This window comes from Paraburkholderia bryophila (assembly GCF_013409255.1).
Classification (GTDB): Bacteria; Pseudomonadota; Gammaproteobacteria; order Burkholderiales; family Burkholderiaceae; genus Paraburkholderia.
Map to the genome: position 1 here is coordinate 2,184,293 of NZ_JACCAS010000001.1, position 115,343 is coordinate 2,299,635.

Genomic DNA, 115,343 nt, shown 5'->3' on the forward strand with positions numbered 1-115,343 from the left:
GTAGTGAGTGCACCTGGCGCCGCGATATGGAAGACGGCTTTCGAGCGCGGCGCAAAATCGGCCTGAAAATGCTGCGTCGATTTCACGATCACCAGCTTCTTCGCGGCGAAGTCGATACCGAGGCCGGTGAACGCGTCTACACCCAAAACCTGGGTGCGAACCGATATCAGCACGATGTCGAGCCCGTTGTCCGCTTCGACCCATACTGCCCGGCCAAGCGGTTGCTCGAGACCCATGATGCTTTGCGTGTGCCGCTCGACCACACTGCGTACCGTGACGCGCAAATCCACGGGGTCCCCTGAGTACACACCGCATTTGCCGCCGATACGCAAATCCAGCGTCGCCCCCACGCCAGCGTCCTTGCAAATTTGAACGGCGCCGAGATCCCAAAAGCATCCGATCGCGACATTGGCAATCTGTCGCTCGACCACGCGACGCAAAATGAACGTGCTGTCACATGGCGCACCGCCGCCAGGATTGTCCGCGATGTCCGCCAGTACGACCGGGCCACCGTCAACCGCGAGCGCGCGGTTCAGGCCGGTATCGATATCGAGCCATGCCGGGCGGGTGAGTTCGCGCAGTTCCCAAAACTCGCGCGCCAGTTGTGCCGCCAGGGCCTCAGCCTTGGGGAGATCGTTGTCCGTCACCACCCAGACTTTCGCACCGGCCTCGGGCACGTCGCCCCACGGGAATCCGTGGCCGAGCGACACCGACAGCACGCCGTTGCTTCCTTCGAGCGAGTGCATGCGCCGGACAAATCCCGCCATTGGCTCGCTCGTGGTATGCCATGCGCCGACCATCCGGCAGTCGAACACGCCGATTGCCGGACGGATGCGCCCGGCAGCCATATCGAGCGCCAATTGATAAGCCTCGCGCGCCCGATCTACTGCGTCGATATGCGGGTATTCCTTGTACGCGATCAGGATGTCGGCCGACGCCTTCATCAATTGTGTGAAATGACAGTGCGGGTCGAGCGTGACCGAGATGGGCACGTTGGGTCCGACAATCGCGCGAATGCCGGCGAGCAGATCGCCTTCACAATCGTCGTAGCCCTCTGCCACCATCGCCCCGTGCAGCAGCAGAATCACGGCATCCAACGGCAAGGCGGCTCGTACCCCGTCGAGAATTTCGTTGCGCAGAGACTCGTAGACCGCGCGAATCGTGCGCCCGGAGGGCTGCGCTTCGGCACACAGCCCCTCTACGATTTCGTGACCGTCCTGCTCGGCGAAGCGCCGGACTTCCGCCAGGACATGACCCATTCCGTCGGGCTCGCGCAAACTCGCGTCGCCGTGAAAGATGGTGCTCTCTTCGAAGCCACCCCAGCCGGTCGGACAAGGAGCGAACGTGTTTGTTTCGGTCGAAAGCTGAGCCGTATATATTTTCATGGGAAGGTCTGCCAGGCGTGATTGAAGGGCGTGAAACGACTATAAGCACGCGCTATTTCCGCTTTATGAGCACTGTGTATCAAGCATGAAATAGAGCTTTGCCTACGATCCGGCCGATCGCCCGTTCTATCGACGCGGCAGCGTGACCTGCGCCACCAGTCCGCCTTCCGCGCCGTTGCGCAGCACCAGCTCGCCGCCGTGACGCTTCACGACGTCGTTCGCGATGGCGAGGCCCAGTCCCGTTCCCCCTGTGTTCTTGTTGCGAGAACTCTCCACGCGGTAGAACGGCTCCAGCGCCCGCTCGAGTTGCGACTCCGGTATGCCGGGGCCGTGATCGACAATCTCGATACGCACATTCGAAGGTGCATCCGTCAAGCGGATGTGCGCGTCTTCGCCATATCGAATCGCGTTGGCAACCAGATTCGTCAAGCAACGCTTGAGGCCGAGCGGCTGAGCCGGGAGCGGCGCCACTTCGCCGCCGATCGTCACCCGCTGGCCGTGTTCCGCCGCGTCTTCCGCGATCGCGTCCACCAGCGCATTGATATCGACCGGACTGAACGCCTCGACGACTTCTTCATTGCGTAGAAACGATAGCGTTGCTTCCAGGAGTTTCGTCATTTCGTCGATGTCGTCTCTGAGCCGCTCACTCAATTCGACATCCTGCGCGGAGCGAAGGCGTAATTTCATACGCGTCAGAGGGGTGCGCAAATCGTGCGACACAGCGGCGAGAAAACGGTTGCGCTCACTCATTTGCCGCCGCAGTGAGGCCTGCATCGTGTTGAACACTCTGGCGGCCTGACGCGCTTCGATAGGGCCGGTTTCCTTGATAGGCGGCGCATCGATATTCCTCGACAACTCAGAGGCCCCCAACGCTAGCGACCGGAAGGGGGCCGCCAGCATGCGGGCCCCAATCCAGGAGGAGATCAGCGCCGGCATGACCTGGATCATCACAGCGGCGCCCCACTGCAGCGGCGCGCTCATTCCGGGAGGCGGTTTGAACGGCGCCGTGCTGTAGAGCTTGAAGAGCACCAGGCCAGCACAGACCTGCGTCACGAGGACGATCGAGATCATCATGAAGAGCAGGCGATAAAAAGCCGAATCGAAGCGGGGTTTGTGCATGGTCATGACCGACAGCAAGCGATGGCTTCAATTATCGCCCGCGAATGTAGGGTCTTTGTGTGTCCTTTATTGCAAACCCGAAACAAATTTCGGTGCCGGCCATCCGTTCACCGCGTGTCCGGCTGCCTTCGATTCCCGCCGACGGTTTGTATCAACCGCGATACAAAGGCCTCATGAAACAGAAATAACCGGCACTTACCGTTCACCTTGAGTTGCGCTACACGGCATCACTTTCGGTAGATTGCAAAGTCAAGAGGAGACAAAGGTGAAGATGAAAAATAGAACGAAGCACGCGGCGGTTTCGGCGGCGCTATCGCGGCGGCACGGCGGGCGTTACGCAACGCTATTCGTCGGACCGGTGTTCGGGTTGGCATCGCTGGGTGTGCATGCGCAGGCGCCGACGCCAATGCAGACTCAGCAGATCGCCGCGCCAGAAGCTGCGTCTGCCGCAACGCCGGCCGCCGCGCCGAATGCACCGGTTGCCGAGACGTCGAAAGCGCAAGGAAAAAATAGCGCGACGCTCAATACCGTTGTAGTTACCGCGACCCGCCGACGTGAGCCGGCGCGCGAAGTGCCGATGCAGGTCAATGTACTCTCGGCCGACGAGCTGCAGAAGAGCGGGGCAAAGACCATGTCCGATTACCTGTCTTCGGAGCCGGGTGTCGACCTGAACGCGAGTGGCGGCAGCGGGTCCGGTCAGGTCAGTATCCGTGGCGTGACAACAGGGGTTCAGACAGGGCCGACGGTCGGCATGTATATCGACGACGTCGCGTTCGGCGGCAGCACCTTGTTCTCCCAAAGTGCAACGTTCGCGCTCGACATGAGCCTGCTCGACCTCAACCACGTCGAAATCCTGCGTGGTCCTCAGGGCACCTTGTATGGTGCCGGCGCGATGGGCGGCCTGCTGAAATACGTCACCAACGAACCCGACTCGGAACAGTTTTCCGGGCAAGTCGGCACAGGTGTGTCGGGAACGGAGCATGGCGGCGTGAGCGGTACGGCCAATGCCGCGTTGAATATCCCGCTGAAAACCGACGTTGCCGCGCTACGCGTCTCGGTGTTCGGGCAGCACGATGGCGGCTACGTCGACGCAGTCGGTCCCCAGGCGGATTCGCACATCGATCGTGGCGACACCTACGGCGCCCGCGCGTCGTTGCTGCTGACTCCCACCCGAGACTTGACGGTGCGGTTGACCGCGGTCTCGCAGAACATCAATCGTAACGATCCGAACTACGTTGAATATGGCGCCAACGGGCAACCGGTCTGGGGTGACCTGACAACGCAACAGTTCGCCCCGCAACCGTTTCATCAGAACATCCAGCTCTATTCGGCCGGGATCGAATACGAACTCGGCTGGGCGCGCCTGAACTCGATCACGTCGTATCAAAGAGTCAACTCGAGCGCGCCGCAAGACTTAACCGGCGTATATGGGCCGCTATTTGCAGCGCAGGGGCTGGACCTGGGTTCGGTGGTGGCCAAGGATGTCGCCACGACGAACAAATTCACGCAGGAATTTCGCCTGACCTCGCCGGGCAATCAGCGGCTGGAGTGGCTGGCCGGACTCTTCTATACGCATGAGCGCAGCACGTTGAGCGAGGGGTTCTTAACGACTTTGCCCGATGGCACCGCCGGGCCGAACCTGTCGGAGATCGAAGCGCCCAGCACGTACGACGAGTACGCGGCCTACGGCGACCTCACCTATCACCTCACGCCGCGTCTTTCGCTGACCGGCGGCGTCCGGATCGCCCACAACAGCCAGACCTACGAGCAGACGACGTCCGGCATGCTCGCCGGGCCAACACAGACCGTCTCGGCACCGTCATCGGACACCAGCAAAACCTACATGTTCACCGCGCGCTATGCGCTGACGCCCAATAGCAATGCGTATGTCCGCGTCGCCAGCGGATACCGGCCGGGCGGCCCGAATGCACTGCTGATCGACCCGCTCACCGGCATGCGTGCGCCGGGTAGCCCGACGTTCGCGCCCGACACACTGTGGAGTTATGAGGCCGGTTACAAGGCCGACCTGCTCGACAAGCGGCTATCGCTGGAAGCGTCCGTCTACGACATCGAATGGAAGAACATCCAGCAACTCGGTACGGTCGACGGTGTGAATCAGGTCGTCAACGCTGGCGACGCACGGATCAAGGGTCTGGAGTTCTCGGGCACGTTCCGTCCCGACCGGCACTGGAATTTCAGTGCGAACCTGTCGCTCATCGACGCGCGTTTGACGACGGGCAATGCCAGCGCCGGCACGACAGCCGGCGAACCATTGCCAAACTCGGCCAAGGTCGCCGCCACGCTTTCGGGCACCTATCTGTTCACCACACAAGGGTATCCGTCGTATGCGGGTGTCACTCAACGATTTGTCGGCCCACGTCATAGCGGATTCGACACCAGTTCCGGCCGCCCCGACTATCCGCTGCCTGGTTATGCGATCACCGATCTGCAAGCAGGCGTGGACTTCAGGAAATTCAGCCTGGCTTTCTATATCCGCAACCTGTTCGACCGCCGCGCCCTGATCGCGGCGGGTACTTCGCTCATGCCGCTGGGAGGCCCGGCCCTCGTCAGTGTGATTCAGCCTCGCACGATCGGTGCGACGCTGAACGTTCCGTTCTAATCATAAGGATAAGTGCTAATGACGCAAGACTCGCAAGACAACGTCGAACGGCTGGATGCCCTGTTCGAGCGTTTCAACAAGGGCGACCAGCCCGGCCTGGTCGTGGCCGTGGCGCATCGGGGCGCAATCCTCTACCGGCGCGGCTTCGGCCTGGCAAGCCTGGAACATGGCGTAATCAACACCGCAGCCACACGTCTGCGCATCGGCTCGACGAGCAAGCATTTCACCTGCCTCGCCGCGCTGCTGCTGGCCGAAGAAGGCAAGCTCGATATCGACGCCGGGATTCGCACGTATATGCCCGAACTGCCGCTGCTGGCCGGCGACCCGACCTTGCGCCAATTGATGACGCATACGGGCGGATACCGCTGCTACCTCGATCTCACCCTGCTCGCGCAAGGCGTGGCGACCCTGCCGCGCGGCGGCGCATTGGCCGCGCAAGTGCGACAGCGCGCCGTCAATTTCCCGCCGGGGGAGAGGATGATCTACTGCAACGGTGGGTATCACCTGCTGTCGCTCGTGATCGGGCGTGTCAGCGGGATGTCCTTCGAGACCTTCCTGAAAGAACGCATCTTCAACGTGATGGGCATGGTCGACACGGAGTCGGTCGCCGACGACATGCAAATCCGCCCGCGCATGGCAACCCAGCACGTACCGGACGGAAAAGGCGGATTCATGCGTGGTCTCTTCCCCGCGTGGGAGGTGCTCGGCGAAGGCGGCATCGTCTCGACAGTCGACGACATGCTGCTCTGGCTCGCGCATCTGCGCGGCTCCAAGCGGCTCGGCAGCGAAGCGAGCTGGCGTGAGATGCTGACAAAACCGCGCTATTCAAGCGGAGCAGAAGGTGTCTATGCCTTGGGGCTGATGCGCACACCGCATCGCAACGTGGAGTTTCTGCACCATGCCGGCGGAGTGTTCGGTGGCGCCTGCCAGATGTTGACCGTGGTGGAACACGCGCTGGATGTGATCATTCTCACCAACGGTGCCGCGGCCAATCCGGTCGAATTGGCCACGCAGGTGGTCGATATCGTTCTCGGTGATTCGATACTGGGTGCAAAACCTGCTGCGCCAACACAGACCGCCGGGTACGAGAGCTTGCTCGGCAAGTACCACTCGCGCGAATCCGGAACGTATTGCGTGATCGCCGATCACGATGGCCAGGTGAATGCAATCTTCCACAACGTCAAACACATGCCGTTGCCGCTGATCGAGACGGCAGACGGGTTGCGGGTCGACGACGGCGCGGGCGGCACGCTTCTGATCAAACCACGCACGTCGGCGGCAGAAGGACGTGTCACCGCGGTCGAGTTGGTGGACTGCGGTCACGCGGAGATACTGGAGCGCTTGCCCGACACGGCACAGTCTCTCTCCGACGCGTCGGCGGGTCTGGAGGGCACGTACCACAGTAGCGATGCCGCAGCGCGTGCGACGATCGCGATGGCCAATGACGAACTCACCCTAACGATGGAAGGCGTAGCAGGCAGCGCCAACTACCGGCTCAACCCGGTCGGCAACGGTGTTTTCACATTCGACCCTGCCGGTCAGTCGACCGTCATCTGTGGCGTGTTGACGGTGCAGCGCTCGGGCAAGCAGGTCGCGCACTTTCGCATCGACACCACGCGCACGCGCAATCTGAAGTTCACACGTGAAGCATAGCGAGCTATCTGAATGAAAGCCGAACCCGTCGATCCGTCGCACAGTGGCACCGCGCGGCGATCAGATACCGATACCGACCAGCAGGAAACCGCCGAATGGCTCGACGCGCTAGAAGGTGTCGCGCGCGTCGCGGGCGTCGATCGCGCCACCTTCCTGTTGCAACGGCTCGCCGAACACGCAAATCATCTGGGCATATCGCCCTCTTCACCTCCCTACTCGCTTTATCAGAACACGATTGCTGTCGAGGACCAGCCGGCGTATCCCGGCAACCTCGTGATGGAGGAACGCATCACGTCGATCATCCGCTGGAACGCGCTTGCCATGGTCGCCAAAGCCAATAAGGCCTACGGCGAGCTCGGCGGCCACATTGCAAGTTATGCGTCGGCGGCTGAAATCTTCGAGGTGGGTTTCAATCACTTCTTCAAGGCCGATAACGCGGAATCGAAAGGCGATCTGGTCTATTTTCAGCCGCATTCGGCGCCAGGCGTCTATGCCCGTGCGTTTCTCGAAGGACGTCTCGACGAAGCGCACCTCGAGCGCTACCGACAGGAAGTGGACGGCGGCGGCCTGTGCTCCTATCCACACCCGTGGCTGATGCCCGAGTTCTGGCAATTCCCCACGGGGTCGATGGGCATCGGGCCGATCAGCTCGATCTACCAGGCGCGCTTTCTGCGCTACCTCGACCATCGCGGCCTCGCAGACACGAACCAGCGTCGCGTATGGGGCATATTCGGCGATGGCGAGATGGACGAGCCGGAATCGATCGCGGCGCTTTCGCTTGCCGCACGCGAGAAGCTCGACAATCTCACGTTCGTCATCAATTGCAATCTGCAACGGCTGGACGGTCCGGTGCGCGGCAACGGCCAGATCATCCAGGAGCTGGAGTCGCTTTTTGGCGGTGCAGGCTGGAACGTCGTCAAGGTCGTGTGGGGCTCGGACTGGGATGCCCTTTTTTCGCGTGACCGCAACCACGCTTTGCTGCGCCGCTTTGCTGCCACGGTAGACGGTCAGTATCAGACGCTCGGCGCAAACGACGGCGTTTACAACCGTATGCATTTCTTCGATCAAGACCCCGAGTTGCAAGCGTTGGTCGCGCATATGTCACCGGCGGAAATCGACAGCTTGCGGCGCGGCGGCCATGACTTCAGAAAGTTGTACGCAGCATTCGACGCTGCAGCAAAGCATTGCGGACGGCCGACGGTGATTCTCGCCAAGACGAAAAAGGGCTTCGGAATGGGCCATGCCGGCGAGTCGCGCAACACGTCGCATCAACAAAAGAAGCTCGACGTCGACACACTCAAGGCATTTCGCGATCGCTTCGCGCTGCCGCTCGACGACTGCGCGGTCGAAGCAATGGATTTCTACAAGCCCGCCGACAACAGCCCCGAGCAACGCTATCTGCACGCACGCCGCGACGCATTGGGCGGCTATCTGCCAAAACGCACGACGCATGCGCCCGCCGTAGCGGTGCCGCCGTTAGAAAGCTACGCAAAATTCGCGCTCGAGCCGGACGATCGCGAGATTTCCACGACGACCGCGCTGGTCCGCCTCTTCACCAACCTTCTGAAAGACAAGGTGTTGGGCCCGCGCATCGTGCCCATCGTCGCGGATGAAGCACGCACGTTTGGTATGGCGAATCTGTTCCGCCAGGTCGGCATCTATGCGCCGCTCGGGCAGTTGTACGAGCCGGAAGACGCGGGATCAATGCTGTACTACAAGGAATCGAAAGACGGCCAGCTACTCGAGGAAGGTATCACCGAAGCGGGTGCGATCTCGTCCTGGGTCGCGGCGGCCACCTCGTATAGCGTGAACGGCGTCGCGATGTTGCCGTTCTATATCTATTACTCCATGTTCGGCTTCCAGCGCGTAGGCGACCTGATCTGGGCAGCCGCCGATCAGCGCGCACGCGGTTTCCTGATCGGCGCCACAGCCGGGCGCACCACGCTCGCCGGCGAGGGCCTGCAACACCAGGACGGCACCAGTCACGTGATCGCTTCGACCGTGCCGAATTGTCGCGCGTACGACCCCGCATTTTCCGGCGAAGCTGCCGTCATCGTCGATCACGGCTGCCGTAGCATGCTCGAAGAGCAGAAAGACGAGTTCTATTACCTGACGGTAACCAATGAGAACTATAAGCACAGGCCTGTCGATGCCTCTGCCCACGGCGATGTCATCAGGGGAATGCGCCTCTACGGGGCACGCGGCGCAAAAGGCGCAGTGCCGGCCGTTCGCCTGCTCGGCTCGGGCGCAATCTTCCGCGAAGTGATTGCCGCCGCGGAGCTGCTGGCTGACGACTGGGACGTCGCATCCGAACTCTGGAGCGTGACGAGCTTCTCAGAGCTTGCACGCAACGCACGCGAGGTTGAACGCAATGCCATGTTTGGCGTGGTGCATGAGGCGAAGAGCCACGTCGCGCACTGCCTTCAAGGCAACGCGCCGGTTGTGGCCGCCAGCGACTATGTGCGCGCCTATGCGCAACTGATTGCGTCGTATGTCGACGCACCCTACATCGCGCTCGGCACTGACGGCTTTGGCCGCAGCGATACCCGTCCCGCATTGCGACGCTTCTTCGAAATCGACCGGTATCACATTGTGCTCGCCGCGCTCTCGAACATTGATCGCGTCAAGCATGGGCAGGCGCTGCAACGCTACGACATCGAAACCAGCCTCAGCGCGCCGTGGACCCGTTAGCCACGCAATCCTGGTCACTCAAGACCCGGCGCTCCTGAACCGTTTGGAACCGGGTATCGCAGTCGTTCAGGATTCGATGTTTCGAAGGTCCGGTCCGATCAGGTTGTTTAGCCAGATCGACGACCGGACCTTCGTGTCCTCAGGCAACAGGCCATCGCCCCTTACTTGCCTGCGAGCCTCGCGCGATATTGTTCGCGCACCGGGCGGGAGCTTTCGTAGTTGCGCTCCTTGACTACGCCAAAGCCACGAATCGACGACGGCAGACGTAACAGCTCAACCGCCGTTTCGATCGTCCGGGCGTTGAGTCCTTGAAGGGCGAGCTCGACGTCTTCCTCGAATTCATCGATCAATGCACGCTCGATGATCCGATCTTTCTGACGGCCAAACGGATCGAAGGCGGTTCCGCGCAACGCCTTGCCGTGCTTCATCACACGCAACAGCGGCTCAAGCCATGCGGCGCGAAGCGCAATCTTGTCCCTGCGCCCGGTGCGAGGGTCGCGACGCGTCAGCAGCGGAGGCGCCATGTAGAACATCTTTTTACCGCCGCCATCGAACGCGCTGGACAGATACGAAGAGAAACTGCCGTTGGTATGAAGTCGCGCGACTTCATACTCGTCCTTGTATGCGAGCACCTTGAAATAGTTACGCGCCACGGCTTCCGTGAGATCACCGGCAGCATGGGCGATGCGCTGCTCGGCTTGCCGGACGCGATCGACAAGCGCCATGTAGCGACGGCCATAGGCGGCGTTCTGGTAAAGCTCGAGATCGCGCACGCGGTCGACGACGAAATGCTCAAGGTCGAAGTCACCGGACGCTGCCGCAGCCGTGCCGGTGACCTGCTCGATCACATTCGCGTCATGAGCCAGCAGTCGCCCCCAGAAGAAAGCGCGCTCGTTCATCTTCACGGCCGTACCGTTCAGTTCGATAGCTCGCCCAATGGCCGCTTCCGAGAGCGGAATCAGTCCCCGTTGATACGCGAAGCCCACCATCATCATGTTCGATGCAATCGCATCGCCGAACAGGATCTCTGCTGCGCCGGAACCATCCCAGAACACGGCTGAGCCCGTACCGATCGCCCCTTCGATCGCGCGCTGATGAATCGCTTTGCTGACCGGCAGGTCGCCATCGCGCACAAAGTCCGACGTCGGCGTGATCCGTTCATTCACGACTGCCCGCGTGACGCCCGAAGCGACCCGCGAAAGCGCGCCCGTTGACGCCGCGACCACCGCGTCGCAGCCGAGCAGAACATTCGCGGCGTGCGCGCCGATGCGTGACGTCACGATTTGTGAGCGGCTGCCCGCAATCTGTACATGGCTGATGACGGCGCCATTCTTCTGCGCAAGACCCGTGAAATCCAGCGTCGACGCACCCTTGCCCTCCAGATGACCGGCCATCGCGAGAATCGCACCGATCGTGACGACGCCCGTGCCGCCGATACCGGTGACGACGATGTTGGCGTGTGCCTCCACATCCGCCGGCACAGCCGCGGGTGCGGGAAGTTTCGCGCGCCAGTCGGCTTCGATGGCGCCAATGCGCTTCTGATCCGGCTGTTTAGGCTGCAGTCCTTCCACCGTGACGAAGCTGGGGCAGAACCCTTTGAGACACGACGTGTCCTTATTGCAACTCGATTGATTGACCGCGCGCTTACGGCCCAGCTCAGTCTCGAGCGGTTCGATCGCAATGCAATTCGATTGCACCGAGCAATCGCCGCAACCTTCGCACACCGCCGGGTTGATCACCACGCGCCGCGGCGGGTCGATCAACTTGCCGCGCTTGCGGCGACGACGCTTCTCGGCCGCACAGGTCTGGTCGTACACGATGACCGAAACACCTTGGGCCTCACGCAGCGTGCGCTGGAGTGCGTCGAGATCGTCCCGATGTTGAATCTCGACATTCGCCGGCAGGCTCAACGGGCCGGCATGCTTTTCAGGTTCGTCGGAGACGACCACCACTTTGGCCACACCCTCGGCGATCACCTGGGACACGACGCGCTGGACCGTAAGACCGCCTTCGGTGGGCTGGCCGCCGGTCATCGCAACCGCGTCGTTAAAGAGAATCTTGTAGGTGACGTTGGATTTCGCCGCAACGGACTGACGAATCGCGAGGCTGCCCGAGTGCTGATACGTGCCGTCGCCCAGGTTGACGAACATGTGCGGTATGTCCATGAACGTGGACATACCGATCCATTGCACGCCTTCCCCGCCCATCTGACAGAACGTCGCCGTATCACCCGCTTCGCTCAGAGCCATGATGTGACAGCCAATGCCGGCGGCAGCGTAAGAGCCGTCGGGCAATCTGGTCGAGGTATTGTGCGGACAACCCGCACAGAAAAACGGCTTGCGATTCAGCGGTTGCGCATCCTTGCTGGCTGCGAGCGGAATGACACGCGACCCGCCGCGGTGGACCGGCGCCACGAGCGCAGCGGGTGTCGTGAGTTCAACTCCGGTATGGGCAAAGAAAAGTTTCAGTGCGCCCGCAACCTGTTCCGGCGCTAATTCCATCGCTGCGGGCAGCAGCGGTCCTGTTTCGCCCAGATCCTTGCCGAACACGGCGGGACGTTCGTCCGCCCGCAGATTGAACAGTGCCTCCTTGATCTGACGCTCGACGAAAGAGCGCTTCTCTTCGACCACGACAAGCGCCTGCATGCCGCGTGCAAATGCGCGCACACCCTCGGCCTCGAGCGGCCAGATCATCCCGATCTTGTAGACGCCAATGCCCAGCCGCTCAAGCTCCTTCGGCGACAGCCCCAGCGCCTCGAACGCCGCCAGTACGTCACCATGCGCTTTGCCCACGGTGACGATACCGACTCGCGCGCCATGCGGCCGAACCAACGTGCGATCGACCGGGTTGGCACGCATAAAAGCGAGTGCGGCGGGCAGACGCTCATCGAGGACGCGCCGTTCCAGTTCGCTGCGTTCGGCGGGCCAGCGAAGATTCGGGTCGTAATTGAAACCGCGCACGTCCGGCACGTGGATGTCGACGGGCAGGCGGAAGCGGGGCGCCCAGTTGGCGCTCTGCGCCTGCACCGTCATCGAACGTCCGCTTTCGACGGTTTCAGTGATCGCCTTGAATGCGACCCACAGGCCCGAAAAGCGCGACATCGCGTAACCCGCCAGGCCGAAATCGATGTATTCCTCAACCGACGCCGGAAAGAGGATCGGCATCATCGCGCCTTCGAAAACGTGGTCGGTCTGGTGCGGGAACATCGATGATTGTGCCGCGTGGTCATCACCCGCGACGGCGAGCACACCACCCTGCCTCGACGTGCCCGCCATGTTCGCGTTACGGAAAACATCTCCGGTTCGATCGACGCCGGGGCCCTTGCCGTACCACATCGAAAAAACGCCTTCGACACGTTTGCCTGGAAATGCATCGACCTGTTGCGCGCCCCACAGCATGGTGGCGCCCAGGTCTTCATTCAGGCCGGGCTCGAAGCGAATCGCGTGCTCCGCAAGCAGTTTCTTCTGACGCCACAGTTCCTGATCGAAGCCACCCAGCGGCGAGCCGCGATAGCCCGACACCAGTCCGCCTGTATGGATACCGGCAGCGCGATCGCTACGGGCCTGTTCAATCAGAATTCGCACAAGCGCCTGGGTGCCCGTCAGGAAAACTGTGCCGTTCTCTCTGACGTAGCGGTCCTCGAGACCGTACTCCATATCGATCTGGCGCCCCGGCTCCACTGCTCGCATATTCATTGTTTGTCTCCTCTGCCTGTAGGGGTGGCATGCGAGCCATTTTAGGTAGCCGATAGAGGAAATCCGTGCCAAACTGAGCCGCAAAAAATCTCACATTTGGCAATCAGCGCCAGTTTTCAACCCATTTCAGGGGAAATTAGCCAATGAAGCTTGACCGTAGCGATGTGGCCATCCTGCGCGCACTGCAACGCGATGCCCATACGAAAGCAGCCGACCTCGCGGAGTCGCTGGGTCTTTCACTGTCGCCGTTTTACCGGCGCATCCGGATGCTCGAAGAGTCCGGCGTCATCACTCAATACGTGACCCTGCTGGATCAGGAAAAGGCGGGCTTTCCCGTCAATGCCTACGTGTCCGTGGCGATCGAGAAGAAGAATGAGACACGGCTCGCCGCATTCGAGCGCGCCATCGCCAACTTCGAGGAGGTGATGGAGTGTTACCTGATGACCGGCGCCTTCGACTATATGCTGCGGGTGGTCGCGGCCGACATCGCCGGAATCGAGCGCTTCGTCATGACCAAACTCACGAAGGTGGATGGCGTACGGGACATTCACACGTCGGTCGCGCTGCGTCGCGTCGAATACAAAACCGCGTTACCGCTCCGCACTCGCGACGAGTGATGGCTCGCGCTCCGATTCTGTTCGCAGGGACTTCATCAAGCAGCCCCAGTGAATCTCACCCAGCCGTTTTATCGGATTCTCAAATTTGAATTTGGCCGTAGTCATCCTCCAAAACCAAGTAAACCATTGCCGTCCTCGGCATTGCGCGCTATTTAAACATTGCAAACTGTCGCGTATAAACGACGTATGAGATGTCCAGTGACTTGCGAGCTATGCCGCTCCCCCCAGAACGGCTTGCGACTCTCGATGTATTCCTCCCACACAACACCAAACGTAGCATCTTGCCGCCGGGCTTCGGCACGACGCGCCTCATGGGCGGCCTGTTGCTCCGCGCGGACCTCGCGCGGATCTTTGCCGTCGTCGATCAGCGTTTTCAGACGGGCAGCCTCGGTACGTGCCCGCCCAAGATCCCATGCCCGGACATCCCCAATTGTGATCGTCTTACCGAAAAGGCGGGACTCGAAGACGTACGCCCTCGCCCCCGCAGCCGTAACGCGCAGCCCGAATCCCGGCGTCTTTGCATCCCGGTAGATCGTCTGCAGCTTGCCCGGCTCACGTTCGAAGCCATCGACCCGAGCCGCCGTGAAGTTCTGTTTACTCACCCATCCCCGTGTAGGCACCATGTAGGCAAATGCTGAGGAAACCAGTCCACGTTAGTCAACACAGATATCTGTAAAATGGGCCACAACCCCTTACCCAGCAGAGCTAGCTGGCATTTGGATGGAAATCAATCCACATTAAAGAATGTGGTGTTTCTCGGACTTCTAATCCGTTGGTCACAGGTTCGAATCCCGTACGGTCTACCAAAAGATTCAAGGGCTTGCACGCGTCAGCGTGCAAGCCCTTTTCTTTTTAGCGCGCCGTTTCGCCGCCCTCCCGATTCATTCCCCCGAATAGTTCGACACCTCACAGACCGCGCGTGTCTTCCCCACGCATGATCGACTCACGACGCCAATAGAGCGCTCGAAAAAAGACCACAAGACAGGGGCGGTCGGGCACAAGACCCGCGGCCCAACCGCCCAGGGGGGCGCCCATGAAAACTGCAAAAGTAATCTGGGTAGTAGGTTTGACGATCTCGATCGGAACGGCGCACGCTCAGGAAGTCTTCCTGGAAGGCGGCACGCTCGGCGTGGGTATCGGCGCAGCGCTGAACGTGACGTCATGGTTCGGCATGCACGCGAACTTCAACGCGATCAACTTCTCACACATCTTTACGGTGGGCGGCAATCGCTATGAGGACGGTGTGCGGCTTCGCCAGGGCGGCCTCTACGGCGATCTGTTTCCGTGGACGAGTAGCGGTTTTCGCATCACCGCCGGTCTTCGCTTCACGGACGACGAGGTCAGCGGCAATTCCGTTCCTACCAATGGTACCTACACGTTCAAAGGCAAGACCTCGCAGGCCTTTCCAGGCGAATATGCGACGGCCACCGTGAAGTATCCGACCGTCATGCCGTACCTGGGCGTGGGCTATGGCTTGCGTCCAGCAGCCAAGGGGTTCGGTCTGGTGGTCGACGCGGGCGTCGCCTATGGCTTGCCGCGTTCTTCGTACACGCTGTCGCCGGCACTCGCCCAGGCCGCGGGGCCGACGATGAGCCAGGAAATCGCCGCAACCGGCTTGCAGCAACTACGGGACAAGGCATCGTCCTACCGGTGGTATCCGACGCTGCAGATCGGTGTCTCGTACCACTTTTGACTAAACACCGGAACGGGAGCCCGGCACTTTCCCACACACAACGTCAACGCTACTGACAGAACAAACCCAAGGCCGAACCTGATTATTTATTGAGACGTAAAGACGTGCAATGATCGCCGCCGGTCCAGCAAAACACGCTGAGAAACCAGATAGCAAACACTTCGGCAATGCCGCAAACCCTGCGCCTTCATTCCGTCGACATGTCCAATTTTCTGTTCGGTATCCTCTCGAACCTCGCGCTGCTGACGATCGTACTGATCGCTTGCCACGCGTATAACCGCCTCACGCCAGGCGCTACACTCAATGGCGCCCGCGTCTTCGTCGCGTTAGAGTTAGCCGCGCTGCTGCTCGACACCACGTTGACCTTTCTGGTGTTCGCCGACGCACGGAACCGGTACGACCCGTACTGCACGCCCACGGCGTTCTTCAAGCGCGTCGGCGCATATGGGCTTGCCGTGCTTGCCGCATTCGCGTGGCACTACGTAGCGTGCTGCACACGCCCCAGGAGAACTCGGGCCGGCAAGGCACTAGTGATCCGCACCTCGCCGTATTCAGAATCGCATCTGCCGATGTAATCCGGCGCAGCGCCGGCACCATCGCGTCGACGCACGGCCTGGGCGCCGCCTGCCGCCTGCCACGTCCTCACACGCAACCGCCAGGACCTCCGTGGTTCCCTGCCAACCACCAGGCATAGACGCCGCGGACACACCTGGAACGGTCCTTGCGCATGCGCGCGCCGTCACCTATAACTTCCGAAGACCGCGTTACCGTTCGCGCCCGTCGCCAGGCATTTGCCGCTGTATTGCACCACCGCCGTTCAATCAGTAGAAGGCAACTTACCCAACGAGGAAGATCTTGGATCTCGAAACCGTACGCGTGTTCATCATGACCCGAGGCATCGACCTCGGCACCAAGGTTCTCGGCGCGATCGTCTTGTGGGTCGTCGGACGCTGGGTCATCGGCCTGATCACCGGCTTGTTGCGCAAAGTACTGGCGCGCAACGGCAAGGTCGATCCCACGCTCGCCAATTACCTCGCCTCGATTCTCGGCGCACTGCTGAACCTGCTGCTGATCCTCGCGATCCTGCAGGTGTTCGGCGTGCAGACCACGTCGTTCGCCGCCCTGCTCGCCGGCCTCGGCCTCGCGATCGGCACCGCATGGGGCGGCTTGCTCGCGCACTTCGCGGCAGGCATCTTCATGCAGGTGCTGCGGCCGTTCAAGGTCGGCGATTTCGTCACCGCGGGCGGCGTGACCGGTACGGTGTCGGAGTTGGGCCTGTTCGGCACCACCATCGTGACGCCGGACAACGTGACGACCATCGTCGGCAATAACAAGATCTTTTCCGACACAATCTCGAACTACAGCGTGCTGCCGGTGCGGCGCGTCGAGTTGACCGCAAAGATCGCCAATGGCGTCGATCCGACCGATGCGATGAATCGCCTGAAGGCCGCCATTGTGCAGATTCCGAACGTTGCCGAGAGCCCAGCGCCGGACATCGAAGTGCTGAACTTCACGCCAGAAGGACCGTTGCTGTGCGTGCGGCCTTATACGAACAATGCCAATTACTGGCAGGTCTATTTCGACACCAATCGCGCGATCATCCAGACGTTCAAGGAAGCCGGCTATCCGACGCCTGAAACGCCGCTCGCACCGCGCGTGGTGAGCTGATCGGCCACATCCGGACGAAAGCGCCCACCAGACCGAAGCGTTCTTCGCGTTGCCCGGCAAGCAGAGCAACGCATCCGCTCGATTCAAAAGCACCAACAAAAACGGCGTCGCGAAGCAATTCGCGACGCCGTTTCTTCATGCGTCTACACCAACGTGCGACCGGATCTCAGCGGCTGCCCGCCTTAGCCCCGTTCCTGCGAAACATTTTCCACAGCGCACCCAGCACGACCGGCACCACGGCCGCACCGATACCCACCAGCACGATCACATTCAGATACTGGCGTACGAAACCGATGTTGCCAAAGAAGTAGCCGAGCAACACCAGCAACAGCACCCAGAACAACGCACCGGCCACGTTGAAGAACTGAAACCGGCTCGCCGACATTTCCGATGCGCCCGCAACGAACGGCGCGAAAGTCCGTACGACCGGAATGAAACGCGCCAACACGATCGTCTTGCCGCCGTGCTTCTCATAGAAGTTGTGAGTTTTCTGCAGCGCGCTGCGATCGAGAAAACGCTCGAGCAGAGGAATGTGCGAATTGAACACGCGTGGCCCGATGGCCCGCCCGATCATATAGTTGACGGTATTGCCACCCACCGCCGCGATCAGCAGCAGCACGATCAGCAAACCGAGATTCATCTCGCCGGTCGCGCAGAACGCGCCACCGATAAACAACAACGAATCGCCCGGCAGAAACGGCAGAACGACCAGGCCCGTTTCACAGAACACGATCAGGAACAGCACGGCGTAGACCCACGCGCCGTACATGTGAATGAACTGTCCCAGGAATTTGTCGATGTGCAGAACCAGATCGACGAAATGTAGCAGCGTATCCAAGAAGCGTCCTTTACTAAGCGTATGAAGCGTGTTGAGCGAATCAGGCGAATATGAGCGTGAGCGTGAGCGCGACGTGAGGCCGTGCGGGCAACCCCGCAGACGATGCTGGCCGGCACAAGCCTACCGCCGGAAATTGACCGCGTCATGATACCGAAAGTGCCCGGCAGCGATTAAAAAACTCCGGGACTTCAGCGCGCCTGGGGCTCGCCGCGTCGAATCGCTATAATTTCGCCATGTCCGAAATCTCCGAAACGCCTGACGGCGCCGCCGCTGCGGCCACCACGGCAGCCATTGCCGCCGCCGCGCCCGCCCCGCGCCCGTTGCGCGCGATCCTGCCCCTTCCCGATCAGTTGATCAGCCAGATCGCCGCCGGCGAAGTGGTCGAGCGGCCGGCCTCGGTGGTCAAGGAGTTGCTTGAAAATGCCCTCGACGCGGGCGCGCAATCGCTGCGCATTCTACTGGACGAAGGCGGCGTCAAACGCATCTCGATCACCGACGACGGCTGCGGCATTCCCGAGAATGAACTCGCGCTTGCGCTGATGCGCCACGCGACCAGCAAGATCCGCTCGCTCGCCGAACTCGAAGCGGTCGGCACGCTCGGGTTCCGCGGCGAGGCGCTGGCTTCGATCGCATCGGTCGCGCAAATGTCGATCACGAGCCGCACCGCCGACGCGCCGCATGCCGTGCGCGTCGACGCGCAAACCGGCGTGCTGAGCCCTGCTGCCGGCACTCAGGGCACCACGATCGAAGTCCGCGAGCTGTACTTCAACACCCCCGCGCGCCGCAAATTCCTGAAAAGCGAACAGACCGAGCTCGGCCACTGCCTGGAGCAGATTCGCCGCGCGGCATTGGCGCGGCCGGACGTCGCGATTTCGGTGCTGCATAACGGCAAGGCGGTCGAACACTGGAATGCCACCGAACCGCCGGCGCGGGTCGCGAAGATTCTCGGCGAGACGTTTGCGACCGCTCATCTGCCGCTCGACGAATCCGCCGGACCGCTGGCCGTCTACGGTTGTGCGGGACTGCCGACCGCGAGCCGCGGGCGCGCGGATCAGCAGTATTTCTTCGTGAATGGCCGCTTCGTGCGCGACAAGCTGCTCACGCACGCCGTGCGCGCCGCTTATGAAGATGTGCTGCATGGCGACCGCTATCCGTCGTATGTGCTGTTTCTCGATTTGCCGCCTGAGGCCGTCGATGTGAACGTGCATCCGTCGAAGATCGAAGTGCGGTTTCGCGATTCGCGCTCGATCCACCAGTTCGTGTTTCATGCGGTGCAGCGTTCGCTGGCGCGGCACGCGGGGGCGTCGCCGGAAACCACGGCGGGTGGGCATGCGGCGCACCTGGAGCCGGCGGTGGGCGGGCCGGCTTCGTTCGGCGCGACACCGCTTGGCGGTGCAGGGTTTGGGAACGGCGGTGGCGGTTTTGCTGGCGGGGGTTTCGGCGCAAACGCAGGTACGGGCACTGTCGCAGGCAGCAGCGGCTTCGGTTCATCACAATCCGGCAACACATGGATGCGCCAGGCGCGCATGACGCAAGGCACATTGCCGGTCGCGCAACCGCTCGCGTTCTACGACGCCCTGTTCGGCCGCAAAGACCCCAACGCCGGCACGACCGAAGGCGCCACGCTCTTCGAAGCGCGCGACTCAGCCACTGACGCACCGTCGCCCTACAACACCTCGGCGTACACCTCGCCCGGTTTCAACGCGGCCGACGAACAACCGCTCGGCTTCGCGCTCGGCCAGATTCACGGCATCTACGTGCTGGCGCAGAACGCGCACGGGCTGATCATCGTCGACATGCACGCCGCGCACGAACGCATTCTGTACGAGCAGTTCAAGAACGCGCTGGCCGACCGCTCGATCTCCGTGCAACCACTGCTGATTCCGCAGAGGATGCAGGCCGATCCGATCGAAATCGGCACCGTCGAAGAAGAGCGCGACACGCTCGACGCCTTGGGCTTCGACCTCGCCGTGCTGTCGCCGACCACGCTGGCCATCCGCGCCGTCCCCGCGCTGCTGAAAGACGCCGACCTGCCGGCGCTGGCGCGTGCGGTGCTGTCCGATCTACACGCGTTCGGCGGCTCGCGCGTATTGACCGAGCGTCAGCACGAACTGCTCGGCACGCTGGCGTGCCATCACGCGGTCCGCGCGAACCGGCGTCTCACGCTCGACGAAATGAACGCGCTGCTGCGTCAGATGGAAGCGACCGAGCGCGCCGATCAGTGCAATCACGGGCGTCCTACGTGGTATCAGTTGACGCTGTCCGATCTCGATCGGCTGTTCATGCGCGGGCAATGACCGTGCGCTTGATGACGTCGCTCCAACGCGGGCGGGTGCGCCCATGACTTCGAGCACCGCAACGCCGATCCCCTGTCTGCTAGGCCCGACCGCGTCCGGCAAAACTGCCGCCGCGCTTGCACTGGCCGCGCGGCGCCCGGTGGAAATCATCAGTGTCGATTCGGCGCTGGTGTATCGCGAGATGGATATCGGCACCGCCAAGCCGACCGCCGACGAGCTCGCGGTGGCGCCGCATCATCTGATCGACATCGTCGATCCCACCGACGCCTATTCGGCCGCGCAATTTCGCGCGGACACGTTGCGGCTGACCGGCGAGATTCACGCACGCGGACGGCTGCCGCTGCTGGTCGGCGGCACCATGCTGTACTACAAGGCGCTCACGCAAGGCCTGAACGACTTGCCCGCCGCCGACGCCGACGTGCGCGCCACGCTCGACGCCGACGCCGCCCGCGAAGGCTGGCCGGCCATGCACGCGCGGCTCGCGGCAATCGACTCGGTAACTGCGGCGCGCCTCGCGCCGAACGACTCGCAGCGGATTCAACGCGCGCTGGAGGTGTTCATACTGACGGGCCAGCCGATGTCGGTGCTGCTAGCCGCCCCCACCCGAGTGGATGCCGCCGCCGCGCAATGGCGCTTCATGCCGATCGCGCTCGAACCATCGGACCGCAGTTGGCTGCATGCGCGCATCGAGACGCGCTTCGACGCGATGCTGACGGGCGGCTTTATCGACGAAGTGGTAAAGCTGCGCGAACGCGGCGATCTATCGCCCGAGATGCCGTCCATGCGCTGCGTGGGCTACCGGCAAGTCTGGGAATATCTCGACGGCGCGGTCGATTACCCGACGATGCGCGACAAGGGCGTCTTTGCGACCCGACAGTTGTGCAAGCGGCAGCTCACGTGGCTACGCGGCATGACAGAGCGGGTGGTGGTGGATTGCTGCGATCCGCACGCGACGGCGCGGGTGCTTGACGCGATTGAAGTGTTGCTTTGAAACGTTGGAGTTTGAAGCCTTGCTGAAGCCTTGTGTTCCGGGCTTTGAAACGTTGAAGCGTTGAAACTTCAAACCCGCGCGGCGCATGCTAATCACACGCCACGCAGGCTACCTGCCTTTAAACCACAACCGTCTGCGCTTCACCTGCCGCGCTTTCGCGGATCACGCCGATCTTCCAGACCTGCTCGCCCGCTGCCGACAGCAAGCCAATCGCCGCATCGGCATCAGCCGCCGACAACACGACCGCCATGCCGATCCCGCAGTTGAACACGCGATGCATTTCCGCATCCGCCACGCCGCCGTGCTTTTGCAGCCACGAGAACAGCGGCGGCATCGGCCAGCCGCGATGATCCAGCTCAGCCGTCAGGCCTTCACGCAGCACGCGCGGAATATTCTCGACCAGCCCGCCGCCGGTGATGTGCGCCATGCCCTTCACCGTGATCTGCTGCATCAACGCCAGCAGCGGCTTCACATAGATATGCGTGGGCGCCATCAGCGCGTCGGCCAACGAACGGCCGTCGAAGTCCGCGTTCAGATCCGGCTGCGCGCGCTCGATGATCTTGCGCACCAGCGAAAAACCGTTCGAATGAATGCCGCTCGATGCCAGACCCAGCACCACGTCGCCCGGGGCGATCGTGCTGCCGTCGATAATCTTGCTCTTTTCGACCGCGCCGACTGCGAAACCGGCCAGATCGTACTCGCCGTCCGGATACATGCCCGGCATTTCCGCCGTTTCACCGCCGATCAACGCGCAACCCGACAGTTCGCAACCCTGCGCGATGCCCTTCACGACCGTGGTCGCCGTATCGACGTCCAGCTTGCCGCACGCGAAATAGTCGAGGAAGAACAGCGGCTCGGCGCCTTGCACGAGAATGTCGTTCACGCTCATCGCCACCAGATCCTGGCCGACGGTGTCGTGTTTGTTCAGTTGAAACGCGAGACGCAGCTTGGTGCCGACGCCGTCGGTGCCGGACACGAGCACCGGCTCCTTGTATTTCTTCGGCACTTCGAACAGCGCGCCGAATCCGCCGATGCCACCCAGCACGCCGTCGCGCATCGTCTTTTTGGCAAAGGGCTTGATCGCGTCGACCAGGGCGTCGCCCGCGACCATGTCTACGCCGGCGTCGCGATACGACAAACCTTGGGCCGAATCAGTTGAATTCGGGGCGGATTTCGGTTGATTCATGGGGAAGAGCTCGAAGGTCGGTAAAATGCGATTTTACCCGATGCCGGCCGGCTGGCTGGAATTTGATTAATCCGGTCCGACGACACCTGAGAAGCAAACTTTGCAACAGAACTCCTCGATTCTGACGCCCGTTCAGCGCCGCGCCTTCGTCTGGCTCGCCATTGCGCTGGGCGTCGGCATTCTACTGTGGCTACTGAGTCCGGTCCTCACGCCATTTCTGCTCGGCGCGATTCTCGCGTACATTCTGCAACCGGGCGTGGCGTGGATGGTGCGCCGGCGCGTGCCGCGTGGCCTTGCCGCCTTGCTGATGATGCTGGTCTTCTCGCTGCTGATGACCCTGCTCGTGCTGCTGGTGCTCGCCGTGATCCAGAAGGAAGGGCCGCAATTGCGCCAGCAGGTGCCGGTGCTGTTCGCGCATGTGAGCGCATGGCTGCAACCCAAGCTGGCGCTGCTGGGACTCGCCGATTCGCTCGACTTCGCCAGCATCCGCGATCTCGTGATGGGCCAGCTCGAAGGCAGCGCGCAAACCGTCGCACTGTACGCGTGGACCTCGATCCGCACCAGCGGCAATCTGATGATGACGGTGGTCGGCAATCTGGTGATGGTGCCGCTCGTGCTGTTCTATCTGCTGTACGACTGGAACCGCATGCTGGTACGCCTGCAGGGCGTGGTGCCGCGCCGCTGGCTCGACAAGACGCTGCAACTCGCGCGCGACATGGACCAGATGCTGTCGCAATACCTGCGCGGCCAGTTGCTCGTGATGGCGGTGCTGGCCGTGTACTACGCGATCGCGCTGACGATCGCCGGGTTCGAGATTGCGCTGCCGGTCGGCATTTTCACCGGGATCGCGGTGTTCATCCCGTATATCGGATTTGCGACCGGTCTGGCGTTGGCGCTGCTTGCGGCGCTGCTACAGTTCGGCACCTGGTACGGTTTCGGCGCGGTCGCGCTGATTTACGGCTTCGGCCAGATCGTCGAGAGTTTTTATCTGACGCCGCGTCTGGTCGGCGAACGGATCGGCCTGCACCCGCTCGCGGTCATTTTCGCGTTGCTGGCATTCGGTCAGCTGTTCGGCTTTTTCGGCGTGTTGCTCGCGTTGCCGGTGAGCGCGATCCTGTCGGTGGCCGTGCGCGAGTTGCGGCAAAGCTATCTGGCGAGCACGCTTTACAACAATTGACGGCTGATTGACCTTTTTTTGGCCCGGAGGTCCGGGCCATCCGCGGTTTAGCACCTTTTTCGGCCGCGTTTTCCGGCTTCGTTTTTCGGCCTTGTTTCCGGCCTCATTTTCGGCATTGACCTACTGTGCTTCGTCAACTGACGCTCGATCTCGGCACCCCGCCGCCATCGACATTCGACAATTTTTTCGCCGGCGCCAACGCCGAGCTGGTCACGCGTCTGCGTGAGCTCGACAACGCGCTCGCCGCCGGGCCGGTCGCCGATCGCACCTTCTACGTGTGGGGCGAGTCCGGCAGTGGCCGCACGCATCTGTTGCAGGCGCTCGTGCACGAAGCGCCGCCGGGTCACGCGCGTTTTGCCGGCCCGCAGAGCAGCCTCGCGGCGTTCAGCTTCGACCCGCGCGTCGCGCTGTACGCGATCGACGACTGCGACGCGCTGTCCGCCGCCCAGCAGATCGCCGTCTTCAACCTGTTCAACGAAGTGCGTGCGCATCCCACCAGCGCGCTGGTCGCCGCAGGCAACGCGCCGCCGATCGGCATGACGGTGCGCGAAGATTTGCGCACCCGCCTCGGCTGGGGCCTCGTGTTCCATCTCGCGCCGCTGCCGGACGAAGGCAAGGCCGCGGTGCTGAAACACGCGGCGCGTGAGCGCGGCATCATGCTCGCCGACGACGTGCCGGCTTACCTGCTCACGCACTTCCGGCGCGACATGCCGAGCCTGATGGCGCTGCTCGACGCGCTCGACCGCTTCTCGCTCGAACAGAAGCGCGCGGTCACGCTGCCGCTGTTGCGCACCATGCTCGCTTCACCGGACGCGGAAGAACGGCGCGGCACGCCGGCCACCGGCCCGGAGACCGGTTCCCACGCCGCGTCATCCGCTTCAAGTAAAATAGGCCCCCATGGCTAATCTCGCACTCTTCGATCTCGACCACACGCTCATTCCCACCGACAGCGACCACGAATGGGGCCGCTTCATGGTGAAACAAGGCATGGTCGACGCCGAAAACTTCGCCCGTGAAAACGACCGCTTTTTCGCCGACTACAAAGCCGGCAGGCTCGACATTCACGCCTATCTGATCGCCATGCTCACGCCGCTCGCGAAATACACGCGCGCGCAGCTCGCCGAACTTCACGCGCAGTACATGCATGAAGTGATCACGCCGGCCATTTTCCCGGTCGCGCTGGAACTGGTGAGGCAGCACCGTGAAGCCGGCGACCTGTGTTGCGTGGTCACGGCCACCAACGAATTCATCACCCGCCCGATCGCCCAGGCGTTCGGTGTCGACGCGTTGATCGCCTGCGAAGCGGAAACCGTCGACGGCCAGCCGCATTCGCCGTACACCGGCCGCCCCACCGGCACGCCGAGCTACAAGGAAGGCAAGATTGTCCGCACCGAAGCGTGGCTCGCCTCGCTCGGCAAGACCTGGCGCGATTTCGAGCACAGCTATTTCTATAGCGACTCGCACAACGACATCCCGCTGCTCGAGAAGGTCACCGATCCCATCGCGACCAATCCCGACGACACATTGCGCGCCCATGCGCAGGCCAAAGGCTGGCGCATCCTCGAACTCTTTCAAGCCACGTGATTAAAAAACTTATCCGCAAGCTATTCGGCCAGGACTCGGCGCCCGCTGACGACACCGCGCCCGCCGACACCGAAGCAGACGAATCCGGCAGCGCACCGGCACGCAACCGAGCCGACGCCGCCACCAAGGCGCGCCGCAAACCCGCGCGCGCCGGGTCGGCCGCCAAGGTGGTACGCGATCCCGACGTGCCGGTCATCATTCCGCACGACGTGCATGGCATCGACCAGTCTCTGATCTCGAGAAACGCGATTCGCGTGACCGAAGGCCTGCAACAGGCCGGGCACCGCGCGTTTATCGTCGGCGGTGCGGTACGCGATCTGCTGCTCGGCATCAAGCCGAAAGACTTCGACGTCGCGACCGACGCCACGCCCGAACAGGTGCAGAAGCTGTTCCGCCGCGCGCGCATTATCGGCCGCCGGTTTCAGATCGTGCATGTGCAGTTCGGTCAGGAAATCATCGAAACCTCCACGTTTCGCGCGCTGGTCGATCCGCCCGCGGCCGACGCGCCGCCCGAGCGACGCCTCAAGCGCGACGAGCTCGACCGCCGCACTCACGCGGTGGACGCCAGCGGCCGCGTGCTGCGCGACAACGTGTGGGGCGAGCAGCACGAAGACGCCACCCGCCGCGACTTCACGATCAACGCGATGTACTACGATCCGGCCACGCAAACCGTGCTGGATTACCACAACGGCATGGCCGACATGCGCGCGCGTCTGCTGCGCATGATCGGCGACCCGGCCACGCGTTATCGCGAAGATCCGGTGCGGATGCTGCGCGTCGTGCGTTTCGCCGCGAAGCTCGACTTCGAGATCGAAACCCACACCCGCGCGCCGATCGCCGAGATGGCCGATCTGATCAACAACGTGCCCGCGGCGCGTCTGTTCGACGAGATGCTCAAGCTGATGCTGTCGGGCCATGCGCTCGCCTGCCTGAAACGTCTGCGCCAGGAGGGCCTGCATCACGGCCTGCTGCCGTTGCTGGACGTGGTGCTGGAACAGCCCATCGGCGAGAAATTCATTACGCTGGCGTTGAACAACACGGACGCCCGCGTGCGCGCCGGCAAACCGGTGTCGCCGGGCTTCCTGTTCGCCACCTTGCTGTGGCACGACGTGCAGCAGCGCTGGCAGAAATTTGAGGCGAACGGCGAGTATCCGGTCCCCGCATTGCATCGCGCGATGGACGACGTGCTCGACATGCAAACCGAGAAGCTCGCGATCCACAAGCGCTTCTCGGCAGATATGCGCGAGATCTGGGGCCTGCAGTTGCGCCTCGAAAAACGCTCGGGCCGAAGCGCGCTGAAGCTGCTGGAACACCAAAGATTTAGAGCGGGGTATGATTTCCTCCTGTTGCGCTGCCAATCCGGCGAACTCGACGAGTCGGTCGGTGCGTGGTGGACGGAGTTCATTGAAGGAGACATTGCCGCGCGTGAAGCGTTGCTCACGCAAGGCGGGAAGGACCGGAGCCCTCGAAAACGACGGCGGCGCAGCAGTGGCGCCAGAAGCCGCGCGCCGGGCGACGGAATGGAGGGCGGCACGCCAGCCGAACGCACAGATAACGGCGCGGACCATGACGGCCCGCACGAAGACTGACAGAGCGTTCGCTGAAGCCGTCGAACGATAGTTGCAGGAAGTTATGCCATGACGGTTGCTTATCTCGGCCTCGGCGCGAATCTCGGGGACGCGCGCCAGACCCTGAAAGACGCGGTGGTGTGCCTCGCACAACAGCACACCATCTCCGTGCTCGACAAGTCGAGCCTGTATCGCACTGCCCCGATCGACGCGGGCGGTGACGACTATTTCAACTGCGTTGTGAAGGTCGACACGACGCTCCCCGTGCGCCATCTACTGGCGCTGTGCCACAAGATCGAGCATCAGTTCGGCCGCGAGCGGCCGTTTCGCAATGCACCGCGCACGCTCGATCTCGATATTCTGCTATTCGGCGATCAATCGATCGACGAAGCCGATCTGATCGTGCCGCATCCGCGTTTGATCGAACGCGCTTTCGTGCTGGTGCCGCTGGTCGAGATCGATCCGACACTGATCATCCCGCAACACGGCCGCGCCGACGCGCTGCTGCCCGGTGTGAGCGATCAACGCATCGAAAAGGTAAAGGGGCCCTGTCAGTGCCCTATGCTCAATGCATTGACCGCCGCTGAGAGTGCGCCCAGCAAAGGCCGCTGCGAATGAACTCACCGCCGCTCACCGTCACCGCGCCGCAACTGCGGCCGCCGTTCGGCTATCTCGCGATCGAAGGGCCGATCGGCGTCGGTAAAACGTCATTGGCGCGGCGCCTCGCGCAACGCTGGTCGATGCAGGAATTGTTCGAGCGTCCGCAGGACAATCCTTTCCTTGAACGCTTTTACCGCGACACCGCACGTTACGCGTTGCCCGCGCAATTGCACTTCGCGCTGCAACGCGCGCAACAGGCGCAGGAAGTCGCCGCGGCGCAAGTGTCCAGCACCCCGCTGATCGCCGATTTCATGACGCAGAAGAACGATATCTTCGCGCGTCTGACGCTGCAGGAAGACGAGTGGCAACTGTATCGCGCGCTCGCCGCCAAGCTTGAGGTCAACGCGCCCGCACCGGATTTCGTGGTTTATTTGCAGGCCAGTCCCGAAGTGCTGTTCGCCCGCATCCAGAAACGTGCGGTGCCGATGGAACTGCAAATTTCCGACGCCTATCTGCACGCGCTGTGCGACGCGTACAACGAGTTTTTCTATCACTACGACCGCGCCCCCGTGCTGACGGTCAACGCCGAACATCTGAATCCGCACGACTCCGACGCGGACCTTGCGCTACTCGCCGAACGCATCGAAACCATGCGCGGCCGCAAGGAATTCTTTGTCAAAGGCACGTCGCTTTAAGCGACGCTGCCACCTCTTTTCCAACGGATTGACCCATGACCTATTTGCAGGAAGCGAGCCGCAACGCCATCACCGTGCCGAAGCTGCAGGCAATGCGCGACGCCGGTGAAAAAATCGCGATGCTCACCTGCTACGACGCGAGTTTCTCCGCGCTGCTGGACCGCGCGGGCGTCGACGTGCTGTTGATCGGCGACTCGCTCGGCAACGTGTTGCAAGGACAGACCACAACGCTGCCGGTCACGCTCGCCGACATCGCGTATCACACGGCTTGCGTGGCGCGTGTGCGCCCGTCGGCGCTGGTGGTGGCCGACTTGCCGTTCGGCACGTACGGCACGCCGGAAGAGGCGTTCAAGAACTCGGTGGAATTGATGCGCGCCGGCGCGCAGATGGTGAAGCTCGAGGGTGGTGAGTGGCTTGCCGACACGGTGCGCTTTCTGGTTGAACGGTCGATTCCCGTGTGCGCGCACGTCGGGCTGACGCCGCAATCCGTGCACGCGTTCGGCGGCTTCAAGGTGCAGGGCAAGACCGAGGCCGGCGCGAGCCAGTTGCTGCGCGATTCACTCGCGGTCGAAGCAGCCGGCGCGCAATTGATCGTAATCGAAGCCGTGCCGTCGGTGCTAGGCACTGAAGTCACGAAGCAGGTGCGAATTCCGACGATCGGTATCGGCGCCGGTGTGGACTGCTCGGGTCAGGTGCTGGTGCTGCACGACATGTTGGGGATTTTCCCCGGCAAGCGGCCGCGCTTCGTGAAGGACTTTATGCAAGGGCAGCCGAACATTCAGGCCGCGGTGGAGGCGTATGTGCGCGCGGTGAAGGATGGGACGTTTCCTGGGGCAGAGCACACGTTTTGATGCGAGCTAGTGTTAGCTCTGGCTTTAACTCTAGCTCGCCGACGTAGATCCGCTGGGTTGGCGAGCGCGAACACCTTTGTTCGCGCGTTAACTATCGGATGATCCGCGCCGGCACCGCGCCGCGCAATGCGTTGCAGATCAGCAGTGCTTCAGCGTTCATCAAGTCCGCCTGCGTCAGCACTTTCTCAGCCGCTTGCAGGTCCGCGCCTTCTTCAAGCAGAACACTGCGCATCACGCCCGGCAGCACGCCCGACGCGAGCGGCGGCGTCCACCACCGCCCCGCCAGCTTCACAAAGACATTCGACCGGCCGCCTTCGGTCAACTCGCCTCGCTCGTTGAAGAACAGCGTGTCGAATGCGCCCTTCGTCTCGGCTTCGCGCCAGCCGCGATCATATTCGGCACGACGGGTGGTTTTGTGATGCAGCAGCGGGTCGTGCGCTTCGGTCGCGGGGAAATGGTGGTCGGGCGCGAGCAGTACGCCGACTGCCTGGTTCGGTAGCGGCGTCAGCACCGCAACCGTAATGTGCGTCGCGCCGTTCTTACTAAGCGCGAGCCGCATGCGATACGGTGTGCGCGCCGGCAGCGATTCACACGTCGCCGTGATTTGGGCGCGAATATTATTTTCGTCGCCGAGATTGAAACCCAACGTTGCCGCGCTGCGCGACAGCCGTTCGAAATGACGCGACAGATGCCGCGCGCCCTCCTCGCGCGTCGCGTACATCGTTTCGAACAGATCGAAGCCCGGTTCGGCGCCGGTCAGAAAGCTGGCCTTCAATTGACACTCCGCGAATTCGTCGGCTGCCACGCTGTCGAGGACGATGCCCGCGCCGACGCCCATCGTGCCCCGCAGCTCACCGGTTTGCGCGGCATGGCTCAGCGTCAACGTGCGAATGGCGACAGACAGGCAGAAGTCGCCGCACACGGTTGGGTTGGCCGCCGTTGCGGCTACCGAAGGCGCGTCGAGCCAGCCGATTGCGCCGGTATAAAGCCCGCGCGGCGTGCTTTCAAGTTCGTCGATCAACTGCATCGTCCGATGCTTCGGCGCGCCGGTGATCGATCCGCACGGAAACAACGCGCGCAAAACGCCGGCAAACGATGTTTCGGGCCGCAAGCTGGCCTGCACCGTCGACGTCATCTGCCAAACCGACGCATACGGCTCGACCGAAAACAACGCAGGCACCTTGACCGAGCCCGTTTGCGCGACTCGCGACAGATCGTTGCGCAGCAGATCCACGATCATCACGTTCTCGGCGCGGTTCTTCGGGTCGCTGCGGAGAAACTCGGCTGCGCCCTGGTCCGCCTGCGGATCGTCCGAGCGCGGCGCCGTGCCTTTCATCGGCCGCGCACGCAACATCGCACCGTCCTTTTCGATAAAAAGCTCCGGCGAACACGACAGCACCCACTGGCTTCCCGGCAACGCGATCAACGCACCGAACGGGACCGGTTGCCGGGCTCTCAAGCGTCGATAGAGCGCGATAGGCGAACCGAACACGTCGAAGCCGAGCCGGTACGTGTAGTTGACCTGGTAGGAGTCGCCCGCGCGTAACGCGTTGTGAATCGCGGCGATTGCCGCGTCGAACTGCGCGCGCTCGACGCTCGCGCGCACGTTCGCCGTGCCCGCCACCGACGGCTCAATCGCCCCGCCATCGCGCTCCGTCAACCACGCGTCGACTTCTTCGCGCGAGCGCTTCTCGCAGCGCTCGAACAATAAAAAACGCAGGGTGGCATCGCCACGCTGCGTTTTCGGAAGCGAGCGCGAATCTCCGTCGAGAAGATTGCGCCCAAACTCATAATCGCCGAGCACGACGGCATGCAAACCCCGCAAGGTATCCGCCACCACAGACTCGCATACGGCTTCGAGTTGCGCGGCGTCCGCGCACACCCGTTCCCGCACAAAGCCTGTGTACAGACGACTCGAACGGCGCGCCGCCGTCGCGTCGCAATCGTCGAGCAACGCGAAGACCGCGTCGCGCTCATCTGCCGTCATACCTACCGCCAACTTCAACCTGCCATTAATCGAAGAAGCTCTTCACCCGGTCGAACCAGCTCTTGCTTTGCGGGCTATGTCGCGAGCCGCCTTCCACCAACGCTTTCTCGAATTGCTGAAGCAATTCGCGCTGCGGGTCGGTGAGCTTGACCGGCGTTTCGACTTGCACGTGCACGTACAGATCGCCGGCAATGCTCGAACGCAGCCCCTTGATGCCCTTGCCGCGCAAACGGAACGTCTTGCCCGACTGCGTGCCTTCCGGAACGGTGAAGCTGGCGCGGCCCGCGAGGGTCGGCACTTCGATTTCGCCGCCGAGCGCCGCGGTGGTGAACGGAATCGGCATCTGGCAATGCAGATCGTCGCCGTCGCGCTCGAACACCGAGTGCTGTTTGATATGAATCTCGACGTACAGATCGCCCGACGGACCGCCGTTGATACCCGGCTCGCCGTTGCCAGCCGAGCGGATACGCATGCCGTCGTCGATGCCTGCGGGGATCTTCACTTCCAGCGTCTTGGTTTCCTTCACCTTGCCCGCGCCGTGGCAATGGCCGCACGGTTCTGGGATATAGGTGCCGGTGCCATGGCACTTCGGGCAGGTCTGCTGGATGCTGAAAAAGCCTTGCGACATCCGCACCGAACCGGAACCGCTACAGGTCGGGCAGGTTTCCGGCTTGGTGCCGGGCTTGGCGCCCGAACCGTGACAGATTTCGCACGACACCCAGCTCGGCACGCGAATCTGCGTGTCGTAGCCGTGTGCGGCCTGTTCCAGCGTGATTTCCATGCTGTAGCGCAGATCGGCGCCGCGATACACCTGCGGGCCGGGGCGGCCGCCAGCGCCGCGTGCGGCGCCGCCGGCCGCCTGGCCGAAGATGTCGCCGAAAATATCGCCGAATGCATCGGCAAAACCGCCGAAGCCTTGTGCGCCGGCTCCGCCCATGTTCGGATCTACGCCCGCGTGGCCGTACTGGTCGTACGCGGCACGCTTTTGCGAGTCCGACAGCATTTCATAGGCTTCCTTCACCTCTTTGAAATGCTCTTCCGCATCCTTGTTGCCCGGATTCCGGTCGGGGTGGTGCTTCATCGCAAGCTTGCGATAAGCCTTCTTGATTTCGTCGTCGCTCGCGTTCTTTGCGACGCCCAGAACCTCGTAGTAATCCCGTTTCGCCATATCGGTTCAACGCCACTCGCGCAATGCGACGCGGTGGCTCCTCTTGAATGCTGGAGTCTTGCGACTCGTCCGGCCGCTGTTTTTTGCCGCTCGAAACCGGCTCGAAACAACGCCCTCCATAAAACAAACGTGCCCGGAGAGCCCCAAAAGGCTCGCCAGGCGAGATAACCGCTCTTGCACGTTGCTGCGGCCCGAATGGGTGCAGGGGATTGTGCAGCCGGGCCGCACACGGTGCCGTGTGCGGCTTTACGGTCGAAATGCGACCTGGCTTTAGTCTTTCTTGACTTCCTTGAATTCGGCGTCGACCACGTCGTCCTGCTGCTGGCTCGCGCCACCTGCCGATGCACCCGCGCCCGCCGCGCCTGCTGCCGCTGCTTCGGCACCTTGCGCTGCCTGCATGTCCGCGTACATCTTCTCGCCCATCTTCTGCGAGGCAGTTGCCACGACTTCGATCTTGGCTTCGATCGCGGCCTTGTCGCTCGAACCGCTCTTCAGCGTTTCTTCGAGGTCCTTCAGCGCGGCTTCGATCGTGTCCTTCTCGCCGGCGTCCAGCTTGTCGCCGTACTCGGTGAGCGCCTTCTTCGTGCTGTGGACCAGCGCGTCGCCCTGGTTGCGGGCATCGGCCAGCTCACGCAGCTTGTGATCTTCTTCGGCGTTGGCTTCCGCGTCCTTCACCATCTTTTCGATTTCGGCTTCGGACAGACCCGAGTTGGCCTTGATCGTGATGCGGTTTTCCTTGCCGGTCGCCTTGTCTTTCGCGCCGACGTGCAGAATGCCGTTCGCGTCGATGTCGAAGCTCACTTCGATCTGCGGCGTGCCGCGCGGTGCCGGCGGAATGCCTTCGAGGTTGAACTCGCCCAGCAGCTTGTTGCCGGCTGCCATTTCGCGTTCGCCCTGGAACACCTTGATCGTCACGGCGCCCTGGTTGTCGTCAGCCGTCGAGTAGACCTGTGCGTGCTTGGTCGGGATCGTGGTGTTCTTGTTGATCATCTTCGTCATCACGCCGCCGAGCGTTTCGATGCCGAGCGACAGCGGGGTCACGTCGAGCAGCAGCACGTCCTTGCGGTCACCCGACAGAACCTGACCTTGAATCGCGGCGCCAACGGCCACGGCTTCGTCCGGGTTCACGTCACGACGCGGTTCCTTGCCGAAGAATTCCTTAACCTTGTCCTGCACCTTCGGCATACGCGTCATACCGCCGACGAGGATCACGTCGTCGATCTCGCCGACCTTCACGCCTGCATCCTTGATCGCCGTGCGGCACGGTTCGATGGTGCGTTCGATCAGTTCTTCAACCAGCGCTTCCAGCTTGGCGCGCGTGATTTTCAGGTTCAAGTGCTTCGGACCCGACGCGTCGGCCGTGATGTACGGCAGGTTGATTTCGGTCTGCTGGCTCGACGACAGTTCGATCTTCGCCTTTTCAGCCGATTCCTTCAGGCGTTGCAGCGCGAGCACGTCTTTCGACAGATCGACGCCTTGTTCCTTCTTGAACTCGCCGATGATGTAATCGATGATGCGCTGGTCGAAGTCTTCACCGCCCAGGAACGTATCGCCGTTCGTGGACAGCACTTCGAACTGCATTTCGCCGTCAACGTCGGCGATTTCGATGATCGACACGTCGAACGTACCGCCACCCAGGTCATACACCGCGATCTTGCGGTCGCCCTTTTCGGCCTTGTCCAGACCGAAGGCCAGAGCGGCTGCGGTCGGTTCGTTGATGATGCGCTTGACTTCCAGACCGGCGATGCGGCCGGCGTCTTTGGTCGCCTGACGCTGGCTGTCGTTGAAGTACGCGGGAACCGTGATCACCGCTTCGGTGACCGGCTCGCCGAGGTAGTCTTCAGCGGTCTTCTTCATCTTGCGCAGCGTTTCCGCGGAGATTTGCGGCGGCGCCAGCTTCTGGTCGCGCACTTCGATCCATGCGTCGCCGTTGTCGGCCTTCATGATCTTGTACGGCATCAGCGCGATGTCTTTCTGCACTTCTTTTTCTTCGAAGCGGCGGCCGATCAGGCGCTTGACCGCATACAGCGTATTACGCGGGTTCGTGACCGACTGACGCTTCGCAGGCGCGCCGACGAGAATCTCGCCGTCTTCCATGTAAGCGATGATCGACGGCGTGGTGCGCGCACCTTCCGAGTTCTCGATCACCTTAACCGTATTGCCTTCCATGATCGCCACGCACGAGTTGGTCGTGCCGAGGTCGATGCCGATGATTTTGCCCATTTTTACTATTCTCCTGACTTTGATCGCTGCGGAAAGCGCCTTGCTTGCCATCTGGCGGGAAGGCGATCCGCTCTCAATTCCTACCTGCACTCAACATAAGTGCGTCCGCATCGTTTTCAAGACCTCTTTTACGATGCGGTCTTTAATTTTTTTCAATCGGTCGAACTTTTTCCGCTTGTTTTACTGCTTTCTGCGACGCCAAGCAGTGAAGCAGGAAGCGCCCGCCCGGATCGCGGTGTTCGTAGACGTTGCTGCGAAACCATCTGGGACCGGGGGCGCGGATCGCGGCCGACCGCGGCCGGCCCCGCGTCGAACGAGTCGGCGCTGCGCTCCCGCATGTCGAAGACGGCGAACGCGGTAGCCGACGGGACGGTTGGCCATGGCGGTGCCAGCCCAGCTTGGCGGCGGTAAATCGACCGGAAAACGGCAGAAAGCGGCTGCGGCGTTTACTTCGGCGCCGCGACGGTCACGAGCGCCGGACGCAGCACGCGGTCGGCGATCACGAAACCCTTTTGCAGCACTGCCACGACAGTGTTCGGTTCCTGATCGGCCGGCACCATCGAAATGGCCTGGTGGCGATGCGGATCGAACTTCTCGCCGACCGGATTCAAGGCGACGACACGGCCCTTTTCCAGCGCACCGTTCAACTGACGCAGCGTCAGTTCCACGCCTTCACGGACCTTTTGCAGATCGTCGGACGAGTGGGCGACTGCCGCTTCGAGGCTGTCCACCACCGGCAGCAGATGCTCGGCGAAGCTCTCGATCGCAAACTTATGCGCCTTGGTCACGTCTTCCTGCGCGCGGCGACGCACGTTTTCGGTCTCAGCTTTCGCCCGCAGGAAGCTTTCCTGCAGGTCGGCGATCTTGGCGTGCGCTTCAGCCAGCGCGGCCTGCTCGAGGCCTGCCGGCGCCTCGGTCGCGGCGCCTGCGGCCGCTTCCTGCTGAGCTGCTGCGGCCTCGGCGGCCTGGCGCTCGGCTTCGTCCGCGGGCGTGGGATTCTGGCTCGTCGGGTTCTCTTGCGTGTTTTCCATGTCGCTGAAAGTCGTAAAAAAGTAAAAACCAACGGTGGCGGCAGCGCGCAAAAGCGGGTGCAATTTGTGCGTTGCAAAATAGCGACAGACTAGCTGGCGCACCATCGCATAACGAAACCGCAGATGGGGCCGGAAAGACCCGTTTCAAGCGGGTCTTGCGGAACTTTTCGCACCACGGACGTGCGGCGGAAATGCCCGGTTACAACCATTATTGCGACGCAATCAGATTGAGATTGAGTGCGGCCAACAAGTGGCCTATGCTCCACTAAAGCGTCGGAAAAGACACGTTAACCCTAATCCGACGTAAGCCTTACCGACATTTTGCAATTTCCCACCTGATCCGCCTGTTTCCGTCCTGAATCCTTCCCAAGGGGAGTACCGTGAAACTGACCTTCGCAATCTCGGTGGTCGCATTGGTACTGATTTTGGGCACCACGACCATCTGCATGTCCGGGGCTGTCAACGATCACACTACCGAATACGGCGGTGTGCACGCGACCATGGAACAACTGTTCAATCCCCACCTGAAAGTTTGTCGATAGTGCGCCTGTCGCGTTTAGTCGGCCGGCCGTGCAATGCGGCCGCCGGCTCTCGATACGTTTTGCGCCGTTCCTGCTCGACCTGCCGCTTCACCCTGCTTTCCTCGGTTTCCGCATAAAGCGTCTGCGCGACGCTTGCCGGGCCGCGCACGTCGCATAGGCCCAGCACTTCCACCTGCCAGACGATCCGCTCGATTTCGATCTCGACCAGATCGCCGACGCGCACGTCTTTCGCCGGTTTCACATTGGCAGCGCCAATGCGCACATGGCCTTTCTCGACGGCATCCGCGGCGAGCGAGCGCGTCTTGAAGAAGCGCGCCGCCCAAAGCCATTTGTCGATGCGTAACTTCGCGCCCGTGTTGGTCGAAATCTGGTAATTCATCGCCTGTTCAAGCCCCCGTCGAATGCGGCACCGGCAGCGCCTGAACCGGCCAGCCTTGCAGATTCTGCGCGACGATTTCGCCGAGCGCGGCAATCCACGCCGGCGACGCGTTCACACAGGCAATCCGATGAAACTCTTTGCCGCCGGCGTGCAGGAACTCGTCGCGCACTTCCATGCCGATTTCCTCAATCGTTTCAAGGCAGTCGGCGGTAAAGCCCGGGCAGAACACGTCGGCGCGGCGTACGCCCGCCGCGCCCAGTTCCTTCAGCGTGGGCGCCGTGTACGGCTGCAACCATTCGGCTTTGCCGAAGCGCGACTGGAACGTGATGCGGCATTCCACCGGCGTCAGTTCCAACGCCTGCATGAGCAGCGCGCCGGTCTGCTGGCATTGCTCGTGGTAGGGGTCGCCGAGATCCATGGTGCGCTTGGGCACGCCGTGAAAACTCAGCACCAGCTTGTCGCCCGCCGCGAAGTCGGGCCGGCCGTGCTGATGCCAGTACTGATGCACCTGCGCGGCCAGCGCTGAAATGTACGCGGGATGGTCGGCGTACTGACGCACCGTGCGGATTTCCGGCTGATTGCGCATGCGCTTGAGCGCTGAAAACGCGTCGTCGAAAGCGGTCGCCGTGGTCGACGACGAGTATTGCGGATACATGGGCACCAGCAGCACACGCTCGGCACCCGCCAGCTTCAACTGGTTGAGTATGGCCGGAATGCCCGGCGTGCCATAACGCATCGCGTAGTCGACCAGCACCGTGTAGTCGTTCAGTTGCAGCAGGTGGCGCAAGCCTTCCACCTGCTTCTCTGTATAGACGCGCAGCGGCGAGCCTTCCGGCATCCAGACCGCGGCGTACTTTTTCGCCGACGCCGGACTGCGGAACGGCAGGATCAGCAAGCGCAGGATGATCTGCCACAACAGCGACGGAATTTCGACCACGCGAGGATCGGACAGAAACTGCGCGAGATAGCGACGGACTGCGCGCGGCGTCGGCGCGTCGGGCGTACCGAGATTGATCAGCAGTACGGCGACACGGTGTGACGTGGCGTTCTGTGAGGGCCGCTCGAGGTCGAAGCGCATAGGCAGCAGAGGTAACCGCTTGAGGCGGAGAGTCGATTCAGGTGGGTTTCATTATAGCGGCGCGGCCTGGCGACCGGTCCGCCGTACACCCCTGGCCATTCGGCCAATTGGCAAGCCGCGCGCCGTCGCGCATGATGAACGGACTTGAAATGAGCGCGTGAGTTGCCGCCGCCGGGCAGCCAGCTATTGCTGGCTGAGAGTCAGGGAAAGCAGGCGCGCGGTGATATCCACGATCGGAATCACGCGGTTGTACGCCATGCGGGTCGGGCCGATCACGCCGAGCGTGCCGACGATCTTACCGTTCACTTCGTACGGCGCGGTGACCACGCTCATTTCCTCGATCGGCACGAGATTCGATTCGCCGCCAATGAAAATCTGCACGCCCGCCGCGTGACTCGACACGTCGAGTAACTGAAGGAGACTGGTCTTTTGGTCGAACACATCGAACAGCTTGCGCAGGCGCGCCATATCGGACGAAAGGTCGGCGACTTCCAGCAGATTGCGCTCGCCGGAAATCAGTACGTTCTCGCCAGTGTCGGACTCTTCGGTGCTGGCCGTGACGGCGGCGTGCATCAGCGTCGTCATGTCGCCGCGCAGTTCGTCGATTTCCTCACGCAGGCGGCGGCGCACGTCGTCGAACGAGAGGCCGGCGAAATGCGCGTTGATGTAATTCGACGCTTCCACCAGTTGCGACGGCGAAAAGTCGCGCTGCGTCGCCATGATGCGGTTTTGCACGTCGCCTTCCGGCGTCACGATGATCAGCAGAATGCGCTTGTCGGACAAACGCATGAACTCGATCTGCTTGAACACGTGGCTGCGCCGCGGCGTGAGCACCACGCCGGCGAACTGCGACAGGTTGGACAGCACGCTGGCCGCTGCGGCGACGATCTTCTGCGGCTCACCCGCCTGCAGCGTAGTCTTGACGGCGCGCATCACGGCTTCTTCGTCTGCGGCGGATTCGACGGTCAGCATCGTATCCACGAAGAGCCGATAGCCGCGCGGCGTAGGGATACGGCCGGCCGACGTATGCGGACTGATCACGAGCCCCAGGTCCTCGAGATCGGACATGACGTTGCGGATCGTCGCGGGGCTCAGTTCGAGGCCAGAGTAACGAGACAACGTGCGTGAGCCGACCGGCTGACCTTCGGCGATGTAGCGCTCAATCAGCGTTTTGAGGAGGGTTTGTGCGCGAGGATCTAGCATGACGGAAAATTTTAGCTTAATGACACGACTACCGCGAGCGCTAACGGCGCTCACCGTTGACGAATGCGCCACGGTTCGCCCGGGCGCCGCTTTGTCTTCGATCCGCTGCGTGAGCCGGCAGGTGGCCCGACGTTCGGCCCGCCACCTCGACAACGGCGCGCCGTGGCACTCTAACCGGCACGCATGTCATCAACGCTTCACCATTCTAACGATAATCGCGAAATACGCCGGCAGCCCATCCGCGCCAGCCCGCTACCGGGTCTGTCAGCGGTTCTTTTCAGGCCCTACCTATGGTGTAATGCCGGCATGCAAGTGACCAGCCAGTTCAAGACCGTCGCGCTCGTCGGGCGCAACAATACGCCGGGCATCGTCGAGCCCTTGACCGCGCTCGCCTCGTGCATCGCGAAACGCGGCTTCGAGGTCGTATTCGAAGCCGATACCGCCGCCGAGATCGGCGTCACCGACTATCCGGCGCTGCGTCCCGCCGAGATCGGCGCGCGCGCCGACGTGGCGGTCGTGCTGGGCGGCGACGGCACGATGCTCGGCATCGGTCGCCAGCTCGCGCCTTACCGCACGCCGCTGATCGGCATCAATCACGGCCGGCTCGGCTTCATTACCGACATTCCGATCTCCGACATGCGCGAGATCGTGCCGCAAATGCTGGCGGGCAATTTCGAACGCGAGGAGCGCGTGCTGCTCGAGGCGCGCATCATGCGCAACGGCAGCCCGATCTATCACGCGCTGGCCTTCAACGACGTGGTGGTCAATCGCAGCGGCTTTTCGGGCATGGCGGAACTGCATGTCTCGGTCGACGGGCGCTTCATGTACAACCAGCGCTCGGACGGCCTGATCGTCGCCACGCCGACCGGCTCGACCGCTTACGCGCTCTCCTCGCAAGGGCCGATCCTGCATCCGCAATTGGGCGGCATCGTGCTGGTGCCGATCGCGCCGCACGCGCTGTCGAACCGGCCGATCGTGCTGCCGGACGACTCGAAGGTGAGCATCCAGATCGTGTCCGGCCGCGAGGTCAACGTGAACTTCGACATGCAGTCGTTCACCTCGCTCGAATTGAGCGACACGATCGAAGTGCGCCGCTCGCGCCATACGGTGCCCATGCTGCATCCGGTCGGCTACAGCTACTTCGCGACGCTGCGCAAAAAGCTGCACTGGAACGAATACCCGTCGCACGAAGAAGACACCAAGCCCTGAGCCGCGAGCAGCCCCTGGAATGCAACGCCGCCGCTGCCGAACCCTGAATTTCAAGCTCACCAGACCACCTCCATGCTGCGCCACCTCTCGATACGCGACTTCGTGATCGTCGCCGCGCTCGATCTCGAATTCGACAGCGGCTTTACTGTTTTCTCCGGCGAAACCGGCGCCGGCAAGTCGATCCTGATCGACGCGCTGGCGCTCGCGCTCGGCGCCCGCGCCGATGCGAACGTCGTGCGCACCGGCGAAAGCCGCGCCGACATCACCGCGGAGTTCGAGATTCATGCGCAGGTCGAACAGTGGCTCGACCAGCAGGCGTTCGGCGCGGCCGACGACGACGGTCAGCACGGCGGCACCGTGATGCTGCGGCGCGTGGTGGACCGCAACGGCCGCACGCGCGCGTTCATCAACGGCACCGCGGCCACGCTCACGCAGTTGCGCGAGCTCGGCGAGATGCTGGTGGACATTCACGGCCAGCACGCACACCAGTTGCTGATGCGCCCGGACGCGCAGCGCGAATTGTTCGACACGCACGCCGGCCTGACCGACACCGCGGCAACCGTCACGCGCGCCTGGCGCACGTGGCGCGAGAAGGTGCAGGCCGTCGAGCATGCGCAAACGCGCGACCGCGAATTGCAACTGGAGCGCGAGCGTCTCGCGTGGCAGCTCACTGAACTGGACAAGCTCGGGCCGCAGCCGGGCGAATGGGAAGAGGTCAACAGCGAGCACCGCCGGCTGTCGCACTCGGCGAATCTGATCGACGGCGTGCAAGGTGCGCTCGGCGCGCTGTCCGAATCGGACGAGGCGATGATCACGCATCTGGCGTCGATCGTCTCCAAGGTACGCGACCTGGCCGAGATCGATCCGGCGTTGAACGACGTGCTCGCCGCGCTCGAGCCCGCCGAAATCCAGTTGCAGGAAGCCGCGTATTCGCTGAGCCACTACGCGCAAAAGCTCGAACTCGATCCGGACCGGCTGGCGCAGGTCGAAAAGCGCCTCGACGCGTTGCATTCGGCCGCTCGCAAATTCCGCCTGAAACCGGAAACGCTGCCCGAAGAACACGAGGCGCGGCGCGCGCAACTGGCCGCGCTCGACGCCGCCGCCGACCTCGACAGCCTGCACGCCGCCGAAGCCAACGCCAAAGAAACGTTCCTCGCCGAAGCGAAAAAACTGTCGAAGGCGCGCACCAAAGCCGGCAAGGCCCTGGGCGCCGCGGTCACCACCGGCATGCAGGAACTGTCGATGAAAGGCGGCACCTTCGAAGTCGGCCTGGTGCCGCTGCCCGAAGGCGGCGCCAATGGACTTGAACAGGTCGAATTCCGCGTGGCCGGTCATGCGGGCGTGCCGCTGCGGCCGCTCGCCAAAGTGGCCTCAGGCGGCGAACTGGCGCGGATCAGCCTGGCGCTGGCCGTGATCGCCAGCGCGGCCAGCCCGACACCCACGCTGATTTTCGACGAAGTGGATACGGGCATCGGCGGCGGTGTCGCCGAAGTGGTTGGACGGCTGCTGCATCAGCTCGGGCAAGCGCGTCAGGTGCTCTGCGTGACGCACCTGCCGCAAGTCGCAGCGCGCGGCGACCATCACTTCCAGGTCGCGAAAGCGGGCGACGGCAAGGGTGGCACGGTGAGCAGCGTCACGTCGCTCGACAAGGCAAGCCGCGTGGAGGAAGTCGCGCGCATGCTCGGCGGTCTGGAGATCACGCCGACCACCCGCAAGCACGCGAAGGAAATGCTGGCGGCTTAGTAACGAGTACGGGGCTCGGTCAAGGCAGCCGCCCTCGCCGTCCGCGCCGCGCGAACGTGGCACCGGCGGCCACGGCGAAACATCGAGCCATCAGACGCAGTGTGGCGCGTCGCGCCCCGTCCACACGCGCCGGATGGCGACCGCGGGCGCGAACGCCCCGTCCGCCTCACCCAAACACCCGCTCCCACAACCCCAGCACCGCCTCCCGCTCCGTCTCCACCAACGCCGGCACGACCCGCGCCTTCTCCATCCCGTCCAGCCGCAGCTTGTGCTGCAACTTGCGGTAAGTGCGATACGCCGCGCCGACCGTCTCCGCTTCCGCCTCGCTCATCAACCCGAAACGCGACACTTCGCGCAGCAATGCGATGTTGCCGGTATTGCGGATCAGCTCGGGATCGCTCGCCGCGTGCAGCAGCACCCAGTACTGCACGGTGAACTCGATGTCGACCATGCCGCCGCGATCGTGCTTCAGGTCGAACAGCGCCGTATGGTTCGGATGCCCCGCCTCGACGCGCTCGCGCATCTCGACGATCTCCTTGGCGAGCAGCGCGGCTTCGCGCGGCGTGGTCAGCACCTGTTCGCGGATCGCCTCGAATTTCGCGCCGATCTCGGCGTCGCCCGCGCAGTAGCGCGCGCGGCTCAGCGCCTGGTGTTCCCAGACCCATGCGGTATTGGCCGCATCGCCCTCGCGTAGCTGGTAGCGGCGGAACGCGTCGAGATCCGTGACCAGCAGCCCCGATTCGCCGTTCGGCCGCAAGCGCAGATCGACGTCGAACAGCGTGCCAGCGCCGGTCGCGGTCGTCAGCCAGGTGATCAGGCGGCGGGTGTAGGTGGAGTAAATCTCGGCGGCGGCATCGTCGGCGTCGTCGTAGAGGAAGATCACGTCGAGGTCGGACGCGTAGCCCAGTTCCTTGCCGCCCAGCTTGCCATACGCGATCACCGCGAAGCGCGGCACCTCGCGGTGACGCTTCGGCAGTTGCTTCCATACCGCTTCGAGCGTGACGTCGAGCACCGCGTCGGCGAGTTCGGACAACCGGTCGCTCACATGTTCGACACTCAGCTTGCCGGCCAGATCGATCAGCAGGATGCGGAACACTTCGGCCTGGTGCGCGTGGCGCAGCAGGTCCATCTGCTGCTCCACGCCGTCCGAGGCGGCGAGCCGCAAGCGCAGCGTGCGCTTGAACTCGGGCCAGTCGAACGGGCTATTGATCGCTTCGTCGTCGAGCAATTCGTCGAGCAGTTGCGGATGGCGAATCAGATAGCCGGCCGCCCAGCGCGACCCGCCCAGCACCGACAGCACCCGATGCAGCGCCTGCGGATATTCGGTCAGCAGCGCCAGATACGCGCCGCGCCGGCTGACCGCTTCGAGCAGATCGAAGAAGCGCGCCACCGTATCGCCGCGCCGCTCGGGCGGCTCGAGCGTGCGCGCGGCTTCCAGCGCCCGCTGCGCGACGATGTCGAAACGTTGCCGGCTGCGCTCGGCGAGCCCCGCGTAGCGCGACGACTGCCACACGCCGCGCAGCCGCGCGAGCAGTTCGCCCGGCTCGGCCACGCCGAGTTCGATCAGCCTTGCATGCAATGCGTCGTCGGCGCTGTCGTCGGCGAGCGCGCTGCTCCAGACCCACGCGGCGGCGCCGTCTTCGGGCACGCCGCAACCGTCGCGGCCGCTCACCTTGTCGGCGAAAATCTGGTCGAACTGCTGTTCGACGAATTCGCGATGCGCGTCGAGCCGGGTCATCAACGCCGCGTAGTCGTCACAGCCCATCGCGCGGGCGAGCGCCGCGCGCTCTTCGGGATCGACCGGCATGGCATGGGTTTGCGCGTCGTTGCGATACTGCAGCCGGTGTTCGAGTTCACGCAGAAAACGATAAGCCTGCGAAAGCTTCACGCAAACCGTCGTATCGATCAGTCCGTGCGTCGCCGCGTGCCGCAATACGGCCAACGTCGGACGTACGCGGAAACCGGCATCCTGGCCGCCGCGGATCAACTGGAACACCTGCGCGCTGAATTCGATTTCGCGGATGCCGCCACGGCCGAGCTTGATGTCGTCGGCCTTGTCGGGCCGCATCGACGCGCGGCGCTGCGCCTCCTGACGAATCTGCAGATGCAGCGCACGGATCGCGCTGATCACGCCGAAGTCGAGATAGCGGCGATAGACGAACGGCGTCACGATCGCGTTGAGCTGCTTCTGCAGTCGCTGCGCCGCGTCGCTCGCGCCTTCGGACACGAGCCGGCCCTTGATCCACGCGTAGCGCTCCCACTCGCGGCCCTGCACGTAGAAATACTCTTCGAGCATGCCGAGGCTGCACACCAGCGGCCCGGAATCGCCGTTCGGCCGCAGCCGCATATCGACCCGGAACACGTAGCCGTCGGCGGTGACTTCGGCGAGCGCGCCGATCAGCCGCTTGCCGAGGCGCGTAAAAAAGTCCTGCGTCGCGATCGGCGAACGTTGGCCGCCCGCGGTCTCGCCGTCCTCTTCATAAATAAAGATCAGGTCGATATCCGACGACACGTTCAGCTCGCGGCCGCCCAGCTTGCCCATGCCGACCACGCCGAGCGCGAGCCGCTCGCCTTCCGGTCCGCGCGGCTCGCCATAGAGCGTTTCGAGATCCGCGGACAACACGGCCAAAGCACGCTGGATCGTCGTTTCGGCCAGGTCGGTCATCGCCCCGGTGACTTCGGCGACGTCCGCCTCGCCGGCCAGATCGCGCTCCATCACGGCGCAAAACACCTCGGTTCGCAACTGACGCAAGGCCCGTTTGAGTGCATCCTCGCTCAACGGCGCGCCATTTACCCAGTTGGCGCCGGCGCCAGCCGCTTCCGCGCATAACGCGTCGAAGCGTGCGTCGATGCGCTCACGCGTGAGCGGCGCGGCGGCCAGCGCCGACACGTGCGCCACGATTTGCGGACGGGCCGCGGCAGCCCGCGCCGCGTAATGTGAATAGGTGGAACTCAGGAGAGTTGCGTCAGTCATCAAGGGTCTGGCTCGCTCGTTGCTTGATCAGCTTGTTCATTTCGCTGTGACACACAGGTCAGATGACCTCGCGCAAGTCGCGAGGCGGCATGCAGACAGGGTTTGCAGGAGGTCCGCCTACGCTTTCCCGTGTGTTACATTTCGTCGTTAATTCGCAAAACTACCATACGCCCACCCGCCGCAGCATGTCCGAGCGAAACGAATCCGCCGACCCGCACGAAACCGGGCAGGTCCGGCCAGTGAGCGGAAGCGACCACATCGTGCTGCGTCGGACCCTTCACGTGGTCCTCGCGGTTGCGCTCGTCCTCTACTTCATCGCGGCCGGCCTGTTTCTCGGCTTGCGTTACGTGCTGCTGCCGCGCGTCGACGCGTTCCGTCCGCGTATCGAAGCCACTGTGTCGGACAAACTGCACACGCAGTTCACCATCGGCAAGCTGGCGCCCCATTGGAGCGGTTTTCAGCCGGGTCTCGACGTCACCGATCTGGTGATTCGCGATCAGGAAGGCAAACCCGCGCTGACCATTCCGCACGCCACCGCCACGCTGTCGTGGAAGTCGCTGTGGCAATTCCATCCGGCGTTGTCCAGCCTGATCGTCGATCAGCCCGACGTGCTGGTGTCTCGCAGCAGCGACGGCGTGATGTCGGTCGCGGGCGTGCCGATCCCCACGCGCCATAGCGGCAACGACACGCTTTCCACCTGGCTACTGCGCCAGCAGGCGATCGTGGTGCGCGGCGGCGTGCTGCGCTGGCGCGACGCCACGCACGACGCGCCCGAACTCGCACTGCGCGACATCCGCATTGCGATTCTCAACGACGGCTACGAACACCGCATGGCGCTGCAGGCGCCCGCCGACGGCCAGGTGCTGCACGGCCCGCTCGATTTCCGCACGCATTTCCGGCACACGCCGCTCTCCGCGATCGGCAAGCCGATCAACTGGACCGGGCAGGTGTACATGTCGACCGGGCCGGTGGATCTGCCGGCGCTGGCGCGCTACATCAATCTGCCGATTGAGATGTTCGCCGGCCGTATCGACAACGCCATCTGGGCCGACTTCGCCGACGGCCGCATGACCCAGGCGCGCGGTCAGCTCTCCGGCACGGACGTGGCGATGCGCGTGCGTCCCACCCAGCCGAAGCTGCTGGTGCCGGTCGCCAATTTCTCGTGGCAGGTCGAAGTCGAACCGGGCGACTACAAGCTGCAACTGAATCACCTGCACGCCGAACTCGGCCAGCCGCCGCTCGACGACGGCACGCCGCTCACCCGCACGCTTGCGCTCACCACGTTGAACGGCCGCTTCCGGCAGGCTTCGCAGCAGCAAGGACAACTCGTCAGCGTGAGCGGCGACCGCGTCGATCTGGGCATCCTCGCGGAATTCAGCCGCGCGCTGCCGCTGCCGCGGCGTCTGCTGAACAGCCTTGTGCGCTTCAATCCGCGCGGGATGGTGGCGAACTACGTGATCGAAGTGGAGCGCGGCAAACCGGAGTCGGGCGAAGCGGGCAGCGACCATCAGTCGAGCGGCGCCGAGCCGATCGAGCGCTATCGTTTCAAGGGCGACTTGCAAGGCATCAGCGTCGCCGCGCAGGAGCCGCCGCCGGGGCTCACGCCGCTGAATCACCCGCGCGCCGGCATTCCCGGCATCGAGAATCTGTGGGGTAGCGTCGACGCCGACGAAAACCACGGCACCGCGCTGCTCGACACCTCCAACGTGGCGATCACCCTGCCGGGCGTGTTCGACGACCCGCGTCTGAAGCTCGACCGGCTGCATGGCCGCGCCGACTGGACCATCACGCCGAAGGCGCCCGGCGAAAATCATCCGGGCTTTGCCGTCAAGCTGGCCGACTTCGCCGTCTCGAACGCCGATACGGCGGCCACCGCGACCGCCAGTTACAGCAACCCGGGCCACGGGCGCGGCTCGCTCGATCTGAAGGCCAACTTCGAACGCGCGCAGGTGACGCGCATCGTCCGCTATCTGCCCACCAGCATCAGCGAGAAGCTGCGCATCTATCTCGGTCATGGGCTGCAGGCGGGCATGTCGCGCGGCGCGACGATCGAAATTCATGGCGATCTGACCAAGTTCCCGTACTCGCGCGACCCGAGCGCGGGCATCTTTCAGATCGTCGCGCCGTTCAAGGGCGGCAAGTTCGACCCGTCGCCGTTCCCGCCGCGCAAGATGCGCAACGGCACGCCGAACGTGTGGCCGGCGCTGGACGGCATCGACGGTGTGTTCGCGCTGAAGCAGAACGTGTTGCGCTTTGACATCGACCGCGCGCATTACCAGCGGGTGGCGCTGACGCGCGTCAGCGGCAAGATCGACGACCTCGGCACCAAGGCGTCGAGCCTCGTGATCGACGGCGACGCGCGCGGGCCGCTCGCCGACATGCTCGACTACGTGAACCAGAGCTCGCTCGGCATCATGGCCAAGCACCAGACCGACAAGCTGCATGCGGAAGGCCCCGCGTCGCTCGCACTCAAGCTGACGGTGCCGCGTACGCCGATGCCGCACATCGCCGTGGAAGGCGCGGTCGGTTTCCAGAACAACCGCCTGAGCGTGGACAACGTGCCGCCGCTGTCGCAACTGAAGGGCAAGGTGCGCTTCACCGAACATACGGCGCAGGTCGACCGGCTGTCCGGCCAGTTCCTCGGCGGCGACGTGCACGCGAACGGCGGCCTGAAACAGAACGGCACCTATGCGCTCGACCTGAACGGCCATATCGCCGTCGATGCCGCGCGCGGCCTCAATCTGCACGGTCCCGCCGCGCAGGTCCTGACGCGCATGAGCGGCAGCGCGCCCTACGCGCTGAATCTGCGCGGCGCCAAAGGGCATCTGCCGGAAGTGACGGCGAACTCCGATCTGACCGGCCTCGCGCTCGACTTTCCGGCGCCGTTCGGCAAACCGGTCGGCACGCCGATGCCGCTGCACTTCGCGGTCAATCCATCCGCCGCGCCGGGTGAAGCCGGTCTGGAACGCGCCGATCTCACCTTCGGACCGGTCGCCGCCACCTATCTGCTGCAATACGAACCCAAGTCGCCGCCGACCGTGGTGCGTGGCGCGATCGGCGTCAACAAGCCGGCTGATCTGCCGACCGACGGCGTGATCGCCGCCGTCGACCTCGACGCCTTCGACGCCGACGCATGGCGCGCGCTCATCACGCAACTGCGCAGCAAGGACGCGCCCGCCGCCGTCGCTGCCACGCCTGCCCCGCCGAACCCGACCGTCGCGCAATTCCTGCCGAGCCGCTTCGCGCTGCACATCGGCATGCTGACGTTGCTCAAGCGTCACTGGGACAGCGTGATCGTCGGCGCCTCGCATGCGGACGGCAAATGGCAGGCGAACATCGCGTCGAACCAGGTGTCCGGCCATGTGTCGTGGCTGCCGGGCGCCAGCAAGGAGTCGCCGGGCACGCTGCAGGCGCGCTTCGCCCGCGTGGTGATTCCGTCGGCCGCCGACAAGGACCTGCTCGGCCAGGCGATGTCGGCGCCGGCGCAGAACATGCCGTCGATCGATCTGGTGGTCAACGAGCTGATCGTGCGAGATCGCAACATTGGCCGCCTCGAAGTCGACGCTCACAATTTCACCGAAGACGGCGTGCCGGTCTGGCAACTCGACAAGCTCGACATCACCAACCCCGCGGCCACGCTGACGGCCACCGCGAACTGGCGCACCTCGACCGGTCTCGGCAACGCCGCCGACGAAACGACCCCGCGCCGCACCGTATTCGATTTCAAGCTCGACATTAAAGATGCCGGCGCATTGCTCGAACGTTTCGGCCAGCCGCGCACGCTGAAGGCGGGCGCCGGCTCGCTGTCGGGCAAGGTGGTATGGCGCGGCGGCCCGACCGCGATCGACTATCCGACGCTCAACGGCAACCTCGCCGTCGACCTGCGCCACGGCCAGATTCTCAAGGTCGATCCCGGTGTCGCCAAGCTGCTCGGCGTGCTCAGTCTGCAAAGTCTCGCGCGCGTTGCCACGCTGAACTTCCGCGACGTGATCGGCGAAGGGCTGCCGTTCGAACATGTGACCGGCACCGCGCAGATCCACGACGGGATCGGGCGCACCGAGAACTTCGAAATGGTCACCGCGCCGGCCCGCGCCGAGATGAAAGGCACGCTCGATCTCGCTCAGGAAACCCAGGATCTGCACGTGCAGATCGTGCCGACGGTCAGCGCCGGCGCCGCGGTGGTCGCGGCGGCGGTGATCAATCCACTGCTCGGCGTGGGCGCGCTGGTGGCCGATCTGGCGTTCAGCAAATCCGTCTCGCACGCGTTCGCACGCGAATATGCGATCACCGGTTCGTGGTCGAAACCGCACGTTGAGCGGGTCAAGGGCGATCGCGGTAAGATGGACGTTCCGGCTTCGACCGTGGAAGCGCACTGAGCTCTATTCGACCCTTTGCCCGGTCAGAAACGCGCGGTGCCGCACCGGCGGCCCAGCCAGCCTTGAACGACGTAGGCGGCGCCAGCGGGTCGCGCCGCCGCCCTGCCGGGAGTTTTTCGAAACGCTCATGAGCGAACCACACGTCTCTTCAACCGTATCCAGCGGCTCTCTGGACAGCGCCTTTCGCGTCGCCGCGTTGCAGATGGTCAGCACGCCGGATCGCGAACGCAATCTCGCCGAAGCGCAACGCCTGATCGCCGAAGCCGCCGCCGACGGCGCGCAGTTGGTCCTGCTGCCCGAATACTTCTGCTTCATGGGCTTCAAGGACACCGACAAGCTGGCGGTGCGAGAGCCCTACCAGGACGGCCCGATCCAGCGTTTTCTCGCCGACGCCGCGCGCCGTCACAAGATCTGGGTGATCGGCGGCACGCTGCCGCTCACGGCGCCAGAGGCGTCTCGCGTGCTGAACACCACGCTGGTGTTCGACCCGCAGGGCAACGAGGCCGCCCGCTACGACAAGATCCACCTGTTCAACTTCGAAAAGGGTGAGGAATCGTTCGACGAGGCGCGCACCATTCGCCCCGGCCACGAAGTCCGCACGTTCGAAGCGCCGTTCGGCCGCGTCGGCCTGTCGGTCTGCTACGATCTGCGCTTTCCGGAGCTGTACCGGCGCATGGGCGACTGCGCGCTGATCGTGGTGCCGTCGGCGTTCACTTACACCACCGGCCGCGCGCATTGGGAAATGCTGCTGCGAGCCCGGGCGGTCGAAAACCAGTGTTACGTGCTGGCCGCCGCGCAAGGTGGGAAACACGAAAACGGCCGCCGGACCTGGGGCCACAGCATGCTGATCGACCCGTGGGGCGAAATCGTCGCGGTGCGCGACGAGGGCGCCGGCGTGGTCACAGGCAATCTCGAGCGTGCGCGCATCGACGAGGTGCGGCAGAGCCTGCCCGCCTGGCGTCATCGCGTGCTGAGCTGACTGAAATGAACCCCGCGCGACATTGAAAGTGCGGCGCCTGCCACTCATATAGAGGGCGTGGCGCTAACCGAATCCTTCGTATCGAGCAGAACATACTTCGCATGAACATCATCGAACCCGGTATCCGTAATCTCGCCACCGCCAAGGACATCCTCCTGACGCCCTACGGTCTCGACGAATCCCTGCTCACCCGCACGCTCGCCGAAATCTTCACGCACAAGATCGATTACGCCGACCTGTACTTCCAGTACACGCGTAGCGAGGCGTGGAGTCTCGAAGAAGGCATCGTGAAGTCGGGCAGTTTCAGCATCGACCAGGGCGTCGGCGTGCGCGCCGTATCGGGCGACCGCACGGCGTTCGCTTATTCGGACGACCTGTCGCCCGAAGCGATTCGCCAGGCCGCCATCGCCACGCGGGCGATCGCCAAAGTCGGCGGCGGCAAGCAGAAGATCAAGGCGGCTTCGTCGCTGGTCGGTATTGCCGGGCGCGATCTGTATCTGCCGTCCGATCCGCTACATTCGCTCGACGCCACCGCCAAGGTCAAGCTGCTCGAGCGCGTCGAACAGATGGCGCGCGGCCGCGATCCGCGCATCCAGCAAGTCATGGCCGGCCTCGCCGGTGAATACGACGTGGTGCTCGTGGCGCGCAGCGACGGCGGCTTCGCGGCCGACATCCGGCCGCTGGTGCGCGTGTCGGTCACGGTGATCGCCGAACAGAACGGCCGCCGTGAAATCGGCAGCGGCGGCGGCGGCGGACGCTTCGACTACGGCTATTTCACCGACGAAGTGCTGTCGGGCTACGTCGACGATGCCGTTCATGCAGCGCTGGTCAATCTGGACGCACGGCCGGCGCCGGCCGGCGCGATGACCGTCGTGCTCGGACCGGGCTGGCCCGGCGTGCTGCTGCACGAAGCGATCGGTCACGGACTTGAAGGCGACTTCAACCGCAAGGGTTCGTCGGCATTCGCGGGACGCATCGGCGAACGGGTCGCCGCCAAGGGCGTCACCGTGGTCGACGACGGCACGCTGCCGAACCGCCGCGGCTCGCTGAATATCGACGACGAAGGCAATCCGACCCAGTGCACCACGCTGATCGAAGACGGCATCCTGAAGGGTTACATTCAGGACACGCTGAACGCGCGTCTGATGAAGATGCCGGTCACGGGCAATGCACGCCGTGAGTCGTACGCCGCGCTACCGATGCCGCGCATGACCAACACGTACATGCTGAACGGCGACAAGGACCCGAAGGAAATCATCGAGTCGGTCAAGAACGGCTTGTATGCGGTGAACTTCGGCGGCGGTCAGGTGGACATCACCAACGGCAAGTTCGTGTTCTCGGCTTCCGAGGCGTACATGATCGAGAACGGCAAGGTCACGTACCCGGTGAAGGGCGCGACGCTGATCGGCAGCGGCCCGGAATCGCTCAAGTTCGTCAGCATGATCGGCAACGACATGAAGCTCGATTCGGGCGTGGGCGTGTGCGGCAAGGAAGGCCAGAGCGTGCCAGTGGGCGTCGGCCAGCCGACGCTGCGGATCGACCGGATGACAGTAGGCGGCACGGCCTGATTTTTGAAGAAAATGCATACTTCGTGAGCGTTTAGCACGAAGTATGCGGATTTTCCGCATTTTTACCCCCCACGGCTTGCACCGCACGGTCTGCCCGGGTTATAAAGTCACTCACCCTTTTGATCAGCGACCCCATTTCGCCATGTCCGCCAAGTTTTACTTTTACTTTTTTGGCATCTCAGACCGCTGGCGGATCGAGAGGGGTGTTAGTGCACGCAAGACACCAAGAATTCCCGAAAAACCGCCAGCCTAGTCTGGCGGTTTTTTTTCGCCTCACGCCTTTGACACCGAACACGCTACGAACCGATTCAGGAGAACCACCATGCCCCCGCACAACACCGACGATGTCCGTATCCGCGAATTGAAAGAACTCACGCCGCCCGCTCACCTGATCCGTGAATTCGCCTGCGACGAAACGGTGTCCGACGTGATCTACCACTCGCGTAACGCAATGCATCGCATTCTGCACGGCATGGAAGACCGCCTGATCGTCATCATCGGGCCGTGCTCGATTCACGACACCAAGGCGGCCATGGAATACGCCGGCCGCCTCGTCGAGCAACGCAAGCGTTTCGCAGGCGAGCTCGAAATCGTGATGCGCGTGTACTTCGAAAAGCCGCGCACCACGGTGGGCTGGAAGGGTCTCATCAATGACCCGCACATGGATAACAGCTTCAAGATCAACGACGGCCTGCGCACCGCGCGCGAACTGCTGTTGCGCATCAACGAACTCGGCTTGCCGGCCGGCACCGAATACCTCGACATGATCAGCCCGCAGTACATCGCGGATCTGATCTCGTGGGGCGCGATCGGCGCACGCACGACCGAATCGCAGGTGCATCGCGAGTTGGCCTCGGGGCTGTCGTGCCCGGTCGGTTTCAAGAACGGCACGGACGGCAACGTCAAGATCGCCGTCGACGCGATCAAGGCCGCTTCGCAGCCGCACCATTTCCTGTCGGTGACCAAGGGCGGCCACTCGGCGATCGTGTCGACTGCGGGCAATGAGGATTGCCACATCATCCTGCGCGGCGGCAAGACGCCGAACTACGACGCGGACAGCGTGAACGCCGCGTGCGCGGACATCGGCAAGGCGGGTCTGGCCGCGCGTCTGATGATCGACGCGAGCCACGCGAACAGCTCGAAGAAGCACGAGAATCAGATTCCGGTGTGCGCCGATATCGGCCGCCAGATTGCTTCGGGCGACGAACGAATCGTCGGCGTGATGGTGGAATCGCATCTCGTGGCAGGACGCCAGGATTTGCAGGAAGGCTGCGCGCTCACTTATGGCCAGAGCATTACCGACGCCTGCATCAGTTGGGACGAAAGCATCGGCGTGCTGGAAGGTCTCGCCGACGCGGTCAAGCAACGGCGCGTGGCACGCGGCAGCGGCAACTGAAACGCGCTGCAATCGCGGTAAGGCTTCATCGAAAAAGCCCGGCTCAATCGAGCCGGGCTTTTTTTATTGGCCAAACGGACGAATGGTGCTCAGCGAGCCACCTCTGTACCGTAACGATTCGTCGCACGGTCGAAGAGGACTTGACCAGGTGGAGGATTGCGTATAATATTTTGTACACGAAAGGTGGTTATGATTTGTGAAAAAGAACTCCGCTGGATCGGCTCCAGCTATCGCGATTTACTCGCCTTTCCCGAAGAAGCACGCCGGCAAGCCGGGTTTCAGCTTGGTAAAATTCAGGCAGGCCTCGACCCCGACGACTGGAAGTCGTTTGATTCGATCGGACCCGGCACGCGTGAAATTCGCATCAAAGAGGCTAACGGTATTTTTCGCGTCATGTACGTGACCAAGTTTGTGAATGCACTGTACGTGCTTCACTGTTTGCAGAAGAAAACGCAAAGGCTCACGCCGCATGACAGAAAGATTGCCGAAACGCGTTATCGTGCCATTATTAATGATAGGAAAACTTAACAAATGACGATCGACACCCAAATTCGTCACGTGTCCAAGCCTGGCGCCAATCTGTTCCTCGAACTCGGCTTTTCCGTCGACGAGGCAAAGCGCCTGCATGCCGCGTCGCAAAAGCAGATCAACGACACGCGGCTGCTCAAGGAGCAGCTCATGACAGAACTGTCCAGTTGGATCGAACAGCATCATTTGAAACAGGCGGAGGCGGCCGAGGTTCTGATGGTGTCGCGCCCGCGTGTGTCCGACGTGGTCAACAAGAAGACCACCAAGTTCACCATTGATACCTTGGTGGAAATGTTGAGCCGGATCGGTAAGCCGGTCAGGCTGGCGGTTGGCTAACGCTCGTGTTGCCACAGTACATCGGCACCGCCGTCCGCACGATTGAGCACCCGCGCGAGCACGAACAGTAGATCGGACAAACGGTTCACATACTGGCGCGGCGCGGCGTTGATTTCCTCCTGCTCACCCAGCGCCACGATCGCCCGTTCAGCACGGCGGCACACGGTGCGGCACACGTGAGCGAGCGCCGCCGCGCGCGAGCCGCCGGGCAGAATGAACTCCTTCAGCGGCGGCAAGCTCGCGTTGTAATCGGCGAGCCAATCGTCGAGTTGGGCGAGGTGCCGGTCGGCAATCATCGTGTGGCCGGGAATGCAGAGTTCGCCGCCCAGATCGAACAGATCATGCTGAATCGCGATCAGCGCCGCGCGCACGTTGTCGGGCAGCGTTTCACATAGCAGCACGCCGAGATTCGAGTTGAGTTCGTCCACGTCGCCGATCGCGGCGATACGTGCGCTGTCCTTGCCTACGCGGCGGCCGTCGCCGAGTCCCGTGGTGCCGTCGTCGCCGGTACGGGTGGCGATCTTGCTCAAGCGGTTGCCCATGCTGTCTCCCATGCAATTCAGTGGCGATGCGTGCACGCCCGGCGGTCCGGCCGGATCCAGAACCCCCACCGGCCACCGCGTTTATCCATATTGCGCGCATCGTGAAGTCGCCGCCATTATAGGAGCGCGAGCCGGTCCGAACGCCGGCCCGTGGGCGATCGGCGTAAAATGAAGTAGATGCTGTAAAGGCGCTCTGCCCACACTTTGCGCCTCGCTTTGCCCCATAGATCAGGAGACATGCGTGAACCATCCCGTGCCGCCGGCCCCGCTGCGCCGGCCGTTTCCCGGCGAATTGCTGAGCGCGCTCACGGCCGCTTTCGGCGAGCGCGTCTCGGTGGCCGAAGCCGTGCGCGCTCATCATGGCCGCGACGAGTCGCCGTTCGACCCCCAACTGCCTGACGCGGTCGTTTTCGCCCGCACTGCCGAAGACGTGCAAACCGTCGTCACACTCTGCGGCCAGTACAACGTGCCGATCATTCCGTACGGCAACGGTTCGTCGCTCGAAGGACATTTGCTGGCGGTGCAAGGCGGCGTGTCGATCGATCTGTCGGAAATGAACCGGGTCCTGTCGATCAACGCTGAAGACCTCACCGTCACCGTCGAACCGGGCATCTCGCGCAAGCAACTGAACGAGGCACTGCGCGACACCGGTCTGTTCTTCCCGATCGACCCGGGTGCGGACGCGAGCATCGGCGGCATGTCGGCTACGCGCGCGTCGGGCACCAACGCCGTGCGTTACGGCACGATGCGCGAGAACGTGCTCGGCCTGACCGTGGTGCTGGCCGACGGCCGCGTGATCAAGACCGGCACGCGAGCCCGCAAATCGTCTGCCGGGTACGACCTCACGCGCCTGTTCGTCGGCTCGGAAGGCACACTCGGCGTGATCACGGAAATCACCGTGCGCCTGTATCCGCAACCGGAAGCCGTGTCGGCCGCGGTCTGCACGTTTCCGTCCATGGGCGACGCGGTGCGCACCGTCATCGAAACGATCCAGATGGGCGTGCCGATCGCGCGCGTCGAGTTCGTCGACGCGCTCGCCATCCGCTCGATCAACCGTCATTCGAATCTGACGCTGCGTGAAGCGCCCACGCTGTTCTTCGAATTTCACGGTACGGAAGCCGGCGTGAAAGAACAGGCGGAGCTGGTGCAGGAAATCGCCGCGCAGAATTCGGGCGAAGGCTTCGAATGGGCCACCCGGCCGGGAGACCGTAGCCGTCTGTGGAACGCCCGTCACAACGCCTACTTCGCAATGCTGCAACTGAAGCCCGGTTGCCGCGCCGTGACCACCGACGTCTGCGTGCCGATCTCGCGCCTCGCCGAATGCGTGGAGGAAACGGAGCGGGATCTGAAAGCGTCGCCGTTGCCCTGCCCGATCGTCGGCCATGTTGGCGACGGTAATTTCCATGTGGTGATCCTGATCGATCCGGACAAACCGGAAGAGCTCGCCGAAGCGGAGCGCCTCAACCTTCGGATCGTCCAACGCGCGCTGCGCATGGACGGCACCTGTACGGGCGAGCACGGCGTCGGCCTGCACAAGATGGGCTTTCTGCTCGAGGAACACGGCGACGTTGCCGTCGACACCATGCGCGCCATCAAGCACGCACTCGATCCACGCAATCTGATGAACCCCGGCAAGATTTTCAGTTGGGCGGCTTGACGGAATAGCGGGCTTTACCGCCGCGAGACGCACGAGGAGACAAGTCACATGAACGCACCCGCTGAACTGACGGCAGAAGTACTCGCCCAGCGCCAGCGCGAAGTCGTGCAGGCGCTGATGGCCGTATTGCCGACCCACTGTCTGCTGTATCGGGAAGAAGACACCGTCGCTTACGAATGCGACGGGCTCGCCGCGTACCGGCGTCTGCCGCTCGCCGTCGCGTTGCCGGAAACGGAATCGCAGGTGCAGCGCATCGTGCAGATCTGCCACCGCCTCGACGTGCCGATCGTGCCGCGCGGCGCGGGCACCGGTTTGTCGGGCGGCGCGATGCCGATCCGGCACGGCGTGGTGGTGTCGCTCGCGCGCTTCAGGAAGATCGTCGAAGTCGATTCGTACGCGCGAACCGCCACCGTGCAGCCGGGCGTGCGCAATCTGTCGATTTCCGAAGCAGCCGCGCCGTACGGCTTGTACTACGCGCCGGATCCTTCGTCGCAGATTGCCTGCACGATCGGCGGCAACGTGTCGGAGAATTCCGGCGGCGTCCACTGCCTCAAATACGGCCTCACCGTGCACAACGTATTGCGCGTGCGCGCGGTGACCATGGAAGGCGAGATCGTCGAATTCGGCTCGCTCGCACCTGACGCGCCAGGCCTCGATCTGCTAGCGGTCATGATCGGCAGCGAGGGCATGTTCGCGATCGTCACTGAAGTCACCGTCAAGCTGATCCCGAAACCGCAATTGGCGCAGGTCATCATGGCCAGCTTCGACGACGTCGTGAAAGGCGGCGACGCGGTTGCCGGCATCATTGCCGCGGGCATCATCCCTGCCGGTCTGGAGATGATGGACAAGCCGGCCACCCGCGCGGTCGAGGAATTCGTCAAGGCGGGCTACGACCTCGACGCGGCGGCGATCCTGCTGTGCGAATCGGACGGCACGGTCGAAGAAGTCGCCGACGAAATCGTCCGCATGACCGCGGTGCTGCGTGAACAGGGCGCCACCCGCATCCAGATTTCGCGCTCGGAGAGCGAACGGCTGCGCTTCTGGTCCGGGCGCAAGAACGCGTTTCCGGCCGCCGGCCGCATTTCACCCGACTACTACTGCATGGACGGCACCGTGCCGCGCCGCAGTATCGGGCCGCTGCTGGCGCGCATCGAAGAGATGGAGAAGAAGTACGGGTTGCGCTGCATCAACGTGTTCCACGCGGGCGACGGCAATATGCATCCGCTGATCCTGTTCAACGGCAACGATAAGGACGAGTGGCACCGGGCCGAGGCGTTTGGTTGCGACATCCTCGAAGCCTGCGTCGAACTGGGTGGCACCGTGACCGGCGAGCATGGCGTCGGTATCGAAAAAATCAATTCGATGTGCGTGCAGTTCTCACCCGAGGAGCGCGACACGTTCCACGCGGTCAAGCGGGCCTTCGACGCACCCGGCCTGCTCAACCCCGACAAGGGCATTCCCACCCGGGCGCGCTGTGCGGAATACGGCAAGATGCACGTGCGGGGCGGTTTGCTGCCCCACCCTGACCTGCCGCGTTTCTAGCGCCTGCGGAACGCACAGCGGAACACAAGGCATAAGGCAGCGCATAAGGCACACCGCAATGCGCCGCCTAACGCCCACTCCCGACAAGCGCCGCGCCTAGCCTGCTGCGGCGGCGCTTTCAGCCCCACTACCCTGATTACCCGATGCGGGTCCGCTCCTGGTTGCCAGCGAGCCCCCGCCCGGTACAATCGATCGAAACACAACGAAGCAGGACACCATGGAAGAGGACGACATCGTCGCCGTATGGTCGGAACGCGTGCGTTCCGCCAGCGCCGAGGGACGCGCGTTGCGCATCCGTGGCGGCGGCACCAAAGACTGGTACGGCCAGGCGCTGGAAGGTGACATCCTCGATACGCGCGCTTATCGCGGCATCATTGCTTACGATCCGGCGGAGCTGGTCATCACCGCGCGCGCGGGCACGCCCTTGCTGGAGATCGAAGCCGCGCTCGCCGAACATCACCAGATGCTCGCCTTCGAGCCGCCGCATTTCGGGCCGCAGGCCACCTTCGGCGGCTGCATCGCGGCCGGCATCGCCGGGCCGCGCCGTCCCGCAGCCGGCGCGGCGCGCGACTTCGTGCTCGGCGCCGTCATCATGAACGGCCAAGGGCAGAAATTGCACTTCGGCGGGCAGGTCGTGAAGAACGTGGCCGGTTACGACGTCTCGCGTCTGATGGCCGGCTCGCTCGGCACGCTCGGCCTGATCCTTGAACTGTCGATCAAGGTCTTGCCGCTGCCGCAAGCGGAAACCACCCTCAAGTTCGACATGAACGGCACCGACGCGGTCCGCAAGCTCAACGAATGGGGCGGCCGGCCGTTGCCGATCACCGCGAGCGCGTGGCGTCACGGCACGCTTGCGGTACGCCTTGCCGGCGCGGAATCCGCAGTCAAGGCGGCGCGCACGGCGCTCGGCGGCGAAGTCGTCGACGCGGTCGAAGCGGAACGCTTCTGGGCCGGTCTGCGCGAGCAAACCGACTCGTTTTTCGCGGCGATTCCGCCGAAAGCCGCGTTGTGGCGACTGGCGTTGCCGTCGATCACCGAGCCGCTGCAATTGCCCGGTGCGCAACTGATGGAATGGGGCGGCGGCCAGCGCTGGTGGATCACAGACACCGACGCGCAAACCGTGCGCATCAGTGCCAAACAGGCCGGCGGCCATGCCACGATTTTCCGCACCAGCCACGGCTACGACCGCGGCGCCGGAGTCTTCACACCGCTGCCTACTCCGCTGATGAAAATCCATCGCGGCCTGAAAACCGCCTTCGACCCGGCCCGCATCTTCAATCGCGGCCGTCTCTACCCCGACTTCTGAGCGACGCGATGCAAACCAACCTCGCGGACTTCATTCGCAATACGCCCGACGGCGACGAAGCCGACGCTATCCTGCGCAATTGCGTGCACTGCGGTTTCTGCACGGCCACCTGCCCCACCTATCAGATTCTCGGCGACGAACTCGACGGCCCGCGCGGCCGCATCTATCTGATCAAGCAGATGGTGGAAGGCGCGCCGGTCACGCGCAGCACCCAGGTTCACCTGGACCGCTGCCTGACCTGCCGCAGTTGCGAAACGACCTGCCCGTCCGGCGTGCAATACGGCCGGCTGGTGGAAATCGGCCGCAAGATCACCGAGGAAAAAGTCACGCGCCCGGCCGGTCAGCGGCTGGTGCGCCGGTTGCTCGCGAGCTTCGTGCCGAACAGCGCGTTGTTCACGCCGACCATGCGGATCGGCCAGCACTTCCGCGCGCTATTGCCGAAGAAACTGCGCGACAAGGTGCCCGCGCGGCAGCGTCCGCTCGAATGGCCGACGGCGAAACACGAGCGCAAGATGCTGATGCTGGCGGGCTGCGTGCAACCGTCGATGATGCCGAACGTGAACATCGCCACCGCCCGCGTGCTGGACGCGCTCGGCGTGGAAACGCTAATCGCGCCGGACGCCGGCTGCTGCGGCGCGATCCGCCTGCATCTGGGCTACAACGACGAAGCGCTCGACGATCTGCGCGCCAACATCGACGCCTGGTGGCCGTACGTCGAACAGGGCGTGGAAGCGATCGTGATGAACGCGTCCGGCTGCGGCGTGACGGTCAAGGAATACGCGCATCTGCTGCGCGACGATCCGGCGTATGCGGAGAAGGCGGCCCGGATCGTGGCGTTGACGCGCGACATCGCGGAAATCCTGCCGGAGTTCGAGGAAGCGCTGGTCGCCGTCACGCGCCGCCGCGCGGTCCATACGGTGGCGTTTCATCCGCCGTGCACGTTGCAGCATGGTCAGCAGGTGCGCGGTCGCGTCGAGCATGTGCTGGCGGCGCTCGGCGTCGAAGTGCGGCTGCCCGCCGACAGTCATCTCTGCTGTGGCTCCGCGGGCACCTATTCGCTGACGCAACCCAAGCTCTCGTATGCACTGCGCGATCAGAAACTCGAACGGCTGCAGGCGCAGGAGCCGCAGGTGATCGTGTCGGCGAACGTCGGCTGCATTGCGCATCTGCAAAGCGGCACGCAGACGCCGGTCGCGCACTGGATCGAATTGGTCGAGCACATGCTGTCCGTATAATCGGGACATCGCCTTTACCGGTTTCCGCCTACGTGCCATGCCCGATCTGATTCACAACCTCGAAGCGGTGCAGCAGCGCATCGCCGCCGCCGCGCAGGTGGCCGAACGCGACCCGCGTTCGATCACCCTGCTCGCGGTCTCCAAGACCTTCCCCGCCGAAGACGTACGCGCCGCGCACGCCGCCGGCCAGCGTGCATTCGGTGAAAACTACGTGCAGGAATCGCTGACCAAGATCGAAACACTCGCCGATCTGCGCGCGTCGCTCGAATGGCATTTCATCGGCCCGTTGCAGTCGAACAAGACACGGCCGGTCGCCGAACAATTCGATTGGGTGCATTCGGTCGACCGGCTGAAAATCGCGCAGCGGCTGTCGGAGCAACGGCCCGACAATCTGCCGCCGTTGAACGTGTGCCTGCAGGTGAATATCAGCGGCGAGGCGTCGAAAAGCGGCGTGAGCGTGGCCGAGGCGGTGGAAGTCGCGCAGGCGATCGCCGCGCTGCCGAAGCTGAATTTGCGCGGCCTGATGGCTATTCCCGAGCCGGCCGGCAGCATCGACGATCAGCGTGTGCCGCATCGCCAGTTGCGCGAGTTGTTCGAGCGTTTGCGCGACGACGGACTCGAACTCGATACTTTATCGATGGGCATGTCGAGCGACCTCGAAGCCGCCGTGCTCGAAGGCGCAACCATGGTGCGCGTCGGCACCGCGATTTTCGGCGCACGAGATTACTCCAACTGACTCGTGTGAGCCCTTTGTCGATTCATTGGGCGCTGCACGGCACTACTCTCTCAACATCATGAAAATTGCTTTTATCGGCGGTGGCAATATGGCCGCTGCGTTGATCGGCGGTCTTATCAAACGTGGCGTCGCGCCGGCCGACCTCTACGCGATCGATCCCAACGAAGCGACCCGCGAGCGCAATGAGCAGCAATTCGGCATCAAGACCGGCGCCGCCGCCGACACCGCGCTCGCCGCGTACGACGCCGTCGTGCTGGCCGTGAAGCCGCAGATTCTGAAGAGCGTCGCCGAGGGGCTGGCGCCGCATCTGAACGCGTCGCAACTGGTGGTCAGCATCGTCGCCGGGATTCGCATGGCAGACATGTCGCGCTGGCTCAACGGTCACTCGCGAGTCGTACGCGTGATGCCGAATACGCCGGCGTTGATCGGCATGGGCGTGACCGGACTGGTCGCGACCGGCAGCGTCGACGAAGCGGGTCGTGCGCTCGCATCGCAGGTGCTGGGCGCGGTCGGCGAAACGGTCTGGTTCGACGATGAAGCGAAGATCGACGCGGTCACCGCGATCTCGGGCAGCGGGCCGGCCTATGTGTTCTATTTCATCGAGGCGCTGCAGGAAGCCGCGCGCCAGCTCGGCATGGATGAAGCGCAAGGCCGCGCGCTAGCTGTCGCCACCTTCACCGGCGCGGCGCAACTGGCGGCGAATTCCGACGAAGCACCAAGCGTGTTGCGCGAACGGGTAACGTCGAAAGGCGGCACGACGGCAGCAGCGCTGACGTCGTTCGACGCGAGCGGTGTCAAGGACGCGATCGTGCGCGGCGTGCTCGCCGCCGACGCGCGCGCCAAGGAAATGGGCGACGAGTTCGGCAAGCTGTAAGCGCCGCGAGTTGTCGGGAAAGAGATAAAGAGTTAGCGTCCTGGTTCAGACCGGGGCGCTCTCGGCGACGCTAAAACCGTGAGGCGCGACGCTGGTTTGAGCTGGTTTGAGCTGGTTTGAGCCGCTGCGGCGTAGACGCCGCCAGACCAGAAACGCGGGTGCAACGCCCGCGTCGAGCAACTACAGCGAAGCCACCGCATAGTGCGCGGCAATGCCCACAAACAACACACCGCCCAGCCAGTTGTTGTGCCTGAAAGCCGCGAAGCACGCCATCCGTTCACGATTGCGGATCAGCGTGTAGTGATAGATCGCGCAACCCACGGCCGCCGCCCATCCCAGCCAGTACAGCCAGCCGAAACCCAGTTGCACGCCGATGCCGACGTAAATCCCCAGCGTCGCCGCGTAGCACAGCATGACCGCCACCACGTCGAAACGGCCGAACGTCAGCGCCGAAGTGCGAATGCCGATCTTGATGTCGTCGTCTCGATCGACCATGGCGTATTCGGTGTCGTACGCGACCGACCAGAACACGTTGGCGAGCAGCATGACCCACGCGAGCATCGGCACGTGGCCCTGCACGGCGGCGAACGCCATCGGAATACCGAAGCCGAACGCGATGCCGAGATACGCCTGCGGAATCGCGAGGAAACGCTTGGTGAACGGATACGAACCGGCGACGAACAACGCCGCCACGGAAAGCTCTTTAGTCAGCGTGTTGAGCGGCAGAATCAGCAGAAATGCGATCAGCGACAACCCGGCCGCTACGGCCACCGCTTCCCATGCTTTTATCTTGCCCGACGTGACCGGACGATTCTCGGTGCGCTTTACATGACGATCGAAATCGCGGTCCGCATAGTCGTTGATCGCGCAGCCGGCCGAACGCATCAGCACCGTGCCGACGCAGAAGATCACCAGCAGAGGCCACGTCGGATGGCCGTCCGAAGCGATCCACAACGCGTTGAGCGTCGGCCACAGCAGCAGCACCGTGCCGATCGGCTTGTCCATCCGGACGAGGCGCAGAAACAGGGGGAGTCGGGCGAACATGGGTGGATTCGGTGAAGGGCGAGAACGGTGCCGCTATTTTACGGGATGCGGAACGCGGGCCGCTGCCAGGTGGGCCAGGCCGCTGTATGAAACTGAAGTGAAAACCAGCACCGCAAAAAACAAGGCCTCCCACAGGGAGGCTTTGTTTTTATTCAAGCTCAACGACAACGCTTACGCCAGCATCGAACGCAGCATCCACGCGGTCTTTTCGTGCGTTTGCATGCGTTGCGTCAACAGGTCAGCGGTCGGCTCGTCGTTCGCGGCTTCCGTCGACGGGAAAATCGCGCGCGCGGTGCGCACCACGGCTTCCTGGCCTTCCACCAACTGGCGGATCATTTCTTCCGCGGCCGGCACGCCGTCCGCTTCCGGAATCGACGACAGCTTCGCGAATTCCTTGTAGCTGCCCGGCGCATGCACGCCCAGCGCACGGATCCGTTCAGCGATCGAATCGACCGCCAGCGCGAGCTCGTTGTACTGCGTTTCGAACATCAGGTGCAGCGTGTTGAACATCGGACCCGTCACGTTCCAATGGAAGTTGTGAGTCTTCAGATAGAGCGTGTAGGTGTCGGCGAGCAAACGCGACAAACCTTCGGCGATCTTCTTGCGATCCTTGTCGGTGATTCCGATATTGACGTGCTGTACGGCTTCTTTCTTGGCCATGATGACTCCTTTGAAGAGTGATACGAACCGGTCGGCATAGTGACGATCTGCTGGTTGCAAACCCGGCAAACCCGGCACTTCGAACGCCCGACAGTTTAGCCTGGAAAACTACTGCGTTCGTGTGACGCGTGGTCGCCTGCCGCACCAACGGCCGCGCCGCGATCAACCGCCGAGCGCGTGTTGCAGCGCTTGCACGACGATCACCGCGAGGCCGCTCGAGACGATCGCGAAACCCAGCGCCCGCCGCAGCATCGCTGCCTGTTGCACGGCCTGTTGCTGGTGCGCGCCGCGCGCGGCGGGCGAGCCACCGAGAGTGGCCATCATCATCTGGATCATGATCGTGCTCCGTCGATTCGTATCGTTACCGGCGAGGCGCCCATGCGCCCCGCCGCTGCTGCATCACTTCAACTGGCTTGCCCAGTTACTTCTTACGGCTTTCCGCGAGGTCCGCCATTGCGGCGATCACGCCTTCCGCGTAAGCCGGATCGGCTTGACGGAAATGCTCGATCTGACGCGCGACGATCTCCTGCGGCACGCCGTCGATATGACGCGCGATGTTGCCGAACAGACGCTGACGCTGCGCCGCGTCGAACAGCGCAAACAGCATGCCCGGCTGCGTGTAGTAGTCGCCGTCCTGACGATGATCGTAGCGATCCACCGCGCCGGCCGCGAGCGGCGGCTCCGCCGCATTCGTGTCCTGAGCGAAGTCGCCGAAACGATTCGGCTCGTAATTCACGTTGCCGCCGAGGTTGCCGTCTGTACGCATCGCGCCGTCGCGATGAAACGAATGCGGGCTCGGTACGCGCGACGCATTCACCGGAATCTGATGGTGATTGATCCCGAGGCGATAACGCTGCGTGTCGCCGTACGAGAACAAGCGGCCCTGCAACAGACGGTCCGGCGAGAAGCCGATGCCCGGCACCACGTTAGCCGGCGTGAACGCGGCCTGCTCCACGTCCGCGAAATAGTTGGCCGCGTTGCGGTTCAACTCGATCGTGCCGACGTCGATCAGCGGATAGTCCTTCTGCGACCACACCTTCGTGACGTCGAACGGATTGAAGCGGTACGTGGCGGCTTCCGCTTCCGGCATTACCTGAATCGCGAAACGCCACGTCGGGAAGTTGCCCGCGTCGATGTTGCCGATCAGATCGCGTTGCGCGCTTTCACGATCTTGCGCGACCACTTGCGCGGCTTCGGCATCGGTGAAATTTTCAACGCCTTGCTGCGACTTGAAGTGGAACTTCACCCAGAAGCGCTCGTTGTTCGCGTTGATAAACGAGTACGTGTGCGAACCGAAACCGTGCATGGTCCGGAAGTTTTGCGGAATACCACGGTCGCTCATCAGAATCGTCACCTGATGCAACGACTCCGGATGACGCGACCAAAAATCCCAAGCGGCGACGTTGCTGCGCATGTTGGTGTACGGATCGCGCTTCTGCGTGTGGATAAAGTCCGGAAACTTCAGCGGATCGCGGATGAAGAACACTGGCGTGTTGTTGCCGACCACGTCCCAGTTACCTTCTTCCGTGTAGAACTTGATCGAGAAACCGCGCACGTCGCGTTCCGCGTCGGCTGCGCCGCGTTCGCCGGCCACCGTCGAAAAGCGCATGAACAGCGGCGTGTCCTTGCCGATTTCGGCGAACACTTTGGCCTTCGTAAAGCGGGAAATGTCGTGCGTCACTTTCAGCGTGCCGAATGCGCCCGAACCTTTGGCATGAACGCGGCGCTCAGGGATCACTTCGCGATCGAAGTGAGCGAGCTTTTCGAGCAGCCAGACGTCTTGCAGCACGACCGGACCGCGCGCGCCGGCGGTCATCGAATTCTGGTTGTCGGCAATGGGGGCGCCGGCGGCGTTGGTGAGCTTACGTTCGGACATGCGTGACTCCTGATGAGCTTTTATCGAAACTGAATTGGGGGAGAGGCGCGGCACACGGATGCCGGAAAACCGATGCGTCAGGCGGACAGCGCGCGATCGACCAGCAGGGAAAACGCAACGGTTCGAATGCTTTGCACGGACGCGGCAAAGCGGCTGACAGCGGCGTCAGCCGATTGAGCGTTGTGAGTCGGGTCTTGCTGCGGGTTCGATGGCGACATGCTTTCCTCCGGTGTCTTATGGGATCGGGCGATCCATGGAGGAAACTATAACAATGCTATCGAATTAACGTGTTTAATTAATTTTATCTATTCGATAGGGAGGGCGGCGATCGCCGCCCTGACGCTTCGCGCCGTCCGCTTAGTTCACGGCGACGGGCAATTCCAGCTTCTTGACGCCCGGCAGGTCGCAGGCGTTGATCGCGTCGCAAACGGCGTCGATAGCGGGCATGCGCGTGAAGCTCTTGCGCCACGCCAGCACGACGCGGCGATCCGGCACGGGCTCGCCGAACGCGACGTAGCTGAGCAGGCCCGCGTCGATACCGCCGGCATGCGGCTTGACCTCATGCACCGACATACGCGGCAGCACGGTAATGCCGACGCCGCTCGCCACCATGTGACGGATGGTCTCCAGCGAGGAGCCCTCGAAAGTCTTCTGGATGCCGTCCGCGTTCTGCGAGAAACGCATCAGCTCCGGGCAGACGCCCAGCACGTGATCGCGGAAGCAGTGACCGCTGCCGAGCAGCAGCATGGTTTCCTGCTTCAGATCGTCGGCGTCGATTTTCGCGCGGTTTTCCCACGCATGGCCGGACGGCAGCGCGACGACAAACGGCTCGTCGTACAGCGGGCGCAGCATCAGGCCGGTTTCCGGGAACGGCAGCGCCATGATCGCGACGTCGATTTCGCCTTGCTTGAGCAGTTCGATCAGCTTGAGCGTGTAATTTTCCTGCAGCATTAGCGGCATCTGCGGGACGCGCTTGATCATCTGCTTGACCAGCGTGGGCAGAAGATACGGTCCGATCGTATAGATCACGCCGAGGCGCAACGGCCCGACCAGCGGGTCCTTGCCCTGCTTGGCGATTTCCTTGATGGCGAGGGTTTGCTCGAGAACACGCTGAGCTTGCGTGACGATCTGTTCGCCGATCGGCGTGACGCTGACTTCGCTGGTGCCGCGCTCGAAGATCTGGACGTTGAGTTCGTCTTCGAGCTTCTTGATGGCCACCGACAAGGTCGGCTGGCTAACGAAACATGCCTCGGCGGCCCGGCCGAAGTGCCGCTCGCGGGCCACCGCGACGATGTATTTCAATTCGGTTAGCGTCATTAGGGGACCAATCAGTGCAGTGAGTTCGATAGGTTCTAGTTATACACCCTATGGGGTCGGTTCGCCAACCTCTTTGGGGTGCCGCCCGCGACGGCTCCATGACTACCTGCGCCCACCTGCGCCGATAGCCAATACCGAGTTCGGGCAGCGTCACGCTTTCAGGTACTGCTCCCGCGCGCCGAGCCAACGGGCCAGGTGTTGGATCACCACGTCCGGGTACTTTTCGAGCAGCTCGGCCGCCGCTTCGCGAGCGGGCTCGATGAGCCACTGATCGTTCTCGAGGTCCGCGAATCGCAGCATCGCCGCGCCCGATTGCCGCGCACCTAAAAACTCTCCCGGCCCGCGAATCTCAAGATCGCGTCGAGCGATTTCGAAGCCGTCGGTCGTTTCGCGCATGGTCTGCAGGCGGGCGCGTGCTGTCATCGACAAGGGTCCGGTATAAAGCAGCACGCAAACCGACGCCGCGCTGCCGCGCCCGACTCGTCCGCGCAACTGGTGCAATTGCGCGAGACCAAACCGCTCCGCGTGCTCGATCACCATCAACGACGCATTCGGCACGTCGACGCCCACTTCGATCACTGTCGTCGCAACCAGCAACTGCACTTCGTTGCGCGTGAACTCGTCCATCACCGCCGCTTTCTCACCCGGCGCCAACCGTCCATGCACGAGGCCGACCTTCAGCTCGGGCAACGCGGCGATCAGCGTTTCGTAGGTTTCCACGGCGGTCTGCAACTGCAGCGTCTCGCTTTCCTCGATCAGCGGACACACCCAATACACCTGACGCCCCGTCAACGCCGCCTCGCGCACCCGGCCGATCACTTCTTCGCGGCGTGCGTCGGACACCAGCTTGGTCAGGATCGGCGTGCGCCCAGGCGGCAATTCGTCGATGGTCGACACGTCGAGGTCGGCGTAGTACGTCATGGCGAGCGTGCGCGGAATCGGCGTCGCGGACATCATCAGTTGATGCGGCTGGAAATCGCGTGCGCCGTCGGCGGCTTTCTGCGCCTTGGCACGCAACGCCAGCCGTTGCGCCACGCCGAAGCGGTGCTGTTCGTCGACGATCACGAGCCCGAGGCGCGCGAATTCGACCGCGTCCTGAATGATCGCGTGCGTGCCGATCACGAGTTGCGCGGTACCGAGCGCGGCGGCTTCGATCGCGGCGCGCTTTTCTTTCGTCTTCAAACTGCCCGCGAGCCACGCGACGCTCACGCCGAGCGGCTCCAGCCAGCCGCGCAATTTACGCGCGTGCTGCTCGGCAAGGATTTCGGTCGGCGCCATCAGCGCGGCCTGGTAGCCCGCGTCGATTGCCTGCGCGGCAGCCAACGCGGCGACGATCGTCTTGCCGCTGCCGACGTCGCCCTGCAACAGCCGCTGCATTGGATGAGGCTGCGTCAGATCGAGCGCGATCTCGCCGCCTACGCGTTCCTGCGCGGCCGTCAGCGAAAACGGCAGCGCCTTTAGCAAACGCGCCACCAGCGCGGACTCGTCGCCGAGCTTGCGGCGCGACATGGCCGGCGCGGCGCGCGTGCGACGCTCGTCGTGCGCGCGCTTGAGCGACATCTGCTGCGCGAGCAACTCTTCGAACTTGATGCGCACCCACGCCGGATGCGTGCCGTCGATCAGCGCGGTCTCGTCCGACTGCACGCCCGGATGATGCAGCGTGCGCACCGCGTCCATCAGCGTCGGCACGCCGAGCGGCTGCATGTACGTGCGCGCGATCGGCTCGGGCAGCAATTCGGGCAGCGCGGTACGCGACAACGCGTTGTCGATCGATTTGCGCAGATAGGCTTGCGTCACGCCCGCGGTGCTCGGGTAGACGGGCGTCAGCGCTTGCGGCAGCGGCGTGTCTTCGTCGACCACGCGCACCGCCGGATGCACCATCTCCATGCCGAAGAAACCGCCGCGCACGTCGCCGCGCACTCGCAAGCGCGCGCCGATCGCCATCTGCTTGACCTGCGAGCCGTAGAAATTCAGGAAGCGCAGCACGAGTTCGTCGCCGTGATCGTCGTGCAGTTTCACCAGCAACTGACGACGCGGGCGATAGGCGATCTCGTTGTCGAACACCACGCCTTCGGTTTGCGAGATGCCGCCGGGTAGCAGGTGGCCGATCGGCGTCAGTTGGGTTTCGTCCTCGTAGCGCATCGGCAGATGCAGCACGAGGTCGATGTCGCGGGTGAGGCCGAGTTTGGCGAGCTTGTCGGCGGTTTTTTCGGCGGGCTTGGGGGTGGATTTGCCGACCGGTTTACCCGCCGGTTTGCTCGCAGACTTTGTCGGGACCTTCGCCGCGGATTTGCCGGCGGGTCGATCGCCGAATATCGAGTCTGGTTCGTCGGCTAGCGGGGACTTGAGCTCGTTGTCTGGTTTGTCAGTGGCTTGGGGGCCGAGCTTGCCGGCTGATTTGTCAGCGTTGTCACCGACCCCGGCGCCGAGCTTGCCGCCCGATTTGCCGGCAACGGGTCTCGCGCCAGCCGTGTCGCCTTCAGGCGCAGCTTTCTCACTATCCAGCACCACGCCCGCGCCACCCTCACCCGTCTCCGCTACCGCCTTGCCGCGCGACACGCGGCGCCTGGGCTCGGCGCTCGCTTCGTCGGTGGTTTGGGGCAATCGGCGGTCGGACAAAGGCATGGGCTGCTTCGCAAGTACAATATCGGCTGTCAAAGGGTAGCGCCGCCATACAGCGCGCGGGCTCGCGGGCCGCTCTGGCGTCCCGCAATCATAGCCGCCCGGCTCCGGCTTCGGCTCAATTCAGTCTCAATTCGCTTCCAGTCGTTCGCATGTTTACGCTTTCCGATTTCGATTTCGATCTGCCGCCCGAGTTGATCGCGCAAGTCGCGCTGCCCGAACGCAGCGCCAGCCGTCTGCTCGAAGTGGACAACACGGCCCACGCCGACAGCGCGCGTCTCACCGACCGTGGCTTCGCCGAATTGCCCGAGTGCATCGCGCCGGGCGACCTGCTGGTCTTCAACGATACCAAAGTGCTGAAGGCGCGTTTCCTCGGCCAGAAGGCCAGTGGCGGCAAGGTGGAAGTGCTGGTGGAACGCCTCACCGGCGAGCGCACGGCGCTCGCGCAGATTCGCGCGAGCAAGAGCCCGCAACCGGGCACCACGATCCGTCTCGCCGACGCATTCGACGTCACTCTCGGTGAACGCGTCGAGCCGTTCTACACGCTGCATTTCCCGGACGACTGCCTGATGCTGATCGAGCAGTTCGGCCGCCTGCCGCTGCCGCCGTACATCGAGCACGACCCCGATTCGACAGACGAAACCCGCTATCAAACCGTGTTCGCGCAGAACCCCGGCGCGGTCGCGGCGCCTACCGCCGGCCTGCATTTCGACGACGCGCTGCTCGCGCGCCTCGACGCCCGTGGCGTGGAACGCGCCACGCTGACGCTGCACGTTGGCGCCGGTACGTTCCAGCCGGTGCGGGTCGAGAATCTCGCCGAGCACAAGATGCATAGCGAGTGGTATCACCTGCCGCAATCGCTCGCCGACAAGATCGCGGCAACGCGCGCGCGCGGCAACCGCGTGATCGCAGTGGGCACGACCTCGATGCGCGCACTCGAAGCCGCCGCGCGCGACGCCGATGTCGCCGGCCGGCCGCTCGGCGCGGCCAGCACGGAAACCGACATTTTCATCACGCCGGGTTATCAGTTCCGTGTGGTCGACCGGCTGGTGACCAATTTCCATTTGCCGAAGTCGACGTTGCTGATGCTGGTATCGGCGTTCGCGGGCGTCGAGACGATTCGTGCGGCGTATCGTCACGCGATCGAGCAGCGTTACCGCTTCTTCAGTTACGGCGACGCGATGCTGCTGACGCGCCGCGACCCGACGGCCGACACGGCTTAGTCACGCTTCAAGTCGTTTTAAAAGTTTTTCGCCGTTCCCCACGCCGCCGCGATCCTTCCGGCGGCATTCATCTATTTGCGCCGGACTGTTCTCCGGTAGCACAGGAGTCACTCAATGACCGACGGTCATCAGTCGCACGACGCGACCTTCGAGCGCCCGGAAAACGGCCTCAAATTCGAACTGCTCGGTACCGACGGCCAGGCCCGTCGCGGCCGCGTCACGCTGAATCACGGCGTGGTCGAAACGCCGATCTTCATGCCGGTCGGCACTTACGGCACAGTGAAAGCGGTCCAGCCGCGCGAACTCGAGGAAATGCACGCGCAGATCATCCTCGGCAACACGTTTCATCTGTGGCTGCGCCCGGGTCTCGAAACCATCGAAGCGCACGGCGGCCTGCACAGCTTCATGGGCTGGAAAAAGCCGATCCTGACGGACTCCGGCGGTTTTCAAGTGTTTTCGCTCGGCGATCTGCGCAAGATCACCGAAGATGGCGTCACGTTCGCGTCACCGATCAACGGCGACAAGCTCTTCCTGTCGCCGGAAGTGTCGATGCAGATCCAGAAAGTGCTGAACTCGGACATCGTCATGCAGTTCGACGAATGCACGCCGTACGCCACGAATAACGTGCCCACCTCGCACCAGGAAGCCGCCGACTCGATGCGCATGTCGATGCGCTGGGCCCAGCGCTCCATCGACGAATTCAAGCGCCTCGACAATCCGAACGCGCTGTTCGGCATCGTTCAGGGCGGCATGTTCGAGGACCTGCGCGACGAATCGCTGGCGGGTCTCGCGGAGAAGGACTTCCACGGTCTCGCGATCGGCGGCCTGTCGGTCGGCGAACCGAAAGAAGACATGATGCGCGTGCTGAACCACATCGGCCCGAAGCTGCCGGCCGACAAGCCGCACTACCTGATGGGCGTCGGCACGCCGGAAGACCTGGTGGCGGGCGTCGCCGCCGGCGTCGACATGTTCGACTGCGTGATGCCGACCCGCAACGCGCGCAACGGTTGGCTGTTCACCCGTTTCGGCGACGTCAAGATCCGCAACGCGGCGCACAAGAACTCGCTGCGCCCGCTCGACGAGCAGTGCGGCTGCTACACCTGCCGCAATTTCACGCGCGGCTACCTGCACCATCTGCATCGTGTAGGGGAAATCCTCGGTGCGCAGTTGAACACGATCCACAACCTGCACTACTACCTCGAACTGATGCAGGAAATCCGCGACGCGATCGACGCGAAAATGTTCGAGCCCTTCCGCCAACGCTTCCACGAAAATCGCGCACGCGGCATCGATTTACCGTAAATGCAGGCCGCAGGCCGCTCGGTCGATGCACCTTGACTAGAGCGGCTGTCGCGCTGTGCCCGCAGGGCGCTGCTCGCCTTTGTTTTCGGCTCCCCGTCGCCTAGAATCCGCCTGAATCAGGACGCGCCCACGCGTCGCGGCACGGGGACTCACGCCGAATCCAGAGCGGACCGATACCGGTCCGGCAGAACAGCGAGACAACGATGAAAACGATCCGTCGACTGTTTGCCCGCGCGCGCGTCAGCGCGGTTTTCCCGCTACTCGTGGCCTGTGCGCTCGCAGCGTGTACGCCGACTTTCGGCGTCTATAACCCCGTCGACGCGCCGGGCGAACCGCAGGGCAAGATCGAACCGCTGTCGTCTTATCTGCCGCCGGGCGTGACGGACGTGAAACTGGTGTTCATCCATGGCGTCGGCGATCACTGCCCAGGCTACGCGCTCAGTGGCGCGGGCAGCAGCGGCTGGCTCAGCGTCGAACATGCGGCTCGCATCGGCCTCACGCCGATCGATGCCCAGCCCCGCACTTACCCCCCGATTTACAGCGATGAATTCTTGCCGGGCAAGGGCGGTAAGGCCCATCCGTTCGACAAAAAATCCTACGTCGCGATCCGCACCCAGCACTTCCGATACGGCAAAACCGGCGCGGTCGTCGAGGCGATCGAGATCACCTGGTCGCCGCTGACCCAATGGGTCAAGAACAACCAGCTCGAAGACGATTTCACTAAGGCCGGCATCGTCGAATGTGGCCCGGACGTACCGAACGGCGCCGTCGAGGCCGTGTCGAGGCTACCCGATCCGGCCGCCCAGCCGCCGTCACGCTTGCCGCTCAATCGCCTGCTGAAGGAAAACGTGCTCGACCGCAGTCTCGCCGATGCCGGCCTCTACATGGGCCAATATCGCAGCGTCTTGCAACTCGGCCTGGCGGATGCGCTGTGCCATACGCTCACCGGCCAGGAAAGCGCAAGCGATCCCGCTGCCGCGGCAGGCCGGCCGTGCCGGTGGCAAGTGAGCGACGAGGACCTGAAGACCCGCTATCTGTTCGTCACGCATAGCCTCGGCAGCCGTCTGCTCTACGACACCTTGCTCGGCTTGATGGGTTATCGCACGCCGGGAGTCGATCAGGATCTCTTCGCGACCCAGTCGCCGAATTCGCAGGAATTTACCGCGAACGTGATGAAGAACACGCCGGTCGTCTACATGATGGCGAACCAGCTCGCGTTTCTCGGCCTGGGCAACCTGCCGATCGACGCGCTGTCGTCCGAGCCAGAAGGCCAGCGGGCGCAGGTCGTGCCGCCGACCGTCGAAAGCCTTCGCACCCTGGGCCTCAGCCGAATGAAGGGCAGCGTGGAAATCGCGAGCGCGACACAGCCGTCCGTCGACGCCTGCGGCACCAACGACCCTTGCCGGCTCGGTCTGCTGAAGAACGTCGCGGTGGCGGTCTGGGACAACACGCCCCTCGCCACGACCCCCGCAGCGAGCCCAACCCTCGACATGATCGCGTTCAGCGACACCAACGACCTCCTGAGCTGGTCGGTGCCGAAGTGGTATCAGCAACACGCCGCGGGTCCGGACGGCGGACAGACCACGCCGGTGAAATTCGTCAACGTGTACGTGAAGAACGCCACTCACTGGCTCGGTCTCGCCGAGTCGCCGCTGCCCGCGCATGACGATTACTTCATCAATTCGCAGGTTTTGCAGACGATTCGCTGCGGCGCGGATCGCGCCACCGTCCGCGATTGTCCCGCGGCGCAGTGAGGCGCAGCGCGTACCCAAACCGGTGGATAAGGCTGTAGACGCCCGCCGGACAAGCCTGCACGACCCTTCGCCTCGCCCCGGATCGCGCCCGCAAAAACGGCGCGCCGGGATTCGCCGACCAACACATTACAATTGCATTACGCACTATGCGTAATGCGCGGTATCGGCTTGATCGCAAAGCCGATTCGCCGCGCCGACCCACGTCAGGCGGATGGTAGAATAACCGGCTGATTTTTTTGATCGTTTTGATTTATAACGGAGAGACCAACGTGTCGTTCATTTCCAATGCCTTCGCCCAAGGCACAGCAACAGGTGGCATTGAATCGAACCTGATGAGCTTCCTGCCGCTGATCCTGATGTTCGGCGTGCTGTACTTCATCATGATTCGCCCGCAAATGAAGCGCCAGAAAGAACACCGCAACATGCTCTCGGCCATGGCCAAGGGCGACGAAGTGGTGACGAACGGCGGCATCGTCGGCAAGGTGACCAAGGTGGGTGAAGCTTACGTCGGCGTCGAAATCTCGGAAGGCACGGAAATCACCGTGCAAAAAGCGTCGGTAACGACGATTCTCCCGAAGGGCACGATCAAGTCGCTGTAAGGCCTGCTCTCTCGCGTCCGGCGCGGCCTCGCCGGCGATCCATGCACACCGCTGAATCGCCCGCGCTCATCGCCGGACGCATCGCTTCCAAGCCAACCTTCCCGTTGGACCACTCATGAATCGTTACCCCCTCTGGAAATACGCCGTGATGCTGGTGGCTCTGGTCATCGGCCTCGTGTACACGCTGCCCAACCTGTTCGGCGAAGCGCCGGCGGTGCAGGTGTCGAGCGGCAAGGCAACGGTCAAGCTCGACTCGACCACGCTGTCGGCTGTCGAAGCCGCGCTCGCCGCGAATCAGATCAAGCCTGACGACGTCACGTTCGACAACTCGTCGACCAACGCGAACATTCGCGTGCGTCTGCCGGACACCGACACGCAACTGCGCGTGAAGGACCTGTTGCAAAAGTCGCTGAATGCCGACCCGACCGACCCGCAATTCGTCGTCGCGCTGAATCTGCAGAGCGCGTCGCCGCACTGGCTGACCGCGCTGCACGCGCTGCCGATGTACCTCGGTCTCGATCTGCGCGGCGGGGTGCACTTCCTGCTGCAAGTCGACATGGCCGGCGCGCTGAACAAGAAGCTCGACTCCGACGCTTCCGACGCACGCACACTGCTGCGCGACAACAACATCCGCGACGGCGGTGTGAACCGCGTGAACCAGACGGTGGTGATCAATTTCGCCGACCAGGCCACGGCGGACGCCGCGCTCAAGCAACTGAGCCGCGGTATCGGCGAACTCCAGTGGGCCACGCAAACCGGCACCGACGGTAGCGTGCAACTGGTCGGTACGTTCACGCCGGCCGTGCAGCGGACCGTGCAGGACGCCGCGCTCAAGCAGAACATCACCACGCTGCACAACCGCGTGAACGAACTCGGCGTCGCCGAGCCGGTGATCCAGCAGCAAGGCTCCGACCGCATCGTGGTCGAACTGCCGGGCGTGCAGGACACGGCGAAGGCGAAAGACATCATCGGCCGTACGGCTACGCTCGAAGCGCGTCTGGCCGATCCGGTCAACACCCACCCGCAACCGGGCGATCCGGTGCCGCCGGGCGACGAGCTGTTCACGCAAGGCAACCAGACGCCGGTGCTGCTGCGCAAGCAGATCATCTTCACCGGCGACCGGATTATCGACGCGTCGGCGGGCTTCGACGAGCATCAGCGTCCGTCCGTCAACATCCGTCTGGATTCGGCCGGTGGCCGCGCGGTGCGTAGCGTGTCGCGCGACAACATCGGCAAGCCGATGGCCATGGTGCTGTTCGAAAAGGGCAAGGGCGAAGTGCTGACAGTGGCGACCATCCAGTCGGAACTGGGCGACCGCTTCCAGATCACCGGCCAGGCCACGCCGCAAGGCGCCGCCGACCTCGCGCTGCTGCTGCGCGCCGGTTCGCTGGCCGCGCCGATGGACATCATCGAAGAACGCACCATTGGCCCGAGCCTCGGCGCGGACAACATCAAGAAGGGCTTCCACTCGGTCGTGTGGGGCTTCGCGGCAATCGCCGTCTTCATGGTCGCGTACTACATGCTGTTCGGCGTGATCTCGGTGATCGGCCTGTCGGTCAACCTGCTGCTGCTGATCGCGGTGCTGTCCATGCTGCAGGCCACGCTCACCTTGCCGGGCATCGCCGCTATCGCGCTCGCGCTCGGTATGGCGATCGACTCGAACGTGCTGATCAACGAACGCGTGCGTGAAGAACTGCGCCACGGCGCGCCGCCGCAACTGGCTATCCAGAACGGCTACGCGCACGCCTGGGCGACGATTCTCGACTCGAACGTCACCACGCTGATCGCCGGCCTCGCGCTGCTCGCCTTCGGCTCCGGCCCGGTGCGCGGCTTTGCGATGGTTCACTGTATCGGCATCTTGACGTCGATGTTCTCGGCCGTGTTCTTCTCGCGCGGTCTCGTGAACCTCTGGTACGGCGGCAAGAAGAAGCTGAAGTCGCTGGCCATCGGTCAGGTGTGGCGTCCGGAGTCGGCGCCCGCAGGCGCGGCCGCTTACCTCGGTAACGAAGACGCCGACACCGACACCGCGCAAGCCGTCGCTGCCGTGACCGCCAAGCCCAAGGGCAAGGCGGCCGTGGCCCAGGCACGCGCGGCCGGCAAGCCGACGGTGCGCCGCCGCAATGCGGACGCTTCGAACGCGACGCAGAACACGCCGCAGAAACCGGGTTCATCCCGCTGAGTCCCGGAGAACTAGACCATGGAATTTTTCCGCTTTCGCAAAGACGTTCCGTTCATGCAGCGTGCGTTGATTTTCAACGCGATCTCGCTGCTGACGTTCGTTGCCGCTGTATTTTTCCTGCTGCATCGCGGGCTGCATCTGTCGGTGGAGTTCACCGGCGGTACGGTCGTCGAAGTCCAGTATCCGGGCGCCGCGCCGCTCGAACCGGTGCGCGCCAGTCTGGCCAAGCTTGGTTATGCCGACGCTCAGGTGCAGAACTTCGGCACCTCGCGCGACGTGCTGATCCGTCTGCCGCTCAAGCAGGGCTTCACGTCCGCGCAACAGAGCGATCAGGTGATGGGCGCACTGAAAACCGACACGCCTGAAGTGCAGTTGCAGCGCGTCGAGTTCGTCGGTCCGCAGGTCGGCAAGGAACTCGCCACCGACGGCCTGCTCGCGCTCGCGTGCGTGGTGGTCGGCATCGTGATCTACCTGTCGTTCCGCTTTGAATGGAAGTACGCAATCGCCGGCGTGATCGCGAACTTGCACGACGTGATCATCATTCTCGGCTTCTTCGCGTTCTTCCAGTGGGAGTTCTCGCTGTCGGTGCTGGCGGCGGTGCTCGCCGTGCTCGGCTACTCGGTGAACGAATCAGTGGTTATTTTCGATCGGATTCGCGAGACCTTCCGCCGCGAACGCAAGATGACCGTGATCGAAGTGATCAACCACGCGATCACGAGCACGATGTCGCGAACCGTCATCACGCACGGCTGTACGCAGATGATGGTGCTGTCCATGTTCCTGTTCGGCGGTCCGACGCTGCACTACTTCGCCCTCGCGCTGACGGTCGGTATTCTGTTCGGTATCTACTCGTCGGTGTTCGTCGCCGCGGCGCTCGCCATGTGGTTCGGCGTGAAACGCGAAGACCTGGTGAAGGACAAGAAGGACCGCACCGATCCGAACGACCCGAACGCGGGTGCACAAGTTTGATCGGGCTGTTGTAAAGCCGAAGTGCAAAACAGAAAGCCGGTTCTCGCGAACCGGCCTTTTTCGTTTACCGCGCTGAGGGCGCGTGCGGCGCTATCTTTCCCGGAGCAACCGCCAACGCAGACGCGGAAGCAATCAGCGCCCTATCGTTCTAGCGGAAACCCAGCTTGCGACGCGCCGCCATCAAAGCCACCAGGCTAATCGCCGCGGCAAAAATCATGTAGAAGCTAGGCGCCGTCTTTGACCCCGTAACGTTGATCAGCCACGCGATGATGAACGGCCCAAAGCCGCCGAAGATCGTCACCGCGACGTTATAAGCGAGCGACATACCGGTCGTGCGCGTCTGCACCGGAAACATCTCCGACAGCAAACCCGGCAGCGCGGCAAAGTAACCCGTCATCAGAAAGCCGAACACGACCTGCATCGCGATCAACGTGCCGAACGTCGGATGCGCGACCAGATACACGAACGCCGGATTGATCAGGATAAGCAGCAGCAGCGCCGAGGTCAGCATGATCGTGGTGCGCCCATGCCGATCCGACAGATGACCGACCATCGGCGAGAACACCATCTGGATGAGACCGGTCAATGCAATCGCCGAGAACGCGACCGACGGTGAAAGACCCAACTGCTTCACACCGAACGTCGGCATGAACAGCACCAGATACGTCGACACCGTGCCGAGCACCACCACGCCAATCGCAATGAGAAGCCGCAACTTCTGATTAGCGAAGGTGTCGCGCAGCGGCGTCGTGGTGGTTTCGGCCGCGAGAAACTCCGGCGTTTCGTCGAGCTTGGTGCGGATGTACCAGGCCACCGGCCCGATCAGCAGGCCGAAGAAGAACGGCACGCGCCATCCCCACGACGCCATCTGGTCCGGCGACAGCTTGCCGGTCAGCAGCACACCGAAGCCCGCGGCCAGCAACGTGGTGAGCCCCTGGCTCGCCACCTGCCAGCTTGCGAAGAACCCGCGCCGCCCCGGCACGTGTTCCGCGAGAAACGCCGTCGCGCTGCCGAACTCGCCGCCGGCCGAGAAACCCTGCATCAGACGCGCCAGCACGAGGATCACCGGCGCGGCCAGGCCAATGCTCTGGTAGGTCGGCAGAATCGCGATGATCAGCGTGCCGCCCATCATCAACAGGATCGACAGCGTTAGAGCCGCCTTGCGCCCCGCGCGGTCGGCGTAGGCGCCGATCACGATCGCGCCGAGCGGCCGCATGAAGAACGACACGCCGAACGTGCCGAGCGTGAGCAGCAGCGAAACCGTGTCGTTACCAGCCGGAAAAAACAGCTTCGCGATGATCACCGCGAAGAAACCGTACACCACCAGGTCGAACCATTCCAATGCGTTGCCGATCGAGGCCGCGACCACCGCGCGCCACGAATTCTGCCGGCTCCCCGAGAGGCTTGCTGCTGTCGTTGCGTTCATGCAGATCTCCAGTTCGCGCGAAATATTATTAATGTAGGCCTGATTTCCGATCTTGCCCGAACTTGCCCGACTGGATGCGCGCACAACCAATTCGGTGCCAGCGCTCTATGTACCCGAAAAAATAAACCGAAGCGAGCGGCAATTTCCCGATGCCCGTCGCATAAGGCTTGCAGCGTTCGTCGCGGGCAATAAAAAACCGCTGCGTCGCCGAAGCGAACGAAGCGGTTTTTTTGCTGCGCCGCAGCGGCGTGGTGCGACGCCAGTGCGAACTGCTTGCGGGTTGCTGGCGAATGACTCGCCGGTTACTGCTTGATGCCTTCGGACTGGATATGCAGCTTCGTATCCATATTGAAGCCGTACTTCGTGCCGAAATCCATGCCGTAATCGGCGCGGTTGAAATGCGCACTCGCTTCCACGCCGCACACTTCGCGCTTGAGCACCGGATGCTGCATGCACTTGAACGAATCGATCGTCAGATTCAGCGGCTTGGTGACGCCGTGCATCGTCAGGCTACCGATCACCTGAACCGGCTTGTCGCCGTCGAACTTGATGTCCGTGCCTTTATAGGTCACCGCCGGATACTTCGCGACGTCGAAGAACGCGTCCGTTTTCAGATGCTCGTCGAGCTTCGTGTTACCGGTTTCGACCGAGGCGGGGTCGACCGTCACGTCCACCGTGCCGGTTTTCGCCGCGCGGTCGAGCGTGACCGTGCCCGAGCTCTTGGTGAACTTGCCGCGCCACACCGACAGACCGCCGAGGTGATCGGCCTCGAAGCTCGGATACGTATGCGTCGGATCGAGCTGATAGGTATCGGCCGCGAAAGCACCGACCGAGAAAGCAGAAGCCAGCGCGCCGACGGCGATCAACAGAGATGTTTTCAATTCATGCTCCCAGGTTCTTGTTAGGCCGTGAACTTCACGAAGCGAAGCTCACTTGCGTGCCGCAACGATATGAAACTTGATGACCACGTCATCGGCGACGACCGACGTATCCTTCCACTCGCCGGTGCCGATGTCGAACTGTGAGCGCTTGATCGGCAGCAAGCCGTCGAACACCTGCTGGCCGCCCTGCTGCGTCACCGTAACCGGCACGACGACCGTTTGCGATTTGCCCTTGATGGTCAGCTTGCCGGTCACCTTGAACTGGTTGCCGCCGGCCGGCGCAATCGCGCTGGAGACGAACGTGGCGCTCGGATAGGTCTTCGCATCGAACCAGTCCTTGCCGCGGACCTGGTCGTTGTAGCTCTCGTCGCCGAGATCGTAGCTGCCCACGTCGATAGTGAACTGCGCGCTGCCCTCGGCCGGTTTGGCCGGATCGAACTTGACCTGCGCGGTGAATTTACCGAACTTGCCTTCCACCGGCACGTTCATCTGCTTCGAGGTGGCCGTCACCGTGCTCTTCGCGACGTCGACCTGAGCGAGCGCGCTGCCGGCCGCGGTCAGCGAAGCCGCGGCGAAGGCGGCGAGCATGTAGCGATAAAACGAGACCTTCATGTTTATCCTTATTTGAGGAAAGGGAGCATGCGCGACAACAGACCGTCGCGGTCCAGCCATTGATGCTTGAGCGCAGCCACGACGTGCAGCGCGACCAGCACGAGCAAGGTGTAATTCAGCGTGATATGGACGGTCTTCAGCAATTCCTTCAGATGCGGGTCCGGCGCGATCAGACGCGGCAGCGGGATCAGCCCGAGGTAGACCACCGGCACATTGGCGGCCGAGCTGTACAGATAGCCGGAGGCGGGAATCGCGATCATCAGCACATACAGCAGCAGATGCACGAGATGCGCGGCGCCGCGCTGCCAGGCCGGCATGCGGCGCGGCATCGGCGGGGCGGTGTGCGTGGCGCGCCACAGGATGCGCAGCAAGGCGAGCGCGAACACCGTCACGCCGATCCACTTGTGCCACGAGAAGTAACGCAGCTTGGTGGGCGTGAAGCCGGGAATGTCGGTCATCACCCAGCCGAGCGCAAAGCCGCACACGATCAGCAGCGCGATCAGCCAGTGAAAGGCGATGGCGGTCCGCGTGTACGACTCCCGGCCAGCGAATGAAGGATTGAGTGCCATGACAGGTCGACGCAAGCTAAGAGAGGTAAACGGCGCAACCCGCCCGGTTGTTCCCGGCGCCGCTGCGAATGGCATCGGCGCGCACCGCCCGAACGAACCGGCTGCGGCGTACGCCAAGGCCGCATGCTACCCCAAGCGCAAAAAGCTGGCTGCGGGTTATGAAGTGCCGATGAACAGGCGAAGGCGCCGGGCTTCCGGTGCAGATGCACCCCGTATTGAACAATAAGGGACGGAGAGTGTCAGAAGGATGCGAAATCAATATGAAACTGCATGAATAAACCGCTGCCGGCACCACTGCAAAGCCCGCCCGGCGGCCTCCCACGCAACGGCCGATGCGACGCGGGAGCGCGTTTGGTACTATTGCTGCACCCATTTTGTCAGCCTCGCCATAAAAAACCGGCATAGTCTCGCTCCCCTTCACCGTTAGCCCTCTGCCGTATGGAACAAGACAATCTGATCGCGTGCCATGAATGCGATACGCTGTTCCGCAAGCCACGGCTTGTGGGGCGCACATCCGCGCGCTGTCCGCGCTGCGGCGCGACGCTCTATCGCGGCGTCTCGCGCAAGCTCGACAAAATCAGCGCGATGACGCTGGCCGCGCTGATCACCTTCCTGATCGCGCAGGGCTTCCCGATCGTCGAACTGGAAACCAACGGCATTACCTCGCAGACCACGCTGTTCGGCGCGCTGATGGCACTGTGGGGCGAGGACATGCAGATCGTCGCGGTCATGGTGTTCTGCTCGACCATTCTGTTTCCGCTCACCGAGTTGCTTGCGCTGCTCTATGTGCTGATCCCGTTGCGCGCCGGCTATGTGCCCGCCGGCTTCAACCGGGTGCTGCGCGCGATCCAGTTCGTGCGCCCGTGGGGCATGATCGAAGTGTTCATGCTCGGCGTGCTGATTACGATCGTGAAGATGGTGAGTCTCGCGCGCGTGATTCCCGAAGCCGCGCTGTTCGCGTTCGGCGTGCTGACGCTGATGTTCGCGGTGGTCGTCACGTTCGATCCGCGCATTCTGTGGGACCTCGCCGACGAACTCGGCGATCGCAGCCAGCGTCCGCTGCCGCGCACTTCCGCCGATAGCGCCGCGGCCCAGCTCAATGCGCAGGCCGGCCCGCCCGCGCCGCCCGAGATACGGGACGCGGATCACCCGGCGGACCGCCCCGCGGATCACCCCACGGCACGCGCCGGATTGCCGCCAGGCGTGCCGCCTGAGCCGCGTCAAGGATGAGCCCGCGATGAAATACATCTCCGCAAAACGCGCGGGTCTGGTGAGTTGCCATGCATGCGGCCGGGTCGAGCCGCGCATCCGCTCCGTCACGCCGCAGCACTGCGGACGCTGCGGCGCGCGCCTGCATTCGCGCAACCCGGACAGCCTGATGCGCACATGGGCGCTGTTGATCGCCGCCGCGCTGCTGTATATTCCCGCGAACCTGCTGCCGGTCATGCACACCGCTTCGCTGCTCGGTTCCGAAGACGACACCATCATGAGCGGCGTCGTGTACTTCTGGACGTCGGGTGACTGGCCGCTCGCGGTGATCGTGTTTATCGCCAGCATCATGGTGCCGATGCTCAAGCTAAGCGTGCTCGTACTGCTCACCGTCACCGCGCAACGCCGTTCGCGCTGGCGGCCCGAGCAGCGCACCGTGCTCTACCGGATGGTCGAGCGGATCGGCCGCTGGTCGATGCTCGACGTGTTCGTCGTCACGCTGACCGTGGCGCTGGTGCGCTTCAAATCGCTTGCCGTCATTACGGCCGGACCGGGCGCGATCGCTTTCGGTTCGGTGGTGATTCTGACCATGCTGGCATCGATGCAATTCGATCCACGGCTCATCTGGGACAACGTGGAAAGCCGTACTAAAAAACCTCAGGACCCCGATCATGACTAGCCCGCAAGGACCGACGCCCGCTTCCGATGATGCGCCGCGCAACGATTCGAACGGACCGAAGCTGCCGCCCCAACTCCCGGATCCCGACATCGAGCCGCGCAGCCGCTGGCTGCCTTCACTCGTCTGGGTGATTCCGCTGATCGCCGCGCTGATCGGCATCGCGCTCGTGATCAAGTCGGTGACCGAGAAAGGTCCGACCATCACGATCAGCTTCATCAGCGCCGAAGGCCTCGAGCCCGGCAAGACCAAGGTCAAGTACAAGGACGTCGACGTCGGCTCGGTGAAGACCATCACGCTGTCGAAGGATTTGTCGCACGTGCTGGTGCAGGTGCAGTTGACCAAGGAAGGCGAAGACTTCGCCGCCAAGGATTCGCGCTTCTGGGTGGTGCGGCCGCGAATTGGCGCGAGCGGGGTGTCGGGGCTGACCACGCTGCTTTCCGGCGCGTATATCGGCGCGGATGCGGGTCATTCGCCGGATGCCGAGAAGAGCTTCGTCGGTCTTGAAACGCCGCCGCCGATCACCGGCGACCAGAAGGGTCACCAGTTCATCCTGCACGGCGACTCGCTCGGCTCGATCGACATCGGCTCGCCGATTTTCTATCGACGCGTGCAGGTCGGCCAGGTGGTCGGCTTCTCGCTGGATAAGGACGGCACCGGCGTGACGATGCAGGTGTTCGTGTCCGCGCCGTTCGACCAGTACGTCGGCACCAACTCGCGCTGGTGGCATGCGAGCGGCGTCGACCTGCGGCTCGATTCCAGCGGCTTCAAGCTGAATACGCAGTCGCTGGCGACGGTGATCGTCGGTGGATTGTCGTTCCAGTCGCCGCCGGGCCAGGGCGTGGGGGCTCAGGCGCCGAACAACATGACGTTCCGCCTCGGCTCCGACGAAGCGGACGCGATGCGTGAACCGGACGGCGTGCCGTTGCGGGTGGTGATGAACTTCAACCAGTCGCTGCGTGGGCTGTCGGTCGGCGCGCCGGTCGATTTCCGCGGCATCGTGCTGGGGCAGGTGACCAACATCAACATCGACTACGATCCGAAGACGCGTAGCTTCACGATGCCGGTGACCATGAATTTGTACCCGGATCGCCTTGGCAAACGCTTCCGCGAAACCGCGCCGACGCCGGGCACGCTCGCCGGTCAGACGCTGCTGCAACAGTTGGTCAAGCATGGTTTGCGCGGCCAGTTGCGCACCGGCAATCTGATTACGAGCCAGTTGTATGTGGCGCTGGATATCTTCCCGAAGGCGGCGCCGGCAACCGTCGACGTGGCAAGCGATCCGCTCGAACTGCCGACGATTCCGAACACGCTCGACGAGTTGCAACTGCAGGTGGCCGATATCGCGAAGAAGCTCGATAAGGTGCCGTTCGATCAGATCGGCAACAACCTGAACAGCGCGCTGAAGAACGCCGATCAGTTGTTCACGCGACTCGACACGGAAGTCGTGCCGCAGGCGCGCGATACGTTGGCGGCGGCGAAGCAGACGTTTGGGACGGCCGAGGCGACGTTGCAGCAGGATTCGCCGTTGCAGTCGGATGTGCATCAGGCGTTGCAGGAATTGACGCGGACGTTGCAGTCGCTGAATGCGCTGTCGGATTATCTGGAGCGTCATCCCGAGTCGCTGTTGCGCGGTAAAACAGGAGATAAACCATGATGCTTGACCGGCTCCCCCGCTCGACGCGCGGGCTTGTGCGCGGTGCGGTTTTCGTCGGCGCTTTGGCCGGTGTGATGGTGGTGGCGGCGTGTTCGTCGCCGTCTAGCCGGTTTTATACGCTGGGGGTGGATGGGTCGGCGGGGGACGTTGCGGCGGTTAGCGCGCGGACTTCTTCGGCTGCGCCGGCCTGGTTGATCGAGGTCGCGCCGGTTGATGTGCCGCCGCAGGTCGCCAAGAATCAGATAGTCGTGCAGACCGGGCCGACTCAGGTGAAGGTGCTTGAGGATGAGCGGTGGGCTTCACTGCCGGGGGATGAGATTCGGCGGGCTTTGTCGACTAGCCTTACGCAGCAGCTCAATACGATTGATGTGTATGGGACGGCGAGGTCGGATTCGGCTGCGGTTTATCGGGTTAGCTTGAATGTGCAGCGGTTCGAGTCTTGGCCTGGGTCGCATGCGTTGATCGACGCGGTCTGGAGTGTGCGGGCCGTGCGGAGTAATGCGGTGATGACCTGTCGGAGTGTTGTTAGTGAGCCCGTTGGCGGGGGCTATGACTCGCTGGTTGATGGGCATCGGAAAGCCTTGATGCAGGTTTCTTTGCAGGTGGCTGCTGCTGTGCGGAGTATGGTTGCGGCTTCTGGGGCTGGGGCTGCTGCTTCGCAGAGTCGTGGGACTGGGGCTGGGGCTGGTAAGAACGCTGTCGGCGCTGTTGTTGTGCCGGGTTGTCCTTCTGAGCCGGGGACTGTTGCTGCTGGGGGGTGATGGTTGGGCCTTTTTGCCTGCGCGGCGCTTTCGGTTGCTCGCTTGCGGGGTTGGCCTTTCCTTGCTTTCTTAGTGGTCTATTAGCGTTGCCCCTGTGCGGGGCGGCACTCACTTTTCTTTGCCTGCCGCCGGTGTGTGTCAAGGTAGTTGTCGCGTGAACCGTTACGCTGCGTGCTTATACATGTCGGCCGAAGCCTGGGTTCGCTCAGGATTCAGATAGACCGAATCCGCGAGGTGCCAGTTGCGGATAGCGCCTGACCAGCGTGCGGGATTGCGCTGGCGCGAGGTTTGGTAGAGTGCACGCCGTCGGGCTAGCAGCTCGTTCGCTTCGCCGCGATGCCGTTGCGCCGGACTGACATATTTCAGGCCACTGTGACGGTGCTCCTCGTTGTACCACTGCACAAAGCGCTGAACCCAGACACGGGCAGCGTCGAGCGTATCAAACGACTGCTCGGGCCACATCGGACAATACTTCGCCGTGCGGAACAGCGACTCGGCAAACGCGTTGTCGTTGCTCACGCGCGGCCGGCTGAATGAAGGCTGCACGCCCAGATCAATCATGGCCGCGCGCATCGTGGCGCCCTTCATCGCACTGCCGTTATCCGAGTGCAGCACCAGCGGACGACCGGCAATGCCTTCGCGCAGACACCCCTTGGCCAGCAGCACGCCCGCGTGCTCGGCCGACTCCTGCTCCCACACCTCGTTCATCACCAGCTTGCGGCTGTAGATGTCCTTCATCATGTACCAGTAGAAGTAGCGCCCCCGCACCGTGCTGGGCATCCACGTGATATCCCAGCACCACACCTGGTTCGGGCCGGTGGCGCAATGCGTCGTGAGCGTGCGTCGTTGTGGCGCCTGCGCGCGACCGCGACGCTGCCCCTGACCGGCTGCTTTCAGGATCCGGTAGAACGTCGATTCGGACGCGATATACACGCCCTCATCAGCCAGTTTCGGCACGATCTGGTGGGGCGTCAGACTCGCATAACCCGGGCGGTTGGCCACCTCCAGCACGGCCTCACGCTCGGCCTCAGTCAGCCGGTTCGGCGGCGCCTCCCGGATGGCCAGCGTCCGGCCATCCTGCCGCGTTTCGCGCCAGCGCTGCACGCTGCGCACGCTGATCCCCAACTGCTCACACGCAAGGGCACGGCGCGCGCCCTGCTGCACCGCTTCGTCGATCAACTGCATGGCTTCATCGCGATCCGGGCGGCTGATCAGTCTTCCTCTTCCTTGCCCCAGATCGCGTCGGCTTTTTTTCGCAGGTTCAGCAACGCCGCCGCCTCCGCACGTGCCGCATCGGCGCGCTTGAGCTGACGCTCCAGTTCACGGATGCGTTTCTGCTGGGCCTTCACTTCCAGGCGCTGGGCCAGCGTGAGTTTTACCTCCGGCGGGTTGGCCTGCTCGCACGCCTCGCGCCACTGCCGGATCTGCTCCGGATAGATGCCCTTCCTGCGGCAGTACTCTGAAGTCTCCACCTCGCTCAGCGACGCCGTCTCCAGCACCACCCTGAACTTGTCGGCGCTCGACCATTGATCGCTTGTCTTGCCATTACCCGGCATGAATTCCCCAGCCTGTCTTGCGCTCTGCCGCCAGGCGCGTAGCGTCACCGTCGTGATGCCCGTCGCTCCCGCCAGCTCGATGACCGCACGATTGAACGGCGGCATCATCTGTTGGACTACCCATTCCCGCGTCTCTGCTGAATAGCGTTGCATCTTCCTTTCGCTGTCCGCCCTCCATCTTTACATCAATCGGTTCGGGCGACGCGACAACTAGGCTGACATGGAGGGGCCGCGGCAAAGAGAAGTAGGCAAGAGAAAGCCGGCTCACACCGTTAGCTCATAAGCGGGTCCCTCGCGCAGTCACGGTAGTGGTGCATCTGGAATCTGTGTTCTCGCGCATTCCACGTTAGTGACACAGCAGTCATTCTTCCGGCGGCGCTTCGCGCGCCGTCGCGGTCGTTCGCGCACTGACCCTGCTAAGCGGATCCCTCGCGCAGTCGCGATAGTGGTGCATCTGGAATCTGTGTTCTCGCGCATTCCACGCTCGTGGCTCAGCAGTCATTTTTCCGGCGGCGCTGCGCGCGCCGTCGCGGTCGTTCAAGTACTACTTGATCGCGGTGCGTTTTTTCGTTCGACACATGCGTTGGTACGCTTGGGCTCCGGGCTCGGATCTGCGCTTTGCCGACTCACAATTTCCGATCTTCCTCAAGCTTGCGACGCTCCCACTCCCGCAGAGACGCAATCAAGATCACCGCACGCCGCGGACTCAGCCGCGTTTCTCGCGGTGTCTCACCCTTCGCGCGCAAACGATAGTAAATGTCTTTGCTGATCCTATAGCGCTCACAAAACTCCGCAATCGTCAGAGGCGCATCTTCAAACATTCTCGGCCGCTCAGCTAACACCGGTTTTTCACTCATCTTCTGCTTTCCTGAAAAGCGTTTCACTACTCCGTCAGATCTCTCGTCACCACGTACAGGCGCTGTCCAAACTAGCCACTCAATACGCCTCATATCCAGCGGAAAAGAACCGCGCGATAGCAATAGACGGCATCAAGACAAACAATCGGGCAGCTCAGTTTGTGCCGCCAGAAGGCGCGGCCAGCGCGTAGAATTTCAGAAGCCCTCGACTGTTCGACATCTGAAAGACGGGAGTCGACGAGAAAGACGCGGGCAGTCGCGTCTCTCGCCTCTGCTTCTCTCGCAGCGCCCACGCTCAGCGGCATTCCCGTCAGTGCGTCAGCGTCGTGCGACGTGAAACCTTGAAGCAAACGCGGTTGTTCGGCGTCGCCCTGGTTGCACGAGTGCTTTCGTCATTGCTGGATGCCTCACCTGCGGACCTGGCCAGCAGCTTCCTCGCGTGACGCGCCGTGAGGCAGGTTTGAGGTGTTCCCTTCGCATCAAGCGCGATGACGCTGTACAACTCCTGGTCAGCCTCGATCTCTCGCCGGTATTCCTCTCCCGTGTCGATCAATAATCCCAGCAATGTTCGCTGACGATATCTTTCGTCGACCGTTACGGCCGGACTCTTGTATATCGAGGTCGCCAGCGTTATCAGGTTGTTCAACTGGGTGATCTGCCGATCAACCAATCTGCTGGCAGACAGCGCAAGTTTTTCATACTGCATGGCGTCAACAGGCGCACGCGAAACGGTTCGAGAATTCTTGACGGATCTACTCATGTGCGATCTCCAATTGCTGACCTGGATCGCCCGACACTCGCGTGAAAATCTGGGTGAGCGGGCACATTGACGGGTTTAGCAGACCGGCACGTAGAACCAATCACCGGTGAGCCGTGAGGCTCCCCCGACAAGGCCCGCCCAATGAAAAGGACTTGCATAGACGACCACACATCTGCTTCCGCAAACGCGCGAGGTCCTACGTGATACAGGCTGCTAAACCCGTTTGTCGTGACGCGCACGACAAAGCAAGTCTAAGACGTACCACCTGACGAGTGATCACCTGCGCGGGCTAAAAAGTGCACGCCGCCCTCATTTCCGAAATTTCCGAATGCGCTTGTCAGAGTTCCAAGCAATCAGTGATGCTGATCGGATTTGCGTCACTCACGACGAGCACATGATGCGGACCGAACGGCACCGCTCACGCATCGATGCGCGTAATTGAAGGCTTGTCACGGTGCGCACGGCTGCGAGAAGAACGAGGTGACGATTCGCGCAGGCCGTTCCGGCGAGCGCGCAGCGCGAGGCGGGGGAATGACTGCTGCGTCACGAACGTGGAGTGTGCAAGAGCACGGATTCCAGATGCGGCACTACCGTCGCTGCGCGAGGGATCCGCTTAGTAGGGTCAGTCTGTGAACGACCGCGACGGCGCGCGCAGCGTCGCCGGAAGAATGACTGCTGTGTCACGAGCGCGGAATGCGCGAGAACACAGATTCCAGATGCGCCACTACCGCCGCTGCGCGAGGAATCCGATTAGCAGGGGCAGTGCATGAACAACCGCCACGGCGCGCGCAGCGCCGCCGGAAGAATGACTGCTGTGTCACTTACGTGGAGTGTGCGAGAGCACAGCTTCCAGATGAGCCACTACCGCAACTGTGCGAGGGCCCCGCTTAGCAGGGGCCGTGCGTGAACGACCGCGACGGCGCGCGCAGCGCCGCCGGAAGAATGACTGCTGTGTCACGAACGCGGAGTGCGCGAGAACCTAGATTCCAGATGCACCGCTACCTTGACTGTGCGGGGGACCCGCTTATGAGCTGGCGGTGTGAGCCGCTTTCTTTTGCTTACTTTGCTTTGCGGCAGGCAAAGAAAAGTGAGTGCCGCCCCGCACAGGGGCAACGCTAATAGACCACTAAGAAAGCAAGGAAAGGCCAACGCAGCAAGCGAACCATCGAGGAGCCTAGTGCCCCGCAACCGCAAAATTCTGCAAAACGCTAACCATAGCCGGCCGAACATGCAATATCCTCCCACCTACCAGCAAACAGAAGACAGCAAACAGCCGCGGCAGCGCACCGCCCCGCAGGCCCCACCGAGTAGGACAGCAAAAAAACATGCTCACCACGCTAACCCGCTTACTAAAAAAATGGCGAGCCTCCCGCGACGGCGGCCACCAGCTAGACGCACTCCTTGCGATAGCGAACAAATCCGCCCCGTACGCGGACCGCAGCGAATGGTTGATCGAACTCGCCCACTGGATCCGTCGCGGCCGCGAAGTGCAGCAGACCACCAACGACGCGACAACGGAACAAACAACAGAACAGGCAACAGCAACGCCAGCAACACCCCGCTCCAACCCAGCCCACACAAGAATCCGCTACTTACTGCACGTCCTGGACCGCAACCCCACCTGGAAGGCAAATGTCGCGGGCATCCTGCGAGCGCTATTACGCGAAAGCGACGGCCTCTCCTTACTCTGCGACGCCGGCATGCCCGTGCACTCAGGCTTCTTCGGCGCCCTCTTCGAGCGCCTCGAAGCCTCGCTGATCCCACCCGCGCCAAACCGCCGCGACCTGACCGCGATCGTCACGCTGATGTTCAGCGCCGACCACGACGCCGAATGGATCGCAGCCCTCCCCACCGATCTCCTCATCCGCATCCGCGCGCTCTTCGACTACGAACCCGACGAAGCCGAAACACAGAACACCGCCCCGTTCTCCCTCGACCTGCTAGCCGCCCTGCACAACCTGACCTGCCAGATCAGCTCGACCGGCCTATCGCAAATCGTCCGCAGCCGCATCGGCGAAGTTGACGCCAGCGACACCCGCGAAACCAGCGACGTCCGCATCGCGATGGAAAAGCAACCGTTCTACCGCCTCACCCGCGCGATGCTCGCCGTCGAAGCCGCGCATCAATCTGTCGCCGCAGGCGAACCGCAAGACAAGCTTCTGCACGAAGTCAACTACCTGCGCCTGCTGCTCGACGAATGCCGCAGCGCCACCGACAAAGTCTTCGCCCATCTCTACCGAAACGGCGTCAGCGTCGACATCGTGTTCCAGGTCGAGCGGATGCGCATGCGCATCGTGCGCGCCGAGCATCTGCTCAACGCATGGATGGCGCAAGACGACCCGCACGCCGGCGCACGCCTCACCGCCGAACTCGTCAACGCGAATCACGCGAGCCAAAGCGTCGCGCATCTGGTGCGCAGCAATTTCTCGCTGCTAGCGCGCAAAGTCGTCGAGTACAGCGCCGACACCGGCGAACACTACATCGCCCGCGATCGCGCCGAGTATCTGAAGATGCTGCGCATGGCCGCCGGCGGCGGACTCGTCACCGTCGTCACGGTGTGCGTGAAATTCGCCATCACCGGCGTGCATCTGCAAGCCATGCTCGAAGGCCTGCTGGCCGGTATCAACTACGCCGCCAGCTTCCTGCTGATGCACTTCCTGCACTTCTCGCTCGCCACCAAACAACCGGCCATGACGGCGCCGACCCTCGCCCGCGAACTCGACGGCACCGGCACGCCGGCGGGCGTCGACAGCTTCGTGAGTTCGGTGATGGCGCTGATGCGCACGCAGGCCGCCGCCATCCTCGGCAACGTGCTGCTCGTGTTTCCCGTCTGCTTCGGCGTGCAGTTGCTCTGGCACACGCTCTTCAATGCCAACATCATCTCGCCGGAGAAGGCCCACGCCACGCTGCATTCTTTCTCGCTGATCGGACCCACGCCTTTCTACGCCGCGTTGACCGGCGTGCTGCTGTGGTCGTCCAGCCTGATCGCCGGTTGGGCGGACAACTGGTTCGTCCTGCATCGCGTCGGCGATGCGCTCGCCTATAACCGTCGTCTGCGCCTGACGCTCGGCGCAGCGGGAGCGGCGCGTCTCGCGCAGGCTTGCCGCTCGAATGTGGCGGGTGTTGTCGGCAATATCACGCTGGGTCTGATGCTCGGGCTCATGCCGGCGATCCTCACCGCGTTCGCCTTCACCTTCGAAGTGCGTCACGTGACGCTCAGCGCCGGCTCGATCGGTGTTGCGCTCGGCGTGCTCGGCAAGGACGCGTTGAAGCTGCCGGAACTCTGGTGGGCCGTGGCGGGGGTCGGCAGCATGGCGATCCTCAACGTGGCCGTGAGCTTCGCGCTCGCGTTCTACATGGCCGTCCGGTCGCGCGATCTGCGGCGCAACGCGGTGCGCTCGCTGCGTGGCGCGATCTGGCAGCGGGTGTTTCAGCGTCCGCAGGAACTGTTCTGGCCGACGAAAACCGCGCCCGACAGTAAGTAAATCCGCGGCCGGCGGTGGCTCAGTGGGCCGTTTCAGGTCGAGCCGCCATGCCATCGCACGAGGCGGCTCAGCCGACCGCGTACGGGCGGCGGCGGTTCGGCAGGCCGTCTCAGCCCGGCCCGCCACGCAATCGCGCGGGCCGCCCACCCCGACCGCGTACAATAGCGCCTTATCTAACGCCTTCCGGCAACCTCAATGTCCTTCGATTTCTTCCTCCCTTGCCCACGCGGCCTTGAAGCTTCGCTCGCGGCCGAACTCGCCGAGATCGCCGCCAGGCACATCAACGGCGCGCAGTTCGTGGCCGGCGCTCAAGTGCCGGGCGGCGTGCATTTCCGCGGAGGCTGGGCTGCCGGCATGGCCGCCAACCTGCATTCGCGACTCGCGAGCCGCGTGCTGCTGAAGATCGCGCATCGTCCGTATCGCAGCGAGCAGGATATTTACGCACTGGCGCTCGAGCAGCGTTGGGAACAGTGGTTCTCAGCCAAAGAAACGCTGCGCGTGGACGTCACCGCGATCAAATCGCCGCTGCGCAGCCTGGAATTCACCACGCTGCGCGTCAAGGACGCGATCTGCGACCGTCTGCGCGAAGTCAGCGGCGACCGGCCGAGCATCGACACCGCCACGCCCGACGTACGCGTGTTCGCGTTCCTCACGGCCACCGAGTGCACGCTTTACCTCGACACCTCCGGCGATCCGCTCTTCAAACGCGGCTGGCGCCTCGACAAGGGCGCGGCGCCGCTGCGTGAGAACCTGGCGGCGGGCATCCTGCGTCTGACCGGCTGGAATGCCGGTACGCCGCTGTACGACCCGATGTGCGGCAGCGGCACGTTCCTCGCGGAAGCCGCGCAAGTCGCGTTGAACATCGCGCCGGGCGCGGAGCGCCGCTTCGGTTTCGAGAGGCTCAAGCAGTTCGAAGCCAAGACCTGGCAGCCGCTGAAGGCCGCCGCGCTCGACGCAAAGCACGCCGGGCGCAGCTCGCGCGCCGATCTGCAGATCTTCGGCAGCGATATTTCCGGCGACATGCTCGACAAGGCGCGCGCCAACTTCGAGCGCGCCGGCTTGCCGAACATCCCGCTCAAACAGGTCGACGCGCGCGGCATGACGTCGCCGTCGTCGGACGCGGGCATTCTGGTCGCCAATCCGCCGTACGGCGAGCGGATCGAAGTGCGTGGTCGCAATGCGCGCGGCGAGATCCGCGAAGGCCGCGCCAATCGTGAGCCCCGCGAAGACGACAGTTTCCATCGCGCTCAGGAAGAAGCGCCGGATAGCGAGTTCTTCCAGTTGCTCGGCGACGCGCTGAAGCAGCGCTTCACCGGCTGGCATGCGTTCATCCTGACGTCGGATCGCAAGTTGCCGGGTCAGTTGCGTTTGCGCGAATCGACCAAAACGCCGCTCTTCAATGGCGCGCTCGAATGCCGGTTGTTCCGCTTCGACCTGATCGCGGGCAGCGTGCGGCAACGGCCGCAACAGAGCGATACGCCGGCGGAGTGAGGCAACGGCTTCAACCGCTCGCTGTAAAACGAATGGGATGTAAAAAAACCGCGGACTCGGCTCCGCGGTTTTTTTTCGTCGACATTTTGTGGGTGCTGCTGCCACACCCTACTGCCACACCCTACTGACACCACGCTGTCAGTAGCACCCCCGCACACTCCTTCTCACGCCATCCGGCGCTTTGCACGGCTTACCCGCCATCCACAGGAGAGTGACATGTCCAACGCATCCAAGGTTGTTGCCTGGTTCGAAATCCCGTCCGTCGATTTCGACCGCGCTGTCCGCTTTTACGAAACCACGTTCGACGTCAAACTGAACGTGCAGGAAGTCGGCGGCCGTCCGATCGCCATCTTCGGCTACGAAGAGCCGGCCACGGGCGGCGCGATCGTCCACAATCCGGCGATGAAGCCGACCGACGACGGCGTGCTCGTCTATCTGAACGCGCAACCGAACGTCGACGCGGTGCTCGCGCGCGTCGAGCAGGCCGGCGGCAAGACCGACGGTCCGGTGATCAAGCTGCCGCAGGATATCGGCTACATCGCGTTCTTCACCGATACGGAAGGCAACCGCCTCGGTCTGCATTCGCGGACCAACGGTTAAAGCGCAACGCAACGCCTCCGCCCGCAGGCGTGCGCGCGGGAGCCGCCAGAACGCTGACCGGGGCACGGCATGCGGCGCTATCATCGCGGGACCGTTCCCGTCCTCTTCTACCAAACACCCACGATGACGCGCCGCGCCGACCGCCTGTTCCAGATCGCCGAACTGCTGCGCGGACGGCGTCTGACCACCGCGCAACAACTCGCCGACTGGCTCAATATTTCGCTACGCACGGTTTATCGCGACGTGCGCGATCTGCAACTGTCGGGCGTGCCGATTGAAGGCGAAGCGGGCATCGGCTACCGTCTGAGCCGTGCGGCGAGTCTGCCGCCGCTCACCTTCACCGCCGACGAACTCGCCGCGCTCGCCGCTGGCGCGCGCATGCTGGAATCGTGGGGCGGCTCAGGCTTCGCGAGCGGCGCGCGTGGCGCGCTGGCGAAGATCGCTTCTGCCATGCCGGCCGATAAACGCGCGGCGCTCGAGCGGCTCGCGGTGTTCGCGCCGTCGTTTCACATTAAAGGGGATTTCTCGACGCAGCTCGACGCGCTGCATCGCGCGATCGACACGCGGCATGTGGTGGGGTTTGCTTATACCGATGCGAGTGGCGCGGCGAGCGAGCGGCGCGTGTGGCCGCTTGCGCTCGCGTATTGGGGCGCGCGCTGGACGCTGGGCGCGTGGTGCGAGTTGCGCAGCGACTTTCGCAATTTCAGCCTGGAGAAGATGCAGAACCTTCAGATGCTCGAACAGTATCCGGATCAGGAAGGGAAGAGGTTGGCGGATTTGATGCGGCATGTGAATGCGAAGCCGCGGTAGAAAGGGACTAAAGGCGAATTCGCAGCCCCTCGCCTGGCAGGCCGCGAATCCACCCCGCCGGTTTATTCCACCGCCTTCACCATATCCTCGATCACCTTCTTCGCATCCCCGAACACCATCATCGTCTTGTCCATATAGAACAAATCGTTGTCGAGCCCGGCATAACCCGCCGCCATCGACCGTTTGTTCACGATGACCGTGCGCGCCTTATACGCCTCGATAATCGGCATCCCCGCAATCACCGACTTCGGATCGGTCTTCGCGGCCGGGTTCACCACGTCGTTCGCGCCGAGCACCAGCACCACATCGACCTGACCGAACTCGCCGTTGATGTCGTCCATTTCGAACACCATGTCGTACGGCACTTCGGCTTCCGCGAGCAGCACATTCATGTGCCCCGGCATCCGTCCGGCCACCGGGTGAATCGCGTACTTCACATCGATACCCTTCTCGACCAGCTTGTCGGTCAACTCCTTCAACGCATGCTGCGCCCGCGCCACCGCCAGCCCATAACCCGGCACGATCACGACGGTTTCCGCATTGCCGAGCATGAACGAGGCATCGTCGGCCGAACCGGATTTCACCGGACGCTGTTCCGCCGACCCACCTGCCGCCGCCGCACCCGCCTCATTCCCGAAGCCACCGAGAATCACATTGAAGAACGACCGGTTCATCGCGCGACACATGATGTACGACAGAATCGCGCCCGACGACCCCACCAGCGAACCCGCGATAATCAGCATCGGATTGTTCAGCGAGAAGCCGATGCCCGCCGCCGCCCAGCCCGAATACGAGTTCAGCATCGACACGACCACCGGCATATCCGCGCCGCCGATCGGGATGATGATCAGCACGCCGAGCACGAACGCGATGAGCGTCATGATGATGAACGGCAACCACGACTGCGTGAGGAAGAAGATGACGCCGAAGCCGAGCATCGCGAGTGCGAGCATCAGGTTGATCAGATGCTGACCGCCATACACAACCGGCGCGCCCTGAAACAACCGGAACTTGTACTTGCCCGACAGCTTGCCGAACGCGATCACCGATCCGGAGAACGTAATCGCGCCGACGAACGTGCCGATAAACAACTCGACGCGATTGCCGTACGGCAGGAACCCCGGCGTCATATTGTCCGGATCGACCAGACCAAACGCCGACGGCTCCGACACCACCGCATACGCAATACACACGGCGGCGAGACCGATCAGCGAGTGCATGGCCGCGACCAGTTCTGGCATCTTGGTCATCTCGACGCGCGCCGCGACGAACGCGCCGATCGCACCGCCGATCACCAACGCGACCAGCAATAGTCCCAGCCCGAGCCCGAGATTCGACCCAAGCGCATTCGCCTGCTTGACGATCAGCGCGAGAGTCGTGACGATCGCGATCGCCATCCCGACCATACCGAAAGTATTCCCAATGCGCGCCGTCTTCGGATTCGACAGCCCCTTGAGCGCCTGAATGAAACAGACGGACGCAACCAGATAAAGCAGCGTGACGACGTTCAGACTCATTACGCGTTCTCCTTGGCCGTCTTGGCTGCGACGAGCTTCTTCGGCTCTTTCTTGCGGAACATCTCCAGCATTCGCCTGGTGACGAGAAAGCCGCCGAATACGTTGACCGCCGCGAGCCCGACGGCGAGCGTGCCGAAGAACTTGCCCGTATCGCCGACCGTCAGGCCGGCCGCGAGCATCGCGCCGACGATCACGATCGCCGAGATCGCATTGGTCACGGCCATCAGCGGCGTGTGCAGCGCGGGCGTGACGTTCCAGACGACGTGGTAGCCGACGTAAATCGCCAGCACGAAGATGATCAGGTTGATGACGGTGTGGTTGATGACTTCCATCGCCGTTCTCCTTTAGTGGTTCACTCAGGTCTTGCGCGTGACTTCGCCATCGCGGGCCAGCAGCGTGGCCGCGACGATGTCGTCCGCGAGATCGATATTCAACGCGCCTTCCTTCGTGACGATCAGCTTCAGGAAGTCGAGCAGGTTGCGCGCGTAGAGGGACGAAGCATCGGCGGGCACCATCGACGCCAGATTCGTATAGCCGACGATCTGCACGCCATGTTTGATGACCACCTGATCCGCCACGGTCAACGGGCAGTTGCCGCCGCGCTGGCCTTCGTATTCCGCGCCGCGTCCAGCGGCAAGGTCCACCAGCACCGAGCCCGGTTTCATCGCCTGCACGGTGTCGACCGAGATCAGCGTCGGCGCGGCGCGGCCCGGAATCAGCGCGGTGGAGATCACCACGTCGGCCTGCTTCGCGCGTTCATGAACTAAAGCCGACTGACGCGCAAGCCACGACGGCGGCATCGGCCGCGCATATCCGCCGACGCCTTGCGCGGCTTCGCGTTCTTCGTCGGTTTCATAAGGCACGTCGAGAAACTTGGCGCCGAGCGATTCAATCTGCTCCTTCACGGCCGGCCGCACGTCCGACGCTTCGATCACCGCGCCCAGGCGCTTGGCGGTCGCGATCGCCTGCAAACCGGCCACACCCGCGCCGAGAATCAGCACGCGCGCCGCTTTCACGGTGCCGGCGGCCGTCATCAGCATCGGCATGAAGCGCGGATAAAGCGTCGCCGCCAACAACACCGCCTTGTATCCGGCGATGTTCGCCTGCGACGACAGCACGTCGAGACTCTGCGCGCGCGTGGTACGCGGCGCGGCTTCCAGAGCGAACGCGGTCACACCGGCCGCAGCCAGTTTGGCCGAGTTTTCGGCGTTAAACGGATCGAGCATGCCGACCAGCGTCGCGCCGCGCTTGAGCAGCGGCAGTTCGGCGTCGGTGGGAGACTGGACTTTGAGAACGAGGTCGGCGGCGAACGCTGTAGCGGCGTCGACGATTTCAGCGCCGGCGGCCGTAAAGGCTTCGTCAGGAAAGCTTGCGCCGGTACCGGCGCCGCTCTGGATCGTGACCCGGTGGCCCTGGGTCACATACTTCTTGACCGTTTCGGGCGTCGCGGCGACGCGGGTTTCGTGCGCGCGCGTCTCGGCTGGCACTCCGATGTGCATCTTTGTTTCCTCCTCGACTTCCTGTTTGACTAACGACAGTTCGGCCGACGAGGCACGCCGGCTTGCAAGTGCAACGGCTAACGCCCCACTTTAACCGAAACCGAAGCCGCGTCGAAATCGGGGACAATGCGGGGGCTTGTACGGATGCGGGCCGCATGGTGCCGCGACGCGCGGGCGGGGCCGCCGTCTTGCCGGCGCGACCCATTGCCACGATCGGACGCCGGTCGGCGACCCAGCCACTGCCCACCCGCTTCCCGGCAGCCCAGGCCCATAAACGGTAAAATGCGCACCCATGAAACCGGAATCCTGGCTGCCGCACGTCACCGTTGCGGCTATCGTCGAGCGTGACGGGCGTTTCCTGCTGGTCGAGGAACATACCGTCGACGGTCTGCGCCTGAACCAGCCCGCCGGCCATCTGGAGGCGGGAGAAACGCTGCTGAACGCGGTGATCCGCGAAACGCTCGAAGAAACCGCCCACCCATTCGCGCCCGAGGCGCTGGTCGGCATGTACATGACGCATTTCGAGCGGCCCGGTAGCGAAGGCGTGACGTATCTGCGCTTCACCTACTGCGGCACGAGCGGCGAACCGGACCCGGCGCGCGCGCTCGACCCCGACATTGTCCGCACGCTGTGGATGAGCGCCGACGAATTGCGCGCGTGTCCCGAGCGGCACCGCACGCCTCTGGTCATGCAGTGCGTCGACGATTACCTCGCGGGCCGGCGTTTTCCGCTCGATTTCGTGCAGACGCATTCGGTCGGGCAAAAACGGTAGCCGTCACGCGCGGCCAACCCACAATCCCATGAAGTCCCGCAGCACCCAGTGAGCATCTTATGAGCAAGCAGAAAGTCGTAGTAGGCATGTCGGGCGGCGTCGATTCGTCGGTTACCGCGTGGCTACTGAAGGAACAGGGCTACGACGTGGTCGGCCTGTTCATGAAAAACTGGGAAGACGACGACGACAGCGAATACTGCTCGACGCGCCAGGACTGGATCGACGTGGTGTCGGTGGCGGACCTGATCGGCATCGACGTCGAAGCGGTCAACTTCGCCGCCGAATACAAAGACCGCGTATTCGCTGAATTCCTGCGCGAATACTCGGCCGGCCGCACGCCGAATCCCGACGTGCTGTGCAACGCCGAAATCAAATTCAAGGCCTTCCTCGACCACGCCATGTCGCTCGGCGCGGAAACCATCGCGACCGGCCACTATGCCCGCGTGCGCGAGAACGAGGGCCGCTTCGAACTGCTGAAAGCGTTCGACCATACGAAAGACCAGTCGTACTTTCTGCATCGGCTGAATCAGGCGCAATTGTCGAAGACGCTGTTTCCTTTGGGCGAGATTCCGAAGACCAAGGTCCGCGAAATCGCCGAACAGATCGCGCTGCCGAATGCGAAGAAGAAAGACTCGACCGGCATCTGCTTCATCGGCGAACGGCCGTTCCGCGACTTCCTGAACCGCTATCTGCCCACCCAACCCGGTCCGATGAAAACGACGGACGGTAAAGTGGTCGGCGAACACATCGGCCTCGCGTTCTACACGTTCGGGCAGCGCAAGGGCATTGGTCTCGGCGGCAGCAAGGAAGGCAGCGGCGAACCCTGGTTCGTGGCCGGCAAGGATATTCCGTCGAACACGCTATATGTCGCCCAGGGGCACGATCACTCGTGGCTGCTGAGCCATACGCTCAGCGCGGGCAATACGAGCTGGGTCGCGGGCGAGCCGCCGGCGGACGGCTTCGCGTGCGGCGCGAAAACCCGTTACCGCCAAGCGGATGCGGCCTGCACGTTCGGCAACGCGAACGTCGGGCCAGGCCTGTTCGAACTGAATTTCGCCGACGCGCAATGGGCTGTCACACCGGGGCAATCCGCGGTGCTTTACGATGGCGACGTTTGCCTCGGCGGCGGCATCATCGAACATGCGGTGACCGGGCAGCCGGTCGCGCGTCAGCCGCAGAAAGCGGCGCTGCTGAGTGCCCGCTGAGCGATGCGCTCAAGCAGCCGCAGCTAGCTTCACCATAACAAGCAGTCGTTCGTCCCCTTTCGCGGCGGTTCCGCCTGCGCCGACAGCGTCGGCGATCCCGCCGTGACGATCCCCACTGCACTGGAGTCTCCATGTTTTCTCGACGTTATCTGGCCATGTGGTGCGCAGTCGTGCTGCTCGCCGTCTGCGCGGCGCTCGGCGCGACGCAACACATTTCGTGGTTCTGGCTGGTCGTGCCGGTCGCGCTCGTCGCGCTCGGCCTGTTCGACCTGAACCAGCAGCGCCACGCGATTCTGCGCAACTATCCGCTGTGGGGGCACTTCCGCTTCCTGTTCGAATTCATCCGCCCGGAAATCCGTCAGTATTTCGTCGAAGACGATACCGACGAAAAGCCGTTCTCGCGTGCCCAGCGCAGCATCGTCTATCAGCGTGCGAAGAACGACGTGGACAGCCGCCCATACGGCACCGAACTCGACGTCAAAGCGGTCGCGCACGAATGGATCAGCCACTCGCTCGCGCCCACCACGCTCGAGAATCACGACTTCCGCGTCGCGGTCGGACCGGACCGCGCTAAACCTTATTCGATGTCGATCTTCAACGTCTCGGCGATGAGCTTCGGCTCGCTGTCGGCGAACGCGATCATGGCGCTGAACCTCGGCGCGAAGAAGGGCAACTTCGCGCACGACACCGGCGAAGGCTCCATGTCGAAGTATCACCGCGAGCACGGCGGCGACATCATCTGGGAAATCGCGTCGGGCTATTTCGGCTGCCGTAACGACGACGGCACCTTCAGCGCGGAAAAATTCGCGAAGCAGGCCGCCGAGCCGCAAGTGAAGATGATCGAAGTGAAGCTTTCGCAAGGCGCGAAGCCGGGTCACGGCGGCGTGCTGCCGGCCGCCAAGATCACGCCGGAAATTGCCGAGACGCGTGGGGTGCCGATGGGCCGCGACTGCATCTCGCCGGCCACGCACTCGGAGTTCTCGACGCCGCGCGGGCTGCTCGAATTCGTCGACCGTTTGCGCACGCTGTCGGGCGGCAAGCCGACTGGATTCAAGCTGTGCATTGGACATCCGTGGGAATTTTTCGGCATTGCGAAGGCGATGCTGGAAACGGGCATTTTGCCGGACTTCATCGTCGTGGACGGCGCGGAAGGCGGCACCGGCGCGGCGCCGCTGGAGTTCACCGATCACGTCGGCGTGCCGCTGCAGGAAGGCTTGCTGCTGGTCCATAACACGCTGGTCGGGATCGGCTTGCGACAGCGCATTCGCATCGGCGCGAGCGGCAAGATGATCACCGCGTTCGACATCACTCGCACGCTGGCGATCGGCGCGGACTGGGTGAATGCGGCGCGCGGCTTCATGTTCGCGGTGGGCTGCATTCAGGCGCAAACCTGCCACACGGGCCGCTGCCCGACCGGCGTCGCGACGCAGGACCCGGTGCGTCAACGCGCGCTGGTCGTGCCGGACAAGGCCGATCGCGTGTTCAACTTCCATCACAACACGCTGCACGCGCTGAAGGAAATCATTCAGGCCGCGGGGTTGAAGCATCCGGCGGAACTGCGCGCGCATCACATCGTGCGGCGTGTGTCGTCGCATGAGGTGCGGCTGATGTCGGATCTGCTGAAGTATCTGGAACCGAACGATCTGGTGAACGGCAATTACCGTTACTCGCTGTTCGAGAAGTACTGGCCGGTGGCGCAGAGCGATTCGTTCTCGCCGAAGGTGGAGTTGGCGGCGACGTGAGCACGATGCGGAGCCGATTGCCCCAAGGCATGCGCATGACAACCGGCTGACCGACCACCCGCGTCGTAACGATAAAGGACCGCCCAAAGCGGTCCTTTATCATTTGAAGAGTGCCGCCAGTCCCGTCCGACCCCGCAAAACGGACACCCCCCTCCCTTTCCGTTAAAATCTATGGTTTAGCACTTCGCTCCACGGCCACCTCGCGCGCTCCGGCGTTTGCGGCGCGGCCTCATGCCCGAAAGGCACTTCATGCTCACGTTTCAGCAAATCATCCTGACAATGCAGTCCTACTGGGACAAGCAGGGTTGCGCGTTGCTCCAGCCGATCGACATGGAAGTCGGCGCGGGCACGTCCCACGTTCATACGTTCCTGCGCGCGATCGGCCCCGAACCGTGGCGAGCCGCCTACGTGCAACCGTCGCGCCGTCCGAAAGACGGCCGTTACGGCCAGAACCCGAACCGTCTGCAGCATTACTACCAATACCAGGTGGTGCTCAAGCCGGCGCCCGAAAACATCCTCGACCTGTACCTCGGCTCGCTCGAAGCACTCGGTTTCGACCTGAAGCAGAACGACGTGCGCTTCGTCGAAGACGACTGGGAAAATCCCACGCTCGGCGCGTGGGGCCTCGGCTGGGAAGTGTGGCTGAACGGCATGGAAGTGACCCAGTTCACCTACTTCCAGCAAGTGGGCGGTCTGGATTGCAAGCCGGTGCTTGGCGAAATCACTTACGGTCTCGAACGTCTCGCCATGTATCTGCAGAAGGTCGAGAACATCTACGACCTGGTCTGGACCGAGTGGGAAGAACAAGGCCCGAACGGCCCGGAAATTCGTCGCCTCACGTACGGCGACGTGTACCACCAGAACGAAGTTGAACAGTCCGCCTACAACTTCGAGCACGCGAACGTCGAGCTGCTGTTCTCGATCTTCAACAGCTACGAAGCGGAAGCCAAGCGCATGATGGAAGCGCAGATCGCGCTGCCCGCTTATGAGCTGGTGCTGAAGGCCGGCCACACGTTCAACCTGCTCGACGCGCGTGGCGCGATTTCGGTCACGGAACGCGCGGCCTACATCGGCCGTATCCGCACGCTGTCGAAGCTGGTCGCACAGGCTTACTACGATTCGCGCGAAAAGCTCGGCTTCCCGATGCTCGGCAATCCGGTGCACGGCGTGCCCGGCCTCACGACCGACGAGCAAGACGCCGCGATGCCCGCGTGGGCGCCGCCGCTGAAAGTCGAACGCAAGATCGATCCGGACTGACGAGAACACCCAGACATGACTCAACCCCATCAAGCTACCCTGCTCGTCGAACTGCTAACCGAAGAACTGCCGCCGAAAGCGCTCGCGCGTCTCGGCGACGCGTTCGCCGAAGGCATTGCGCAGCGCCTCGCGGCGCGCGACCTGATCGAAGGCGAACTGTCGTTCGAACGTTATGCGACGCCGCGCCGCCTCGCTGTCACGATCAAGAACGTGCGCGCGGTCGCACCGGAAAAACAGGTGCGCGAAAAAGTGCTGCCCGTGTCCGTCGCCTTGGACAAAGACGGTCAGCCCACCGCGCCGCTCGCGAAGAAACTCGCGGCGCTCGGCTTCCCCGATTTCTCGGTGAACGATCTCGAACGCGCACAAGACGGCAAGGCCGAAGCGTTTTTCCTGCGCTATGCCGCGCCGGGCGCAACGCTCGCCGACGGCCTGCAAGCCGCGCTGGACGAAGCGCTCGCCGTGTCGAAGCTGCCGATTCCCAAGGTCATGACGTATCAGCGTCCGGACGGCACGAACATTCAGTTCGTGCGGCCCGCACAGCGTCTCACGGTCCTGCACGGCGATCAGGTGGTGCCGGTCAGCGCGCTCGGCATCGACGCCGACGACACCACGCTCGGTCATCGCTTCCTGTCCGAAGGCTTCGTGCAGATCCAGCACGCCGATTCGTACGCGGACACGCTGTTGCACAAAGCCCATGTGGTCGCGAACTTCGCCGACCGCAAGGCGACCATCCGCACGCATCTGCTCGCGCAAGCCGACGGCGACCAGGTGGTGATGCCGGATTCGCTGCTGGACGAAGTGACGTCGCTGGTCGAATGGCCAGTGGTGTACGCCTGCAAGTTCGAGGACGAATTCCTGCAAGTGCCGCAGGAATGCCTGATCCTCACCATGCAGACCAACCAGAAATATTTCGCGCTGACCGATGCGAACGGCAAGCTGCGTTCGCGCTTCCTGATCGTGTCGAACATCGAAACAGCCACGCCGGGCGATATCATCGAAGGCAATGAGCGCGTGGTGCGTCCGCGTCTGGCCGACGCGAAGTTCTTCTTCGAGCAGGACAAGAAGAAGCCGCTCGCGGATCGCGTGCCGCTGCTCGCGAACGTCGTGTATCACAACAAGCTGGGCTCGGCGCTGCAACGCGTCGAGCGTGTGGAAGGTCTGGCCGGTGCGATCGCCGCGCTGACCGGCGCCGACGTCGCGCTCGCGCAGCGTGCCGCGCGTCTGGCCAAGGCCGATCTGATCACCGACATGGTCGGCGAATTCCCCGAGCTGCAAGGCACGATGGGCACGTACTACGCGCGCCACGACGGCGAGCCGGAAGAAGTCGCGCTCGCGTGCTCGGAACACTATCAGCCGCGTTTCTCGGGCGACGCGTTGCCCGCCACCGCAACCGGCACCGTCGTCGCGCTGGCTGACAAGCTCGAAACGCTGGTCGGCATCTGGGGCATCGGCCTGCAACCCACCGGCGAGAAAGACCCGTTCGCGTTGCGCCGTCACGCGCTCGGCGTGCTGCGCATTCTGGTCGAGAAGCAACTGCCGGTCGACTTCGTCGAATTGCTGCGCGCCGCTTACGCGCAATTCGCCGCCGTGCCGAACGTCGCCGATTCGACGCAAGCCATTTATGACTTCGGCATGGACCGCCTGCGCGGTCTGCTGCGCGAACGCGGCTACGCGCCGGGCGAAATCGACGCGGTGCTAGCGCTGAACCCCACGCGTCTCGACGACATCGTCGCGCGTCTGGACGCGGTGCGCGAATTCGCGTTGCTGCCGGAAGCGGCTTCGCTCGCGGCGGCCAACAAGCGCATCTCGAACATCCTGAAGAAGTCGGAAGGCGTGGCGACTACCGGCGGCGTGCAGATCACACTGCTCGTCGAAGCGGCGGAAAAGGCCTTGCATGCGCAACTCGAGCAAGTCGCGCCGCGCGTGCAATCGCAACTCGCCGCGCGCGACTACACGGGCGCGCTGACGGCGCTTGCCGCGTTGCGCGAACCGGTCGACACGTTCTTCAACGACGTGATGGTCAACGCCGAAGATCCGGCGTTGCGCGCCAACCGTCTGGCCTTGCTCGGCGCACTGCATCAGCAGATGAATTGCGTCGCCGACATTTCACGACTCGCTGCCTGAGCCCCGCGCCATGCCGACCAAAAAAGTGGTGATCCTCGACCGCGACGGCGTGATCAACGTCGACTCCGACGCGTTCATCAAGTCGCCGGACGAATGGGTACCGCTGCCCGGTTCGCTCGAAGCGATCGCGCGGCTGAACCAGGCCGGTTATCGCGTGGCGATCGCCACCAATCAGTCAGGCATTGGCCGCGGTCTGTTCGACATGAACGCGCTCAACGCGATGCATCTCAAGATGCATCGCCTGGCGGCGGCGGTCGGCGGGCGCATCGACGCGGTGTTCTTCTGCCCGCACACGGCGGAAGATCACTGCGAGTGCCGCAAGCCGAAGCCAGGCATGTTGAAGATGATCGCCGAGCGCTTCGAGGTCGACCCGCCGCACACGCCCGTGGTGGGCGATGCGATGCGCGATCTGCAAGCGGGTGCGGCGCTCGGTCATCCGACCCATCTGGTGCTGACCGGCAAGGGCCGCAAAACGCTCGCGGCCGGCGGCCTGCCCGAAGGCACGCGCGTGCATGACGACCTGCGCGCCTTCGCACTCGACTTCCTCGCCGCCGCTCAAGAGTGACGCGCCACGCGCGTCCCTAAACCTCACTGACCACGCCGATGCGCTTCACTCGCTCTCTGCTGCTGCTGATCTATCTCGTTCTGTACACGGTGCCGTACGCGTGCGCGTGCTTCATCGCGTTTCCGTTCATGCGCGCCGACAAGCGCTACTGGATGGCCGCGGGCTGGTGCAAGTCGACCCTGCACGTGGTGCGCTGGCTCAACGGCATTCGCTACAACATCGAAGGCTTCGAGAACCTGCCCAACGGTCCCGCCGTGCTGTTGTCGAAGCATCAATCGGCATGGGAAACAGTGGCGTTTCCGGCGCTGATGCCGCGTCCGCTGTGCTACGTGTTCAAGCGCGAACTGCTGTACGTGCCGTTCTTCGGTTGGGCGCTCGGCTTGCTGAAGATGGTTCATATCGATCGCAAGGAAGGCAAATACGCGTTCGAATCCGTCATCAAGCAAGGCAAGGCGCGCATGGCTGAAGGCGCGTGGGTCATCATGTTTCCGGAAGGCACACGCACGCGCAGCGGCACGCAAGGCAAATACAAAACCGGTGGCGCGCGCTTCGCGGTCGCTACCGGCGCACCAGTCGTACCGATCGCGCACAACGCGGGACGCCTGTGGCCTCGCAACTCGTTTCTTAAATATGCGGGTATAGTCACAGTGTCGATCGGCAAGCCGATCGACACCACGGGACTCACGCCCGAAGAAGTGAACGCGCGCGTCGAACAGTGGATCGAAGCTGAAATGCGTCGCATCGATCCTACCGCGTACAGCGCGACGGAAAGCCGTTCCGCCGCCGCACCAATCTGACGCGCCCACGCCCTCGAAGGCGTACTTGCGCGAAGCCGAAACCGATGCAGAAGTCTCCTACGTCGCAGCCTGCTGCGGCGCTCGATAACCGGCAACTCGATCTCCCGCTCTTCGCCGAGCCGGGGTCGACGTCGTCGTCCCCTTCACCCTCCGCGCCTTCTTCCGGTTCTGCCGGGAGTGCGTCGGGCACGTCGCATTCCGCTGGACTGCTCGCGCCAGATGGCAGCAAATTGCGCAGCCTCGTCGTCGGTTCACGCACGCTGCATTACGCGCTCAAGCGTTCCGCGCGCCGCTCGATCGGCTTTGCGATCGACAGCACGGGTCTGACGATCACCGCACCGCGTTGGGTCACGCTCGCCGATATCGAAACCGCGATCACCGAAAAGCAGCGCTGGATTTTCGCGAAGCTGATCGAATGGCAAACGCGTGTCGAACAGCGCGCGTTGCCGAAGGTCGATTGGAAAGACGGCGCGGAAGTGCCGTACCTCGGCCAGCCGGTGCGCGTGATACTCGGCTCGCCGCAAGGCACGCTTCAGTTCAGCACGAGCGATTCGGCGTTGCAGGTACCGTTGCCGTTGCAGGCCGATCCGCAGCAGATCAAGGACCGCGTGCAAGGCTGGCTGCAAGGCGAGGCGAAGCGTCTGTTCGGCGAACGTCTCGCGATTTATTCGGAGAAGCTCGGCGTCAGCTACCGCACGTATGCGCTGTCTTCAGCGGCAACGCGCTGGGGTAGTTGTTCGAGCGACGGTAAGATTCGCCTGAACTGGCGGCTGATTCACTTTCCGTTGTCCATCATCGACTATGTCGTCGCGCATGAGCTCGCGCATCTGCGTGAGATGAATCACAGCCCGCGATTCTGGCAAACGGTGGAATCGATTTTTCCGGAATTCCGCGAGGCGCGGCAGACGCTGAAGTCGCATCCGCCGGAATTGCTGCCTACGTTGTAGCGAGATCTTTTTAGACGGTTTCAGAGCTTGAGACGAAAACGGCGCTTCATCATGAAGCGCCGTTTTTCTTTTGAGCCGCCGGGACCCACACCGGCTCACTCCGTGCAGAACGTTTCCTGCAGATGACGCCACATCACCTTGCCGTGCGCGTCGAGTTCCATCACCGCCGTGGAGCGCCGCACGTTCGCGTTGCCCGCACCGTCGCGCTGATACTCGCGGTATTTCACCACCGCGCCCGATGCATAGTCGGCGACGATCTCCATGTCGCGGATCGTGATTTGCGAGCCCGGACGCGCGCCGCGCAGCTTCGCGAATACTTCTTGCGTGCCCGCGTAATCGAGCGCGTTGCCGGACGTCATAACCAGCGTGAATTGCGGCGTGAAGCGCGCCATGATTCGCTGCAGCGCGCCTTCGTCCGCCGAGCCGTCGAACAGCGCCGCGATTTCGACGTGGATCTCGTCGAGTTCTTTGAAGTAGGGATTGCTGTTATTCATTTTCGAATCTCGCCCTGCCGTCGACGTTATTTCTTTTTCTGAATGAACTCGATCTTGTAGCCGTCCGGATCCGTGACGAACGCGATCACCGTGGTGCCGTGTTTCATCGGGCCGGCTTCGCGCACGACCGTGCCGCCTTGCGCCTTGATTTTGTCGCACGCGGCGTAGGCGTCGTCGACTTCGACGGCGAGGTGCCCGAAGCCGCTGCCGAGGTCGTACGACGGCGTGTCCCAGTTGTGCGTGAGTTCGAGGACCGTGCCGTCGCGTTCGTCTGTGTAGCCGACGAACGCCAGCGTGAATTTGCCGTCCGGATAGTCGTCGCGGCGCAGCAGTTTCATGCCGAGCATCTCAGTGTAGAAGGCGATCGAACGATCCAGGTCGCCGACCCGAAGCATGGTGTGAAGCAGGCGCATGGTGCACTCCCTGTTGGGTGATAAAACGAGACCGTCAATGTACCCGGAATCACGCTGCGCTGCAGCGCGCGGATCAGGCGCGGCGGGCTCAATGGCGTCCCCAATGGCGTGCTCAACGACGCCCTCGCGCAGGTTGACTATTTTCGTCTGACAATCCATTCTTCGTGAACCGTCCGGAGGCAAAAATCGAGGGGACGGTTCAGAAACAGGCGCACCAGCAGGAAAGAATCAGGCCTGTTCGACAGGAGGATCGTCCTATGTGTCGTCCGGGCTACCGGCTCGCGCCGGCTCGTCTGCTCGAAGCGCTGTCGTCCACCATCGGGCTCGCCATTCTGCTGCCTTGCGACCCCGCGCTCGCCGCTTGCGACAACGTCAATCCGGTCAGCGGACAAACCGTCACCTGCACCGGCAGCATGCCGAACCCCTCCACCACGAGTATCACTGCCGCGGCGGGCAGCACCAACGTCACGGTCAATGTGCAGACCGGCGCGGAACTCGATGTCAATGGCAACAATGTCATTCTCGTGCGCGACGGCAGCGCGGTGACCAATCTCGGCACGTTGAACGGCAGCGGCGATACGTTTGACGCAATTTCCGCGCACGGCGCGACCGGCGGCTCAGGTCAGAACGTGCTGGTCAACCGTGGCAGCATCACGACGAGCGGCGTCGAGTCGGAAGGCATGTACAACGACGCCGCCGCGGTCACGATGCTGAACGACACCACCGGCGTGATCCGCACGAGCGGCGATGAATCGGCGGCGATGCACGATTTCCAGAGTCCCGGCGGCGGCACCTTGACCAACAACGGCACGCTCGCTACCACCGGCGCCAGTTCACCCGGCATGGCCGCGTTGACGAACAACGACACGCTCGTCAATAACGGCACGATCACGACCACCGGCGCGGGATCGTATGGCATACGGACGAACGGCAATGCGGTCGGCGGTCCCGGCAACAACGTGATCGTCAACCACGGCACGATCGACGTTTCCGGCGCGGACGCGCATGGCATCGTGTCGTCGGATACGGCGCCGGGCGTCGTCACGAATACCGGCTCGGTCACCGCGCGTGGCGTGGGCGGCGCGGGCGCGATCTTCTCCGGCAACGTCACGCTGAACAACACGGCCGGTGCGAGCATCGTCAGCCAGCAGGCCAACGCGATCGTCGCCAACGGCGGAGGCACGCTCAACAATGCCGGCACGATCTCCGGCGCGATCAACGCGATCGCTTTCGCCAATGCCGGCGCGACGATCAACAACAGCGGCTCGATCGTCGCGGCGACGAGTCAGGCGATCAGTTCCATCGGCACGTTCGATATCGTCATCAATAACACCGGCACCATCGCGGGCGGCAACGGCCGCGCGATCTGGACCGACAGCGGCAACGACACGTTCAACTGGAGCGGAGGCACCGTCACGGGCTTCGTGCGCTTCAGCGCAGGCGACGACACCGCCACGCTCACCAACCTCACTGACGCGAATCTGAGCGGCGTGCCGAGCTTCGACGGCGGCACCGGCAACGATCTGCTGACGTTCGATCACACGTCGGCGAGCGGCGTGAGCCGCTTCATCAATTGGGAAACGGTCAATGTGATCAACGGCAGTCAGTTGACGCTAGACACTCAGGGACTCACGCTCGGCGATAGCGGCACGCTGACCGGCACGCTCAACGTCGACGCGACCAGCACCTTGTTCGCCGGCGGTCTGGCGAGCGCGGTGACGATTGCGCCGGCGGTCGCAGGACAACTCGTCACGGTGAACAATGCGGGCACGTTCGATCTGACCAACGGTGGCGCGAATACCCAGGCCGTGCTGGTGATCGATGGCAACTACACCGGGCTCAATGGACGGTTGCTGCTGCAAAGCGTGCTCGGCGGCGACGGTTCGCCGAGCGGCAAGCTGGTGATCGCGCAGGGGCTGGGGTCGGGGAGTACGACGCTGGGTGTGACCAACGTGGGCGGCAACGGCGGCGCCACGCTGACGGATGGGATTCTCGTGGTGCAGGCCACCAACGGCGCGACGACGACCGCCAGTGCGTTCACGTTGCCGAGACCGTTGATGGTCGGCGCTTATACGTACTACCTGTTCAAAGGCGGAGTGAGTGCGGGGACGGGGGATAACTGGTATTTGCGTTCGAGTCTGGCGGCGGTGCCGACGCCGGCTCCAACTCCCACGCCTACTCCAACTCCAACTCCAACACCAACACCAACGCCCACGCCCACGCCCACGCCCGAGTCCGCCGCCGGCCCAATCGCAGCGCCCGGCACACCCGCCCTACCCGCACCGCCGCCCGCAGGCGCCGCCCCCACACCGCTCTATCGAATGGAAGTCCCCGTCTACGCAGAAGTCCCCGTGCTCACACGCGAACTCGGCATCGCGCAGATCGGCACCTTCCACGACCGCCAGGGCGAACAGTCACTGCTCGACGAAAGCGGCCCGCTACCCGCCGCGTGGGCACGCGTCTGGGGCGAGCACACATCGCAAACCAGCAGCGGCGGCGCAAGCCCGGATTTCAGCGGCACGATCAGCGGCGTGCAGGTCGGCCACGATCTCTACGCCGATCGCAGCGCGAGCGGTCATCGCAACCACTACGGTTTTTTCCTGGGCTTCGCTCGTGCGCAAGGCGATGTGAACGGCTTCGCGCTCGGCTTTCCCGATCTGTCGGCCGGGCATCTCGCGATCAACGCGTACAGCGTCGGCGCGTACTGGACGCACATCGGTCCGGGCGGCTGGTACACCGATGCCGTCGCCATGGGCAGCGCGCTGACGCTGGACCCGATGTCGAATCAGGGCCTCGGCGCGAGCACGCATGGTCACGCGGTCACGACGTCGCTCGAAGCCGGCCTGCCGATTCCGTTGCGCGCGAATCTGAGCCTCGAGCCGCAGATGCAATTGATCTGGCAGCACGCGTCGATCGACGATCTCAACGACGGCATTTCGAGCGTCTCGTTTCACTCGGCCAACGGCTTTGTGGGACGACTCGGCTTGCGTCTGCAAGGCGCGTTCGAAGGCGCTGGCGTGCAGTGGCAACCGTATTTGCGTGCGAATCTGTGGCGCTATTTCAATGGCACCGACAGCGTGACCTACGCGGGCAGCACGGTGATTCCGTCGAATGTCGCGGCGACGGCGGCTCAATTCGGCATGGGTGTCGTCGCGCATCTGAGCGCGCGCGGCAGCGTGTTCGCGGCCGCGAGTTACACGACCAATGTGAATGGCGAGCATCGCAGCAGCGTCGAGGGCAATCTTGGGGTGCGGTGGAGTTGGTGACGTCGGGCGGGTCGTTTCGAATCAGCCCGATCCGAATTCAAAACTGATGCCGGATCCCCGCCATCAACCCGATCTGCGTGCCCTTCTGCGCGAGCCCGATACTGTTGACCCCTTGCAGTTGCGCGCCGATCAGATCGCCGCGATAGATCGCGTAATCGCCTTCCAGATAGACGTCAGTGCGCTTCGACAGGTTGTAGTCCGCGACCAGTTGATATTGCCAGGCCGACCCATCCTGCGCATGCGTCTTGCCGTCCTGCAGCGTGCGCCAGACGTTGGCGGCGAAGTGCCACGCGTTGCCGACCTGCTGCGTGATGCCGCCCATAATCATGCGACGCCGCGAAAAGTCCGTGTATTTGAGCGCTGTCAGTTCGGGCGCGGTGAACGGCCCGTTAGCGAAATTGGAAAAGCCCGCATCGTTCTGGTTGACGATATAGCCCGCCGAAAAGCGCGTCAGATTCCACGTGTACGAACCGCCGAACGTCCAATCTTTCGCGGCCGCGCCGTTGATTGAATCCTTCGACTCTTCGTACGCCGCGCCGACGCTGAACGGACCGCCCGCCGGCCCATACGCGGCGGCCGCGCCGATCTGACTGCCGTTCGAATTGCCCGCGTTACCGCCGAACGCGTAGCCTGCCGCAAACGTGAAACCGTTGTATCGCGCTTGATACTGCACCTGATTGCTGGTCCAGATGCCGCCGGTCATCGTCACCTCAGGCTGGAAGCTGAAATCGTAGGGGATCCAGGAGTTGCTGCCGTAACCGCCGACGGTAATGCCCTCGATCATCACGTTGTACTGCCGCCCAATAATCACCTGCCCGTACGATTCCGAACGCACGCCGATCTGGGCTTCGTTGAAAAACGGCAAGGTGGGATCGCTTTGACCGGTGTTGATATAGATGCGGTTTTCGAGCTTGAAAAACGTCGACCAGCCGCCGCCGAGATCTTCGACGCCCTTCAAACCCCAGCGGCTCTGCGTCATGCCGCCGTTGCCCAGTCCGAGCGATGAATCCCCGGCCTGGTTAGCATGCGTCAGATAGCGCACGCTTTCGTCGACCACGCCGTACAAGGTCACGCTGGATTGCGCCTGCGCGATCTGACAGCCGAACGACGCGATGGCCGCGGGCACCAGGGCCGCCGTCCACCTGCTGATGTTTTTCATACCGTCTCCTCGTACAGATTCCGCTTTGCGCGGATGAGACTCTTCTGCTTTGGCCGGCGCGAATCGACTGGTGCGCGGCTCTTCAGTCGATGCGGCCCGTACGAAAATCCTGACGAAACGCGTGTGGTCGAACCTTAGCGCGAAACGGCAACGGCAAGAAATTAGTCTGACGTGAGTGCGGCGGAGTGTTGTTAAGACAGCAAAATGCTTGCGGGATGTAAGAAGCACGCGTAGGCGGTGGGGTCATCGGCGGACGGAAGCGGCGGGTTTGCTATCGTATGACCTGAACTCAGCCCGGCTTCGCGCTGAATTCACCACCAGGCGCTCACGGCTTATCCGTTCGGCTAACCATTCGGCCGACTATCGCGACGCTCGCCGAGGTCCGATACTGACCGGCCTTCTCCCCCTTGTTCTCACCAGCCCGAAATCGCCCATGAGCACTACCGCCTTGCCCGCGCGCCGCGCCCCCGACAGCTTCGCGATCCTGCTCATGATCGGTTTGTGCGCGATCTGGGGACTCCAGCAGGTCGCCATCAAAAGCACGAATTCAGCGGTGCCGCCTGTCTTCCAGGCGGGTTTGCGTTCGCTGGTCGCGTCTTTGCTGGTGTGGGGCTGGGCGCGCTCGCGCGGCACGCCGCTGTTTCGCGACGACGGCACGCTGAGCGCGGGTTTGCTCGCGGGCGTGCTGTTCGCCGCTGAATTCGTGTGTATTTTTCTGGGCCTGACGCTGACCAGCGCGTCGCGCATGGCGGTGTTTCTGTACACCGCGCCCTGCTTCACTGCGCTCGGCCTGCACTGGTTCGTCGAAGGCGAGCGGATGCGGCGGATTCAGTGGTTCGGTATTTTCGTGGCGTTCGCCGGCATGGCGCTGGCGTTCGCGGACGGCTTCCTGCACGGCCACGCCGCGCAAGGCTCAACGCTGAAAGGCATGGCCGGCGACGCACTCGGCGTGCTGGCCGGCATTGCCTGGGCCGCGACCACGGTGGTGGTGCGCGCCACGCGTCTCGCTCAATCGAGCGCCAGCAAGACGCTGTTCTATCAACTGGCGGTGTCGGCGGTGGTGTTGCTCGCGCTGGCGGTCGGGCTCGGCCAGGCGCACGTTGAAACCGTCACGCCGCTCGCGCTGATGAGCCTCGCCTATCAGGCCGTGGTCGTCGCGTTCGTCAGCTATCTGGTGTGGTTCTGGCTGTTGACGCGCTATATCGCGTCGCGCCTGTCGGTGTTTTCGTTTCTCACGCCGCTGTTCGGCGTGAGTTTCGGCGTGCTGCTGCTCGGCGAGTCGTTCAGCCTGCGCTTCCTGATGGCCGCGGCGCTGGTGCTGGTGGGTATCGCGCTGGTGAATGCGCCGGCGCGGCGCATGGTGAAGTAGAAGTGAGCTAGCTAGCTACCGTGCCGTGACGGTTCAGGAGGCGTCGTCGCTGGCCGCTGCACGCTTCGACGGCCTGGCCGCCGCGACGATCTGCGCCACGCGCACGTACTCGGCGACCGACACGTCTTCGGCGCGACGTTGCAGGTCGAAGCCGAGCGCCTCGAAGTCTACTGAATCGCGAAACGCGGCCAGCGTATTGCGCAACATCTTGCGGCGCTGCGAGAACGCCGCCGTCACCACTTCGCCGAGCACGCGCTCGTCGACCGGCGTCAGCTCCTTCTGCGCGTACGGAATCATCCGCACGATCGCCGAATCCACCTTGGGCGGCGGATTGAACGACTCGGGCGGCACGTCGAGCTGCTTGTCGATCACGTAGCGATACTGCAGCATCACCGAGAGACGGCTGAATGCCTTGGTGCCCGGCTCGGCCACCATTCGCTCGACCACCTCGTTCTGCAGCATGAAGTGCTGATCGATCACGCAATGCGCGAACGAGGTCAGATGAAACAGCAGCGGGCTCGAAATGTTGTATGGCAGATTGCCGACAATCCGCAGCGACGCTTTTTCGCCAGGCGCGGCCAGCGAACCGAAGTCGAATGCGAGCGCGTCGCCCGCGTGCAGTTCGAGCAGGTCGCCGAATTTCGTCTTCAGACGGCCGATCAGATCGCGGTCCAGTTCGACGGCGTGCAGCGGCGCTTCCGGCGTGGCCAGACGCTCGATCAGCGGCTCGGTGAGCGCGCCGAGGCCCGGCCCGATTTCGACCATGCGCTCGCCGCGTTGTGGCTGGATGACGTCGACGATCGAATCGATCACGCCCATGTCGACCAGAAAGTTCTGACCGAAACGCTTGCGCGCGATATGACCTTGGTGCCGGCCCTGTTGCTGTCTGCTGGTGGACATCGAAGAAACGCTAAAGAAATAGAACTGCTTGAAGAAAAGGAACTGACGCGAATCGCGCCAGCTTCAGGCAACACCGCAGGCGCGCGGCGAGTCGTGCAACCATTGCGCGGCCAGCCGCGCAATGACGCCGAATCAGCCTGCGCGGCGGTGCTGCGCCATCGACACCGCCGTGTCGATCGCGGCGATCAGGCTGCCCGCGTCGGCGCGGCCGGTGCCGGCCAGATCGAGCGCGGTGCCGTGATCGACCGAGGTGCGGATAATCGGCAAGCCGAGCGTGATATTGATGCCTTCGCCGAATGTAGCGTACTTCAGCACCGGCAAACCCTGATCGTGGAACATGGCCAGCACACAGTCGGCCTGCTCCAGATAACGCGGCTGAAACAGCGTGTCGGCCGGATAAGGACCGGGTGCGTCGATGCCCTGCTCGTTCGCGAGCTTCAGCGCCGGCGTGATGATCTCGATTTCCTCGCGACCCAGGTAGCCGTTTTCGCCCGCATGCGGGTTCAGCCCGGTCACGAGAATACGCGGCGCCGGCAAGCCGAAGTGATGCCGCAGATCGTGATCGATAATGCGCAGCGTCTCGACAATACCCTCGACGGACAACGCCGCGGACACGTCCTTGAGCGGAAGATGCGTGGTCGCGAGCGCGACGCGCAGCGGACGCTTGCCGGAGCCGGCCAGCATCATCACCACGCGCGGCGTGTGGGTGCGCTCGGCCAGATATTCGGTGTGTCCGGTGAACGGCACACCGGCGTCGTTGATGGTGCTTTTTTGCAGCGGCGCGGTGACGATCGCGTCGAACGCGCCGGCTACCGCGCCGTCGATCGCGCTGTCGAGCAGGTCGAGCACGTAGCGGCCGTTGGCCGCGTCCAGCTTGCCGGC

The 115,343-nt window shown here is 63.3% G+C and carries 90 protein-coding genes, 1 tRNA gene and 1 pseudogene (2 of these 92 running past the window's edge); 55 read left to right on the forward strand and 37 right to left on the reverse strand.

Translation table 11 applies throughout. From position 1 onward, the window contains the following. Nucleotides 1–1,385, reverse strand: partial view of a M81 family metallopeptidase gene (locus GGD40_RS09715; RefSeq protein ID WP_179743495.1) — the 5' portion only. 82 nt of this gene lie to the left of the window's left edge; 1,385 of the gene's 1,467 nt are visible here — the first part of the coding sequence; its start codon is at nt 1,383–1,385; the stop codon falls past the left edge of the window. A 126-nt stretch (nt 1,386–1,511) separates the two neighbouring features. Next, complete coding sequence (locus GGD40_RS09720) at nt 1,512–2,522, reverse strand: ATP-binding protein (RefSeq protein ID WP_257030387.1); 1,011 nt, start codon at nt 2,520–2,522, stop codon at nt 1,512–1,514. Nucleotides 2,523–2,775: 253 nt separating this feature from the next. On the opposite strand from GGD40_RS09720, the gene GGD40_RS09725 reads away from it, so the two are divergent. The 3 genes from GGD40_RS09725 to mdeB are packed head-to-tail and all read left to right on the forward strand — an operon-like array spanning nt 2,776 to nt 9,468. After that, nucleotides 2,776–5,124, forward strand: coding sequence for a TonB-dependent receptor (locus GGD40_RS09725; RefSeq protein ID WP_179743496.1), 2,349 nt, complete (start codon nt 2,776–2,778; stop codon nt 5,122–5,124). An 18-nt stretch (nt 5,125–5,142) separates the two neighbouring features. After that, on the forward strand, nt 5,143–6,777 hold the full coding sequence (locus GGD40_RS09730; RefSeq protein WP_179743497.1) for a serine hydrolase domain-containing protein: 1,635 nt from the start codon (nt 5,143–5,145) through the stop codon (nt 6,775–6,777). A 12-nt stretch (nt 6,778–6,789) separates the two neighbouring features. Beyond that, nucleotides 6,790–9,468 (forward strand): alpha-ketoglutarate dehydrogenase, encoded by a 2,679-nt coding sequence (mdeB, locus tag GGD40_RS09735; protein ID WP_179743498.1) that lies wholly within the window; start codon nt 6,790–6,792, stop codon nt 9,466–9,468. A 161-nt stretch (nt 9,469–9,629) separates the two neighbouring features. Here mdeB and GGD40_RS09740 read toward each other — a convergent pair whose 3' ends face one another. Next, nucleotides 9,630–13,163, reverse strand: coding sequence for an indolepyruvate ferredoxin oxidoreductase family protein (locus GGD40_RS09740; RefSeq protein ID WP_257030388.1), 3,534 nt, complete (start codon nt 13,161–13,163; stop codon nt 9,630–9,632). Nucleotides 13,164–13,306: 143 nt separating this feature from the next. On the opposite strand from GGD40_RS09740, the gene GGD40_RS09745 reads away from it, so the two are divergent. After that, the gene (locus GGD40_RS09745; protein WP_179706781.1) at nt 13,307–13,780 is read left to right on the forward strand and encodes an Lrp/AsnC family transcriptional regulator; all 474 of its coding nucleotides are present in this window, start codon (nt 13,307–13,309) and stop codon (nt 13,778–13,780) included. A 212-nt stretch (nt 13,781–13,992) separates the two neighbouring features. On the opposite strand, the pseudogene GGD40_RS09750 reads toward GGD40_RS09745, so the two are convergent. Continuing rightward, nucleotides 13,993–14,382 (reverse strand): annotated as a pseudogene (locus tag GGD40_RS09750) (Arm DNA-binding domain-containing protein); the annotation flags it as partial. A gap of 139 nt (nt 14,383–14,521) precedes the next feature. Between GGD40_RS09750 and GGD40_RS09755 the strand changes: the two are divergent. From GGD40_RS09755 to GGD40_RS09770, 4 genes are all read left to right on the forward strand, one after another. Continuing rightward, nucleotides 14,522–14,586: transfer RNA gene (locus GGD40_RS09755), tRNA-Ser, on the forward strand. 227 nt (nt 14,587–14,813) lie between these two features. Continuing rightward, nucleotides 14,814–15,473 carry a hypothetical protein gene (locus GGD40_RS09760; RefSeq protein WP_179743499.1) on the forward strand — a complete coding sequence of 220 codons (660 nt, stop codon included), beginning with the start codon at nt 14,814–14,816 and terminating at the stop codon, nt 15,471–15,473. A gap of 167 nt (nt 15,474–15,640) precedes the next feature. Next, nucleotides 15,641–16,048 carry a hypothetical protein gene (locus GGD40_RS09765; RefSeq protein ID WP_306456576.1) on the forward strand — a complete coding sequence of 136 codons (408 nt, stop codon included), beginning with the start codon at nt 15,641–15,643 and terminating at the stop codon, nt 16,046–16,048. 280 nt (nt 16,049–16,328) lie between these two features. Next, nucleotides 16,329–17,141, forward strand: a complete 813-nt coding sequence (locus GGD40_RS09770; RefSeq protein WP_179706785.1) for a mechanosensitive ion channel family protein — start codon at nt 16,329–16,331, stop codon at nt 17,139–17,141. A gap of 166 nt (nt 17,142–17,307) precedes the next feature. Here the strand turns inward: GGD40_RS09770 and GGD40_RS09775 are convergent, their stop codons facing one another. Further along, nucleotides 17,308–17,979 (reverse strand): DedA family protein, encoded by a 672-nt coding sequence (locus GGD40_RS09775; protein ID WP_179706787.1) that lies wholly within the window; start codon nt 17,977–17,979, stop codon nt 17,308–17,310. Nucleotides 17,980–18,212: 233 nt separating this feature from the next. Here GGD40_RS09775 and mutL point away from each other — a divergent pair, with 233 nt between their 5' ends. Next, nucleotides 18,213–20,276, forward strand: coding sequence for a DNA mismatch repair endonuclease MutL (gene mutL, locus GGD40_RS09780; RefSeq protein ID WP_179743502.1), 2,064 nt, complete (start codon nt 18,213–18,215; stop codon nt 20,274–20,276). Nucleotides 20,277–20,319: 43 nt separating this feature from the next. Beyond that, nucleotides 20,320–21,267, forward strand: coding sequence for a tRNA (adenosine(37)-N6)-dimethylallyltransferase MiaA (gene miaA, locus GGD40_RS09785; RefSeq protein ID WP_179743504.1), 948 nt, complete (start codon nt 20,320–20,322; stop codon nt 21,265–21,267). A gap of 118 nt (nt 21,268–21,385) precedes the next feature. Here miaA and purM read toward each other — a convergent pair whose 3' ends face one another. Further along, nucleotides 21,386–22,453: a phosphoribosylformylglycinamidine cyclo-ligase gene (gene purM, locus GGD40_RS09790; RefSeq protein ID WP_179743506.1), complete on the reverse strand. Its 1,068-nt coding sequence runs from the start codon at nt 22,451–22,453 to the stop codon at nt 21,386–21,388. Between the two features lie 100 nt (nt 22,454–22,553). On the opposite strand from purM, the gene GGD40_RS09795 reads away from it, so the two are divergent. The 7 genes from GGD40_RS09795 (at nt 22,554) to panB (ending at nt 28,928) form a co-directional block, all read left to right on the forward strand. Then, nucleotides 22,554–23,630 carry an AI-2E family transporter gene (locus GGD40_RS09795; RefSeq protein ID WP_179706792.1) on the forward strand — a complete coding sequence of 359 codons (1,077 nt, stop codon included), beginning with the start codon at nt 22,554–22,556 and terminating at the stop codon, nt 23,628–23,630. Between the two features lie 125 nt (nt 23,631–23,755). Then, a complete protein-coding gene (gene hda / locus GGD40_RS09800) occupies nt 23,756–24,535 on the forward strand; it encodes a DnaA regulatory inactivator Hda (RefSeq protein WP_035553244.1) in 780 nt (259 codons plus the stop codon). Further along, nucleotides 24,528–25,214 carry an HAD family hydrolase gene (locus GGD40_RS09805; protein ID WP_179706794.1) on the forward strand — a complete coding sequence of 229 codons (687 nt, stop codon included), beginning with the start codon at nt 24,528–24,530 and terminating at the stop codon, nt 25,212–25,214. Before hda ends, GGD40_RS09805 begins: the two co-directional genes overlap by 8 nt. Continuing rightward, on the forward strand, nt 25,211–26,803 hold the full coding sequence (gene pcnB, locus GGD40_RS09810) for a polynucleotide adenylyltransferase PcnB (protein WP_179743507.1): 1,593 nt from the start codon (nt 25,211–25,213) through the stop codon (nt 26,801–26,803). Before GGD40_RS09805 ends, pcnB begins: the two co-directional genes overlap by 4 nt. 48 nt (nt 26,804–26,851) lie before the next feature. Then, complete coding sequence (gene folK / locus GGD40_RS09815) at nt 26,852–27,400, forward strand: 2-amino-4-hydroxy-6-hydroxymethyldihydropteridine diphosphokinase (RefSeq protein ID WP_179706799.1); 549 nt, start codon at nt 26,852–26,854, stop codon at nt 27,398–27,400. Then, complete coding sequence (locus tag GGD40_RS09820; RefSeq protein WP_179706801.1) at nt 27,397–28,077, forward strand: deoxynucleoside kinase; 681 nt, start codon at nt 27,397–27,399, stop codon at nt 28,075–28,077. Before folK ends, GGD40_RS09820 begins: the two co-directional genes overlap by 4 nt. A gap of 35 nt (nt 28,078–28,112) precedes the next feature. Then, a complete protein-coding gene (panB, locus tag GGD40_RS09825) occupies nt 28,113–28,928 on the forward strand; it encodes a 3-methyl-2-oxobutanoate hydroxymethyltransferase (RefSeq protein WP_179743509.1) in 816 nt (271 codons plus the stop codon). A gap of 91 nt (nt 28,929–29,019) precedes the next feature. On the opposite strand, the gene pabB is transcribed toward panB, so the two are convergent. From pabB to hrcA, 7 genes are all read right to left on the reverse strand, one after another. Then, nucleotides 29,020–30,915 (reverse strand): aminodeoxychorismate synthase component I, encoded by a 1,896-nt coding sequence (gene pabB, locus GGD40_RS09830; protein WP_179743511.1) that lies wholly within the window; start codon nt 30,913–30,915, stop codon nt 29,020–29,022. Between the two features lie 25 nt (nt 30,916–30,940). Continuing rightward, nucleotides 30,941–32,083 carry a molecular chaperone DnaJ gene (gene dnaJ / locus GGD40_RS09835; protein WP_179743513.1) on the reverse strand — a complete coding sequence of 381 codons (1,143 nt, stop codon included), beginning with the start codon at nt 32,081–32,083 and terminating at the stop codon, nt 30,941–30,943. A 270-nt stretch (nt 32,084–32,353) separates the two neighbouring features. After that, nucleotides 32,354–34,306: a molecular chaperone DnaK gene (dnaK, locus tag GGD40_RS09840; RefSeq protein WP_179743514.1), complete on the reverse strand. Its 1,953-nt coding sequence runs from the start codon at nt 34,304–34,306 to the stop codon at nt 32,354–32,356. Nucleotides 34,307–34,752: 446 nt separating this feature from the next. Then, complete coding sequence (grpE, locus tag GGD40_RS09845) at nt 34,753–35,337, reverse strand: nucleotide exchange factor GrpE (protein WP_179706811.1); 585 nt, start codon at nt 35,335–35,337, stop codon at nt 34,753–34,755. Between the two features lie 513 nt (nt 35,338–35,850). Further along, nucleotides 35,851–36,258 (reverse strand): RNA-binding S4 domain-containing protein, encoded by a 408-nt coding sequence (locus tag GGD40_RS09850; RefSeq protein ID WP_179743515.1) that lies wholly within the window; start codon nt 36,256–36,258, stop codon nt 35,851–35,853. Nucleotides 36,259–36,265: 7 nt separating this feature from the next. Further along, complete coding sequence (hemH, locus tag GGD40_RS09855; protein WP_179706814.1) at nt 36,266–37,336, reverse strand: ferrochelatase; 1,071 nt, start codon at nt 37,334–37,336, stop codon at nt 36,266–36,268. A 183-nt stretch (nt 37,337–37,519) separates the two neighbouring features. After that, nucleotides 37,520–38,539: a heat-inducible transcriptional repressor HrcA gene (hrcA, locus tag GGD40_RS09860; RefSeq protein ID WP_035553271.1), complete on the reverse strand. Its 1,020-nt coding sequence runs from the start codon at nt 38,537–38,539 to the stop codon at nt 37,520–37,522. Nucleotides 38,540–38,845: 306 nt separating this feature from the next. On the opposite strand from hrcA, the gene GGD40_RS09865 reads away from it, so the two are divergent. Next, the gene (locus GGD40_RS09865) at nt 38,846–39,748 is read left to right on the forward strand and encodes an NAD kinase (protein ID WP_179743517.1); all 903 of its coding nucleotides are present in this window, start codon (nt 38,846–38,848) and stop codon (nt 39,746–39,748) included. 72 nt (nt 39,749–39,820) lie between these two features. Next, entirely contained in the window at nt 39,821–41,491 is a 1,671-nt protein-coding gene (gene recN / locus GGD40_RS09870; RefSeq protein WP_179743520.1) for a DNA repair protein RecN, read from the forward strand. A 166-nt stretch (nt 41,492–41,657) separates the two neighbouring features. Here the strand turns inward: recN and glnE are convergent, their stop codons facing one another. Continuing rightward, entirely contained in the window at nt 41,658–44,465 is a 2,808-nt protein-coding gene (gene glnE, locus GGD40_RS09875) for a bifunctional [glutamate--ammonia ligase]-adenylyl-L-tyrosine phosphorylase/[glutamate--ammonia-ligase] adenylyltransferase (RefSeq protein WP_179743522.1), read from the reverse strand. Nucleotides 44,466–44,650: 185 nt separating this feature from the next. Here glnE and GGD40_RS09880 point away from each other — a divergent pair, with 185 nt between their 5' ends. The 6 genes from GGD40_RS09880 (at nt 44,651) to GGD40_RS09905 (ending at nt 53,648) form a co-directional block, all read left to right on the forward strand. After that, nucleotides 44,651–48,841: a YhdP family protein gene (locus GGD40_RS09880; RefSeq protein WP_179743524.1), complete on the forward strand. Its 4,191-nt coding sequence runs from the start codon at nt 44,651–44,653 to the stop codon at nt 48,839–48,841. A 127-nt stretch (nt 48,842–48,968) separates the two neighbouring features. After that, nucleotides 48,969–49,820: a carbon-nitrogen hydrolase family protein gene (locus GGD40_RS09885; protein ID WP_179743526.1), complete on the forward strand. Its 852-nt coding sequence runs from the start codon at nt 48,969–48,971 to the stop codon at nt 49,818–49,820. 101 nt (nt 49,821–49,921) lie between these two features. Beyond that, the gene (gene tldD / locus GGD40_RS09890; RefSeq protein ID WP_179706822.1) at nt 49,922–51,388 is read left to right on the forward strand and encodes a metalloprotease TldD; all 1,467 of its coding nucleotides are present in this window, start codon (nt 49,922–49,924) and stop codon (nt 51,386–51,388) included. Between the two features lie 322 nt (nt 51,389–51,710). Next, a complete protein-coding gene (aroG, locus tag GGD40_RS09895; protein WP_179706824.1) occupies nt 51,711–52,784 on the forward strand; it encodes a 3-deoxy-7-phosphoheptulonate synthase AroG in 1,074 nt (357 codons plus the stop codon). 189 nt (nt 52,785–52,973) lie between these two features. Beyond that, entirely contained in the window at nt 52,974–53,312 is a 339-nt protein-coding gene (locus GGD40_RS09900; RefSeq protein ID WP_179743528.1) for a type II toxin-antitoxin system RelE/ParE family toxin, read from the forward strand. A gap of 3 nt (nt 53,313–53,315) precedes the next feature. Next, nucleotides 53,316–53,648 carry a helix-turn-helix domain-containing protein gene (locus GGD40_RS09905; protein WP_105507300.1) on the forward strand — a complete coding sequence of 111 codons (333 nt, stop codon included), beginning with the start codon at nt 53,316–53,318 and terminating at the stop codon, nt 53,646–53,648. Here the strand turns inward: GGD40_RS09905 and GGD40_RS09910 are convergent. Next, complete coding sequence (locus GGD40_RS09910) at nt 53,645–54,190, reverse strand: cob(I)yrinic acid a,c-diamide adenosyltransferase (protein WP_179706828.1); 546 nt, start codon at nt 54,188–54,190, stop codon at nt 53,645–53,647. The two genes, GGD40_RS09905 and GGD40_RS09910, sit on opposite strands and share 4 nt — an antisense overlap. A gap of 241 nt (nt 54,191–54,431) precedes the next feature. Here GGD40_RS09910 and GGD40_RS09915 point away from each other — a divergent pair, with 241 nt between their 5' ends. The 6 genes from GGD40_RS09915 to proC all read left to right on the forward strand — a co-directional run bounded on the left by GGD40_RS09915 (nt 54,432) and on the right by proC (nt 61,540). Beyond that, a complete protein-coding gene (locus GGD40_RS09915; RefSeq protein ID WP_179743529.1) occupies nt 54,432–55,847 on the forward strand; it encodes an FAD-linked oxidase C-terminal domain-containing protein in 1,416 nt (471 codons plus the stop codon). A gap of 48 nt (nt 55,848–55,895) precedes the next feature. After that, entirely contained in the window at nt 55,896–57,389 is a 1,494-nt protein-coding gene (locus GGD40_RS09920; protein WP_179706832.1) for an FAD-linked oxidase C-terminal domain-containing protein, read from the forward strand. Nucleotides 57,390–57,606: 217 nt separating this feature from the next. Then, nucleotides 57,607–58,695: a glycolate oxidase subunit GlcE gene (gene glcE / locus GGD40_RS09925; protein WP_179743531.1), complete on the forward strand. Its 1,089-nt coding sequence runs from the start codon at nt 57,607–57,609 to the stop codon at nt 58,693–58,695. An 8-nt stretch (nt 58,696–58,703) separates the two neighbouring features. Next, nucleotides 58,704–59,930: a glycolate oxidase subunit GlcF gene (gene glcF / locus GGD40_RS09930; protein ID WP_179743533.1), complete on the forward strand. Its 1,227-nt coding sequence runs from the start codon at nt 58,704–58,706 to the stop codon at nt 59,928–59,930. Nucleotides 59,931–59,967: 37 nt separating this feature from the next. Beyond that, nucleotides 59,968–60,666 carry a YggS family pyridoxal phosphate-dependent enzyme gene (locus GGD40_RS09935; protein WP_179743535.1) on the forward strand — a complete coding sequence of 233 codons (699 nt, stop codon included), beginning with the start codon at nt 59,968–59,970 and terminating at the stop codon, nt 60,664–60,666. A gap of 58 nt (nt 60,667–60,724) precedes the next feature. Further along, nucleotides 60,725–61,540: a pyrroline-5-carboxylate reductase gene (gene proC, locus GGD40_RS09940; protein WP_179706837.1), complete on the forward strand. Its 816-nt coding sequence runs from the start codon at nt 60,725–60,727 to the stop codon at nt 61,538–61,540. Nucleotides 61,541–61,720: 180 nt separating this feature from the next. Here proC and ubiA read toward each other — a convergent pair whose 3' ends face one another. From ubiA to recG, 7 genes are all read right to left on the reverse strand, one after another. Then, nucleotides 61,721–62,584, reverse strand: a complete 864-nt coding sequence (gene ubiA / locus GGD40_RS09945; protein WP_179743537.1) for a 4-hydroxybenzoate octaprenyltransferase — start codon at nt 62,582–62,584, stop codon at nt 61,721–61,723. Nucleotides 62,585–62,755: 171 nt separating this feature from the next. Further along, nucleotides 62,756–63,244, reverse strand: a complete 489-nt coding sequence (locus GGD40_RS09950) for a Dps family protein (protein ID WP_035553319.1) — start codon at nt 63,242–63,244, stop codon at nt 62,756–62,758. 162 nt (nt 63,245–63,406) lie between these two features. Then, nucleotides 63,407–63,580, reverse strand: a complete 174-nt coding sequence (locus GGD40_RS09955; RefSeq protein ID WP_179706840.1) for a hypothetical protein — start codon at nt 63,578–63,580, stop codon at nt 63,407–63,409. 85 nt (nt 63,581–63,665) lie between these two features. After that, nucleotides 63,666–65,120, reverse strand: coding sequence for a catalase (locus GGD40_RS09960; protein WP_179743539.1), 1,455 nt, complete (start codon nt 65,118–65,120; stop codon nt 63,666–63,668). Between the two features lie 77 nt (nt 65,121–65,197). Next, the gene (locus tag GGD40_RS09965) at nt 65,198–65,338 is read right to left on the reverse strand and encodes a hypothetical protein (RefSeq protein ID WP_179706845.1); all 141 of its coding nucleotides are present in this window, start codon (nt 65,336–65,338) and stop codon (nt 65,198–65,200) included. A gap of 139 nt (nt 65,339–65,477) precedes the next feature. After that, nucleotides 65,478–66,437 carry a LysR substrate-binding domain-containing protein gene (locus GGD40_RS09970; RefSeq protein ID WP_179743541.1) on the reverse strand — a complete coding sequence of 320 codons (960 nt, stop codon included), beginning with the start codon at nt 66,435–66,437 and terminating at the stop codon, nt 65,478–65,480. 150 nt (nt 66,438–66,587) lie between these two features. After that, complete coding sequence (gene recG, locus GGD40_RS09975; RefSeq protein WP_179743543.1) at nt 66,588–69,062, reverse strand: ATP-dependent DNA helicase RecG; 2,475 nt, start codon at nt 69,060–69,062, stop codon at nt 66,588–66,590. Between the two features lie 149 nt (nt 69,063–69,211). Between recG and queA the strand changes: the two genes are divergently transcribed. The 6 genes from queA (at nt 69,212) to secF (ending at nt 77,085) form a co-directional block, all read left to right on the forward strand. Next, nucleotides 69,212–70,282 (forward strand): tRNA preQ1(34) S-adenosylmethionine ribosyltransferase-isomerase QueA, encoded by a 1,071-nt coding sequence (gene queA, locus GGD40_RS09980; protein WP_179743545.1) that lies wholly within the window; start codon nt 69,212–69,214, stop codon nt 70,280–70,282. 114 nt (nt 70,283–70,396) lie between these two features. Further along, the gene (gene tgt / locus GGD40_RS09985; RefSeq protein ID WP_179706851.1) at nt 70,397–71,584 is read left to right on the forward strand and encodes a tRNA guanosine(34) transglycosylase Tgt; all 1,188 of its coding nucleotides are present in this window, start codon (nt 70,397–70,399) and stop codon (nt 71,582–71,584) included. Between the two features lie 203 nt (nt 71,585–71,787). Further along, nucleotides 71,788–73,338, forward strand: coding sequence for a hypothetical protein (locus tag GGD40_RS09990; protein ID WP_179706853.1), 1,551 nt, complete (start codon nt 71,788–71,790; stop codon nt 73,336–73,338). A gap of 269 nt (nt 73,339–73,607) precedes the next feature. Then, a complete protein-coding gene (gene yajC, locus GGD40_RS09995) occupies nt 73,608–73,937 on the forward strand; it encodes a preprotein translocase subunit YajC (protein ID WP_035562406.1) in 330 nt (109 codons plus the stop codon). Nucleotides 73,938–74,052: 115 nt separating this feature from the next. After that, nucleotides 74,053–76,116, forward strand: a complete 2,064-nt coding sequence (gene secD / locus GGD40_RS10000) for a protein translocase subunit SecD (protein WP_179743547.1) — start codon at nt 74,053–74,055, stop codon at nt 76,114–76,116. Nucleotides 76,117–76,134: 18 nt separating this feature from the next. Continuing rightward, nucleotides 76,135–77,085 carry a protein translocase subunit SecF gene (gene secF / locus GGD40_RS10005; protein WP_179706857.1) on the forward strand — a complete coding sequence of 317 codons (951 nt, stop codon included), beginning with the start codon at nt 76,135–76,137 and terminating at the stop codon, nt 77,083–77,085. Between the two features lie 148 nt (nt 77,086–77,233). Here the strand turns inward: secF and GGD40_RS10010 are convergent, their stop codons facing one another. From GGD40_RS10010 to GGD40_RS10025, 4 genes are all read right to left on the reverse strand, one after another. Further along, nucleotides 77,234–78,511 (reverse strand): MFS transporter, encoded by a 1,278-nt coding sequence (locus GGD40_RS10010; protein ID WP_035562409.1) that lies wholly within the window; start codon nt 78,509–78,511, stop codon nt 77,234–77,236. A 302-nt stretch (nt 78,512–78,813) separates the two neighbouring features. Continuing rightward, a complete protein-coding gene (locus GGD40_RS10015; RefSeq protein WP_134962835.1) occupies nt 78,814–79,380 on the reverse strand; it encodes a YceI family protein in 567 nt (188 codons plus the stop codon). 60 nt (nt 79,381–79,440) lie between these two features. Beyond that, entirely contained in the window at nt 79,441–80,004 is a 564-nt protein-coding gene (locus GGD40_RS10020; protein WP_176060006.1) for a YceI family protein, read from the reverse strand. 8 nt (nt 80,005–80,012) lie between these two features. Continuing rightward, nucleotides 80,013–80,573 (reverse strand): cytochrome b, encoded by a 561-nt coding sequence (locus GGD40_RS10025; protein WP_179743550.1) that lies wholly within the window; start codon nt 80,571–80,573, stop codon nt 80,013–80,015. A gap of 438 nt (nt 80,574–81,011) precedes the next feature. On the opposite strand from GGD40_RS10025, the gene GGD40_RS10030 reads away from it, so the two are divergent. Genes GGD40_RS10030 through GGD40_RS10045 form a run of 4 tightly spaced genes read left to right on the forward strand, consistent with a single transcriptional unit; the run spans nt 81,012 to nt 84,876 of the window. Then, on the forward strand, nt 81,012–81,803 hold the full coding sequence (locus tag GGD40_RS10030) for a paraquat-inducible protein A (protein WP_179743551.1): 792 nt from the start codon (nt 81,012–81,014) through the stop codon (nt 81,801–81,803). A gap of 7 nt (nt 81,804–81,810) precedes the next feature. Beyond that, nucleotides 81,811–82,461 (forward strand): paraquat-inducible protein A, encoded by a 651-nt coding sequence (locus tag GGD40_RS10035; protein ID WP_035553353.1) that lies wholly within the window; start codon nt 81,811–81,813, stop codon nt 82,459–82,461. Then, nucleotides 82,454–84,115, forward strand: a complete 1,662-nt coding sequence (locus GGD40_RS10040; protein ID WP_035553355.1) for a PqiB family protein — start codon at nt 82,454–82,456, stop codon at nt 84,113–84,115. The genes GGD40_RS10035 and GGD40_RS10040 overlap by 8 nt, the downstream gene beginning before the upstream one ends. Then, entirely contained in the window at nt 84,112–84,876 is a 765-nt protein-coding gene (locus tag GGD40_RS10045) for a PqiC family protein (RefSeq protein ID WP_179743554.1), read from the forward strand. The genes GGD40_RS10040 and GGD40_RS10045 overlap by 4 nt, the downstream gene beginning before the upstream one ends. 162 nt (nt 84,877–85,038) lie before the next feature. On the opposite strand, the gene GGD40_RS10050 is transcribed toward GGD40_RS10045, so the two are convergent. The 3 genes from GGD40_RS10050 to GGD40_RS10060 form a co-directional block, all read right to left on the reverse strand. Further along, nucleotides 85,039–86,585 (reverse strand): IS3 family transposase gene (locus GGD40_RS10050; protein WP_373565272.1). Its coding sequence is split into 2 segments (ribosomal slippage): nt 85,039–86,120 and nt 86,120–86,585, totalling 1,548 coding nucleotides; the frame shifts between segments, so codons are not numbered across the junction. 473 nt (nt 86,586–87,058) lie between these two features. Continuing rightward, nucleotides 87,059–87,289, reverse strand: a complete 231-nt coding sequence (locus GGD40_RS10055; RefSeq protein ID WP_035553360.1) for a hypothetical protein — start codon at nt 87,287–87,289, stop codon at nt 87,059–87,061. Nucleotides 87,290–87,599: 310 nt separating this feature from the next. Beyond that, on the reverse strand, nt 87,600–88,049 hold the full coding sequence (locus GGD40_RS10060) for a hypothetical protein (RefSeq protein WP_035553362.1): 450 nt from the start codon (nt 88,047–88,049) through the stop codon (nt 87,600–87,602). A 1,325-nt stretch (nt 88,050–89,374) separates the two neighbouring features. Between GGD40_RS10060 and GGD40_RS10065 the strand changes: the two genes are divergently transcribed. The 4 genes from GGD40_RS10065 to GGD40_RS10080 all read left to right on the forward strand — a co-directional run bounded on the left by GGD40_RS10065 (nt 89,375) and on the right by GGD40_RS10080 (nt 94,435). Beyond that, entirely contained in the window at nt 89,375–91,534 is a 2,160-nt protein-coding gene (locus tag GGD40_RS10065) for a site-specific recombinase (protein WP_179743556.1), read from the forward strand. Between the two features lie 195 nt (nt 91,535–91,729). After that, the gene (locus GGD40_RS10070; protein WP_035553368.1) at nt 91,730–93,025 is read left to right on the forward strand and encodes a THUMP domain-containing class I SAM-dependent RNA methyltransferase; all 1,296 of its coding nucleotides are present in this window, start codon (nt 91,730–91,732) and stop codon (nt 93,023–93,025) included. A gap of 216 nt (nt 93,026–93,241) precedes the next feature. After that, complete coding sequence (locus tag GGD40_RS10075; RefSeq protein WP_179743558.1) at nt 93,242–93,625, forward strand: VOC family protein; 384 nt, start codon at nt 93,242–93,244, stop codon at nt 93,623–93,625. 69 nt (nt 93,626–93,694) lie between these two features. Beyond that, nucleotides 93,695–94,435: a helix-turn-helix transcriptional regulator gene (locus tag GGD40_RS10080; RefSeq protein ID WP_176060012.1), complete on the forward strand. Its 741-nt coding sequence runs from the start codon at nt 93,695–93,697 to the stop codon at nt 94,433–94,435. Nucleotides 94,436–94,497: 62 nt separating this feature from the next. Here the strand turns inward: GGD40_RS10080 and GGD40_RS10085 are convergent, their stop codons facing one another. Genes GGD40_RS10085 through GGD40_RS10095 form a run of 3 tightly spaced genes read right to left on the reverse strand, consistent with a single transcriptional unit; the run spans nt 94,498 to nt 97,451 of the window. Beyond that, the gene (locus tag GGD40_RS10085; protein ID WP_035553376.1) at nt 94,498–95,952 is read right to left on the reverse strand and encodes an NAD(P)(+) transhydrogenase (Re/Si-specific) subunit beta; all 1,455 of its coding nucleotides are present in this window, start codon (nt 95,950–95,952) and stop codon (nt 94,498–94,500) included. Further along, nucleotides 95,952–96,284, reverse strand: coding sequence for an NAD(P) transhydrogenase subunit alpha (locus tag GGD40_RS10090; protein ID WP_035553378.1), 333 nt, complete (start codon nt 96,282–96,284; stop codon nt 95,952–95,954). The genes GGD40_RS10085 and GGD40_RS10090 overlap by 1 nt, the downstream gene beginning before the upstream one ends. Nucleotides 96,285–96,308: 24 nt before the next feature. Continuing rightward, on the reverse strand, nt 96,309–97,451 hold the full coding sequence (locus tag GGD40_RS10095; RefSeq protein ID WP_179743560.1) for a Re/Si-specific NAD(P)(+) transhydrogenase subunit alpha: 1,143 nt from the start codon (nt 97,449–97,451) through the stop codon (nt 96,309–96,311). 292 nt (nt 97,452–97,743) lie between these two features. Between GGD40_RS10095 and GGD40_RS10100 the strand changes: the two genes are divergently transcribed. The 8 genes from GGD40_RS10100 to GGD40_RS10135 all read left to right on the forward strand — a co-directional run bounded on the left by GGD40_RS10100 (nt 97,744) and on the right by GGD40_RS10135 (nt 106,860). Then, on the forward strand, nt 97,744–98,223 hold the full coding sequence (locus GGD40_RS10100) for an NUDIX hydrolase (protein ID WP_179743562.1): 480 nt from the start codon (nt 97,744–97,746) through the stop codon (nt 98,221–98,223). A gap of 59 nt (nt 98,224–98,282) precedes the next feature. Further along, complete coding sequence (gene mnmA / locus GGD40_RS10105; protein ID WP_179743564.1) at nt 98,283–99,428, forward strand: tRNA 2-thiouridine(34) synthase MnmA; 1,146 nt, start codon at nt 98,283–98,285, stop codon at nt 99,426–99,428. A gap of 131 nt (nt 99,429–99,559) precedes the next feature. After that, nucleotides 99,560–101,170, forward strand: a complete 1,611-nt coding sequence (locus GGD40_RS10110) for an FMN-binding glutamate synthase family protein (RefSeq protein ID WP_179743566.1) — start codon at nt 99,560–99,562, stop codon at nt 101,168–101,170. Between the two features lie 249 nt (nt 101,171–101,419). Next, nucleotides 101,420–102,427, forward strand: a complete 1,008-nt coding sequence (gene glyQ, locus GGD40_RS10115; RefSeq protein ID WP_179708862.1) for a glycine--tRNA ligase subunit alpha — start codon at nt 101,420–101,422, stop codon at nt 102,425–102,427. Nucleotides 102,428–102,442: 15 nt separating this feature from the next. Beyond that, complete coding sequence (glyS, locus tag GGD40_RS10120; RefSeq protein ID WP_179743567.1) at nt 102,443–104,551, forward strand: glycine--tRNA ligase subunit beta; 2,109 nt, start codon at nt 102,443–102,445, stop codon at nt 104,549–104,551. Between the two features lie 10 nt (nt 104,552–104,561). After that, the gene (gene gmhB, locus GGD40_RS10125; protein WP_179706889.1) at nt 104,562–105,116 is read left to right on the forward strand and encodes a D-glycero-beta-D-manno-heptose 1,7-bisphosphate 7-phosphatase; all 555 of its coding nucleotides are present in this window, start codon (nt 104,562–104,564) and stop codon (nt 105,114–105,116) included. Between the two features lie 38 nt (nt 105,117–105,154). Beyond that, nucleotides 105,155–105,913, forward strand: a complete 759-nt coding sequence (locus GGD40_RS10130) for a lysophospholipid acyltransferase family protein (protein ID WP_179743569.1) — start codon at nt 105,155–105,157, stop codon at nt 105,911–105,913. Nucleotides 105,914–105,957: 44 nt separating this feature from the next. Beyond that, entirely contained in the window at nt 105,958–106,860 is a 903-nt protein-coding gene (locus GGD40_RS10135; protein WP_179743570.1) for a M48 family metallopeptidase, read from the forward strand. Nucleotides 106,861–106,955: 95 nt separating this feature from the next. On the opposite strand, the gene GGD40_RS10140 is transcribed toward GGD40_RS10135, so the two are convergent. Then, complete coding sequence (locus GGD40_RS10140) at nt 106,956–107,354, reverse strand: hypothetical protein (RefSeq protein WP_035553398.1); 399 nt, start codon at nt 107,352–107,354, stop codon at nt 106,956–106,958. Nucleotides 107,355–107,380: 26 nt separating this feature from the next. Beyond that, nucleotides 107,381–107,767, reverse strand: coding sequence for a lactoylglutathione lyase (gloA, locus tag GGD40_RS10145; protein WP_035553401.1), 387 nt, complete (start codon nt 107,765–107,767; stop codon nt 107,381–107,383). Nucleotides 107,768–108,024: 257 nt separating this feature from the next. Here gloA and GGD40_RS10150 point away from each other — a divergent pair, with 257 nt between their 5' ends. Further along, on the forward strand, nt 108,025–111,033 hold the full coding sequence (locus GGD40_RS10150) for an autotransporter family protein (protein ID WP_179743572.1): 3,009 nt from the start codon (nt 108,025–108,027) through the stop codon (nt 111,031–111,033). Nucleotides 111,034–111,070: 37 nt separating this feature from the next. Here the strand turns inward: GGD40_RS10150 and GGD40_RS10155 are convergent, their stop codons facing one another. After that, nucleotides 111,071–112,192 (reverse strand): porin, encoded by a 1,122-nt coding sequence (locus GGD40_RS10155; RefSeq protein WP_179706894.1) that lies wholly within the window; start codon nt 112,190–112,192, stop codon nt 111,071–111,073. Between the two features lie 433 nt (nt 112,193–112,625). On the opposite strand from GGD40_RS10155, the gene GGD40_RS10160 reads away from it, so the two are divergent. Further along, nucleotides 112,626–113,561: a DMT family transporter gene (locus GGD40_RS10160; protein ID WP_179706895.1), complete on the forward strand. Its 936-nt coding sequence runs from the start codon at nt 112,626–112,628 to the stop codon at nt 113,559–113,561. 33 nt (nt 113,562–113,594) lie between these two features. Here GGD40_RS10160 and rsmA read toward each other — a convergent pair whose 3' ends face one another. Both rsmA and pdxA read right to left on the reverse strand, forming a co-directional pair. Beyond that, nucleotides 113,595–114,461: a 16S rRNA (adenine(1518)-N(6)/adenine(1519)-N(6))-dimethyltransferase RsmA gene (rsmA, locus tag GGD40_RS10165; protein WP_179706897.1), complete on the reverse strand. Its 867-nt coding sequence runs from the start codon at nt 114,459–114,461 to the stop codon at nt 113,595–113,597. Between the two features lie 132 nt (nt 114,462–114,593). Next, a protein-coding gene (gene pdxA, locus GGD40_RS10170) for a 4-hydroxythreonine-4-phosphate dehydrogenase PdxA (protein ID WP_179743574.1) crosses the window boundary here: on the reverse strand, nt 114,594–115,343 show its 3' portion. Its footprint extends 261 nt past the window's final position; the window shows 750 of its 1,011 coding nt (coding positions 262–1,011); its start codon lies beyond the right edge, outside the window — the gene reads right to left on this strand; the stop codon is at nt 114,594–114,596.

Bases quoted from the DNA above. Each gene is read 5' to 3' on its own strand.
- GGD40_RS09725 (WP_179743496.1), top strand. From the start codon at position 2,776: ATGAAAAATAGAACGAAGCACGCGGCGGTTTCGGCGGCGCTATCGCGG.
- GGD40_RS09730 (WP_179743497.1), top strand. From the start codon at position 5,143: ATGACGCAAGACTCGCAAGACAACGTCGAACGGCTGGATGCCCTGTTC.
- mdeB (WP_179743498.1), top strand. From the start codon at position 6,790: ATGAAAGCCGAACCCGTCGATCCGTCGCACAGTGGCACCGCGCGGCGA.
- GGD40_RS09740 (WP_257030388.1), bottom strand. From the start codon at position 13,163: ATGAATATGCGAGCAGTGGAGCCGGGGCGCCAGATCGATATGGAGTAC.
- GGD40_RS09745 (WP_179706781.1), top strand. From the start codon at position 13,307: ATGAAGCTTGACCGTAGCGATGTGGCCATCCTGCGCGCACTGCAACGC.
- GGD40_RS09760 (WP_179743499.1), top strand. From the start codon at position 14,814: ATGAAAACTGCAAAAGTAATCTGGGTAGTAGGTTTGACGATCTCGATC.
- GGD40_RS09765 (WP_306456576.1), top strand. From the start codon at position 15,641: ATGCCGCAAACCCTGCGCCTTCATTCCGTCGACATGTCCAATTTTCTG.
- mutL (WP_179743502.1), top strand. From the start codon at position 18,213: ATGTCCGAAATCTCCGAAACGCCTGACGGCGCCGCCGCTGCGGCCACC.
- miaA (WP_179743504.1), top strand. From the start codon at position 20,320: ATGACTTCGAGCACCGCAACGCCGATCCCCTGTCTGCTAGGCCCGACC.
- purM (WP_179743506.1), bottom strand. From the start codon at position 22,453: ATGAATCAACCGAAATCCGCCCCGAATTCAACTGATTCGGCCCAAGGT.
- GGD40_RS09805 (WP_179706794.1), top strand. From the start codon at position 24,528: ATGGCTAATCTCGCACTCTTCGATCTCGACCACACGCTCATTCCCACC.
- folK (WP_179706799.1), top strand. From the start codon at position 26,852: ATGACGGTTGCTTATCTCGGCCTCGGCGCGAATCTCGGGGACGCGCGC.
- GGD40_RS09820 (WP_179706801.1), top strand. From the start codon at position 27,397: ATGAACTCACCGCCGCTCACCGTCACCGCGCCGCAACTGCGGCCGCCG.
- panB (WP_179743509.1), top strand. From the start codon at position 28,113: ATGACCTATTTGCAGGAAGCGAGCCGCAACGCCATCACCGTGCCGAAG.
- pabB (WP_179743511.1), bottom strand. From the start codon at position 30,915: ATGACGGCAGATGAGCGCGACGCGGTCTTCGCGTTGCTCGACGATTGC.
- dnaJ (WP_179743513.1), bottom strand. From the start codon at position 32,083: ATGGCGAAACGGGATTACTACGAGGTTCTGGGCGTCGCAAAGAACGCG.
- dnaK (WP_179743514.1), bottom strand. From the start codon at position 34,306: ATGGGCAAAATCATCGGCATCGACCTCGGCACGACCAACTCGTGCGTG.
- grpE (WP_179706811.1), bottom strand. From the start codon at position 35,337: ATGGAAAACACGCAAGAGAACCCGACGAGCCAGAATCCCACGCCCGCG.
- GGD40_RS09850 (WP_179743515.1), bottom strand. From the start codon at position 36,258: ATGAATTACCAGATTTCGACCAACACGGGCGCGAAGTTACGCATCGAC.
- hemH (WP_179706814.1), bottom strand. From the start codon at position 37,336: ATGCGCTTCGACCTCGAGCGGCCCTCACAGAACGCCACGTCACACCGT.
- hrcA (WP_035553271.1), bottom strand. From the start codon at position 38,539: ATGCTAGATCCTCGCGCACAAACCCTCCTCAAAACGCTGATTGAGCGC.
- GGD40_RS09865 (WP_179743517.1), top strand. From the start codon at position 38,846: ATGCAAGTGACCAGCCAGTTCAAGACCGTCGCGCTCGTCGGGCGCAAC.
- recN (WP_179743520.1), top strand. From the start codon at position 39,821: ATGCTGCGCCACCTCTCGATACGCGACTTCGTGATCGTCGCCGCGCTC.
- glnE (WP_179743522.1), bottom strand. From the start codon at position 44,465: ATGACTGACGCAACTCTCCTGAGTTCCACCTATTCACATTACGCGGCG.
- GGD40_RS09880 (WP_179743524.1), top strand. From the start codon at position 44,651: ATGTCCGAGCGAAACGAATCCGCCGACCCGCACGAAACCGGGCAGGTC.
- GGD40_RS09885 (WP_179743526.1), top strand. From the start codon at position 48,969: ATGAGCGAACCACACGTCTCTTCAACCGTATCCAGCGGCTCTCTGGAC.
- tldD (WP_179706822.1), top strand. From the start codon at position 49,922: ATGAACATCATCGAACCCGGTATCCGTAATCTCGCCACCGCCAAGGAC.
- aroG (WP_179706824.1), top strand. From the start codon at position 51,711: ATGCCCCCGCACAACACCGACGATGTCCGTATCCGCGAATTGAAAGAA.
- GGD40_RS09900 (WP_179743528.1), top strand. From the start codon at position 52,974: ATGATTTGTGAAAAAGAACTCCGCTGGATCGGCTCCAGCTATCGCGAT.
- GGD40_RS09905 (WP_105507300.1), top strand. From the start codon at position 53,316: ATGACGATCGACACCCAAATTCGTCACGTGTCCAAGCCTGGCGCCAAT.
- GGD40_RS09910 (WP_179706828.1), bottom strand. From the start codon at position 54,190: ATGGGCAACCGCTTGAGCAAGATCGCCACCCGTACCGGCGACGACGGC.
- GGD40_RS09920 (WP_179706832.1), top strand. From the start codon at position 55,896: ATGAACGCACCCGCTGAACTGACGGCAGAAGTACTCGCCCAGCGCCAG.
- glcE (WP_179743531.1), top strand. From the start codon at position 57,607: ATGGAAGAGGACGACATCGTCGCCGTATGGTCGGAACGCGTGCGTTCC.
- glcF (WP_179743533.1), top strand. From the start codon at position 58,704: ATGCAAACCAACCTCGCGGACTTCATTCGCAATACGCCCGACGGCGAC.
- GGD40_RS09935 (WP_179743535.1), top strand. From the start codon at position 59,968: ATGCCCGATCTGATTCACAACCTCGAAGCGGTGCAGCAGCGCATCGCC.
- proC (WP_179706837.1), top strand. From the start codon at position 60,725: ATGAAAATTGCTTTTATCGGCGGTGGCAATATGGCCGCTGCGTTGATC.
- ubiA (WP_179743537.1), bottom strand. From the start codon at position 62,584: ATGTTCGCCCGACTCCCCCTGTTTCTGCGCCTCGTCCGGATGGACAAG.
- GGD40_RS09950 (WP_035553319.1), bottom strand. From the start codon at position 63,244: ATGGCCAAGAAAGAAGCCGTACAGCACGTCAATATCGGAATCACCGAC.
- GGD40_RS09955 (WP_179706840.1), bottom strand. From the start codon at position 63,580: ATGATCCAGATGATGATGGCCACTCTCGGTGGCTCGCCCGCCGCGCGC.
- GGD40_RS09960 (WP_179743539.1), bottom strand. From the start codon at position 65,120: ATGTCCGAACGTAAGCTCACCAACGCCGCCGGCGCCCCCATTGCCGAC.
- GGD40_RS09965 (WP_179706845.1), bottom strand. From the start codon at position 65,338: ATGTCGCCATCGAACCCGCAGCAAGACCCGACTCACAACGCTCAATCG.
- GGD40_RS09970 (WP_179743541.1), bottom strand. From the start codon at position 66,437: ATGACGCTAACCGAATTGAAATACATCGTCGCGGTGGCCCGCGAGCGG.
- recG (WP_179743543.1), bottom strand. From the start codon at position 69,062: ATGCCTTTGTCCGACCGCCGATTGCCCCAAACCACCGACGAAGCGAGC.
- queA (WP_179743545.1), top strand. From the start codon at position 69,212: ATGTTTACGCTTTCCGATTTCGATTTCGATCTGCCGCCCGAGTTGATC.
- tgt (WP_179706851.1), top strand. From the start codon at position 70,397: ATGACCGACGGTCATCAGTCGCACGACGCGACCTTCGAGCGCCCGGAA.
- GGD40_RS09990 (WP_179706853.1), top strand. From the start codon at position 71,788: ATGAAAACGATCCGTCGACTGTTTGCCCGCGCGCGCGTCAGCGCGGTT.
- secD (WP_179743547.1), top strand. From the start codon at position 74,053: ATGAATCGTTACCCCCTCTGGAAATACGCCGTGATGCTGGTGGCTCTG.
- secF (WP_179706857.1), top strand. From the start codon at position 76,135: ATGGAATTTTTCCGCTTTCGCAAAGACGTTCCGTTCATGCAGCGTGCG.
- GGD40_RS10010 (WP_035562409.1), bottom strand. From the start codon at position 78,511: ATGAACGCAACGACAGCAGCAAGCCTCTCGGGGAGCCGGCAGAATTCG.
- GGD40_RS10020 (WP_176060006.1), bottom strand. From the start codon at position 80,004: ATGAAGGTCTCGTTTTATCGCTACATGCTCGCCGCCTTCGCCGCGGCT.
- GGD40_RS10025 (WP_179743550.1), bottom strand. From the start codon at position 80,573: ATGGCACTCAATCCTTCATTCGCTGGCCGGGAGTCGTACACGCGGACC.
- GGD40_RS10030 (WP_179743551.1), top strand. From the start codon at position 81,012: ATGGAACAAGACAATCTGATCGCGTGCCATGAATGCGATACGCTGTTC.
- GGD40_RS10035 (WP_035553353.1), top strand. From the start codon at position 81,811: ATGAAATACATCTCCGCAAAACGCGCGGGTCTGGTGAGTTGCCATGCA.
- GGD40_RS10040 (WP_035553355.1), top strand. From the start codon at position 82,454: ATGACTAGCCCGCAAGGACCGACGCCCGCTTCCGATGATGCGCCGCGC.
- GGD40_RS10045 (WP_179743554.1), top strand. From the start codon at position 84,112: ATGATGCTTGACCGGCTCCCCCGCTCGACGCGCGGGCTTGTGCGCGGT.
- GGD40_RS10055 (WP_035553360.1), bottom strand. From the start codon at position 87,289: ATGAGTGAAAAACCGGTGTTAGCTGAGCGGCCGAGAATGTTTGAAGAT.
- GGD40_RS10060 (WP_035553362.1), bottom strand. From the start codon at position 88,049: ATGAGTAGATCCGTCAAGAATTCTCGAACCGTTTCGCGTGCGCCTGTT.
- GGD40_RS10065 (WP_179743556.1), top strand. From the start codon at position 89,375: ATGCTCACCACGCTAACCCGCTTACTAAAAAAATGGCGAGCCTCCCGC.
- GGD40_RS10070 (WP_035553368.1), top strand. From the start codon at position 91,730: ATGTCCTTCGATTTCTTCCTCCCTTGCCCACGCGGCCTTGAAGCTTCG.
- GGD40_RS10075 (WP_179743558.1), top strand. From the start codon at position 93,242: ATGTCCAACGCATCCAAGGTTGTTGCCTGGTTCGAAATCCCGTCCGTC.
- GGD40_RS10080 (WP_176060012.1), top strand. From the start codon at position 93,695: ATGCGGCGCTATCATCGCGGGACCGTTCCCGTCCTCTTCTACCAAACA.
- GGD40_RS10085 (WP_035553376.1), bottom strand. From the start codon at position 95,952: ATGAGTCTGAACGTCGTCACGCTGCTTTATCTGGTTGCGTCCGTCTGT.
- GGD40_RS10090 (WP_035553378.1), bottom strand. From the start codon at position 96,284: ATGGAAGTCATCAACCACACCGTCATCAACCTGATCATCTTCGTGCTG.
- GGD40_RS10095 (WP_179743560.1), bottom strand. From the start codon at position 97,451: ATGCACATCGGAGTGCCAGCCGAGACGCGCGCGCACGAAACCCGCGTC.
- GGD40_RS10100 (WP_179743562.1), top strand. From the start codon at position 97,744: ATGAAACCGGAATCCTGGCTGCCGCACGTCACCGTTGCGGCTATCGTC.
- mnmA (WP_179743564.1), top strand. From the start codon at position 98,283: ATGAGCAAGCAGAAAGTCGTAGTAGGCATGTCGGGCGGCGTCGATTCG.
- GGD40_RS10110 (WP_179743566.1), top strand. From the start codon at position 99,560: ATGTTTTCTCGACGTTATCTGGCCATGTGGTGCGCAGTCGTGCTGCTC.
- glyQ (WP_179708862.1), top strand. From the start codon at position 101,420: ATGCTCACGTTTCAGCAAATCATCCTGACAATGCAGTCCTACTGGGAC.
- glyS (WP_179743567.1), top strand. From the start codon at position 102,443: ATGACTCAACCCCATCAAGCTACCCTGCTCGTCGAACTGCTAACCGAA.
- gmhB (WP_179706889.1), top strand. From the start codon at position 104,562: ATGCCGACCAAAAAAGTGGTGATCCTCGACCGCGACGGCGTGATCAAC.
- GGD40_RS10130 (WP_179743569.1), top strand. From the start codon at position 105,155: ATGCGCTTCACTCGCTCTCTGCTGCTGCTGATCTATCTCGTTCTGTAC.
- GGD40_RS10135 (WP_179743570.1), top strand. From the start codon at position 105,958: ATGCAGAAGTCTCCTACGTCGCAGCCTGCTGCGGCGCTCGATAACCGG.
- GGD40_RS10140 (WP_035553398.1), bottom strand. From the start codon at position 107,354: ATGAATAACAGCAATCCCTACTTCAAAGAACTCGACGAGATCCACGTC.
- gloA (WP_035553401.1), bottom strand. From the start codon at position 107,767: ATGCGCCTGCTTCACACCATGCTTCGGGTCGGCGACCTGGATCGTTCG.
- GGD40_RS10150 (WP_179743572.1), top strand. From the start codon at position 108,025: ATGTGTCGTCCGGGCTACCGGCTCGCGCCGGCTCGTCTGCTCGAAGCG.
- GGD40_RS10155 (WP_179706894.1), bottom strand. From the start codon at position 112,192: ATGAAAAACATCAGCAGGTGGACGGCGGCCCTGGTGCCCGCGGCCATC.
- GGD40_RS10160 (WP_179706895.1), top strand. From the start codon at position 112,626: ATGAGCACTACCGCCTTGCCCGCGCGCCGCGCCCCCGACAGCTTCGCG.
- rsmA (WP_179706897.1), bottom strand. From the start codon at position 114,461: ATGTCCACCAGCAGACAGCAACAGGGCCGGCACCAAGGTCATATCGCG.